General features: G+C 54.0%; 110 protein-coding genes, 1 rRNA gene, 1 other RNA gene and 1 pseudogene (1 of these 113 running past the window's edge). 51 read left to right on the top strand and 62 right to left on the bottom strand.

What is annotated here, in order from left to right:
* Together INT33_RS05185 and INT33_RS05180 are read left to right on the top strand one after the other, a co-directional pair.
* On the top strand, positions 1–498 hold the 3' portion of the coding sequence (locus INT33_RS05185) for a M48 family metallopeptidase (protein ID WP_226940077.1). The gene continues 222 nt to the left of window position 1, outside the view; only the last 498 of its 720 coding nucleotides appear in the window; its start codon lies beyond the left edge, outside the window; its stop codon occupies positions 496–498.
* 117 nt (positions 499–615) lie between these two features.
* Positions 616–2,898 carry an AAA family ATPase gene (locus INT33_RS05180; protein ID WP_193091297.1) on the top strand — a complete coding sequence of 761 codons (2,283 nt, stop codon included), beginning with the start codon at positions 616–618 and terminating at the stop codon, positions 2,896–2,898.
* A gap of 239 nt (positions 2,899–3,137) precedes the next feature.
* Here the strand turns inward: INT33_RS05180 and INT33_RS21660 are convergent.
* The 6 genes and pseudogenes from INT33_RS21660 to INT33_RS05150 all read right to left on the bottom strand — a co-directional run.
* Positions 3,138–3,418, bottom strand: a pseudogene (locus INT33_RS21660) (JAB domain-containing protein); the annotation flags it as partial.
* Positions 3,419–3,694: 276 nt separating this feature from the next.
* The gene (locus INT33_RS05170) at positions 3,695–4,306 is read right to left on the bottom strand and encodes a lambda exonuclease family protein (protein ID WP_193091296.1); all 612 of its coding nucleotides are present in this window, start codon (positions 4,304–4,306) and stop codon (positions 3,695–3,697) included.
* A gap of 37 nt (positions 4,307–4,343) precedes the next feature.
* Positions 4,344–5,099, bottom strand: coding sequence for an ERF family protein (locus INT33_RS05165; RefSeq protein ID WP_193091295.1), 756 nt, complete (start codon positions 5,097–5,099; stop codon positions 4,344–4,346).
* Between the two features lie 23 nt (positions 5,100–5,122).
* On the bottom strand, positions 5,123–5,293 hold the full coding sequence (locus INT33_RS05160) for a hypothetical protein (RefSeq protein WP_193091294.1): 171 nt from the start codon (positions 5,291–5,293) through the stop codon (positions 5,123–5,125).
* Between the two features lie 121 nt (positions 5,294–5,414).
* Positions 5,415–6,383, bottom strand: a complete 969-nt coding sequence (locus INT33_RS05155) for a DUF932 domain-containing protein (RefSeq protein WP_174788280.1) — start codon at positions 6,381–6,383, stop codon at positions 5,415–5,417.
* 92 nt (positions 6,384–6,475) lie between these two features.
* A complete protein-coding gene (locus INT33_RS05150; RefSeq protein WP_193091293.1) occupies positions 6,476–6,814 on the bottom strand; it encodes a hypothetical protein in 339 nt (112 codons plus the stop codon).
* Between the two features lie 154 nt (positions 6,815–6,968).
* Here INT33_RS05150 and INT33_RS05145 point away from each other — a divergent pair, with 154 nt between their 5' ends.
* The 4 genes from INT33_RS05145 (at position 6,969) to INT33_RS05130 (ending at position 10,168) form a co-directional block, all read left to right on the top strand.
* Complete coding sequence (locus INT33_RS05145; RefSeq protein WP_193091292.1) at positions 6,969–7,418, top strand: LexA family protein; 450 nt, start codon at positions 6,969–6,971, stop codon at positions 7,416–7,418.
* Positions 7,415–8,692, top strand: coding sequence for a Y-family DNA polymerase (locus INT33_RS05140; RefSeq protein WP_193091291.1), 1,278 nt, complete (start codon positions 7,415–7,417; stop codon positions 8,690–8,692). The genes INT33_RS05145 and INT33_RS05140 overlap by 4 nt, the downstream gene beginning before the upstream one ends.
* Positions 8,693–8,877: 185 nt before the next feature.
* Positions 8,878–9,771, top strand: coding sequence for a DUF6731 family protein (locus tag INT33_RS05135; protein ID WP_193091290.1), 894 nt, complete (start codon positions 8,878–8,880; stop codon positions 9,769–9,771).
* A complete protein-coding gene (locus INT33_RS05130; protein ID WP_193091289.1) occupies positions 9,734–10,168 on the top strand; it encodes a hypothetical protein in 435 nt (144 codons plus the stop codon). Before INT33_RS05135 ends, INT33_RS05130 begins: the two co-directional genes overlap by 38 nt.
* 68 nt (positions 10,169–10,236) lie before the next feature.
* Here the strand turns inward: INT33_RS05130 and INT33_RS05125 are convergent, their stop codons facing one another.
* Entirely contained in the window at positions 10,237–11,460 is a 1,224-nt protein-coding gene (locus INT33_RS05125) for a tyrosine-type recombinase/integrase (RefSeq protein WP_193091288.1), read from the bottom strand.
* Between the two features lie 250 nt (positions 11,461–11,710).
* The gene (locus INT33_RS05120; RefSeq protein ID WP_193091287.1) at positions 11,711–12,589 is read right to left on the bottom strand and encodes a YicC/YloC family endoribonuclease; all 879 of its coding nucleotides are present in this window, start codon (positions 12,587–12,589) and stop codon (positions 11,711–11,713) included.
* Positions 12,590–12,704: 115 nt separating this feature from the next.
* On the opposite strand from INT33_RS05120, the gene rph reads away from it, so the two are divergent.
* Positions 12,705–13,442 carry a ribonuclease PH gene (gene rph / locus INT33_RS05115; protein WP_193091286.1) on the top strand — a complete coding sequence of 246 codons (738 nt, stop codon included), beginning with the start codon at positions 12,705–12,707 and terminating at the stop codon, positions 13,440–13,442.
* Positions 13,443–13,518: 76 nt separating this feature from the next.
* Here the strand turns inward: rph and INT33_RS05110 are convergent, their stop codons facing one another.
* A complete protein-coding gene (locus INT33_RS05110) occupies positions 13,519–14,286 on the bottom strand; it encodes an exodeoxyribonuclease III (RefSeq protein ID WP_018918456.1) in 768 nt (255 codons plus the stop codon).
* A 141-nt stretch (positions 14,287–14,427) separates the two neighbouring features.
* On the opposite strand from INT33_RS05110, the gene pyrE reads away from it, so the two are divergent.
* Positions 14,428–15,093 (top strand): orotate phosphoribosyltransferase, encoded by a 666-nt coding sequence (gene pyrE, locus INT33_RS05105; RefSeq protein ID WP_193091285.1) that lies wholly within the window; start codon positions 14,428–14,430, stop codon positions 15,091–15,093.
* A gap of 14 nt (positions 15,094–15,107) precedes the next feature.
* Here pyrE and INT33_RS05100 read toward each other — a convergent pair whose 3' ends face one another.
* Positions 15,108–15,578, bottom strand: a complete 471-nt coding sequence (locus INT33_RS05100) for a tRNA (cytidine(34)-2'-O)-methyltransferase (protein ID WP_018918454.1) — start codon at positions 15,576–15,578, stop codon at positions 15,108–15,110.
* 76 nt (positions 15,579–15,654) lie between these two features.
* Between INT33_RS05100 and rep the strand changes: the two genes are divergently transcribed.
* Positions 15,655–17,724 (top strand): DNA helicase Rep, encoded by a 2,070-nt coding sequence (gene rep, locus INT33_RS05095; protein WP_192536793.1) that lies wholly within the window; start codon positions 15,655–15,657, stop codon positions 17,722–17,724.
* A 109-nt stretch (positions 17,725–17,833) separates the two neighbouring features.
* On the opposite strand, the gene INT33_RS05090 is transcribed toward rep, so the two are convergent.
* Positions 17,834–18,307: a c-type cytochrome gene (locus tag INT33_RS05090; RefSeq protein ID WP_319643914.1), complete on the bottom strand. Its 474-nt coding sequence runs from the start codon at positions 18,305–18,307 to the stop codon at positions 17,834–17,836.
* Positions 18,308–18,853: 546 nt separating this feature from the next.
* A complete protein-coding gene (locus tag INT33_RS05085; RefSeq protein ID WP_193091284.1) occupies positions 18,854–19,771 on the bottom strand; it encodes a GNAT family N-acetyltransferase in 918 nt (305 codons plus the stop codon).
* 113 nt (positions 19,772–19,884) lie between these two features.
* On the opposite strand from INT33_RS05085, the gene INT33_RS05080 reads away from it, so the two are divergent.
* From INT33_RS05080 to INT33_RS05070, 3 genes are all read left to right on the top strand, one after another.
* Entirely contained in the window at positions 19,885–20,565 is a 681-nt protein-coding gene (locus INT33_RS05080; protein ID WP_018918449.1) for a response regulator, read from the top strand.
* Positions 20,562–21,920 carry an ATP-binding protein gene (locus INT33_RS05075; RefSeq protein ID WP_192536791.1) on the top strand — a complete coding sequence of 453 codons (1,359 nt, stop codon included), beginning with the start codon at positions 20,562–20,564 and terminating at the stop codon, positions 21,918–21,920. The genes INT33_RS05080 and INT33_RS05075 overlap by 4 nt, the downstream gene beginning before the upstream one ends.
* Positions 21,921–22,019: 99 nt before the next feature.
* Positions 22,020–22,622, top strand: a complete 603-nt coding sequence (locus INT33_RS05070) for a CBS domain-containing protein (protein ID WP_193091283.1) — start codon at positions 22,020–22,022, stop codon at positions 22,620–22,622.
* 130 nt (positions 22,623–22,752) lie between these two features.
* Here the strand turns inward: INT33_RS05070 and nhaD are convergent, their stop codons facing one another.
* The 5 genes from nhaD to INT33_RS05045 form a co-directional block, all read right to left on the bottom strand.
* Positions 22,753–24,219, bottom strand: coding sequence for a sodium:proton antiporter NhaD (gene nhaD / locus INT33_RS05065; RefSeq protein WP_193091282.1), 1,467 nt, complete (start codon positions 24,217–24,219; stop codon positions 22,753–22,755).
* A 158-nt stretch (positions 24,220–24,377) separates the two neighbouring features.
* Entirely contained in the window at positions 24,378–26,207 is a 1,830-nt protein-coding gene (gene glmS / locus INT33_RS05060) for a glutamine--fructose-6-phosphate transaminase (isomerizing) (RefSeq protein WP_193091281.1), read from the bottom strand.
* A 48-nt stretch (positions 26,208–26,255) separates the two neighbouring features.
* Complete coding sequence (glmU, locus tag INT33_RS05055; protein ID WP_193091280.1) at positions 26,256–27,626, bottom strand: bifunctional UDP-N-acetylglucosamine diphosphorylase/glucosamine-1-phosphate N-acetyltransferase GlmU; 1,371 nt, start codon at positions 27,624–27,626, stop codon at positions 26,256–26,258.
* 1 nt (position 27,627) lies between these two features.
* Positions 27,628–28,746, bottom strand: a complete 1,119-nt coding sequence (locus tag INT33_RS05050; RefSeq protein ID WP_407648036.1) for an FAD:protein FMN transferase — start codon at positions 28,744–28,746, stop codon at positions 27,628–27,630.
* A gap of 9 nt (positions 28,747–28,755) precedes the next feature.
* Positions 28,756–29,556, bottom strand: coding sequence for an undecaprenyl-diphosphate phosphatase (locus INT33_RS05045; RefSeq protein WP_192536786.1), 801 nt, complete (start codon positions 29,554–29,556; stop codon positions 28,756–28,758).
* Positions 29,557–29,754: 198 nt separating this feature from the next.
* On the opposite strand from INT33_RS05045, the gene INT33_RS05040 reads away from it, so the two are divergent.
* Positions 29,755–30,948, top strand: coding sequence for a cation diffusion facilitator family transporter (locus tag INT33_RS05040; RefSeq protein WP_018918441.1), 1,194 nt, complete (start codon positions 29,755–29,757; stop codon positions 30,946–30,948).
* A 119-nt stretch (positions 30,949–31,067) separates the two neighbouring features.
* The gene (locus INT33_RS05035; RefSeq protein WP_193091279.1) at positions 31,068–31,667 is read left to right on the top strand and encodes a phosphatase PAP2 family protein; all 600 of its coding nucleotides are present in this window, start codon (positions 31,068–31,070) and stop codon (positions 31,665–31,667) included.
* 20 nt (positions 31,668–31,687) lie between these two features.
* Here the strand turns inward: INT33_RS05035 and mgtE are convergent, their stop codons facing one another.
* From mgtE to argC, 19 genes are all read right to left on the bottom strand, one after another.
* A complete protein-coding gene (gene mgtE, locus INT33_RS05030; protein WP_192536784.1) occupies positions 31,688–33,070 on the bottom strand; it encodes a magnesium transporter in 1,383 nt (460 codons plus the stop codon).
* Between the two features lie 108 nt (positions 33,071–33,178).
* Complete coding sequence (locus INT33_RS05025; RefSeq protein WP_192536783.1) at positions 33,179–33,607, bottom strand: F0F1 ATP synthase subunit epsilon; 429 nt, start codon at positions 33,605–33,607, stop codon at positions 33,179–33,181.
* A 24-nt stretch (positions 33,608–33,631) separates the two neighbouring features.
* On the bottom strand, positions 33,632–35,011 hold the full coding sequence (gene atpD / locus INT33_RS05020) for a F0F1 ATP synthase subunit beta (protein ID WP_192536782.1): 1,380 nt from the start codon (positions 35,009–35,011) through the stop codon (positions 33,632–33,634).
* A 73-nt stretch (positions 35,012–35,084) separates the two neighbouring features.
* Entirely contained in the window at positions 35,085–35,969 is an 885-nt protein-coding gene (gene atpG / locus INT33_RS05015; protein WP_018918436.1) for a F0F1 ATP synthase subunit gamma, read from the bottom strand.
* 65 nt (positions 35,970–36,034) lie between these two features.
* Entirely contained in the window at positions 36,035–37,579 is a 1,545-nt protein-coding gene (gene atpA, locus INT33_RS05010; RefSeq protein WP_192536781.1) for a F0F1 ATP synthase subunit alpha, read from the bottom strand.
* 16 nt (positions 37,580–37,595) lie between these two features.
* On the bottom strand, positions 37,596–38,132 hold the full coding sequence (locus INT33_RS05005) for a F0F1 ATP synthase subunit delta (RefSeq protein WP_192536780.1): 537 nt from the start codon (positions 38,130–38,132) through the stop codon (positions 37,596–37,598).
* An 11-nt stretch (positions 38,133–38,143) separates the two neighbouring features.
* Positions 38,144–38,614 carry a F0F1 ATP synthase subunit B gene (locus tag INT33_RS05000; protein ID WP_106374612.1) on the bottom strand — a complete coding sequence of 157 codons (471 nt, stop codon included), beginning with the start codon at positions 38,612–38,614 and terminating at the stop codon, positions 38,144–38,146.
* Between the two features lie 80 nt (positions 38,615–38,694).
* Positions 38,695–38,922, bottom strand: a complete 228-nt coding sequence (gene atpE, locus INT33_RS04995; RefSeq protein WP_192536779.1) for a F0F1 ATP synthase subunit C — start codon at positions 38,920–38,922, stop codon at positions 38,695–38,697.
* 76 nt (positions 38,923–38,998) lie between these two features.
* A complete protein-coding gene (gene atpB, locus INT33_RS04990; protein WP_192536778.1) occupies positions 38,999–39,826 on the bottom strand; it encodes a F0F1 ATP synthase subunit A in 828 nt (275 codons plus the stop codon).
* A gap of 16 nt (positions 39,827–39,842) precedes the next feature.
* Positions 39,843–40,238, bottom strand: coding sequence for an ATP synthase subunit I (locus INT33_RS04985; RefSeq protein ID WP_192536777.1), 396 nt, complete (start codon positions 40,236–40,238; stop codon positions 39,843–39,845).
* Between the two features lie 199 nt (positions 40,239–40,437).
* On the bottom strand, positions 40,438–41,367 hold the full coding sequence (locus tag INT33_RS04980) for a ParB/RepB/Spo0J family partition protein (protein WP_193091278.1): 930 nt from the start codon (positions 41,365–41,367) through the stop codon (positions 40,438–40,440).
* Between the two features lie 27 nt (positions 41,368–41,394).
* Positions 41,395–42,162: a ParA family protein gene (locus INT33_RS04975; protein WP_193091277.1), complete on the bottom strand. Its 768-nt coding sequence runs from the start codon at positions 42,160–42,162 to the stop codon at positions 41,395–41,397.
* Complete coding sequence (rsmG, locus tag INT33_RS04970; RefSeq protein ID WP_193091276.1) at positions 42,163–42,843, bottom strand: 16S rRNA (guanine(527)-N(7))-methyltransferase RsmG; 681 nt, start codon at positions 42,841–42,843, stop codon at positions 42,163–42,165. It abuts the gene before it with no gap.
* Entirely contained in the window at positions 42,840–44,744 is a 1,905-nt protein-coding gene (mnmG, locus tag INT33_RS04965; RefSeq protein WP_193091275.1) for a tRNA uridine-5-carboxymethylaminomethyl(34) synthesis enzyme MnmG, read from the bottom strand. Before mnmG ends, rsmG begins: the two co-directional genes overlap by 4 nt.
* Positions 44,745–45,317: 573 nt before the next feature.
* Complete coding sequence (locus INT33_RS04960; RefSeq protein WP_225736023.1) at positions 45,318–46,076, bottom strand: amino acid ABC transporter ATP-binding protein; 759 nt, start codon at positions 46,074–46,076, stop codon at positions 45,318–45,320.
* A gap of 23 nt (positions 46,077–46,099) precedes the next feature.
* Positions 46,100–46,771: an amino acid ABC transporter permease gene (locus tag INT33_RS04955; protein WP_018918424.1), complete on the bottom strand. Its 672-nt coding sequence runs from the start codon at positions 46,769–46,771 to the stop codon at positions 46,100–46,102.
* A 105-nt stretch (positions 46,772–46,876) separates the two neighbouring features.
* Positions 46,877–47,665, bottom strand: a complete 789-nt coding sequence (locus tag INT33_RS04950; RefSeq protein ID WP_193091274.1) for a transporter substrate-binding domain-containing protein — start codon at positions 47,663–47,665, stop codon at positions 46,877–46,879.
* A gap of 159 nt (positions 47,666–47,824) precedes the next feature.
* Entirely contained in the window at positions 47,825–48,178 is a 354-nt protein-coding gene (erpA, locus tag INT33_RS04945; protein WP_192536771.1) for an iron-sulfur cluster insertion protein ErpA, read from the bottom strand.
* 162 nt (positions 48,179–48,340) lie between these two features.
* Positions 48,341–49,375, bottom strand: coding sequence for an N-acetyl-gamma-glutamyl-phosphate reductase (gene argC, locus INT33_RS04940; RefSeq protein WP_193091273.1), 1,035 nt, complete (start codon positions 49,373–49,375; stop codon positions 48,341–48,343).
* Between the two features lie 134 nt (positions 49,376–49,509).
* Between argC and INT33_RS04935 the strand changes: the two genes are divergently transcribed.
* From INT33_RS04935 to INT33_RS04915, 5 genes are all read left to right on the top strand, one after another.
* Positions 49,510–51,300 carry a chloride channel protein gene (locus INT33_RS04935; RefSeq protein WP_193091272.1) on the top strand — a complete coding sequence of 597 codons (1,791 nt, stop codon included), beginning with the start codon at positions 49,510–49,512 and terminating at the stop codon, positions 51,298–51,300.
* Positions 51,301–51,309: 9 nt separating this feature from the next.
* A complete protein-coding gene (gene hemJ / locus INT33_RS04930) occupies positions 51,310–51,741 on the top strand; it encodes a protoporphyrinogen oxidase HemJ (protein ID WP_192536768.1) in 432 nt (143 codons plus the stop codon).
* Entirely contained in the window at positions 51,741–52,550 is an 810-nt protein-coding gene (thiD, locus tag INT33_RS04925) for a bifunctional hydroxymethylpyrimidine kinase/phosphomethylpyrimidine kinase (protein ID WP_193091271.1), read from the top strand. The genes hemJ and thiD overlap by 1 nt, the downstream gene beginning before the upstream one ends.
* Positions 52,551–52,586: 36 nt before the next feature.
* Positions 52,587–53,867 carry a glutamate-1-semialdehyde 2,1-aminomutase gene (hemL, locus tag INT33_RS04920; protein WP_192536766.1) on the top strand — a complete coding sequence of 427 codons (1,281 nt, stop codon included), beginning with the start codon at positions 52,587–52,589 and terminating at the stop codon, positions 53,865–53,867.
* Positions 53,868–53,941: 74 nt separating this feature from the next.
* On the top strand, positions 53,942–54,301 hold the full coding sequence (locus INT33_RS04915; RefSeq protein ID WP_226940076.1) for a hypothetical protein: 360 nt from the start codon (positions 53,942–53,944) through the stop codon (positions 54,299–54,301).
* Positions 54,302–54,385: 84 nt separating this feature from the next.
* Here the strand turns inward: INT33_RS04915 and INT33_RS04910 are convergent, their stop codons facing one another.
* The 6 genes from INT33_RS04910 to INT33_RS04885 form a co-directional block, all read right to left on the bottom strand.
* A complete protein-coding gene (locus INT33_RS04910) occupies positions 54,386–55,222 on the bottom strand; it encodes a curlin subunit CsgB (RefSeq protein WP_192536765.1) in 837 nt (278 codons plus the stop codon).
* A gap of 59 nt (positions 55,223–55,281) precedes the next feature.
* The gene (locus INT33_RS04905) at positions 55,282–55,809 is read right to left on the bottom strand and encodes a hypothetical protein (RefSeq protein ID WP_193091270.1); all 528 of its coding nucleotides are present in this window, start codon (positions 55,807–55,809) and stop codon (positions 55,282–55,284) included.
* A gap of 258 nt (positions 55,810–56,067) precedes the next feature.
* Positions 56,068–56,898 carry a CsgG/HfaB family protein gene (locus INT33_RS04900; RefSeq protein WP_193091269.1) on the bottom strand — a complete coding sequence of 277 codons (831 nt, stop codon included), beginning with the start codon at positions 56,896–56,898 and terminating at the stop codon, positions 56,068–56,070.
* A gap of 98 nt (positions 56,899–56,996) precedes the next feature.
* Positions 56,997–57,422: a curli assembly protein CsgF gene (locus INT33_RS04895; protein ID WP_193091268.1), complete on the bottom strand. Its 426-nt coding sequence runs from the start codon at positions 57,420–57,422 to the stop codon at positions 56,997–56,999.
* On the bottom strand, positions 57,422–57,937 hold the full coding sequence (locus INT33_RS04890) for a CsgE family curli-type amyloid fiber assembly protein (protein ID WP_192536761.1): 516 nt from the start codon (positions 57,935–57,937) through the stop codon (positions 57,422–57,424). Before INT33_RS04890 ends, INT33_RS04895 begins: the two co-directional genes overlap by 1 nt.
* A 29-nt stretch (positions 57,938–57,966) precedes the next feature.
* Positions 57,967–58,653, bottom strand: a complete 687-nt coding sequence (locus INT33_RS04885; protein ID WP_192536760.1) for a LuxR C-terminal-related transcriptional regulator — start codon at positions 58,651–58,653, stop codon at positions 57,967–57,969.
* Between the two features lie 277 nt (positions 58,654–58,930).
* Between INT33_RS04885 and rdgB the strand changes: the two genes are divergently transcribed.
* The 4 genes from rdgB to INT33_RS04865 all read left to right on the top strand — a co-directional run bounded on the left by rdgB (position 58,931) and on the right by INT33_RS04865 (position 62,335).
* Positions 58,931–59,539, top strand: a complete 609-nt coding sequence (rdgB, locus tag INT33_RS04880) for an RdgB/HAM1 family non-canonical purine NTP pyrophosphatase (protein WP_193091267.1) — start codon at positions 58,931–58,933, stop codon at positions 59,537–59,539.
* Positions 59,532–60,698 carry a radical SAM family heme chaperone HemW gene (gene hemW, locus INT33_RS04875; RefSeq protein ID WP_193091266.1) on the top strand — a complete coding sequence of 389 codons (1,167 nt, stop codon included), beginning with the start codon at positions 59,532–59,534 and terminating at the stop codon, positions 60,696–60,698. Before rdgB ends, hemW begins: the two co-directional genes overlap by 8 nt.
* 31 nt (positions 60,699–60,729) lie before the next feature.
* The gene (locus INT33_RS04870; RefSeq protein ID WP_192536757.1) at positions 60,730–61,404 is read left to right on the top strand and encodes an OmpA family protein; all 675 of its coding nucleotides are present in this window, start codon (positions 60,730–60,732) and stop codon (positions 61,402–61,404) included.
* An 85-nt stretch (positions 61,405–61,489) separates the two neighbouring features.
* On the top strand, positions 61,490–62,335 hold the full coding sequence (locus INT33_RS04865; protein ID WP_193091265.1) for a 23S rRNA (adenine(2030)-N(6))-methyltransferase RlmJ: 846 nt from the start codon (positions 61,490–61,492) through the stop codon (positions 62,333–62,335).
* Positions 62,336–62,341: 6 nt separating this feature from the next.
* On the opposite strand, the gene INT33_RS04860 is transcribed toward INT33_RS04865, so the two are convergent.
* Positions 62,342–62,791, bottom strand: a complete 450-nt coding sequence (locus tag INT33_RS04860; protein ID WP_225736015.1) for an Lrp/AsnC family transcriptional regulator — start codon at positions 62,789–62,791, stop codon at positions 62,342–62,344.
* 111 nt (positions 62,792–62,902) lie between these two features.
* Between INT33_RS04860 and rarD the strand changes: the two genes are divergently transcribed.
* The 4 genes from rarD (at position 62,903) to INT33_RS04840 (ending at position 67,092) form a co-directional block, all read left to right on the top strand.
* Positions 62,903–63,814 (top strand): EamA family transporter RarD, encoded by a 912-nt coding sequence (gene rarD, locus INT33_RS04855; protein WP_192536755.1) that lies wholly within the window; start codon positions 62,903–62,905, stop codon positions 63,812–63,814.
* Positions 63,815–63,979: 165 nt separating this feature from the next.
* Complete coding sequence (locus tag INT33_RS04850; RefSeq protein ID WP_193091264.1) at positions 63,980–65,089, top strand: cobalamin-independent methionine synthase II family protein; 1,110 nt, start codon at positions 63,980–63,982, stop codon at positions 65,087–65,089.
* A gap of 156 nt (positions 65,090–65,245) precedes the next feature.
* The gene (locus INT33_RS04845; protein WP_193091263.1) at positions 65,246–65,854 is read left to right on the top strand and encodes a TetR/AcrR family transcriptional regulator; all 609 of its coding nucleotides are present in this window, start codon (positions 65,246–65,248) and stop codon (positions 65,852–65,854) included.
* On the top strand, positions 65,851–67,092 hold the full coding sequence (locus tag INT33_RS04840) for a multidrug effflux MFS transporter (protein WP_193091262.1): 1,242 nt from the start codon (positions 65,851–65,853) through the stop codon (positions 67,090–67,092). The genes INT33_RS04845 and INT33_RS04840 overlap by 4 nt, the downstream gene beginning before the upstream one ends.
* A gap of 57 nt (positions 67,093–67,149) precedes the next feature.
* Here INT33_RS04840 and mnmE read toward each other — a convergent pair whose 3' ends face one another.
* The 4 genes from mnmE to rpmH all read right to left on the bottom strand — a co-directional run bounded on the left by mnmE (position 67,150) and on the right by rpmH (position 70,974).
* On the bottom strand, positions 67,150–68,520 hold the full coding sequence (gene mnmE / locus INT33_RS04835; protein ID WP_193091261.1) for a tRNA uridine-5-carboxymethylaminomethyl(34) synthesis GTPase MnmE: 1,371 nt from the start codon (positions 68,518–68,520) through the stop codon (positions 67,150–67,152).
* A gap of 100 nt (positions 68,521–68,620) precedes the next feature.
* Positions 68,621–70,309, bottom strand: coding sequence for a membrane protein insertase YidC (gene yidC, locus INT33_RS04830; protein ID WP_193091260.1), 1,689 nt, complete (start codon positions 70,307–70,309; stop codon positions 68,621–68,623).
* A 115-nt stretch (positions 70,310–70,424) separates the two neighbouring features.
* Positions 70,425–70,826, bottom strand: a complete 402-nt coding sequence (gene rnpA / locus INT33_RS04825; RefSeq protein WP_192536749.1) for a ribonuclease P protein component — start codon at positions 70,824–70,826, stop codon at positions 70,425–70,427.
* A gap of 13 nt (positions 70,827–70,839) precedes the next feature.
* A complete protein-coding gene (gene rpmH, locus INT33_RS04820; RefSeq protein WP_008959105.1) occupies positions 70,840–70,974 on the bottom strand; it encodes a 50S ribosomal protein L34 in 135 nt (44 codons plus the stop codon).
* A gap of 534 nt (positions 70,975–71,508) precedes the next feature.
* Between rpmH and dnaA the strand changes: the two genes are divergently transcribed.
* The 4 genes from dnaA (at position 71,509) to gyrB (ending at position 77,833) form a co-directional block, all read left to right on the top strand.
* Positions 71,509–72,981 (top strand): chromosomal replication initiator protein DnaA, encoded by a 1,473-nt coding sequence (dnaA, locus tag INT33_RS04815; protein ID WP_018918395.1) that lies wholly within the window; start codon positions 71,509–71,511, stop codon positions 72,979–72,981.
* A 45-nt stretch (positions 72,982–73,026) separates the two neighbouring features.
* Positions 73,027–74,130, top strand: coding sequence for a DNA polymerase III subunit beta (gene dnaN / locus INT33_RS04810; RefSeq protein WP_018918394.1), 1,104 nt, complete (start codon positions 73,027–73,029; stop codon positions 74,128–74,130).
* Between the two features lie 142 nt (positions 74,131–74,272).
* Positions 74,273–75,373, top strand: a complete 1,101-nt coding sequence (recF, locus tag INT33_RS04805; protein WP_193091259.1) for a DNA replication/repair protein RecF — start codon at positions 74,273–74,275, stop codon at positions 75,371–75,373.
* Between the two features lie 39 nt (positions 75,374–75,412).
* Positions 75,413–77,833 carry a DNA topoisomerase (ATP-hydrolyzing) subunit B gene (gene gyrB, locus INT33_RS04800; protein ID WP_192536747.1) on the top strand — a complete coding sequence of 807 codons (2,421 nt, stop codon included), beginning with the start codon at positions 75,413–75,415 and terminating at the stop codon, positions 77,831–77,833.
* Between the two features lie 265 nt (positions 77,834–78,098).
* Here gyrB and gmhB read toward each other — a convergent pair whose 3' ends face one another.
* The 4 genes from gmhB to glyQ form a co-directional block, all read right to left on the bottom strand.
* Positions 78,099–78,671 (bottom strand): D-glycero-beta-D-manno-heptose 1,7-bisphosphate 7-phosphatase, encoded by a 573-nt coding sequence (gmhB, locus tag INT33_RS04795; protein ID WP_192536746.1) that lies wholly within the window; start codon positions 78,669–78,671, stop codon positions 78,099–78,101.
* Between the two features lie 84 nt (positions 78,672–78,755).
* The gene (locus tag INT33_RS04790; RefSeq protein WP_226940075.1) at positions 78,756–79,472 is read right to left on the bottom strand and encodes a BUD32 family EKC/KEOPS complex subunit; all 717 of its coding nucleotides are present in this window, start codon (positions 79,470–79,472) and stop codon (positions 78,756–78,758) included.
* A 351-nt stretch (positions 79,473–79,823) separates the two neighbouring features.
* Positions 79,824–81,890 (bottom strand): glycine--tRNA ligase subunit beta, encoded by a 2,067-nt coding sequence (gene glyS / locus INT33_RS04785; protein WP_193091258.1) that lies wholly within the window; start codon positions 81,888–81,890, stop codon positions 79,824–79,826.
* Complete coding sequence (glyQ, locus tag INT33_RS04780) at positions 81,891–82,850, bottom strand: glycine--tRNA ligase subunit alpha (RefSeq protein ID WP_026285791.1); 960 nt, start codon at positions 82,848–82,850, stop codon at positions 81,891–81,893.
* 126 nt (positions 82,851–82,976) lie between these two features.
* On the opposite strand from glyQ, the gene rfaD reads away from it, so the two are divergent.
* Complete coding sequence (rfaD, locus tag INT33_RS04775) at positions 82,977–83,933, top strand: ADP-glyceromanno-heptose 6-epimerase (protein WP_192536743.1); 957 nt, start codon at positions 82,977–82,979, stop codon at positions 83,931–83,933.
* Positions 83,926–84,969, top strand: coding sequence for a lipopolysaccharide heptosyltransferase II (waaF, locus tag INT33_RS04770; RefSeq protein WP_193091257.1), 1,044 nt, complete (start codon positions 83,926–83,928; stop codon positions 84,967–84,969). Before rfaD ends, waaF begins: the two co-directional genes overlap by 8 nt.
* Here waaF and INT33_RS04765 read toward each other — a convergent pair.
* On the bottom strand, positions 84,959–86,611 hold the full coding sequence (locus INT33_RS04765; RefSeq protein WP_193091256.1) for a sulfatase-like hydrolase/transferase: 1,653 nt from the start codon (positions 86,609–86,611) through the stop codon (positions 84,959–84,961). The genes waaF and INT33_RS04765 overlap by 11 nt on opposite strands.
* A 164-nt stretch (positions 86,612–86,775) precedes the next feature.
* On the opposite strand from INT33_RS04765, the gene INT33_RS04760 reads away from it, so the two are divergent.
* Complete coding sequence (locus INT33_RS04760; protein ID WP_193091255.1) at positions 86,776–87,540, top strand: glycosyltransferase family 2 protein; 765 nt, start codon at positions 86,776–86,778, stop codon at positions 87,538–87,540.
* Here the strand turns inward: INT33_RS04760 and INT33_RS04755 are convergent.
* Entirely contained in the window at positions 87,499–88,554 is a 1,056-nt protein-coding gene (locus INT33_RS04755; protein WP_192536739.1) for a glycosyltransferase family 9 protein, read from the bottom strand. The two genes, INT33_RS04760 and INT33_RS04755, sit on opposite strands and share 42 nt — an antisense overlap.
* A gap of 84 nt (positions 88,555–88,638) precedes the next feature.
* On the opposite strand from INT33_RS04755, the gene INT33_RS04750 reads away from it, so the two are divergent.
* Positions 88,639–89,757, top strand: a complete 1,119-nt coding sequence (locus INT33_RS04750; RefSeq protein WP_193091254.1) for a glycosyltransferase family 4 protein — start codon at positions 88,639–88,641, stop codon at positions 89,755–89,757.
* A 66-nt stretch (positions 89,758–89,823) separates the two neighbouring features.
* Here the strand turns inward: INT33_RS04750 and INT33_RS04745 are convergent, their stop codons facing one another.
* Positions 89,824–90,546: a 3-deoxy-D-manno-octulosonic acid kinase gene (locus INT33_RS04745; RefSeq protein ID WP_192536737.1), complete on the bottom strand. Its 723-nt coding sequence runs from the start codon at positions 90,544–90,546 to the stop codon at positions 89,824–89,826.
* Between INT33_RS04745 and INT33_RS04740 the strand changes: the two genes are divergently transcribed.
* The 3 genes from INT33_RS04740 to waaA are packed head-to-tail and all read left to right on the top strand — an operon-like array spanning position 90,545 to position 94,366.
* The gene (locus tag INT33_RS04740) at positions 90,545–91,642 is read left to right on the top strand and encodes a glycosyltransferase family 9 protein (protein WP_193091253.1); all 1,098 of its coding nucleotides are present in this window, start codon (positions 90,545–90,547) and stop codon (positions 91,640–91,642) included. The two genes, INT33_RS04745 and INT33_RS04740, sit on opposite strands and share 2 nt — an antisense overlap.
* Entirely contained in the window at positions 91,632–93,062 is a 1,431-nt protein-coding gene (gene hldE, locus INT33_RS04735; RefSeq protein WP_192536735.1) for a bifunctional D-glycero-beta-D-manno-heptose-7-phosphate kinase/D-glycero-beta-D-manno-heptose 1-phosphate adenylyltransferase HldE, read from the top strand. Before INT33_RS04740 ends, hldE begins: the two co-directional genes overlap by 11 nt.
* A complete protein-coding gene (waaA, locus tag INT33_RS04730) occupies positions 93,062–94,366 on the top strand; it encodes a lipid IV(A) 3-deoxy-D-manno-octulosonic acid transferase (protein ID WP_193091252.1) in 1,305 nt (434 codons plus the stop codon). The genes hldE and waaA overlap by 1 nt, the downstream gene beginning before the upstream one ends.
* Here the strand turns inward: waaA and rpiA are convergent.
* Positions 94,363–95,034, bottom strand: coding sequence for a ribose-5-phosphate isomerase RpiA (rpiA, locus tag INT33_RS04725; RefSeq protein ID WP_193091251.1), 672 nt, complete (start codon positions 95,032–95,034; stop codon positions 94,363–94,365). The genes waaA and rpiA overlap by 4 nt on opposite strands.
* A 199-nt stretch (positions 95,035–95,233) precedes the next feature.
* On the opposite strand from rpiA, the gene ilvA reads away from it, so the two are divergent.
* Positions 95,234–96,748, top strand: coding sequence for a threonine ammonia-lyase, biosynthetic (ilvA, locus tag INT33_RS04720; protein WP_192536732.1), 1,515 nt, complete (start codon positions 95,234–95,236; stop codon positions 96,746–96,748).
* Between the two features lie 386 nt (positions 96,749–97,134).
* Here ilvA and INT33_RS04715 read toward each other — a convergent pair whose 3' ends face one another.
* From INT33_RS04715 to INT33_RS04705, 3 genes are all read right to left on the bottom strand, one after another.
* On the bottom strand, positions 97,135–97,761 hold the full coding sequence (locus tag INT33_RS04715) for a 5-formyltetrahydrofolate cyclo-ligase (RefSeq protein ID WP_193091250.1): 627 nt from the start codon (positions 97,759–97,761) through the stop codon (positions 97,135–97,137).
* Positions 97,762–97,768: 7 nt separating this feature from the next.
* Positions 97,769–97,952: non-coding RNA, 6S RNA (gene ssrS / locus INT33_RS04710), on the bottom strand.
* A 53-nt stretch (positions 97,953–98,005) separates the two neighbouring features.
* Positions 98,006–98,305 carry a cell division protein ZapA gene (locus tag INT33_RS04705; RefSeq protein ID WP_018918372.1) on the bottom strand — a complete coding sequence of 100 codons (300 nt, stop codon included), beginning with the start codon at positions 98,303–98,305 and terminating at the stop codon, positions 98,006–98,008.
* Between the two features lie 160 nt (positions 98,306–98,465).
* On the opposite strand from INT33_RS04705, the gene INT33_RS04700 reads away from it, so the two are divergent.
* From INT33_RS04700 to INT33_RS04685, 4 genes are all read left to right on the top strand, one after another.
* On the top strand, positions 98,466–99,044 hold the full coding sequence (locus tag INT33_RS04700; protein WP_192536729.1) for a UPF0149 family protein: 579 nt from the start codon (positions 98,466–98,468) through the stop codon (positions 99,042–99,044).
* A gap of 15 nt (positions 99,045–99,059) precedes the next feature.
* A complete protein-coding gene (pepP, locus tag INT33_RS04695) occupies positions 99,060–100,397 on the top strand; it encodes a Xaa-Pro aminopeptidase (protein WP_193091249.1) in 1,338 nt (445 codons plus the stop codon).
* An 89-nt stretch (positions 100,398–100,486) separates the two neighbouring features.
* The gene (gene ubiH, locus INT33_RS04690) at positions 100,487–101,716 is read left to right on the top strand and encodes a 2-octaprenyl-6-methoxyphenyl hydroxylase (RefSeq protein WP_193091248.1); all 1,230 of its coding nucleotides are present in this window, start codon (positions 100,487–100,489) and stop codon (positions 101,714–101,716) included.
* A 76-nt stretch (positions 101,717–101,792) separates the two neighbouring features.
* On the top strand, positions 101,793–103,046 hold the full coding sequence (locus INT33_RS04685; RefSeq protein WP_193091247.1) for a UbiH/UbiF/VisC/COQ6 family ubiquinone biosynthesis hydroxylase: 1,254 nt from the start codon (positions 101,793–101,795) through the stop codon (positions 103,044–103,046).
* Here the strand turns inward: INT33_RS04685 and INT33_RS04680 are convergent.
* From INT33_RS04680 to gpmI, 3 genes are all read right to left on the bottom strand, one after another.
* A complete protein-coding gene (locus INT33_RS04680; RefSeq protein ID WP_193091246.1) occupies positions 103,043–104,347 on the bottom strand; it encodes a S41 family peptidase in 1,305 nt (434 codons plus the stop codon). The two genes, INT33_RS04685 and INT33_RS04680, sit on opposite strands and share 4 nt — an antisense overlap.
* Before the next feature lie 75 nt (positions 104,348–104,422).
* Positions 104,423–105,559 carry a murein hydrolase activator EnvC family protein gene (locus tag INT33_RS04675; RefSeq protein ID WP_193091311.1) on the bottom strand — a complete coding sequence of 379 codons (1,137 nt, stop codon included), beginning with the start codon at positions 105,557–105,559 and terminating at the stop codon, positions 104,423–104,425.
* Between the two features lie 20 nt (positions 105,560–105,579).
* Positions 105,580–107,142: a 2,3-bisphosphoglycerate-independent phosphoglycerate mutase gene (gpmI, locus tag INT33_RS04670; protein ID WP_193091245.1), complete on the bottom strand. Its 1,563-nt coding sequence runs from the start codon at positions 107,140–107,142 to the stop codon at positions 105,580–105,582.
* Positions 107,143–107,432: 290 nt separating this feature from the next.
* Here gpmI and INT33_RS04665 point away from each other — a divergent pair, with 290 nt between their 5' ends.
* From INT33_RS04665 to ruvX, 7 genes are all read left to right on the top strand, one after another.
* Entirely contained in the window at positions 107,433–107,855 is a 423-nt protein-coding gene (locus INT33_RS04665; protein ID WP_192536723.1) for a rhodanese-like domain-containing protein, read from the top strand.
* Positions 107,856–107,905: 50 nt separating this feature from the next.
* Positions 107,906–108,418 (top strand): protein-export chaperone SecB, encoded by a 513-nt coding sequence (gene secB / locus INT33_RS04660; RefSeq protein ID WP_018918363.1) that lies wholly within the window; start codon positions 107,906–107,908, stop codon positions 108,416–108,418.
* A gap of 2 nt (positions 108,419–108,420) precedes the next feature.
* Positions 108,421–109,176, top strand: coding sequence for a 16S rRNA (uracil(1498)-N(3))-methyltransferase (locus INT33_RS04655; protein ID WP_193091244.1), 756 nt, complete (start codon positions 108,421–108,423; stop codon positions 109,174–109,176).
* A 265-nt stretch (positions 109,177–109,441) separates the two neighbouring features.
* Positions 109,442–110,134, top strand: a complete 693-nt coding sequence (locus INT33_RS04650; RefSeq protein ID WP_193091243.1) for a CvfB family protein — start codon at positions 109,442–109,444, stop codon at positions 110,132–110,134.
* 75 nt (positions 110,135–110,209) lie between these two features.
* Positions 110,210–111,172, top strand: a complete 963-nt coding sequence (gene gshB, locus INT33_RS04645) for a glutathione synthase (protein ID WP_193091242.1) — start codon at positions 110,210–110,212, stop codon at positions 111,170–111,172.
* 62 nt (positions 111,173–111,234) lie between these two features.
* Positions 111,235–111,792 carry a YqgE/AlgH family protein gene (locus INT33_RS04640; protein WP_192536720.1) on the top strand — a complete coding sequence of 186 codons (558 nt, stop codon included), beginning with the start codon at positions 111,235–111,237 and terminating at the stop codon, positions 111,790–111,792.
* Entirely contained in the window at positions 111,792–112,247 is a 456-nt protein-coding gene (ruvX, locus tag INT33_RS04635) for a Holliday junction resolvase RuvX (RefSeq protein ID WP_018918357.1), read from the top strand. Before INT33_RS04640 ends, ruvX begins: the two co-directional genes overlap by 1 nt.
* A 13-nt stretch (positions 112,248–112,260) precedes the next feature.
* Here the strand turns inward: ruvX and pyrB are convergent, their stop codons facing one another.
* Positions 112,261–113,286, bottom strand: a complete 1,026-nt coding sequence (pyrB, locus tag INT33_RS04630) for an aspartate carbamoyltransferase (protein ID WP_193091241.1) — start codon at positions 113,284–113,286, stop codon at positions 112,261–112,263.
* 573 nt (positions 113,287–113,859) lie between these two features.
* Here pyrB and INT33_RS04625 point away from each other — a divergent pair.
* Positions 113,860–114,026 (top strand): 16S ribosomal RNA (locus tag INT33_RS04625); the annotation flags it as partial.

The following is a 114,026-nucleotide window of genomic DNA, read 5'->3' as shown; positions in this document are numbered from 1 at the left end:
GCCAGTAGCCGCGAGTTTGTCTCCGGTGAAGCGTTTCCTTATCTGGGGCGCAACTACCGCCTCAAGATAGAAACCGGTGCCTTTGCCCCGGTAAAGCTGGTACACGGCAGATTGTTAATAACGCTACCTAGCGGCCCGGAACGCCCGCACATGGTGCGCAACGCCTTGGTACGCTGGTACAAACGCCAAGCCGAACAAAAAATAAAAGAGAAAGTAACGCGTTTTGCCCCCATCGTGGGAGTATCACCTATGGGCGTAGGCATTCGCACGTTCAAGTCACGCTGGGGAAGCTGCACCACCAAAGGGAAGCTGGAGTTTAATTGGCAGATTATGATGGCCCCCAACCGAATGGTGGATTACGTGGTGATGCACGAGCTTTGCCACCTGATCCGCCACGATCACTCCTCTGAGTTTTGGAATGAGCTTGGACGGGTGATGCCGGACTATCCACAATGCCGTGAATGGTTGAGGGAAAATGCGGAGAGGGTGAGGTTTTGATGGGTTTCTTGAATTGCAGCAATTTCGCATGTGGTAACGAACTGTCACTTAACGACCCTGAGCGGACGTTGCGAGTGCTGGATGGTTAGCGATTGGATGATTTGCAAGGACTAAATAATGCTAGAAAGAATATGCCGAGTTAAGGGAGTTGGCCTTCTTCATGATGCAGACGGCAGGCAGCATACTTTTAAGAAGGCAACTCTCGTTTATGCTGATAACGGAGTAGGTAAGTCTACGCTCGCGTCTATCTTTCGGTCTTGTGCTTCTAATAACCCTGATTTAATTCTTCGCCGAAAAACGATAGATGGCAACTACCAACCCGAAGTTCTCCTTCAATTCTCGAATGGGCAGCAGTCGGCGTTTGCAAATGTAAGTTGGAGCAACTCACATCCAGAATTGCTGGTTTTCGATGCGGACTTTGTAGAGCAAAACGTATACGCGGGCGGTCAGGTAACGACTGATCAGCGGAAGAATCTACTTCAATTTGCGTTGGGCTCCAGCGCCGTAAATGCTCAACGCGAGTACGATCAAGCTGACAATGATGCGCTCACGGCATCGCAATTGGTAAGAGACCTCACTAGTCAGCTTGCTGGGTTTCATCGGGGACTGTTACTACAACAGTTTCGAGAACTAGCGGAAGTGGCGGATGCCGACAACCAGATAGCAGCGTTAAACGAGCGTATTGTTGAAGCACAAAATATAGGCTTAATTCAAGCGAAAGCTATGCCTAAAAAGTTAGATGAGCCAGCTTTTGACGTTGTAAAAATCTTCGACATATTAGAAAGCTCGCTCACCGATATTGACCTGGCCGCTGAGCAACGAGTCAAGCAACACTTAGACTCTCATGCCAAGACGAACCTTGAAAGATGGATCAGTGATGGCCGTGCCTTTGGAGAAATGGAAAGTTGCCCATATTGCGACCAACCACTTGAAGGGGTCGATCTCATACAAGCTTACCGTAGCTATTTCAATAAGGATTACAACCTATTGAAGGCTTCTGTCGCTGATCTGGCCAGGCTAATATCAATTACAACGCCCGAAGCAATCATCGAGAGACTCCAAGCAAGTTTTGCGACTGCCAGCGCGATTATTGATGGTTGGCAGGAGCATGTTGAAATACCTCCTCCAGAGTTTGATAGTGAGGCGGCCAAGCAAAAATTGGATGCCATAAGAGGTCGCCTTGATGCTCTAAGGCTTGCCAAAGAAGCAAATATCCTTGAATCAGTAGGTTCCGGCGACACAAAGAATGAACTGATTGCCATATGGGAAGAGCTCGTTGGAATAGTAAAGTCTTGTAATGATGGTATAGACAATGCATTTAACCTAATCACGTCATACAAGACGCACTTAGCCGCTGTGAATCCGGATGGCTTACGTCAGGCAATTGCTAATTTGGAGCTTGCGAAGGTACGACATCGACAGGATGTTGTTGATCTCTTCTCTCAACTTGATGCGGCGCGTGCGCAGGAAATTACTAGTGGGGCAGAAAAGCAAAATAAAAAGGATGCCTTGAATGCCACCATGCAGACAACACTCAAACGCTACAAAGGAAGAATAAATCAACTGCTTAGTAGTTTCGGTGTTCAATTTTCAATTCCAAATATAGATTTCAACTACAGGGGCGGATTAAGAAGCAATTACAACTTACAAATGCGAGGAGCAGATATTGAGTTGACCGGAGGCATACCAGACTTTAAGACTTCTTTGAGTGAGGGTGACAAGCGGACGTTGGCATTTGCGTTTTTTATAGCATCGGTTGAGTCCGACCCCGACTTGGCAAATAAAGTCGTTTTCATTGATGACCCCATGTGTAGCTTGGATCTTAATCGCAAGCAGCAGACGCGATTGATCTTGAAGAGAGTTCATGACGTCTGTGAGCAACTAATCGTGTTGGTTCACGATATTCATTTCATGAGAAGCCTAAGAGATGAAATTTTGCGAGCTAGTGCTCCTCAAAATATTTCATGTGTGAAGCTAAAAACTGTCGCAAACCGTTATAGTAACTTTGATTCAATTGACGTTGATAAAGAGTGCGAGAGTGCGTATTTCAAATGTCATAGGGTTTTGGGCGAATATTTGAACGGCACATCACAGAGCAGTATGGAGGTGGCTAGATCGATAAGGCCTATGCTTGAAGGATATTTGCATCGTCGGTTTCCTGGCTTGATAAACAAGGGCTTGCTCTTTGGAAAGGTTGTCGAGGCAATCAATAATGCACCAAATGGCAGTCCTCTTGTTCATGCGCAGAATATTACCAATGAGTTAAATGAGATCAATGGTTACGCCGGCCAGTTCCATCACGACACCAATCCATCTGCTGATCAAGTGCAGATTATAGATGGTGAGTTACGGGTGTTCGTGGAGCGAGCTATCAATGTTGTTCATGCTGGTATGGCTTAGTCGTTCTGGGCGTGGCGAGCTGGCACATAATAATTTGCTGCACATGGATAAATTAAGCGCTGCGCTCTTGATTTACCGATAAGCAAGGCGCTACATCAGTGTCGCCTAAAAGACCGCTGCTGGCCGTTTGCCGTCTTAAACAAAAAATAAAGCTTGGCTCATTACTGGAGCTGCCCAGCAAGGCTGGCTCCATTTATCCCAATACCCAACTACAAATACCCCATTTCCGCAAATGACTTTCACCCATCACTCCCCACCACCACATGATCAATCACTCGAATGTCCATCAGCCCCATAGTTTCTATGAGCCGCTGGGTGATACGTCTATCTGAATCACTTGGCTCGGGATCACCGTTTGGATGGTTATGCACCAAGATGACAGCAGCAGCGTTGTAGCGAGAGCTGCTTTTAGCACTTCACGCGGGTAGACGCTGGCCGCGTCGATGGTTCCACGCAATAGCTCCTCAAAGCGGATAACACGGTGCTGACTATCGAGGAAGAGAACACTAAATACCTCGTGCTCGTAATCTTGAAGCAGTAACTGCAGGTGCTCAAACGCCTGCGAGGGCTGTGTAATCTTGCGGCCTTTAGCGAGTTTACGTCGTGCAAAACGCTTGGCCATGGTGATGATATCGGTTTCGGTAACGGGAGAAGTGACCAAGTAGGTGCCCGCCACTTCCCCAGCTTTGAGTTCGGCGTGTGTCATGGTTGTCTCCAAAAAATAAAAAACGCCGGGGTGGTGGTCCCGGCGTCTATGTCGTTAATGATCGGTTGGTGTATCTATGGAATCGTCGCGTCACGCAGCCATCACTTGGTTTATGCGACGTTCCATCTCCTCATGGAATCGTTCTACCCGCTCGGCAATGGTGCGGATCATAATGTCGTCACGGTAGGCACGTTTGATAAACAGCGGCATGCCCGGCCAGTAGCTCACAAAGTCGATCCACTCCCGCTCGCTGACCCATAGCCCGCCCTGGCATTGGGGCACGTGCTCATCGGGTATTTCGCCGCTGAGCAGTACCTCAATCTGGAACTTAGGTAGCTTTGTTTTGATTTCCAGTAAGCCATTAGCGCCTACCAGGCTGTCTGGCGAGTAGCCCACCTCGTGATTAAGGATCAGGCCCACCTCCTGGGGCTGAGGTTCGCCGGTGGCATCGCAGTAAAGCACACGTGCCACGCCTTCCAGCTCATGGCCACGACGGGTATGCGCGTTACCCTGAAACGGCTCGGCCAGCTCGCCGGTTATGCGCTCGCCGATCAATTGATGCATGTAGGTAATGGCCCCGGCACCTAATCCACCAGGGCCTTTGCCCTTAACCAGTAGTGACTTTAGCTCCGACATGGTGACGCGCCCTAAGCGCGCCGCCAGCCACTCAGGGGAGCCTTGCGACATATTGAGTATCTGCATGAATGCCTACTTTACTCAGATAGAGGTGGTACGCCGTTCACTTAACGGCTCGTTTGGTGAGAGAAGCACGTAGCTTGTCGAAGTCGCTATACGGCACTTGCACAGCTGAGCCGTACTTGCCGCTAAACCACTCCTGTGTCGTCGCGGGGCATTGGCTGATCAAGCGTTGGATTTGGCCTGCCTGGAAGGGGGTTATCGTCTTGATACCTGCCTTGGTACTGGCGTTACCGTTATCATCCTGGCCGCGAGTGGTGATGTTGAGTAATGCGGAAAGTACATAGCGCTTGCCGTAGCTGGTAGATGAGCCAAACGCCTGCACAGCGTTCTTGTTACCGCTCATATCGGCAGGCAGCAGCATGCTGGTCTCCTCACGGTGGCCATCCTTATGCATCAGCACACCGGTCACTTCAATGCCGCGCTCCTGCGTCTGAATACGAAAGCTCACCGCAAAGCCGTGTTTCTGCATGATGGGCCGTACGGTGTCGACGATATCCTCCAAGGTGGCGTAACAGCCGTTGTTAGTCTGCCCGCGCTCTTCGATGCTGGGGAGTTCGGTCTGCATCGCCGCCATAGCTGCGCTATAGGCCATCAGGGCCTGGCGATCCATGACCCGTTCCTGCATCTGCAGTAAGCGTTCCATTTTGTCGATATCGACGTCCGGGTTGAGTGCCGCGCGCTCAATTACCTGGATAATGGCCGTGCTCTCAGCGAGATGCGGGGTGGCCGCTGCAGGAACGGCTTGTAAAGAGGATGCAGACGTTTCGTGATTTACCACATTAGTTTTGGTTGCCATGACAAGAGTCCTTCAATAGAGGTTTAAAAATCGGTGGGAAGCTCGCTGGGGGAAACGGGGCATAGGTGCAGCTCGGTGCGATACAGCTGTCCTTTTGCCATCACGTAGGTCTCGGCATAGGTTTGTTCTTGGGCAAGCAGTCGTTCCGTCAGTTGGGTTAATGCGATATCTAAATCGGGGCTAAGAGAGGCCATGGTGTGCTCCACGTAAAAAGCAAAAAGCCCAGCCTGTTAGGGGCTGGGCTTATCGCACTATCCAATGAGGGGTAAGATAAAAACCAAGAGAATCACTAGCAGTAAAATGAGAAACAGCATGTCAGCTCACCAGGGCAAGGGCTGTTTGCAATGCCTCCTGCTTTAACTGAGCTCCTTGGCCGAACCACGCCGAATCCAGACGGGTATCATTGCTACGCGCACGCTTGTCGTGATCCACGTACTCGGTAACCGCATTGAGTAAGCCCCACGCGGTGTCCTTGGCAGTATCGAGGTGCGAACCGCGGCCTTCGCCGTGGTAAAGCTTCTGTACCTTGTTGAGTGCCCGGTAGTTAGGCAGCTTGGAAGGGTCGTCTATCGGCTTATCGATACCGCAGAGCACCGACTGAAAATACTGCTGCGCCTCGCGGTGGTCGATTTTACGTTCCGCTAACGCCTTCATGCGGTACATGAAGTCGTTCCACTGGGAAACCGAAATACCCAGTTGGCTTTTTACCGCACGAGGATCGAACTCAGACCGGTGGGGTACCTTCACCGCTTGCGACGTACCATCGACGGCAATCTGCAGCGTGTTGTTACACACCACCCGCACCGTGGTGGGTGTCGCCATGGTGGCCAGCGTGCCATCACACGACGTTGCCAACAGCAGGTAGTCGTTGACCTCATCTTGGCCTTTGAGCGAGGTGCTTAAGCCACTGCGCGCCAAGGCCCAGAACTTACGCCCACCTTTAAGCACGCCTGCCGTCTCCAGCTCATACCCCGCGTACTCCGTCAGGTCGCGATAGAACTCCAGTATCTCTTCGGGCTGTACCACCTTATAGCGCTGCGACACCACCGATAGCGGGGCCTTGGTATCTGAGCGGTAGAGCACCTTCTGCTCAGGGAACGAGTGGATACTGCCCAAGTGGCTAGCGCCTTCAGCGATAAAGCGCACCGGCGCTTCTTCAATGTGCCAGTTCATACCGGCCTGTTGCTGCCAGACCTCTAGCGGTTGTTGACGGGTTAGCTGTTGCCCAAGGCCGTGCCACGGGGTTGCGCCGACGTAAGCCATTTGTTCAATGAGATGAGCCATGAATAAACCTCCAGACATAAAAAACGCCAACTAAACGCCAGCGCTAATAAGTAATTAAGGGAACCGCCGAATGCGAGGGTAAAAGCCGGGGCTTAGTTGGCAGCCGCTAAGGGCGGATGGGACTCTCGAAAGGTGTGCCCACAGGCAAGGCACAGCCAGGGGGTACCGGAGCCAGGTGGCAGCCACTGCATAAATAGTGACGTCGTAATCCGAACGCCTGACTGGCCACCGGTAACCGCACCTATCAGGGCGGCCGGCAGTTTAGCGAGCGGAAAACGCGCCGTTGCGAGTGATAACGTTTGGGTAGCCGCGGTAGCGCGTAAGGCACCTATCGCGCCGCCCACAAGGCCCCCGCCAACAACGCCTATGCGTTGGGCGGTATCAAGATTAATCAGGCGTGTAGCGACACAGCGTTTACAAGGTGGGGGCATTAGCAACACTCCTAGGTGACACAAAGCGATTCATGGGGTGGATTCATAGGAGTGATATAGGTCTGTAATTTTTTAGCGTTGACCTTTGAATGGTTGCTTCACTAACCCTCTTTACTGATACTGTTTATATATACATAAAAAGTAAGGAGCCGATATGTCATTGAATGTGTCACTGCTGGGCCGGGCAGACGCCATGGCCCCATTATTACCGTTACCGCTCTATTCCAGTGCCGTACGCGCGGGGTTTCCGTCACCGGCAGATGACCATCTGGATGCCGACCTGGATCTGCACCAGTACGTAGTGAAGCGACCGGCAGCGACCTACTTTGTTAGGTCGGAGGGCGATTCCATGCTGGGCGACGGTATTCACCATGGCGACCTACTGGTCGTCGATCGCAGTCTGGAAGCGCTGCCAGGGCGCATTATCGTTATCTGTGTGGACGGTGAGCTCACGGTGAAACGCTTGGAGCGGGTAGGTCAGCGTACCTATCTTCGGGCCAGTAACCCTGCGTATCCCCCCATTCCGATTGATGGTCGTGAATCCCACGTCTGGGGCGTCGTGACGCATGTGCTTCACAGCTTTCCAGGGGCAACGCTGCAATGATGGCCCTAGTCGACTGCAATAACTTCTACGTCTCCTGCGAGCGGGTCTTTAACCCATCGTTAGAAGGTCGTCCTGTGGGAGTGCTATCCAATAACGATGGTTGCGTCGTCGCACGTTCCAACGAGTTAAAAGCGCTGGGCGTTGAAATGGGAGCTGCCATGCACCTATTAACCCCAGATGTGCGGCGCCAAGCTGTGCTGCTATCCAGTAACTATGCGTTGTATGGCGATATGTCCCAACGGGTGACCGAGGTGTTGGGCAAGTTTTCGCCCCATGTGGAGGTGTACTCCATTGATGAATGCTTTGTGGGGTTTCAGGGCTTTGAGATAGACACACTGGAACAACGGGGCCAAGCGCTGCGCGATACCGTTAAGCAGTGGACGGGTATTCCGGTGTCGGTGGGATTTGCGCAAACGCGAGTGCTCGCCAAGGTCGCGAACCATGCCGCTAAAAAGCACCCTGCGTATAAAGATCAAGGCGTGTGTAAGTTATTAGCCGAGAGCCCGTCTACCAAGGCGTTGTTGAAGCAGTTGCCGGTGACTGACCTATGGGGCGTGGCACGCCGCACCGGCGAGCGGTTACGCGTCATGGGCATTGAGTCTGCCTGGGATCTCCGTGAAGCAGACCCGAAGTATATTCGGCGGCATTTTAGCGTGGTGCAGGAGCGCATCGTCTGGGAGTTGCGGGGGCAGTCCTCCATTCAGCTAGATGACATGAGCCAGCCCAAACAGCAGATCATGGTTTCCCGTTCATTTGGTCGACTCACCAACGACCCTCATCAGCTTAGGGAAGCGTTACGGCACCATGCCGCCAGGGCGGGTGAAAAGCTACGCAAGCAGCACAGCGTGACCAGCGCCGTCATGGTGTTTATCCGCACCAACCCGTTTCGTACTGATTTACCCCAATACCGTCAACGAATTGTCATATCCTTAGAACGGCCCACCGATGATAGCCGGGAGATTATCGCCGCCGCGGTACAAGGCTTGCGGTGCCTCTGGCGTAAGGGCTATGCCTACCACAAAGCCGGTCTTATGCTGCTTGATCTATCCCCCAAGGCCAACCGGCAGCTCACCCTAACCGAAACCCCACAAACCGCCGAGGAAGCCAAGCGTAGCGAAAGACTCATGGCTACGATGGATAAGCTCAATCGGGAACTCGGAAAAGGGATGGTGCAGATGGGCTTGCCACGTCAAGATAACGCCTGGGCACTGCGTAGTGAACGGCGCACGCCTCGTTACACGACGCAGTGGAACGAGCTGTTGGCAGTAAAGTAAGAATACTGCTAAGCGAGATGAAAGATTGGTGCCGATATCACAGACAATCTCTTTTCAACAGTTAGCAGGCGCTGCCCAACTCCATTGTTCTAGCTCTAATAAATGCATCCTAGTGCTTGGTCGACGTTACTTTTGTGAACAATTAGAGTAAATATAGTTCTATTCAAACGTTGCAGAGGTTATGGATGCCAGCTGATCAAAAAGACATCACTATAGGTTTCTTTGTTGCTAACAATGCACAAGGTGCCCAGCTCGACTTAAAAGTCTTCCTGGAACAATATACGGATACTCAAAACGGCACTGGGCCCGTGCATCCTGACGGTCGCTTTTCATACGAATTGCGCGATATGACAGTACAAAGTGGTTGTATTCAGGGTGTTTTTGCAAAGTTCCGCAGTGATCAAATCCCACATATAGGAGAGGCTGGAGGTAATGAAAGGGAAATCGAAATCGCTGAAAACGAAGGATTACTGGAGAAAAATCACTTTATATATCGGCCCCTTGATAGGCTACTCGTGTTTGAACAGAACGGTCATGGTAGTCGCCCTGCCCGACTAGGACGTTACATTACTGAACAGGCAGGTGAAGTTTTGACCTTTGATCCGGTTCTACAAGGCGACGCAGTTGAGAGGCTAATGCGCGGTGAAGCTGAGATGCGCTCAATGCGAGTAACTTTTGCGCGGCCCACGAATCCAGATCTCTTTCCTGAAGACCAATGGACTCGTAATTTGATGGAGCAGATGGCAATTGCCGGTGGCTCGAGTGTTGCCCTGTCTATCACTTCAGACAGCCGGAGTGATGACGAAGAAAAGAACAGGCTGTCTGCTAGAATGAAAGGAGCGGTTACAGCTTTGATGCGCAGCGGCTACGCACGAACTGTTCATGTCAAAATTGAAGAAGATGGCATTGAGCACCCAATCGATCTAATGGCAGATCGTATTACCTCAGTACAAAGTGTCACCATGGTAGGCAAATATCCGGTGAGGAGGTCAATTTATGCAGCACTCAGTTCTGCATTCGAAGAGCAGCGGGATGCGATCTATGGCGTTATTGGCGTTCCTGAAAACCGCAATAATTAACTTTTTGATTCCTATGGCCGTTGGCACGGCTGCATATAAGGGTCTCTGCGTTATTGAAGATGCAAGGTTGACCGCTACCACTATGGTTGCTTTGTCTGGAACTCTGATCGGTTTTATGATGGCTTCACTTTCAATGTTGATCTCAGCAGCTGATCGTCCTTTCCTTCAAAATCTCCGGCGCTCTGGTCACTTCAAAGGTTTGGTTCAGGAGATATTGACTACCGCTATTTTGTGGATTGCGGTGGTGGTAGTGGCACTGGCAGGGCACTTCGTGGTCGGTGATTACCAGCGTTATGTGGTTGCAATCGCTACGGCACTTCTGACTCTATCTTTCATCCATTTTTTAATTGTCGGGCGAAAATTCAAGATGGTAATTGAGATATTGTCGGCAAACTAAAGTCCCTTGTTGGAATCTGATGTTCTGAGATATGAGTAGATTGTAGAGAACACTGCGGGAGGAGATTTTTACCTATCTGAATTAATAATAGGCGCAATCAGTTCTGACACCTTAATTAGCGCCTGTTTCCGCTCTTCGTAATAGTCATACCGATCATAAATACCTTCGACACCTTTTAGTTTGTGATTCAGGCAGCGCTCAGCAACGTGGCCAGGCACTCCCAACTCAGCCAATAAGCTCCGACAGGTACGCCGTAGGTCATGCACTGTAAACTCGGCGATACCACCCATTCTATTCTCGGGCTGTTGCTTCTTGCCTGGCTCTTTACCAAATAGCTTGGCAATGGCGCGATTTAGTGTGTCCTTGCCCATATGGGGCTGCTTGCTGCTGCGACGGCTAGGAAACACATACGGCGAACCACAAGCGCGAATCTGTAGCTCATCCAGCCAAGCGATAGCCTGTGGAGGTAAAGGTATCGCAATCCCTACACCCGATTTGCTGCGTTCGCCCGGTAGATCCCAGTTAGCATCGTTCAGGTCGAATTCTGACCACTTAGCCTCTGTAAGCTCTGTTTTACGCACCCCTAATACGACAAGCAAAGCACATGCGAGATAGTTATCACGGGTAAAGCTAGTCCGGTTCTCTCTGAACACAGCAAAGGCTTTACTAAGCTCATCGATGCTTAGCGCCCTGTCGCGACTTTTCTCGACCCCACCCGCATCGTTAACGTTGAAAGCGGAGGCGGGGTTATAGGTAAGCAACCCTAGCTTGATGCCGTGGTTAAATAACTGTTTTAAATACATCAAGGCATCATTTGCAATGGTTGGCCGACCGCTGCTAGTCACCTTTCTGACAATGGCACGTATATCCATCGGGGTAACGCTATCCAGCGTTAGCGTACCGATAGCTGGAGCAATATCCCTTTCAAATACGCGCTTCGGGATGTTGGGATGCTTTAGGCGCTTCTCTAAATCTTGGTACCAATCGTCGAACAAATCCTGCACCGTACTGATGGTTATTTGTTCTTCACGTTTGCGCTCTGTAAGAGGGTCTGTACCGCTACGAATCGCCTTCTGAGTCTCAATCACCTGCTCACGAGCTTCAGCTAGGGAGAGGTGAGAGTATTTGCCCAGCGTCATGCCACGCCGTTTACCCGCGAAGGTATAGCGGCACATCCAATAGGCAGCTCCTGCCTTAGGAATCATCAAGTACAAGCCATTGCCATCACCATAGCGCCCAGGTTTGGCTTCTCTGATCAATGATTGGATTTTCTTGGCAGTAAAGCTCCCCATCCCTCACCCTCTCCATTAACGCCTCAACACTTCACCATTTTACGAATAATTTTCAATAGTTTATGTAAAAAATGGGTAGTAATTTTAAGAAATTCGGCCTGATTAGTGGGTATCATGGCATCTTACTACCCACTTTACTACCCACTTATCGGTGGCTTAAGCCGGAACCAAGGAGACCAGCATAGACAAATAAAAATTAAAAAACATTCTAAAACAATATTTTATATATCAACACGGACAAGCACGGTCACTACTCAATATTCTGAATCTGCTCCCGCATTTGCTCAATCAACACCTTCAACTCCACCGCACAGCGCGTCGTCTCGGCCACCACGGACTTGGATGAGAGTGTGTTGGCTTCGCGATTAAGCTCCTGCATCAGAAAATCCAGGCGGCGGCCTTTGGGGCCTTTTTCAGCGAGCTGACGGCTGACTTCGCCTACGTGGGTGGTTAAGCGGTCGAGCTCTTCATCCACATCGGCCTTTTGCGCGACCAGTACGAGCTCGGCTTCCAGGCGTTGGGGGTCGAGTTCGGTTTTGGCGATTTCCAGGCGTTCCAGCAGTTGGGCGCGCTGGCGTTCCAGAATCTGCGGCAGCAGGCTTTTAACCGTAGCGACCTGCTCGCTTACCGCCATTAGCCGAGTGGCGATCATCTCGGCAAGTTTTTCGCCTTCCCGAGCGCGAGCGTCGATCAACTCCCCCAGCGCTCGGTCAAACAGCGCCTTGGCGGCCGTTTTGATGGCATCCTGGTCCAGGTGCTGGGTTTCCATTACGCCCGGCTGATTTAGCAGTTCAAGCGCCGTCGGCGCCAGGGCGCTGGGCACCTGCTGCTGCACGGCATTGAGTGCCTCAACGATAGCGGCTAAGCGAGTGGTATTAACCGCCGGGGCCTGCACGGTTTCAGCGCTTTCAAAGCGCACGCTGCACTCTACTTTGCCTCGCGCCAGGCGGGTACGCAGGGTTTCACGCAAAACAGGTTCAAGATCACGCAGGCTTTCGTGGAGGCGAAAATGGGGCTCCAGGTAACGCTGGTTAACAGAGCGAATTTCGACTTGCAGCGTGCCCCAAGGGGCGGCCTCCTCGGTGCGGGCAAATGCGGTCATGCTGTGTACGCGACTTGAAGTGGCCATGGGTTCATCCTGTTAAAAACGCATTTATCTCAGTCTACCCGATAAGCACGGGTTTGAACGTTAAGACGTGTACAATGGCGGCCTTTTCTTAACAACGCGCTTATTGTGAGGTGCTATGCGTCCTGATGTTGTTCGCCCCAGTGGCCGCGAAGCCAACCAGCTCCGTGAAATTCGCTTGACCCGCGATTACACCCGCCATGCAGAGGGTTCCGTGCTGGTCGAGTTTGGTGATACCAAGGTGCTGTGTAATGCCAGCGTAGAAGCGGGCGTGCCGCGCTGGCTGCGTGGCAAGAACCAGGGCTGGATCACTGCCGAGTACGGCATGCTGCCCCGCGCGACTCACTCACGCAGCGGCCGTGAAGCCACCCGTGGTAAACAGGGCGGGCGTACGCTGGAAATTCAGCGTTTGATTGGTCGTAGCCTGCGGGCAGCAGTCGACCTGAAGAAGCTGGGCGAGTTCACCATCACTGTGGATTGCGATGTGATCCAGGCCGATGGCGGCACGCGCACCGCGTCGATTACCGGCGGCTGTGTGGCGTTGATGGATGCGATTCGCTATCTGCAGCGTGAGAAGAAGATCAAGAGCGACCCTTTCAAGCAGCTGGTCAGCGCGGTTTCGGTGGGTATCTATAAAGGCGTGCCGGTGCTGGATCTGGACTATCCGGAAGACAGCAAGGCCGATACCGACCTGAACGTGGTGATGACCGAAAACGGTGAGCTGATCGAGGTGCAGGGTACCGCCGAAGCCGGCGCGTTTAACCGTACCGAGCTTAATGCCATGCTGGATCTGGCTGAAAAGGCAGGTTCTGAGCTGCTTGAGCATCAGCGCGAAGCGTTGGGCATTCGCGGCTAGAGAAGTGTAAATATCGTTAACTCAATGAGCCGACCTCTGGGTCGGCTCATTGATAACGACGACGCGGGAAAGATGCTTAAAGGGCGAGATCGTACTCGACAATTAGCGGGGCGTACTCGGAGAAAGTCGCCTCTTTATCGATCCATGCGTCGACCACGTGACGACGGAAGTTGGGGCCGACTAACTGATAGTCGATCCGCCAGCCTTCCTGACGGCTACGCGGTACATCTTGGTCGAGCTTCGGCCACCAGGTGTACTCACCTGCATCGCGATTGATTTCGCGGAAGGTGTCGATAAACCCTGTTGGGCCGAGCACCTGATCCATCCAGGCGCGTTCTTCCGGGCGAAAACCAGACGTCAGTTGGTTATCAGACCAGTTGGCCAGATCAACCGTTTTATGGGCAATATTCCAGGTACCGCAGATGATGTACTCGCGCCGTTTGCGCGACATCTTCGTCAGGTATTCCTGGTACTGATCCATAAACGCCTGTTTGGCTTTCTGATCGCTTCCGTCAGGCATCAGAAAGGTAGCGATACTGAAGCGGTCATAATCCGCCTGCAGAAAGCGCCCTTCGTGATCACACTGTGGAAAGCCCAGACCATACATGATCGCCTTGGGAATTTTACGGCAGTAAAGCCCAACACCGGAAAAACCATCCTCTTCCGCATCCAGGAAATAGCCTTCATAGCCTTCCGGATAAAGAATATGATCATCCAATTCAAAACTTTTTGCCTTGATGTTCTGCACGCAAACCACATCGGCATCCTGCTGAGCCAGCCAGTCCAGGAAGCCACGGTCGACGGCATCACGTATACCATTAACATTGATGCTGGCAATTTTCATAAATCGTCCCTTTTGCGTCGCTGCTGTATGATACCCGACGTTTAGACGTTTGGGTAAATAGACAAACCAATTCTTGCTATTTACCTGTGTTTTATTGTTGCCTTCGTGCCGACTTACCCCTACTGCCTTATGAGGAACGCCGTGGCTACCACTTTACAAACCTACCAGCGCGAATTCATTGCTTTTGCCATTGAGCAGGGCGTTCTTAAGTTTGGTGAATTTACGCTGAAATCAGAAAGAGTGAGTCCTTACTTTTTCAACGCAGGCTTATTCCAGACAGGCCGTGCGCTTGCCAAGCTAGGCCGTTTTTATGCCCAGGCCATTGTGGACAGCGGTTTGCAAGCCGACGTGCTGTTTGGCCCTGCCTACAAAGGCATTCCGTTGGCGGCGGTCACCGCGGCAGCGCTTGCCGACCACCACGATCTGGATATGCCCTACGCCTTCAATCGCAAGGAAGCCAAAACCCACGGCGAAGGCGGCAATATCGTAGGTGCGCCGCTTGCCGGCGATATTTTGATCATTGACGATGTAATTACCGCAGGCACTGCGATCCGCGAGGTCATGGGTCTGATTGAGCAAAGTGGCGCCCGCGCCGGCGGTGTAATGATTGCCCTTGATCGCCAGGAACGTGGTCAGGGCGAACAGAGCGCTATTCAGGAAGTTCAGGCCGAGTACGGCATGCCGGTGGTGAGCATTGTAACCCTTGAGCAAGTGCTCACTTACCTTGAAGAGCATGCCGGTGGCGAAATGCTCGCCTATGCGGAAGCCGTGCGCGCCTACCGCGACCGTTACGGCATTTCTGCCTAGTATTTGCCATTTAGCTAGGTGGCAAGTGCGCCAGCAAAACCTTGCTGGCGCCACGCCTCATAGCTCACAATAGCCACCGCGTTGGAAAGATTGAGGCTGCGGTTATTGGGCTGCATGGGAATACGCAGCTTTTGGGCGTCTGGCAGCGCTTGATGCACCTCAGCAGAAAGCCCGGCGGTTTCAGAGCCAAACAGCAGCACATCTCCCGGTGCAAAATCAGCCTCGCTGTGGGGCCGCGTGCCTTTGGTGGTAATTGCCCAGATTCGCCGTCCCGGCATGGCTTTTTGAAACGCGGCAAAATCAGCATGACGAGTCACATTGGCCAGGTCACGATAGTCGAGCCCGGCACGGCGCAGCTTTTTTTCTTCAAGATCAAAGCCGAGCGGCTCAATTAAGTGCAAACGACAGCCATTATTGGCGACCAAGCGCATGATGTTACCCGTATTGGGCGCCATGCGTGGTTCAAACAGCGCTACTTCAAACATCACCACCTGCCTATCCATGTTGTGCGCGTAGAAACGGCTGATTGTAGATGAAAAACCGCAAAGGATAACGTGCCTAATGACGCCATCGACCCCACAAAGCATTTTGACCCGCATCAAGGGCCTTAATCCGCGCCAGCAGGAAGCCGTGCGCTACATTGATGGCCCGTGCTTGGTGCTGGCAGGGGCGGGTTCCGGTAAAACCAGCGTTATCACGACTAAAATTGCCTATTTGGTTCAAGAATGCGGGATGAGCGCGCGCCGAATCGCCGCGGTCACGTTCACCAATAAAGCCGCTCGCGAAATGAAAGAGCGTGTCGGGCAGATGCTCAAGGGCAAAGAGGGCCATGGCCTGACGGTGTCGACCTTTCATACCTTGGGACTCAATATTATTCGCGGCGAGCTAAAAACTCTGGGCTACAAGCCGGGCTTTTCGCTGTTCGACCCGGAAGATGCCAAGGCGCTGCTGCGCGATCTGATGAACAAGGATGCTCAGGTCGATGCCGAGCAGATCAACACCGTACAGAGCAAGATTTCCACTTGGAAAAATGATCTGGTGCTGCCGGGCGACGCGCTTTCCTTTGCGGCGGATGACGATGAGCATTTCGCCGCGCGGGTGTACGAGGCCTATAACCGCCACCTGAAAGCCTACAACGCGGTGGATTTTGATGATCTGATCCTGCTGCCCGTCGTGCTGCTGAAAAACGATGCTGAGGCTTTGGAGCGCTGGCGGCGCAAGATCCACTACATGCTGGTGGATGAGTATCAGGACACCAACGTCTCCCAGTATCTGCTGGTAAAGCTTCTGATGGCCGAGCGCTCGACCTTTACCGTGGTGGGCGACGACGATCAGTCGATCTACGCCTGGCGCGGTGCGCGGCCGGAAAACCTGGTGACTCTGGGCGAAGATTTTCCGCGGCTCAAGGTGATCAAGCTGGAGCAGAACTACCGCTCGACCGCCACCATCCTGCGCGCTGCCAACACGCTAATTGCCAATAACCCCCACGTCTACGACAAGACCCTGTGGTCGGATATGGGTGACGGTGCGCCGATCCGCGTGATAGTGAATCGTCATGAAGAGGCGGAGTCCGAGCGGGTGGCCAGCGAAATGCTCACCCGGCGCATCAAAGAGAAGGCCGAGTGGCGGGATTTCGCGGTACTTTATCGGGGTAACTTTCAGGCAAGGCTGCTGGAACTCAAGCTGCAGCACTACCAGATTCCCTACAAGCTCTCCGGCGGCACGTCGTTTTTCTCGCGTAACGAGATCAAGGACGCCATGGCCTACCTGCGTCTGCTGATCAATCCGGCGGATGACAACGCCTTCCTACGTATCGTCAATGTGCCGCGCCGTGAAGTCGGGCCCGGCACGGTTGAGAAGCTTGCCAACTACGCCACCGAGCGCTCGATTTCGCTGTTTGCCGCCTGCCATGAGTTGGGCCTGGAGCAGGTGTTGCCGACCCGCGCGGTGGAGCGGCTTTCGCGCTTTACCCACTTTATCGACGGCGTGCGCAAGCGCATGGACCAGGGCGATGCGATCGCCGCCATCCGCGACATGCTGCGCGATATGGATTACGAGGCGTGGCTCTACCAGAACGCCAGTGCGCCGACGATCGCCGAGCGGCGCATGGCCAACGTATGGATTCTGATTGATCAGTTAGAAAAGTCGCTTAACCGCGACCCGGAAGAGGATACTGCCTCCGAAGCTACCGAAACCGATAGCGTAGAGGCCGCTATTTCCCGGCTGGTACTGCGCGATATTCTGGAGCAGCAGGCCGAAGAGGATGATTCCGACCGTGTGCAGCTCCTCACCATGCACGCATCAAAGGGGCTTGAGTTTCCTCACGTGTATCTGATGGGCTGGGAAGAGGACTTGCTGCCCCACCGCAACGCGATCGAAATGGGCACGGTAGAAGAAGAGCGCCGCCTGGCCTATGTGGGCATTACCCGCGCGCGGCGCACGTTAACGCTTACGCTTGCCCGCCAGCGTAAAGCCTATGGCGAGCTGATGGACTGTCAGCCCAGCCGCTTTTTAGAGGAACTCCCCCCTGAGGATCTGGAATGGGAAGGTCGCGCCGACAAGGAAGATCCAGATAAAAAACAAGAGCGCGGCAAAGATGCAATTGCCGGGCTGCGCTCTTTATTGGGCTGAGGGTGATTAAGCTTAACGTTATTAGGCTGAAGACGCGCACTAAGCAGCAGTCTTTCTAACCACACATAAATTATCCACAGGCATGCTTATTAAACTGCCTGTGGGTAACTTATTCGACCTCGCTGATCATATAGTCGACGATTGCTTTAATTTCGTCGTCACTAAAGTTAAACCGGCCCCCTTTGGGCGGCATGGCACCAAGGCCGTTAATCGCACTGGCGTAAAGCTCGTCAGTTCCTTTGGCGAGCCGCGCAGGCCAGGCGGCGCTGTCGCCCGTGGCCGGGGCGCCCGCAATGCCCGCCGCATGACAGGCACCGCAGCTCGCCTGGGCATAAAGTGCTTCGCCGTCGTGCTCTGGCACCTCGGCGACACTGGGCTCTTCAACCGTAGTTTGGGAATCATCCACCGCGGCCAAGGGTTCCTCAGCAGACGTGCACGTCTGCCCTTCCAGACACAGCTGCCCCACGGGTGCCAGCCGTTTAGCCAACGCTTCGCGTTCGACTGCCGCCTCGTCATTAGCCATCGTGCTGGCTGGCAACAACGCCAAAGCCGTAATAACGCATGTAATGTATTTAAAATTCACCTAGCCCCCTTTAGCCTACCCACGGCTTGCCTTGTGAGTCGCCATATCCGTAACGTCTTTAATCGCTACCGATAACAGCCCATCCACTAAAGAAATAGTATGCCTTGTTTCTAGTGGACATGGCGCCAGTTGTTAACGTCGGGTGACTAAGCGAGCGATAGAAGTAGTATTTACAATTACACAAGCCAAAAAGCTCATGCGAAACATGAGCTTTGCGGAGACTTATTTAGAAAATAAGCTTAAAAACGCCCGTTAAGGTAAGTAGACCGACCGCAAAAATAAAGATGATAATCCACAGTAGAATTTTCATTTTTTCCTCCATGATTGAAAAAGTATTCCTGAGTGCAGCGCCTCCAGTATAGAAGAAAAATCAAACCGTTGGCGAACATTGCCAACGACTTACTTAAATTTACCAGCCTCATCAGCTGTTTAAGGTACTCTATTGTTAACTTTTACTAATGTAGCTGACATGGATTATTAAGGGTCCATTGTTAAGTGTCGTTATTAAGGGCTTTCTCTTAAGGGCTTGTTCTTAAGAACTTGTTTTTAAGGACTAAGCGGTGCTTTCCAGGCAAGCAGCCGCTGTTCAGCATAGTGGGCAAGCCCTGCCCGCTGGTAAAGGCGCAGGGCGGGCGTATTGAGGGCATCAACCGTTAGCATCATCTCGGTCGCGCCTTGTTGTGCTGCCAGGTGAAAGGCCGCCTGTAACACTTCTCGTCCGATGCCTTTGCCTCTCCACTCAGGCACAACGCCCATTAATAAAAGCTCCCAGCAGCGGTCCTTAAGGGGTGAGAGCAGCAGTACGCCCACCGATTGACCCGCCACGTGAACGCTATACCAGTGATGGGGTGCTTGAGGCGCCTTTTGATAAAAACCGGCCAATAGGGCTTCAGAAGACAACGCTTCGCGTAAGTCTGGGCAATCTAGTGACTCCTGGCTAACGTCATCGATTAACGCCTTTTGCGCCGATTCGTCCAGCTCTGTAAACGCCTGTAGCTGAATGGCCGCTGGCTTATTGGCGGATGAGGCTAGTGGGGAGGTTATACTGCCTGACAGGTAATGCAGCTCAGCCAGGCGCGTCATGCTGTGGGCGAGAAGCGTTGCTTCCCAGGCATAATGGCTAGGCGGTAACACCGTATGGCAAAACGTTATCCCCTGCTCGGTTACCCAGCGGTAAGCGGCACGTAACAGCGCTTGTGCAACGTGGCCTTGCTGGCGGGGAAGCCATAGCTGCGCCGTGGTATTGCCAAGCAGCTGTACCCAGATAGCGCCATCAATACGACCATGTTGCTGAGAGACCCACAGCCCCTCCCAGGCATCGGCTTGCTTGGCCGACTGTAAGGCGGTTTGCAGCATTGGCTGTAGCGCCGGTTCATGGACGGCCGCCAAGTGCAGCAACGCTTCACGCCGATGCGTTGAAGGGCAGACAGCCACAGAAGTGCTGCTGGCAGTCGGTGTTATCATTAATTAAAGCGCCATTGGATTGCTTGCGTTGACGTTAATCCTGACTGACTCCCCCTAACGATGCTACCTTTTGTTATTTCTTAACCAGGGCCGTTACAGGAGTAGCTGACACCATGCGCATATTGCTGGTTGAAGATGATGCCAGCTTGTCTTCGGGCATTCGCTTGGCGCTCAAGCCGGAGCACTATACGGTCGATCAATTGGATAATGGCAATAGTGCACTTATAGCACTTAAAGAGTCCGAGCCGTTTGATGCCGTGATACTCGATTTAGGCTTGCCGGGCCTGGATGGCTTGCAAATTATCAAGGCCGTGCGCCGCCACGGCAGCCAGATCCCTATTTTGGTGCTGACCGCTCGCGACGGTATTAACGACCGTATTGCCGGACTTGATGCCGGGGCCGACGACTATCTGGTTAAGCCCTTTGAAGTCGAAGAGCTAAAGGCGCGCCTTCGCGCCCTGCTACGCCGCAGTCAAGGGCAGTTGGATAGCCACCTGGAGTGCCGAGGCATTCGGCTGGATCCTTTAACACTGAGCGTCAGCTATCAGGGCAAAACGATTGTCCTTTCGCGGCGTGAATTTACCCTGCTGCAAGAGTTTATGGGCCACCCTGACCGGGTGTTTACCCGAGATACGCTGACCAGCCTGATTTATGGCTGGGATGAGGATGTGGAAAGCAACGCCATTGAGGTTCATATCCATCATTTGCGGCGCAAGCTGTTTCCCGAAGTGATCCGCACGCTACGCGGGATTGGTTATGTGATGGATAAAACGCCGCACGGAGGCGATCGGTGAACTCTATTCGTCGGCGCACGCTAGGCCTTACGCTGCTGCTGTTTCTGCTCAGTATCATGGTGATCAGCCTGGTCAGCTATCGCTACGCCACCCATGAAATCCAGCAGCTACACGATGCCAGCCTCGCCCGGCACGCCAACCTTTTAGGCGAGCTTATGCAGGCGCCGATTCCACCCGCCTACCAGCAGGCGCTACTGCAAAGTGTGGAAAATACCTTACAGACCGAACCACGCACCCCTGACGCGCTCGTGTTTCAGCTTTGGGAGGGAGACACGCTGCTGCTTCGCTCAGCCGATGCGCCGCTAGTGCCCCTTGCCGCCGCCCAGAAAGGCTATTCCAGGCAGCAATACCATGAACAAACCTGGCAAACCTATACGCTACCGCTTGGCGAGAGCACGCGGCGGGTGATTGTTGCCGAGCGGGATGACGTACGTTTGAGCCTGGTCAGGCGGGTAGCGCTGCGTACGCTGCTGCCTGAATTTATCGGTTTGATCGTTCTGGCCACGCTGCTGTGGTGGAGTATCGGCTGGGGGCTTTCACCGCTATCGCGTATGGCGGAACAGATTCGCAATCGGGATCCGCATAACCTTCAGCCGCTTAAACTCTCGCCACTACCTTATGAGCTGGCCACTATTTCCGGCGCGCTTAACCGTCTATTGATGCGGATTCAACGCTTGCGCGAGCGTGAAAAGCGCTTTATTGCCGATGCCGCGCACGAGCTTCGCACCCCGCTTGCCGTACTTGATCTACATGCTCAAAACGCGTTAACCGCTGAAAGCCCGCAGGACCGTGAGGAATCGCTGGTTTACTTGCGCCAGGGGGTCGCCCGGGCGACGCACTTGGTCAGCCAGCTCCTCACCTTGGCACGCCTTGACCCCGATGAGGAAAGCCCACCTTTACGTTCGGTGGACGCATTATTTGAGGTTCGCGACGCGCTTGCCAAACTGCTTCCCCTGGCTCGGCAACAGCAACAGACGCTGCAGCTAGAAGCCGATGAAACGGCTCAGTGGGCATTGGACGAGGTGCCCGGCGCGCTGGGGACGTTAATCCAGAATCTGGTAGGTAATGCCATACAGCACTCACCGCCCAAGGGTGCGATACAGGTATATCTTAACGCTGCCGAGGAGAGCATCACGTTGATCGTCGATGACCAGGGGCCAGGGATTCCGCCAAGCGAGCGTAAGGCGGTAACAGAGCGTTTTCATCGCGCAGGCCCTGGTGCAGGCTCAGGGCTGGGCCTATCCATCGTTGAACGGGTCGTCGCCCAACATGATGGCACGCTGGCATTCGAAGATGCGCCAAGTGGGGGGTTACGCGTTAACGTAACGCTTAAACGTTACGGGCCTTCAGAATAGTTTTCATGCCTTAAGGTTCTGATAAGAATTAGCTGTGACTCTGAAGGTACTAGGCCAATGGTTAGAAAGCCATTGGCCACTTATAACGGGAGTACCCTGATGAACCAAGTGGCTTTTTCACCTAAATCATTAATTCAATTCAGCTCAACACCGCGCCTGACATCTCCGAGCGCCAAGCGTTTAACGACTGAAAGCTCAGCCATAGAAGTACTTACCGACTTTCAAAGCCTGAAGCCACAATCGGTAGTGGCAGATACCCCGATCGATGAAGCGCATCTCAAAATGCGCTACAGCGGTGTGCGTCTTTTATTTGTCACCGATAAACAAGACCACTGCATTGGTATTCTGACCTCTAAAGAAGTGATCGGCACACGGCGTATTAACCTGGCCATGCAGCAGCGCAACCTTGATCGTAACGAGATTACTGCTGACATGATCATGACGCCCTGGAACAAACTTAGCGCCATGACATATGAGCAGCTTTCCGCGCTGACAATTGAAGACCTTGTGCTCATCATGGAAGGCGTCACCGAACAGCACCTACTGATTACCCAGCACGATGCTCAGCATGAACTGACCATCCGTGGCTTAATATCAGCAACCGATATTCAAAATGCAGTCGGCAAGGAAGTAAACACCGTGGTTCCCATGGCACGCAGTTTTGCAGATATCTGCCAGGTTATTACCGGCCACGACCTGTAAGTCTGAGCTTGTCGTTTAGTGAAACGCTTTTAAGGTTGGTCTGTCAGCTAGCTTTTTAGATGCTTTGTTATTAAAACGCCCCTTACCGTTACCGGTAAGGGGCGTTTTTAATGCCGTACCAATTGATCACTTAGAAAAGCGACGCGTTAATCCATAGGTGTGTCGCGATACTCGCCGCGTAGCCCAGCAAAATAGCCGGCACCCAGCGCAGGTGAACCGCAAACGTATAGATACCGCGCGCCTGGCCCATCAGGGCCACGCCTGCCGCTGACCCCATGGAGAGCAGACTGCCCCCTACGCCAGCGGTTAAGGTAATCAGCAGCCAGTTGCCTTCCGACATATCCGGCGCCATGGAGAGCACCGCAAACATGACCGGGATGTTATCGACTACCGCGGAGATAAGCCCTAGCACCACGTTAGCCCATACCGGGTTCCAGCCGCCGTAAAGGGTTTCAGACAGCAGAGCTAAGTAACCCATAAAGCCAAGCCCTCCCACGCTAAGCACAACCCCGTAGAAAAACAGCAGGGTGTCCCACTCTGAACGGGCAATACGGCTAAAGATATCAAACGGTACCACGCTACCTAGCTGCTCCAGTTTCTTCCAGTCGCCACGGCGCGAATAGCGCTCTCGCTTGCGCTCCAGCGAACGTGGCAGGCTGCGGCGCAGATAGTAGCCAAAGAACTGAAGTAATCCCAAGCCAAACATCATGCCCATGGCCGGCGGCAGATGCAGAACCGAGTGGCAGAGTACCGAAATGGCAACGGTAATTAAAAACAGCACGATAATCCGCCGCGCGCCCCGTTTGAGCCATACGGTTTCAGTAAGTGCTGCCGGTTGGCGATTAACGATGAAGAAATTCATGATCACCGCGGGCACTATGAAGTTAACGATTGCGGGCAACAGTAGTGCAAAGAAACCGCCAAACGGCACTTGTCCGGCCTGCCAAACCATCAGCGTGGTGATATCCCCAAATGGACTAAACGCACCGCCTGCGTTGGAGGCCACCACCACGTTGACGCAGCATAAGCCGATAAACTTTTTATCGCCTTCCGCTACCTTGAGCACCACCGCACACATCAACATGGCCGTGGTCATGTTGTTGGCAATGGCAGAAATACCAAACGCAAGAAAACCAGTTATCCAGAACAAGCTGCGATAGCTAAACCCCTTGCGCACAAGCCAGGCACGCAGCGCATCAAAGGTACGTCGCTCTTCCATGGCGTTGATGTAGGTCATGGCGACCAGCAAAAATAACAGCAGCTCGGTGTATTCCAGCAGCGTTTCACGAAACGCGGTTTCTGCCTCTTCCGGCATTCCCGCCTGCACATACACCCACGCCACAATGGCCCAAATCAGACCGGCCGCGACCAGCACAGGCTTTGATTTGCGCATGTGAAGGATTTCTTCCGACATTACCAGTGCATAGGCAAGTACGAAGATAACAACACAGGTAATACCAGCAACGGAGAGAGTTAAATCAAGCGGACCAGCAGCAGCGTAAGACAGGGAAGGGAAGACAACAGCGCAGAGAGCGATCAACAGCCAAGCGACCCAGCGGGCTGAGAGCCGGGGAGCAAGGGCGTTTGGTGGTTTCATGACAGCGGGATCCTGGCAGATTGAGGAAAGAGAACGCTACGATGATAAGCACACTAACTAAGTGCTGCAACGCAGCTAATGCGCATAGGGCGCGGCTAATTGCCACACCCAACGCAGCGCAATTTTAGCATACCGCCTTAACTTTTATTACTGCGTGATTACTCGACCGTAACACTTTTTGCCAAGTTGCGTGGTTGATCCACATCGGTACCTTTGAGTACCGCTACGTGGTAACTCAAAAGCTGCAGGGGAAGGGTGTACAGCAGTGGCGCTAATGCTTCATGAACATGCGGCAATTCAATCACTTGAATATTGTCTTGCGGTTTAATACCGACGTTTTCATCCGCAAATACAAATAGCTGGCCGCCGCGGGCACGGACTTCCTGCAGGTTGGATTTTAGCTTTTCCAGCAGGTCATCATTAGGGGCGACCGAAATCACCGGCATCTCGCTATCCACCAGCGCCAGTGGCCCATGCTTTAACTCGCCTGCCGGGTAGGCTTCAGCATGGATATAAGAAATTTCCTTCAGCTTAAGCGCACCTTCCAGCGCAATCGGATAATGGGCACCGCGGCCCAAAAACAGCGCATGGTGCTTTTCAGCGAAGGCTTGGGAAAGCTTTTCTATCTGGCCATCTAGCGCCAGTACCTGCTCACAGACGCTGGAAAGCGTGTGTAGCGCTTCCACAATACCCACGTGCTCTTCCTGGCCTTTGGCCTTGCTGACCGATAGTGTCAGCAGCATGAGCGCGACCAACTGGGTAGTGAAGGCCTTGGTCGAAGCAACACCGATTTCGGGGCCTGCACGGGTCATCAACGTCATGTCGGACTCGCGCACTAAAGAGCTTCCCGGCACGTTGCAGATTGCCAGTGTGCCTACGTAGCCCAAGGTTTTGGCAAACCGAAGAGCCGCCAGCGTATCGGCCGTTTCACCAGACTGGGAAAGCGTCACAAACAGGCTGCCTTCCGCTACGACCGGATGGCGATAACGGTATTCTGATGCCACTTCAACCTGTACCGGTACGCAGGCATAACGTTCAAGCCAGTAGCGCGCCACCATGGCCGCATGATAGCTGGTGCCACAGGCGATGATATGTATTTGGCGCGTTTTCTGGAACAGCACCTGGGCATCAGGGCCAAAGCTCTCGATCAGTACGCTGTTGCCGCTCAGCCGGCCTTCCAGAACGGCTTGAATGACCGTGGGCTGCTCATAGATTTCTTTGAGCATATAGTGGCGATAGTCGCCTTTACTGGCAGCCCCATCGCCATGCTCGAAGATGTGTACGGGCCGGGTTACCGAATGGCCGTCACGATCCACGATGCGAATAACGCCTTTCTCGCGCAGTTCGACCAGGTCGCCCTCTTCCAGATAGATAAACCGATCGGTAACCTGCAGCAACGCAAGCGGGTCTGAGGCTAAAAATGCCTCATCGATCCCCACGCCCACCACCAGAGGACTGCCCTGACGAGCTCCCACCACCACGCCCGGTTCCTTGTTACTCATAACGCCTAAGGCATAGGCGCCGCCCAGACCATTGACAATTTCCTGGGTGGCATCGAACAGGCTAAAACCACTTTGCAGCTTGTCAGAAAGCAAGTGAGCAATTACTTCGGTATCGGTTTCTGAGCTAAACGTGTAGCCGCTGGCTTGCAGAGTCTCTTTAATATATTCGTAGTTTTCAATAATGCCGTTATGTACGACGGCCACCTGCTGGCCACTGTGGTGTGGATGGGCATTGGTTTCTGAGGGCTTACCGTGGGTTGCCCAGCGCGTATGTGCAATGCCCGAGGTGCCCGGCAGTGTCTGTTGTTGCAGCGCTTGCTCAAGCGCTGCAACCTTGCCTAGCGCACGATGGCGCGTGAGTTCATTCTTAGCGTCTAACACCGTCATGCCAGATGAGTCGTAGCCTCGATACTCGAGGCGTTTAAGCCCTTCTAACAGTATTTCTTGCACGTTACGTTGCGCAACCGCCGCGACGATGCCACACATAAGCAGTTCTCCTAGGACGTATTAACCAGCGATTGTTGGACGAATACCTTACTTGGCAGTCTTGACGGGCCGCGGCCAATCGGCTTTTTCCAGCTGCTTACTACGCGTCACCGCAAGGGCATGTTCACTGACATCTTTGGCAATGGTCGACCCTGCGCCCACCGTCGCTCCGCGGCCAATGGTGACCGGTGCCACCAACGCGCTATTGGAGCCAACAAAAACGTGGTCGCCTATCTCGGTATGGTGCTTATTGGCGCCGTCGTAGTTACAGGTAATCGTACCCGCGCCAACATTAACGTTGCGCCCCAGGCGCGCATCACCCACGTAGCTTAAGTGATTTATCTTGCTGCCTTCGCCAACGTCAGCATTTTTGGTTTCCACAAAATTACCCACCTTGGCATTGACCGCCAGGCGTGTACCGGGGCGTAGCCGCGCGTAGGGGCCAATCTGGTTATGTCCGGCAGCTACCGTATGATCAATCACGCTATGGCTATCAACGGTGCTTGCGGCGCCGATAGTGCTGTTTTTGATGACGCAGTAAGGGCCCACGTGTACGCCTTCACCCAGCTCTACCTTGCCTTCAAAAATACAGCCCACGTCGATAAATACGTCGTGACCGCAGGTTAAGCTACCGCGTACATCCAGCCTAGCCGGGTCCGCTAGCGCTACGCCCTGCTCCATTAGCTGGTTAGCCAGATGCATTTGATAGGCACGCTCCAGCCGCGCCATTTGCGCGCGATTATTAACGCCCTCGACTTCAACGGCGCTGCCAGGCTGCTCGGTGCATACCTTGATACCTTCTGCCGCAGCCATCGCGATAACATCGGTCAGATAGTACTCGCCCTGTGCATTATCAGCGGAGAGCTTGGGTAGCCAGCGTTTTAGTTGGTCACTGGTCATCGCCATAATGCCGGTGTTGCATTCGGAAATAGCGCGCTCGGCGTCACTGGCGTCTTTTTGCTCAACGATAGCCACTGCTTCGCCTGCGTCATTACGCACGATACGGCCATAGCCTGTTGGGTCATCTAGGGTGACGGTTAAAAGCCCCATATGCTGCTCATCGACATGGGCTAAAAGCGCTGACAGCGTTTCGCGCTGGATGAGCGGCACATCACCATAAAGGATCAAAACGGTTCCGCTGCCAAGCTGGCTTAAGGCCTGGGCAGCCGCGTGCCCTGTGCCCTTCTGCTCTTCCTGTACCGCAAACGTGACGTTCTCGTCCGTCAATGCCTGACGCAGTTGATCCGCGCCATGGCCGATGACCACGTGGGTACGCTCTGGGCGCAAGCCAGCAGCCGTCTCCAGTACGTGCGTCACCATGGGCTTGCCCGCCAGGGTGTGGAGCACCTTGGGCATTTGTGAACGCATTCGCGTGCCTTTACCCGCCGCGAGAATCACAACATCGAGTTCTTTTTGCATCCTAGTTACCTTGTTCTAGCTTCTCGTTAGGGGCCGTCCATTGCTCGATGCCTAGCTCATCGACCAGCGCTTCACCGAAATAATCTACAAAGGCAGGGCTTACGATACTCTGCCAATGATCACCCTCGCGTATCAACATCAAAACACTAAGATTATTGGCTAATGCCATTTCCATACCGGCCTCACTACCCACGACTAGTAATGCCGTCGCCCAGGCATCGGCCCAGGCGTTGGAGGGGTGAAAAACCGATACCGATGCCAGGTTATGTGTGACCGGCTGACCGGTGCGCGGGTCAATGGTATGGGCAAAGCGCCTGCCGTCCACCTCAAAATAATTGCGGTAATCACCTGAGGTCGCAACGGACATATCATGCAACGGTAAAATATGCTGTGCCTGAGGCGCGCCATCTTGTGGGGTTTCAATACCCACTCGCCAGGGCGTTTCATTATCGTCGCGGTAGCCATGTGCCAGCATATCCCCGCCCAGGTTGATTAAATAGCCCTCTATGCCCTGCTGGTCCAGATACGCCGCTACGCGATCGGTGCCATGACCTTTGGCAACACCGGAGAGATCTACATAGACATCGCGCTCACGGCGCGCCTGCATAGCCTGGGTATCCACCTGTACAGCATCAAAGCCGACTTGGGCCAAGCGCTGGGCGAGCATTTGCTCGGAAGGAACCTCTTTAGGGCGCGCTTCAGGGCCAAAGCTCCATAGGTTGACCAGATTACCGATAGTGATATCAAACGCACCGCTGCTGGCTTGTGCGACTGAGCGGCTAATCGCCAGCACTTCAATAAGCGCATTGGAAAGCGGCTGCCACTCGTTGAGCGGTGCTTGGTTAAATACGCTTAGCTCAGAGTCATCACGATAGGTCGACATGGCCGCATCGACGCTTTCAAGCTCCGCCAGGAAACCGGTTTCCAGCTTCTCAGCCTCTCCTTGCGTGAGAGGGTCGCTAATGGATACCTGGTAGAAGGTACCAAATATGCCACCTTCCAAACGTACTGGCGATTCAAGCGGGCGATCCTTTTCTGAACAGCCGACCAAGAGCAAAAGCACCATTACCAGCGCTGCTTTTTCTATTAACCGTGTCGATCCAGGGAGTAATGACATCATGAGATTGCTCTAAAAGTGGAAGAACCAGATAAGCCACGCACCGAACAGTACGCGATAAACGACAAAGGGCTGCATGCCTATTTTTTTAATTACCACCAGAAAAAAGTGGATACACAAATAAGCGATCACACCCGATAGCAGCGTGCCAGCCGCCAGGGACAGCCAGTCGATAGCCTGAGGCTGGCGTAACAGCTTGATGGCCTCAAGCCCACCGGCCAGTAAGATAACGGGTATAGAGAGTAAAAAGGAGAAACGGGCAGCGCCTTCACGGCTCATCCCCACCATCAGTGCCGCTGTCATGCTGATGCCTGAACGTGAAGTTCCGGGAATCAGAGCCAGTGCCTGGGAGAAGCCAATAATCAGCACTTCTTTCCAGCCCATCTGATATTCACTTTTGGTGCCGCGTTTAAAATAGTCGGCATAACCCAGCAATAACCCGAATCCTATAAGGCTGATACCAATAATCAGCGTAGAGCGCATATAGATTGAGATAATGTCCTGGAGCAAGAAACCAATAATACAGACGGGCAAGGTAGCAACGACGATCCAGAGGCCTAGCCGAGCATCCTCGTTAATGGCACCGCCTTTGACGACCGCTAAACTACTGCGCACTATTTGCAGGATTTCTTGACGAAAATAAACCATAACGGCGGTTAGGCTTCCCACATGAAGCGCTACGTCAAAGGCGAGCCCCTGATCCTCCCACGAGGTAAGTACCGGTACTAAAATCAAATGCGCGGAGCTTGAAACAGGCAAAAATTCAGTCAGGCCTTGCACCGCGGCAAGCACCAGTATTTGTAACCACTCCATGGGTCATCCTGTACATCAAAACGTTTATTGAATGACAATGGCGCATAAGGATACACCTCCATCAGGCGAATGTCCGCCATGGCCACCGTCGTATGACGTTACGCGTTAGCGAATACTTCCCTGTAAAGGGCTTAAGAGATAGCTATGCTTTGCGCTACAATCCTATTTTATTGAAAGTGCGCCCCCGTCAGGTATTACATGACTCAGACCGTTGAAACGCCAGTGGTTCCCAGCCGCGAGCTAGATAGTCAAATTGCCAAGCGCGTCACCTATATTGGCGCTTGGTTAGATGGCTTGCTTAGCATTGTCAAAGTGGCAGTGGGGTTTCTTGTTGGGTCGGCGGCACTGATTGCCGATGGCATCCATTCGCTGTCTGATCTGGTAACCGATGGCTTCGTGCTGGCGGCTATTCATTATGGTCGTCAGGAACCCGACGATGACCACCATTATGGCCATGGCCGCATAGAGACCTTGACCACATTACTGCTGGGCAGCGTGCTGATATTCGTCGCAGGCGGCATAGCCTGGTCCAGCCTGAGCCGCTTATTCAGTGGTGCAGAAGTGACCGCCCCAGGTCTCTGGGCCATTGTCATTACGTTTATTGCGCTGTTGAGTAAAGAGTGGATATTTCGCTATACCATGCGGGTGGCCAAGCGTATCCAGTCACGCTTACTTGAAGCAAATGCTTGGCATTCACGCAGCGATGCCCTCTCCACGGCAGTCGTTCTCATTGCACTGATTGGCGCTCAGTTTGGTCTGGGCTGGCTGGATGCGGTAGCGGCTATCGTGGTGGGTTTATTGGTCGGTAAAGTGGGCTGGGATTTACTCTGGGAGTCAGCCCGAGAATTAGTCGATACGGCCCTACCCGAGGACATTCAACACCAGATGCACGACGTTGCCTGCAGCGTGCCAGGGGTGGATAGCGTTCACGACCTGCGTACCCGTCAATCGGCGGGCTGGGTCATGGTCGATCTGCATGTGGTGGTCAGGCCCAAGATTACCGTGTCTGAAGCCCACGAAATCGGCAATGAAGTCAGCCGCCGCCTGCGCCATGAATTCCCCCTGCTCACCGACGTTATTTTCCACGTCGACCCGGAGGATGATGCTGGGGAAGGCGATCCAAGCCGCTTGCCCGGCCTGCCCTTACGCCCTGAAGTAGAAGCTGCACTTAACGAGCGTTGGTACCGTCATCCGGTGTGGCGCACGCTGAATGAGCTGCAGCTGCACTATCTGGACGACAAGGTATCGGTGTCACTGATCATTGATGATGCGGTTCACCAACCCCCCCAGTGCCTGGCCAGCCAGTTGAAGGCCCTGGCCAGTGACATCGAATGGTTGGGACACGTAGAGGTCATGTTCATCACCCGAGCCGCCAGTAGCTCAATGCGTTGAGCATCTTAGAACAATCAACGATAAACGCGGTCCTAGAGCGTCGCGCTGCTTACTAAAGCAAGCGTACGCGGCAGGCCAAAAAAGCCTGCTTCTATATTAACCATGATGCTCTGGAAGACATGGACGCGCTCAATCTGGCTCTTTTCGATCTACTCAATTCGCCCCCCGACTCGCCTGCCTGGCTTGTGCTGATTGCCCACTGGTGCGCCTCGGATATTATCTTGCTGGTACCGGCGCTTCTCATCATCGGCTGGCTGTTCGGCGATGAAACGCTTAAACGTCCGCTACTGGAAGCATTCATTGCAACGGTGATGGCGTTAGCGGCAAGCTGGGCCATCGGCGCGCTGTGGCCCATGCCACGCCCTTTCATGGTGCCTATGGGCGAATACCTTCAGGTACATGCGGCCACGCCCGCCTTTCCCAGCAACCATCTGACGATCATGCTGACCATGGCTTTCAGTCTGACTCTGTTTGATGCCACCCGGCGTATCGGGCACTGTCTGTTATTACTTGCCCTGCCGGTCGCCTGGGCCAGAATCTTTCTGGGCATTCACTTTCCTCAGGACATGATAGGCGCGTTGATGCTTGCGCCGGTGGCGGCTGCACTTATCGGCCTTGGTCGCGCCTGGTTGGTTCTGCCGCTTTATGAGCGCGTTGTCATGCGCTGCTATCACCTGGTGTTTTCGCCGCTGATCAACCGCGGCTGGGTACGGCGTTAGGGCCGTACCCACGTCAAGCGCTAGGTATGGGAGAGAATCGATGTTGCAATGGTGAAGTAGATCAATACGCCCGTGGCATCGATCAACGTGGTTACCAAAGGTGCGGAGGCGGTAGCCGGATCGACCTTGAAGCGCTCAAGCACAAAGGGTAAGCACATTCCGATCAGGCTGCCAAACAGTACGATCGTTACCATGCTTAGTGCCACAATCATGGCCACTTCATTGCCGCCGCGTAAAATACCGATCGGGGTCACGGCAATCGCCATGGTGAGCCCTAACGAGCCAGCGACCAGCAGTTCTCGACCGAGCATTTTACTCCAATCTTTAACCCCTACATCGCCGGTTGCCATCCCGCGTACCATCAGCGTAGCGGCCTGAGCCCCCGCGTTACCGCCGCTGCCAATCAATAAAGGTAAGAAGAACACCAGCGCCACCTGGGCGGCAATAATATCTTCAAAGTAGGCAATACCCGCACCGGAAAACAGGTTGGCAAATACCAGTAATACCAGCCAAAAAACCCGCTTGCGATAAAGGCTCCACAGCCGTACACGGCTTACGCCATCTTCTAGCTGACCGATCGACATCCCTTTATGGAAATCCTCGGTGGCCTCAGACTCGGCAACATCCATGGCATCATCGTGGGTAACAATACCCACCATCCTGCCATCGTTATCAATCACCGGTAGTGCAAGCAAATCGTAACGCGCCACAATACGCGCCACTTCTTCCTGCTCTTCATCCACCGTGGTGCTGATCACATCCTTGATCATGATGTCATCAACCACCGCCCCAGGACGTGCAACCATCAGTTGGCGCAGTGACATCGTGCCAATCAACTCACCGTCACTGTCCAATATATACAGCTGATACACCGTTTCAGCGTCTGGGGCCGTTTGACGCACGCGCATCAGCGCTTGAGACACCGTCATGCCACTGGCTATGGCGACATAGTCAGAGGTCATAATGGCGCCGGCCGTTCCTTCTTCGTAACTGGCTAACCGTTTGAGGTCTTCACGCTCTTGGTGGGCCATACGCCGCAACAGCGCTTCGCGTCGGTCATCGCCCAGCAGGTTAAACAAATCGGCCCGCTCATCAGAGCCCATTTCTTCCAGCAGTTTAAGTACCTGGGTATCGCCTAATTCGCCAACGACTTCAAGCTGGCTTTCTCCAGGCAGGTAGCCCAGTACATTTGCCGCACGCTCGGTAGAAAGCACATCCAGAATCGATAGTGCCGCCTGCAGCTCTTCGTCTTCTTCGATCAGCTCTTCGAGCACTTCACCAATATCGGCGGAGCGAATTTCAGCTAATCGTTCGGAAAGCCGTTCCTTACTGGGTTCATCTTTGGCCAGCTCGTCGAGCAACTCGGCTTTTAGTTCCTGCAAGGTTTCATCATTCAATGCCATCGCTATCCTCCTACGTTGCTGACAACCATCATTCTACCAGACAAAAAAAACGCTCCTTAAACCCTAGCACGGGTTCAAGGAGCGTTTTATGAACGCTAAGTGCGTTTTTTAGCCTTTACCCGCTTTTTTGCGCAGCTGTTGAATCGTACGCAACTGGGCAACGGCTTCGGCAAGCTCTGCCGCCGCACGAGTATAGTCAAGCTCTGTTGACTTCTCGTTAAAGGCTTTCAATGCTTCTTTGCGCGCTTCTTCAGCGGCGGCCTCATTGAGGTCGCTGGCACGCGTAGCCGCATCAGCCAGGATCGTCACGACATCAGGCTGGACTTCCATAAAGCCGCCTGAGACAAAGAAGTTTTCTTCCTTGCCACCATCGTGGATCACCCGTACCGGACCCGGCTGAAGCTCGGTTAACAATGGAGCGTGACCTGGCAAAATCCCCAGGTCACCCATTTTTCCGGCAGCAACCACCATCTCAATCGTACCCGAGAAGATGGACTCTTCAGCGCTGACGATATTGCAAGTGAAGCTATTCGCCATAGCGAATCCCCCTAATGGACGGGATTACTTCTTCATCTGGTTGGCTTTCTCGACAGCTTCGTCGATGGAGCCGACCATGTAGAAGGCCTGTTCCGGCAAATCATCGTACTCACCTGCGAGAATGCCCTGGAAGCCACTAATCGTGTCTTTCAGTGAAACATACTTGCCGGGCGAGCCGGTGAATACCTCAGCCACGAAGAACGGCTGCGACAAGAAGCGCTGGATCTTACGCGCCCGGGAAACGGCCAGCTTGTCTTCATCAGACAGCTCGTCCATGCCCAGAATGGCGATAATATCCTTGAGTTCCTTGTAGCGCTGAAGAACGTTCTGCACACCGCGAGCGGTCGCATAGTGCTCTTCACCAACAACCAGCGGATCCAACTGACGTGAGGTAGAATCCAGCGGATCGATGGCCGGATAGATACCTAGTTCAGCGATAGAACGTGCCAGTACCACGGTCGCATCAAGGTGCGCGAAGGTGGTCGCAGGCGACGGATCCGTCAAGTCATCGGCCGGTACGTATACGGCCTGAACAGACGTGATAGAGCCTGTTTTGGTCGAGGTGATACGTTCCTGCAGAACACCCATCTCTTCGGCCAATGTCGGCTGGTAACCTACCGCTGACGGCATACGGCCAAGCAGTGCCGATACTTCGGTACCGGCCAGGGTGTAACGGTAAATGTTATCGACGAACAGTAGAACGTCACGGCCTTCATCACGGAATTTTTCAGCGATGGTCAGACCAGTCAGTGCCACGCGCAGACGGTTTCCCGGCGGCTCGTTCATCTGACCATAAACCAGCGATACCTTGTCGATAACGTTGGATTCGGTCATTTCATGATAGAAGTCGTTACCCTCACGCGTACGCTCACCCACACCGGCAAATACGGAATAGCCGCTGTGCTCGGTGGCGATGTTGCGGATAAGCTCCATCATGTTAACGGTTTTACCCACACCGGCGCCGCCGAACAGGCCGACTTTACCACCCTTGGCAAACGGGCAGACCAGGTCGATAACCTTGATACCGGTTTCCAGCAGCTCGTTGGAAGCTGCCTGGTCGGCATAGCTCGGTGCTTTACGGTGAATCGGCATACGCTCTTGCTCGCCGATCGGTCCTGCTTCATCGATCGGTTCGCCAAGCACGTTCATGATACGGCCCAGCGTTTCCTTACCCACGGGTACGGAAATCGCGGCACCGGTATTGATCACGTCCATGCTACGCTTCAAGCCCTCAGTGGAGCCCATTGCAATAGCACGAACCACGCCGTCGCCCAGCTGCTGCTGGACTTCTAAGATAGTCTCTTTCTCGGAGACCTTCAGCGCGTCGTAGACCTTGGGCACTGAGTCCCGCGGAAACTCTACGTCAATCACCGCGCCGATGATCTGTACGATACGTCCGCTCATCTTGGTTCCTCTCAAAAACCTGCAAATGAAACCTGTCTGCCGGAAGCCACTTGAATATCGGGCTTCCTAGGCGTTATACGGCTGAAGCGCCGCCGACGATCTCGGAAATTTCCTGGGTGATAGCAGCCTGGCGAGCCTTGTTATAGACCATCTCCAGATCATCAATCAGGTTGCCTGCGTTATCGGTGGCACTCTTCATAGCGATCATACGGGCTGCCTGTTCGCAGGCACCGTTTTCGACTACCGCCTGATACACCTGTGATTCGACGAAACGAACTAGCAGGCTATCAAGCAACGCCTTGGCATCCGGTTCATACAGGTAGTCCCAACTTCCGGGACGGGCGTCTTCTTCGTCGTGCTCACCGACACCCATATCGGGCGACAGCGGAAGAAGCTGACGAACCACCGGCCTCTGGGTCATGGTGTTAACGAATTCGTTATACACCACGAACAGGCGATCGAGTCGTCCTTCGTCGTACGCTTCGAGCATGACCTTGATACTTCCGATCAAACCCTCGACGGTCGGCTTCTCTCCCATACCACTTTTGGCTGCAATCAGGTTGCCGCCATAGTTACGGAAGAAAGCACCGGCCTTGGAGCCGAGGGCACAGAAGTCCAGTTCAGCGCCTTCCTGTTTCCAGGCCACGGCGTCTTTCACCACGGCTTTGAACAGGTTGACGTTTAACCCGCCACACAACCCACGGTCAGTAGAAACCACAATATAACCAACGCGCTTCACCTCGTTACGCTCGACCATATAGTCGTGCGTGTACTCAGGATTGGCGTTAGCCAGGTGGCCTACCACGTTACGGATCTGCTTGGCGTAAGGCTGGCTGGCCTTCATTAGATCTTGTGCTTTACGCATTTTCGATGCAGCCACCATTTCCATGGCGCTGGTGATCTTCTGCGTATTTTTGATGCTCCCAATCTGGGTGCGTATCTCTTTTGCAGCTGCCATAGCGATCTACCCTTCGTTCGTGGCTCTCAGAAAGTAGGCAAGCCCGCCCGCAGGCGGGCCAGACATTACCAGCTCTGAGTCGCCTTGAACTTCTCGAGACCCGACTTCATGCCGTCTTTAATCTCGTCGTTGTAGTCGCCGGTCTGGTTGATCTTGTCGAGCAGATCGCCGTGCTCGGACTTCATGTAATCGTGCAGGGCACGTTCGAAGTCCAACACTTTATCGACGCTCACGTCATCCAGGTAGCCTTCATTGGCGGCATACAGCGAGAGAGCCATTTCTGCCACAGACATCGGCGAGTACTGGTTCTGCTTCATCAGTTCGGTAACACGCTCACCGTGCTCGAGCTGCTTGCGCGTGGCTTCATCAAGGTCAGAGGCAAACTGCGAGAACGCCGCCAGTTCACGATACTGAGCCAGAGCCAGACGTACGCTACCACCCAGCTTCTTGATGATCTTGGTCTGCGCTGCACCACCTACACGAGAAACCGACAGGCCTGCGTTGATCGCCGGACGAATGCCGGAGTTGAACAGGTTGGTTTCCAGGAAGATCTGACCATCGGTGATCGAGATCACGTTGGTCGGAACGAACGCAGACACGTCGCCACCCTGGGTTTCGATGATCGGCAGCGCGGTTAAGGAACCGGTTTTGCCTGTCACTTCACCATTGGTGAACTTCTCAACGTAGTCGACGTTGACGCGTGCAGCACGCTCCAAAAGACGCGAGTGGAGATAGAACACGTCACCCGGGTAAGCTTCACGGCCCGGCGGACGACGTAGCAGCAGGGATACCTGACGGTAAGCCACAGCCTGCTTGGAGAGATCGTCATACACGATCATCGCGTCTTCGCCACGGTCACGGAAGTACTCGCCCATGGTGCAACCGGAATACGCAGAGAGGAACTGCATGGGGGCCGGATCGGCAGCACCAGCAGCAACGACGATGGTATGTTCCATCGCGCCATGTTCTTCGAGCTTGCGTACTATGTTGGCAATGGTCGACTGTTTCTGACCAATCGCCACGTAAACACAGGTAACACCTTTGCCTTTCTGGTTGATAATCGCATCGATAGCAATGGCCGACTTACCAATCTGACGGTCACCGATGATCAACTCACGCTGACCACGACCGATCGGCACCATAGAATCGATAGATTTCAGACCCGTTTGAATCGGTTCATCAACCGACTGACGGGTAATAACGCCCGGCGCCACTTTTTCTACGGCGTCGGTCATCTTGGCATTGATGTCGCCTTTGCCATCGATGGGGTTACCCAGCGCATCGACAACGCGGCCAATCAGCTCAGGACCTACCGGTACTTCAAGAATACGACCGGTACATTTCGCGGTCATGCCTTCTTCAAGCAGCAGGTAGTCGCCCAGGACAACGGCACCTACGGAGTCGCGCTCCAGGTTAAGTACCATGCCAAAGACGCTATTAGGAAATTCAATCATTTCACCAAACATTGCGTCTTCAAGGCCGTGAATTTTCACGATACCGTCAGAAACGCTAACAATGGTGCCCTGATTACGGGCTTCAGATGCGACGTCAAGCTTTTCAATACGCTGCTTGATGATGTCGCTGATCTCGGAAGGATTCAGTTGCTGCATGCCATGTCCCTCAGACTCAAGCGGTCAGCGCTTCGGAAAGGCGGTTCAATCGACCACGCACCGAACCGTCAATGACGGTATCACCGGCACGCAGGATGACACCGCCAATAAGCGACTTGTCTACCTGAGTAGTAATGGAGATTTCGCGATTCAGACGTTTCTTGAGCGCGTTTGCGAGCTTGGTCTGCTCTTCGGCCGTCAGCTCATAAGCTGACGTTACCATGACCTCTGTGCGCTGCTCATGTTCGGCACGTAAGTACTCGAACTGCTCAGCAATTGAGGCCAGTGACATCAAGCGACCCTGGTCTGCCAAAGTGTCCAAAAAGCGAGTTAACGTGTCGCTTTGCTGTTCTGGAAATAGATCCACCAGCAAGGCAACTTTCTTTTCGTTCTCAATTTTCGGACTGTTCAGCAGACGACGAACGTCGCTATCAGTCACGGCGGCGCCTAGAAAACCCAGCGCCTGCGACCAGCTATCAAGCGCGTCATTATCACGTGCGTGTTCAAACGCCGCCTTAGCGTAAGGACGAGCGACGGTATGTAGTTCCGCCATGATTCACCTCCTTACAGTTCAGCGGCTAGCTTATCAAGCAGCTCGCGATGCGCTTTCTCGTCGACAGAGGCTTCTAGAACACGCTCAGCGCCTACGATTGCCAGGTGGGATACCTGGGCACGCAGCTCTTCTTTCGCGCGGTTCACTTCTAGCTCAATCTCAGAACGTGCGCTCGCCATTAGGCGTTCGCCTTCAGCGCGGGCCTGCTCGCGGGCTTCTTCAATCATCTGAGCAGAACGTTTGTTGGCCTGTTCAAGAATCTGAGAAGCTTGCTCCTTGCTCTCACGCAGCGTTTGTTCTGCCCGTTCTTGAGCAAGCTCAAGATCACGGGTAGCACGGCTGGCTGCATCTAAACCATCAGCAATTTTTTTCTGACGCTCGTGGAGCGCGTTGCTGATCGGAGGCCACACGTACTTTATGCAAAACCAGACAAAGATCGCGAAGGCGATCGTCTGCCCGATAAGCGTCATGTTGATATTCACAGGGATGTACCTCTGACAAGTTCGTGGCGACCGGAGTCAAACAAAACCGAGCGGCTTATTCCCGCTCGGTGGTGCTGTCATTAACCGGCAACAACGAAAATCAGGTACATCGCAATACCAACACCGATCATCGGTACAGCATCCAGCAGACCTGCCATCAGGAAGGTTTTGGTTTGCAATTGATCGCTCATTTCCGGCTGACGCGCGGTAGATTCGATCAGTTTGCCGCCCAGGATGGCAAAGCCGATGCCGGTACCCAAGGCACCCATGCCGATCATGATCGAAGCAGCGATGTAGATAAGTTCCATGGTAATGCTCCTAGTTTTTCAAGTTTAAGTTTAAGGTTGAGGGTTAAGGGTTGTTGTCTTACAAACAGGGCTTACTTTAGTGATGCTCGTGCGCAGAACTCAGGTACACAACGGACAGCACAGTAAAGATGAATGCCTGCAGCGTAACGATCAGAATGTGGAAAATCGCCCACGGCACATCCAGCACCCAGATCGCCCAGAACGGCAGCATGGCGATAAGGATAAAGATAACTTCACCGGCAAACATGTTACCGAAAAGACGCATTGCTAGACTGAATGGCTTCACCAGCAAGGCGACAATTTCCAACAGTAGATTGAAGGGAATCAAAGCCCAGTGATTAAACGGTGTCAGAGACAGCTCTTTGGCAAAACCGCCAACGCCCTTCACCTTAAAGCTGTAGTAAAGGATTAGACAGAATACGCCCAATGCCAGACCCAGCGTGGCGTTAACGTCGGTGGTCGGTACAATTTTCATGTAATCCACACCAAGCTTGCTAAACAGCACCGGGCCATAGTCGACAGGTAATATCTTGAGCGTGTTCATGAACAGAATCCACACGAACAGCGTTAATGCCAGCGGTGCAATAATCGGGTTGTGTCCTTTAAAGGCCCCTTTTACCATGTCTTCAACAAACTCGAACACCATTTCAACCGCATTTTGCAGGCCGCCCGGTACGCCGGTTGTCGCGGCTTTACCTGCTTTACGAAACAGCCAGATAAACAGCAGCCCCATGGCAATTGACCAGCCCATGGTATCCAGGTGAATCGCCCAGAACCCCATATCGCTTGCTTCTTCTGCTGAATGTGCCAACGACCAGCCATTCACCGGGTGATGCCCAAACGTCAGGTTCTGCAAGTGGTGCTGGATATAATAAGTCGTCGAGACTTCGTTTCCTGCGGCCATAGAGATGTCACCTCAATCAAATTGTGCGATGTCGTCGCATAAGCCATGGAGCAAGGCCGTGCATCAGAACAATCGCCACATAAGCACTAAAGAAGAAAGCGGGGTTTGAGGGGGGCACTACCACAAACACTGCGCTAAACAGTGCCACCGTCAAACCGAACTTGCCTGCTTCGGCACGAAATAAATGAACACCGCTTCGTGATGTCCGCTTGCTGCTCAGTATGCCCATTCGCTGTATAAAAAAAGCCTGGGGTAGCAAGGCCACCAAAGCGCCTGTTGCTACGGAGAAGACGCCCGGCATGCGCGCTACTGGATAAGCCATCAATATTCCGGCAAGCGCTACCACAAGCTGTGCGGTAGTAAGCCGAATGACGTAAGCCTTCCGTCGCTGGGTTTCAACACGTTGTACCATTGCCCAGCACCCTGCTAGCGAACGATTGCCCAGAATGTTCTAAGCAACCTGCACAAATCTTGCGCGATTATAGGGAAGCGCTATCACACCTTCAACCGAAGTTGCGCGTATTTAACGCGTTTAGGTACAGTCTTGCTACCAAAGGGTGAAAAATAGCCGATTTTAGACGCTTTCTTTAATAAGCCTGCTATTTATCCTGCTACTTAATATGGGCTAAAATTCCATCCAGCTCATCAAGGCTCGTATAGCGAATGGTCACCTTGCCTTTGCCTTTGTTGCCGTGATCAATGGAAACCGGCGCACCGAGCAATTCGCCTAGCTGAGTCTCCAGGCGCGCCACGTCAGACGTTTTGTTGGCTCGGCTGGGCGTTTTAGGAACGCTTTGGCTGGTTTGGACTTTTTTAACCAGCGCTTCGGTCGCCCTTACCGTCAGGTCGTTATTCACCACTTCGTGAGCGACTTGACGCTGCTGCGCACTGGTCAAGGAAAGCAGCGCACGGGCATGGCCCATATCCAGATCGCCGCGCTCGAGCAGGGTTTGCACCTCGCCATCCAGCGCCAGTAGACGTAACAGGTTCGCGACCTGCGTGCGTGACTTGCCTACCGCGTCCGCGATTTGCTGTTGCGTTAGCTCGAACTCATCACCCAGGCGTTTAAGCGCCAGCGCTTCCTCAATCGCATTAAGGTTTTCGCGCTGAATGTTTTCAATAAGCGCCAACGCCAGGGCAACTTCATCGCTCACCTCACGAATAACCGCAGGGATCACATCAAGTTCGGCTAGCTGGGCGGCGCGCCAACGCCGTTCACCGGCAATAATCTCATAGCGGTTTTCGCCGATCGGACGCACCACAATAGGCTGCATTACGCCCTGGGCACGAATAGAATCGGCGAGCTCTTCAAGCGCTTCTGGCTGAATATCCCGCCGCGGCTGGTATTTGCCGCGCGTTAGCTGGCCAAGCGGCAGCCGCTCCAAACGCTCAGGTGCCACCTCTGTGGCTGCAGCCACAACAGTAACATCGTCGTGAGCCTCTAAAGCGGAGCCTCCGGTAAGTTCTAAACTGTCACGGCGACGGGCACCCGCACCAATTAGGGCATCCAGGCCACGTCCTAGCGCGCGTTTACGCGTCATTCGCTTTCCCTCGTACTTATCAATACGTTATAGCGATAACCGACGAATCATTTCTTTTGCCAGTACACGGTACGCCTGGCTGCCTCGTGAAAAGCGGGCATATTGCGTGACGGGCACCCCGTGACTTGGCGCTTCTGCCACCTTCACATTGCGCGGGATCGTCGTTTTAAGCAGCGCATCGCCAAAAAAGTCGCGCAGCTGTTTATCCACTTCCCGCGTCAGGCTTGTGCGCTTATCGTACATGGTGCGCAATATGCCAGCGACCGCCAAGTCAGGGTTCACGCTTTGCTTAATCTGCTCAACGGTATCCAGCAGCGCCGAGAGGCCTTCCAACGCATAGAACTCGCACTGGAGCGGAATAAGCACGCTGTCCGCCGCCGTGAGTGCATTGACGGTGAGCATGTTCAGCGAAGGTGGGCAGTCGATCAGCACCACATCGTAATTATCGGCCACTGAAGCCAGAGCCGTGGTAAGGCAGCTTTCGCGCTTATCCAGATCCAGCAGTTCGACTTCAGCCGCGGTCAGATCACCGTTTCCGGGTAGAACATCATAGTGAACCGGCAGTTGCCGCACGATAGTATCGGTAGCCGTCGCTTCACCCAGCAGGACATCCAGGACGCTTTTATCGAGTTCGTGCTTGTCGATCCCACTGCCCATACTGGCGTGACCTTGCGGATCAAGATCCACCAGCAGTACCCGACGGTCAAGCGCGGCAAGACTGGCAGCCAGGTTAACGGCCGAGGTGGTCTTGCCCACGCCGCCTTTTTGGTTGGTCAGGGCAATGATCTGGCTCACTTACTCAACTCCTTCCTGGGGTTCAGAATCAACGTTCAGAATCAACAGCTGTCGCTCGGCCGTTTCAAATGGGACTTTCAGCAGATGGCGCGTTTGCAACCGAATCCCGCTGGGTAGTTCTCGCAGTTCGTCGTCGGCGCCGGGGCCTTTCATGGCCAGCCATTGCCCATTGGCGGCAGGCAACTCGCGGGTCAACGTTACAAAGTCTACTAAGCTTGCAAACGCCCGGGAAATCACTTGATCAAACGCTTGGTCTTTAAACTGCTCCACGCGTGCCTGGCTCGCGGTCACGTTTTCCAGGCCAAGCTCCATTATGGCTTGACGCTGAAAACGGACTTTTTTGCCATTGCTGTCCACCAGGGTAACCGCTAAGGCCGGGTTAAGAATGGCCAATACGATACCCGGAAGGCCAGGTCCAGCACCAACATCAAGCAGCGTCGGGCCCTGTACATAGGGTGCTACGGCGGCGCTATCCAGCACGTGACGTGAAACCATCTCGTCAACCTCACGGACTGCCGTGAGGTTATAAGCCTTGTTCCACTTGTGCAATAGCGCGACAAACCCCAACAGCTGCTCGCGCTGGTGCGTCGTAACGGTTAAACCAAGCTGCGCTAACCCATCGTCTAACCGCTTGGCAGCGCTTGCTGGCAGGCTATTCAGCAGTCCCGTTATCCCACTCATCCGTTAGCTACCTCGGGTGATGCTATGAGGCGACGCTTTTTAAGATGCACCAGCAGGATAGAGACGGCAGCCGGCGTTACGCCGGAAATACGCGCCGCCTGGGCAAGCGTCTCGGGCCGAACATCGGTCAGCTTCTGACGAATCTCGTTGGAAAGCCCTTCCACCCGCTGATAATCCAGATCGGCTGGCAGCGGCATTGCTTCATGGCGCTTAAGCTTATCAATCTCATCCTGCTGGCGTCCGATATAGCCGTCGTACTTCGCCTGAATCTGCACCTGCTCGGCCACAGCTTCATCATGAATAAGCGCATTTTCCAGGCCCGGCAGATCGGCCAGATCCGCGTAATTTAGCTCCGGGCGTTTGAGAAGGTCACTCAAACGGTATTCCCGCGAAAGCGGCTTGCCGGTTTTTTCGGCTATTTTTGCCGCGGCCGGGCTACTTGGCTGTACCCAAGTACTGGCTAAACGAGCCGTTTCCAACGCAATCGCTTCACGCTTTTGACTAAACGCGCTCCAGCGCAGGTCATCGACCAAGCCGAGTTCGCGGCCTTTTTCCGTCAGACGTAAATCGGCGTTATCTTCACGTAGCAACAAGCGATATTCCGCCCGCGATGTAAACATGCGATAGGGCTCTTTGGTACCCATGGTGATCAAATCATCCACCAGCACGCCAAGGTACGCTTCGTCGCGGCGTGGGTACCAGGTTTCCAGCTGCTTGGCCCGGCGTGCGGCGTTTAGCCCGGCAAGAAGCCCTTGCGCGCCCGCTTCTTCGTAACCCGTCGTGCCGTTAATCTGGCCGGCAAAAAACAGGTTGTGGATAAATTTGGTTTCCAGCGAGTGTTTTAAGTCCCGCGGATCAAAGAAATCGTACTCAATGGCGTAGCCAGGGCGCGTAATGTGCGCGTTTTCCAAGCCTTTGATCGAGCGAACCACCTGCAGCTGTATATCAAACGGCAGCGAGGTCGAGATACCGTTGGGATAGAGCTCGTGAGTGTCCAGGCCTTCCGGTTCAATAAATACCTGATGGCTCGATTTATCGGCAAACCGATGAACTTTGTCTTCAATCGACGGGCAGTAGCGCGGGCCAACCCCTGCGATCACGCCGGAATACATGGGTGAGCGGTCAAGGTTCGCCAAAATGATTTCATGAGTGCGCTCATTGGTGTGCGCAATATGGCAACTGACCTGCTGAGGATGCATGTCCCGCGAGCCAAGATACGACATTATCGGCGTTGGCGTATCGCCTGGCTGCTCTTCAAGCTGGGCAAAATCCACGCTCTTGGCGTCAATTCGCGGTGGCGTGCCGGTTTTCAACCGGTCAACGCGAAACGGTAAAGCACGTAGACGCTCGGCCAGAGCATTCGAGGGCGGATCACCTGCCCGGCCACCGCGGCTTTGATCCAAACCAATATGAATCACACCGCCTAAAAACGTCCCCGTGGATAGCACTACCGATTCGGCATAAAAACGAATGCCGGTTTCAGTAACCACACCACGTACCGTGTCGTTATCCACAACCAGGTCGCCAGCCGCTTGCTGAAAAATCGTTAAGTTTGGCTGGTTTTCCAACATACCGCGGATCGCTGCTTTGTAGCGTACACGATCCGCTTGAGCACGTGTGGCACGCACTGCAGGCCCTTTTCGAGCGTTAAGCACCCGAAACTGAATACCGCCCAAATCCGTGGCAAGCCCCATCGCCCCGCCTAGCGCATCGATTTCTTTAACCAAATGGCTTTTGCCAATGCCGCCAATGGCAGGGTTACACGACATCTGACCCAAGGTCTCGATGTTGTGAGTGAGCAGTAGGGTCTGACAGCCCATACGAGCAGAGGCCAATGCGGCTTCGGTTCCCGCATGGCCACCGCCGATGACAATCACGTCAAAGCGGTCGGGGTAATTCAAGAGACACCTCGTCTTGCGCCTGTTGGCACGAATGATGTGACCAATGTCGTCAGTTTTTCCGACATAGCCACGGTAGTTCAATAAGCCGGGCAGTATAAACCCCCTGTGGGTAACCGTCAGGTTTTTCCACACCTCGATTCATTAACGGACCTCTATTAATAACAACATAAAAATAAAATAAGAGAAGTTCTGTTAATGTTGTTACTACTGGTGTGGACAGTTTCTGTGCATAACTTACTTATATTTATTAATATCATTCACTTAAAATGTTGACCTTTACGTGGTTAAGCAGCGTATTGCCTGCGTAGAAGCGGTGTCTCACCTGTGGATGAAATAGCTACTTACCCACAGCCTGCCAAAAACACGGGTTATCCACCTCCCCATACCGGGCTTGTTACCGCACCTGTGAACATGTCACTTAACCACATGGCAAAGCGATGAGAAACGCTGTTTATCAGCGTTTCAGCGTCAAAGAGACAATTAAAATAAAAAGTTTATCCACAGGGCAAAAAAATGGCCTGTCGCAATGACAGGCCATTAAAAAGTACGTTTGAGTCGATAATTTATTCAGATTTAGTGCTTGAGCACCCGGGCTAGAAACGATTGGGTGCGTTCATGTTGAGGGGCATCAAAGAGCTGTTCCGGCGTTCCCTGCTCAGCAATAACGCCTTTATGAATAAAGATAATCCGGTCGGCCACTTCGCGTGCGAAGCCCATTTCATGGGTAACAATCACCATGGTCATACCTTCTTTGGCAAGCTCGCGCATGGCATCGAGTACTTCCCCTATCATCTCGGGGTCAAGCGCCGAGGTAGGCTCGTCAAACAGCATTAGCCGGGGTTCCATGGCCAAGGCTCGGGCAAGCGCAACGCGCTGTTGCTGGCCGCCTGAGAGCTGGCTGGGATACTTATCGGCCTGATCGGCAATACCCACCCGATCAAGCAGGCGTTTTGCGGTAGCCACCGCATCGCTTCGGCTCCAGCCACGCACTTTCATCGGCGCCAAAGTGATATTGTCGATAACGCTTAGATGAGGAAACAGATTGAACTGCTGGAACACCATGCCGACTTCCGTACGGATGGTTTGCAGTGCTTTACTGCTTTTACCGTCGGGTTTTAGCGTATTGCCATCAACGCTTAAGGTGCCTGATTGAAACTCTTCCAGACCGTTAATACAGCGAATCAGTGTTGATTTACCTGACCCGCTGGCGCCAATCACCACAACGACTTCGCCAGGAACAATCTCAAGGTCAATATCATTGAGTACATGCAGGCTGCCAAAGTGTTTGTTCAGCTTCTGCATACGCACAATTGGTTGCACTGTAGGTGACATTGTATCGGTCATTGTACGTGTCCTTATTGGCCGGCAATGCCGCGGCTCTCAAGCTGGCGCAGAATAATGGAAAGGGTCCAGGTGATCGCCAGATACATCAGCGCGACCATAAAATAGACCTCGAGGGCGGTAAACGTCGTGGCAATATAGATCTGCCCTTGACGCACCAGCTCACCTACCCCTATCACCGAGAATAGCGATGTGTCCTTGATACTGATGATGCCCTGATTACCCAGCGGTGGAATCATGCGCCGAAACGCCTGCGGCCAGATTACGTAGCGAAACGCCTGGGTGCGGGAAAGCCCGAGCGACAGCGAGGCTTCACGCTGGCCGCGCTCAATTGACTGCACGCCGCCGCGCACGATTTCGGAAATATACGCGCCTGAGTTCACCGCAATGGCCGCGATACCTGCGACCAGCGCATTGATGGGACTACCCAGCAGCTGGGGCAGGCCATAAAAGATAAACAGCACCTGCACAAGGATCGGCGTGCCGCGAAATATTTCTATATAGCAAATCGCAAGCCAGCGTAACCAGCGGATAGGGCTGATCCTCAGCAAGCCAAAAAAGATGCCGATAAAAAAGCCAAACGCCAGGCCACCAAAGGAAATCAGCAGCGTCCAGGGGATGCCGGGTAACAGGTAGGGGATCGACGCAAACGCTGCCGACCAGTCAAACTGAAAATCGAAGTCCACGCGTTATCTCCAAAAAGGAAAAAGCGACATTACAACGGCACAGGGCCGGGGGAATGGCCGCCCGGCCCTGTGATGAGGGATAGCAAAGTGAGATTAGCGACTCACTTAGTCTTCGCTGGGCGCATCGTCTTCACTGGGCGCTTCACCGAACCACTTGGCGTAGATTTCGTCGTAAGTACCGTCTTCGCGCATGGCAGCAAGCGCTTCGTTAGCCGGCGCTACCCATTCGCTACCCTTATGGAAAACAATGCCGTACTGCTGGCCTTCGTAAAGCGGGCCAACCACTTTGGTGCGGCCTTCACCACGGGTTTGCGAGAAGTAAGCAACGTTGGGGGAGTCATAGAGCACGGCGTCGACGTTGCGACCCAGTAGCGCCATGTACATGTCGGCAGTGCCAGGGTAAGGCGTAATATCGGCGTCTTCACCCAGTTCCTGCTGCAGGAAGTCATAACTGGTGGAGCCGATCTTAGTGCCAATGGTCAGATCTTGAAGGTCTTCAAGTGAAGAGACCTCTTCGTTATCAGCGCGGACAATGATCTGCAGGCCGGAGTCATAGTAGGGATCGGTAAAATCGACAATTTGAGCGCGTTCATCGGTAATTGTAATACCGGCAATAGCGACTTCCTGGCTGCCAGTCTGTACAGCCGGAATAATGCCGGAGAATTCCATCGTGGTCAGATTAACTTCAAAACCGGCCCGGTCGGCGATTTCGTTGATGATATCCATATCGAAACCGACCATTTCACCGGTTTCGGGGTCCATCATTTCAAACGGAACGAAGCTTGGATCGGTGGCTACATTGACGGATGGCGTTTGGGCCATGGCGACAGTAGTGCTGCCTAAACCCAAGGCTATGGCCGAAGCAATCGCTGTTTTCGTTAGTATGGATTTCATTTGTTTCCCCGTGTTTTATAGCTCTTGTGAGGCGTTTTAAAGAAGCTGAGCTCTCTTTATAGCGCCATATGAGCGGTTATTGACCTATCAACCTTGGCGAGAAACCGGCAAGGCGTCAAGTCACGAGGAGTCCTTACTACCAACGCAAGCAGGCGATAGCTAGACCATAAACGAAGCGCCGCACCCGCAAGTTGTCGTGGCATTGGGATTTTGAATACGAAAACGTGCGCCAGCGAGGCCTTCTTCGTAATCCACCGTGGAGCCCACCAGATACTGGTAAGACAGGGGGTCAACCACCAGGGTGGCCTTACCAAACTCGATGAGCGTGTCGTCTTCGGCGACATTATCAGCGAAATCGAATCCGTACTGAAAACCTGAGCAGCCGCCGCCAGTTACGTAGACACGCAGTTTCAGGGCGGGATTTTTTTCTTCATCCATCAGAGCACTAATACGCTTACGTGCACTATCGGACAGCATTAAAGGGGTTGGAACAAAAGCTTCTGCACCGCTCATGGGTACCTCCCGCGAGCTTAAAGAACGAATAATCGGCATTGGGGGGTAATTATGGGTAATTCCCAGCAAAATGGTCAACTATTGTGTTGGCATATCAACAGAGGACAACCAGATGTTGCCCTCTGCAAGGGTCGCTAGCTCATAACATATGAGCTCTTGCGTTTAAGGCATCAGCGCTGGGGCCGTGAGGCCCATGGTTTCATCGAAACCAAACATCAGGTTGAGGTTTTGAATAGCCTGACCTGAGGCGCCTTTCACCAGGTTATCGATAACCGACAGTACCACCACCGTATTGCTGTTTTCAGGGCGATGGACGGCTAAGCGACAGGTATTGATGCCTTTTACGCTGCGCGTTTCGGGGTGGCTACCCGCAGGCATCACGTCAACGAAGGGCTCGTTTGCATAGCGCTGCTCAAAAAGCGCCTGAAGATCGTCAGTCGTGGTCGTAAGCTGGCTATAAAGCGTGGCATGAATGCCCCGAATCATGGGGGTTAGATGCGGCACGAAGGTCAAGCCCACTGGGTTTGCCTGCATATCACTAAGGCCCTGGCGAATCTCAGGCAAGTGACGATGCCCTGAAGCGCCGTAAGCCTTGAATGACTCGCTGGCTTCCGCAAGTAGCGAAGGCACTTTGGCTCCGCGTCCTGCACCTGTAACCCCGGATTTACAGTCGGCAATCAACTGCTGAGAATCAATCAGGCCCGCTTCCAGCAGTGGCAGATAGCCCAGCTGTACGGCGGTTGGATAGCAGCCGGGAACGGCAATCAAGCGCGCCGTCTTGATTTGTTCACGGTGCATTTCAGGCAAGCCGTAAACCGCCTCTTCAAGCAGTGAAGGCGCGCCGTGGGGCTGGCCGTACCACTGGCTCCATACGTCAGCATCGCGCAGCCGGAAATCGGCGGATAAATCGATAATCCGCGTGCCTTTTTCTAAAAGCTCACCGGCTAACGCGTGGGCAACGCCGTGAGGAGTAGCGAAAAATACCGCATCCAGAGCGCCCAGTTGCTTAGCATCCGGCTCACTAAAGGCCAACGTGTCGTAGTGGCCGCGCAGGTTGGGGTACATATCGCACACTTTTACCCCTGCTTCTGAGCGCGAGGTAATTGCTTCAACGCTGACGTTAGGGTGCTGGGCGAGTAACCGCAGTAGTTCAACGCCGGTGTAACCCGTACCGCCGACAATGCCGACCTTAATCACAAATCGCTCCTTGCGAGTTTCGCATTTGGGACATGTTAATAATTAACAGCCTAAACAGATTGCTGCAGGCTGTCGAAGTGTATCCGGCTATGATACACAAGAGGACTACAACACAAGAGCAAAGGAAGGTCGTCGTGGCGCGTTTTTCCCGGTCTGATTTTACCCTAGAGAGTTTTCGCCGCCAGTTGGCCAATGTCGATGCGTTGCCGCAGCTGTGCGTACTGGGGTTAGCATCCGGGGTGATTACGGGCGCCGTGATGGTTGCCTTTCGACTGTTGCTCGAAGCGGGCGCCGTACTTTATATGCCGGGAGGCAATCCAGAAGCGTTCGAGGGACTGCCCCCCTGGTTACGTTCCCTGCTGCCGCTTGTGGCAGTCGGCTTGATTGGCGTGCTGCTTTACCGACAAAAAGCTACCGCCCAGAAAATGGGGGTAGGCCACGTTATTGAACGCCTTTCTTACCATCAGGGGCGTTTTCCGCTTCGCAACTGGTTAAATCAGTGGTGGGTGGGCGTGGTATCGGTCCTGGGGGGGCTTTCAGCAGGTCGGGAGGGCCCGGCCATTCATCTGGGGGCAGCGGCCTCAAGCGGGTTAGGGGTCAAGCTTCGCTTACCCAATAACAGCCTGCGTGTACTGGTCGCCTGTGGTACCGCCGCGGGGATATCTGCCTCATTCAATACGCCGATTGCCGGTGTCATCTTTGCCATGGAAGTGGTGATGATGGAATACACCTTGATGAGCTTTATGCCGGTGATACTAGCCTCCACCATGGGCGCGCTGGTTGCTCAAGTGGTTTACGGCAATGAACCGGCTTTCCGTATTCCTGAAATGGCGCTAGGTTCATTGATGAATTTGCCCTGGGTGATCATCCTCGGGCTGGTCGTGGGCCTGCTGGCCGGGCTGTTTATTCATATTGCACGTAATCAGCGCATACAAGCGTTGCCTTTATGGCTGCGTCTGGGCGCCGTTGGGGTGTCGACTGCGGTAGTGGCGTGGTGGTTTCCGCAAATTCAGGGAATCGGCTATGACAGCGTGGCTGCTGCCCTGAATAACCAGTTGGAAATCAACGTACTGATAGCGCTCATAATTGCCAAGCTATTGATTACGGCACTCACTGTCGCTGGCGGGGTACCCATCGGGATTATTGGGCCTACGCTGGTGATAGGGGCCGCGACCGGTGCCTTGGGCGGCATGCTAGGAGGATTTCTCTGGCCCGACAAAGCGGCGGACCCGGGCATTTACGCCATGTTAGGAATGGCCGCTATGATGGGGGCCGTTTTGCAAGCGCCGTTGGCTGCGCTAATGGCCCTGCTAGAGCTTACCCATACTTCCAATATTATACTGCCGGGCATGCTGGTGGTTGTCGTTGCCTGCTTGACGTCGCGCCAGCTTACTGGCTGCGAAGGCTTTTTTATCAGCGCCGTGCGCTATGGATTACACCCACTTCAACAGCCTCTGATGCAAGCGCTGTCACGCGTATCGGTACCGGCAGTGATGGAGCGCAGCCTGGTGCGCACAGAACGTATGATAACGCCCGACCAGGCGCGAAAGCTTCTGGAAAACAATCCTGTCTGGCTTATCATTGAGCGCTCAAGTGACGAAAAAACCGTGCTCGCCTTAAAAGCCGCCACATTGGCGCGCTGGCTGCTGGAACACGATGAAGCGTTAGACGGTAAAGCGCCCCCTGATGATGAGCTGGTAGATTTGCTGGAAATCCCTGGTCAGCGATTGGAGCTTGCGCCGATTGGCCTGCAGGCGACGCTTTCTGAGGCGTTTTTAAAACTTCAGGATGATGCCTTGGGAGCACTTTATGTTGTGCATGGTTATCGACCAAAGCAGCAACGGATTTCAGGTATCATCACCCGCGGCGCCATTGAGCGTTACTATTACTACGCCGACCCGAAAGATAATGATTCACCCGTATAAGGAGAGACAATGTACCTATGGGTAAAGGCCTTGCACTTGATGGCCATGGTGACCTGGTTTGCCGCACTATTTTATTTACCGCGGCTTTATGTCTATCACGCAACGGCACGCGATAAAGGCGATGAGCAGTCCATGGCGTATTTCAAGACCATGGAGCGCAAGCTGTATCGCGGCATCATGACGCCTTCGATGATAATGGTCCTGATTTTTGGCGGATGGATGCTCTATCTAAACCCCTTCTGGATGAGCCAGGGATGGATGCATGTCAAGCTTACGTTTATTGTCCTGTTGATTGCTTATCACCATGTCTGCTTGATTTATTTAAAGCAGTTCGCCCAGGATCGTTGCACGAAAAGCCACACGTTCTTTCGCTGGTTTAATGAAGCGCCAGTGATTGCGTTAGTCGCGATTATTTTACTCGCCGTTGTGAAACCTTTTTGATGCGCCAGCCTCTTTCTCCAGTTGTTTTAGTGCTGGCAGGTCATGATCCCACGGGAGGGGCGGGCCTAGTGGCAGACAGTGAAACCATTGCCGCCTGCGGCGGTTGGGCCGTTACCATTCCAACAGCCTTAACGGTGCAAAACTGTCACAACGTTATCCAGGTTGTACCCACCGACCCTGCATTGATGCGGCACATGGCGGAAGCGTTAAGCGGCATGCAAATAGCTGCTATTAAGCTAGGCTTATTGGCGGATGAAGCGACGCTGAGAGCAGCCGAGCAGATTATTCGCCGTTTTCCGGGTATTCCAGTGGTCGCCGACCCGGTGCTTAAAGCGGGGGGCGGAACTGAGTTATCCACACCCCAATTGGTAAAGCTCTATAGTGAGCGCTTACTACCACTTGTGGATATTTTAACGCCCAATCGTTATGAGCTGGCGCAGTTAGCACCAGAAATTACTGACCCATTAGATGATACGGCGCGCGCCGTTGCGCTTTTATCGCAAGGCTGCCAGGCGGTATTAGTTACCGCCACCGACGCGCCTATTCCAGGTAACGAGCAGCAGGTGGTACATACGCTGCATTCACCCGATACCACACGTCAATGGCAGTGGCCGCGTTTACCCGAACAGTTTCACGGCTCAGGCTGCACGTTGGCATCGGCGATTGCGGCACGCCTGGCAGTTGGTGAGCGCTTACCGACTGCCTGTGAGCAGGCCCAGCACTTTACCTGGGAGAGTTTGTCTCATGGGTACCAGCCACCCAGTGGCCAGTGTTTGCCTAACCGCTTGCCACGACCGGTTCGCTTTTGATCTCATTAGCGCAAAGCCACGAATATTGAGGACGTCATGACCACATCTGCTGAATTGTTTGAGCTTGCTAGCCGCCATATTCCAGGTGGCGTAAATTCACCGGTACGCGCTTTTAAAGGCCTGCATCGTCCGCCGGTGTTTATGGAGCGCGCTCAAGGCGCCTACCTGTTTGATGTGGAAGGTAATCGCTACGTGGATTACGTGGGTTCCTGGGGGCCAATGATTACCGGTCACGCTGATCAGGACGTTTTGGCTGCCGTACGCGCCCGCCTGGATAACGGTCTTTCGTTTGGTACGCCCACGGCGGTTGAAACCACCATGGCGGATCTGATCTGCGAGATGATCCCCTCCATGGAAATGGTGCGTATGACGAGTTCTGGTACCGAGGCGACCATGTCGGCCATTCGGCTGGCGCGTGGCACTACCGGGCGCGATAAAATCGTCAAGTTTGAAGGCAATTATCACGGCCATTCAGATTCGCTGCTGGTGAAAGCCGGTTCAGGCGCGCTTACCCACGGTGAACCCAGTTCGCCAGGCGTTCCGGCATCGCTTGCCGAACATACCATTACGCTGTCTTATAACGATATTGAAGGCGTTGAAGAGTGCTTTGCAGAAATCGGTGATCAGATTGCCTGCATCATCGTTGAGCCTGTCGCCGGCAACATGAACTGTATTCCCCCCCAGCCGGGCTTTCTGGAAACCCTGCGTCGGGTGTGTAACGAGCACGGCAGCATCCTGATTTTTGACGAAGTGATGACCGGGTTTCGAGTTGCCTTGGGTGGCGCGCAGGCACATTACTCAATTGTTCCCGATTTAACCTGCCTGGGTAAAATCGTGGGTGGCGGTATGCCGGTAGGCGCCTTTGGCGGCAAGCGCGACATCATGCAAAACATCTCGCCGATGGGACCGATCTACCAGGCGGGTACACTGTCAGGAAACCCACTAGCCATGGCGGCAGGGGTTGCGCTTCTGACCAAGCTTCAGGTACCCGGCTTTCATGATGCGCTCACTCAGCGAGTGGAAACGCTGTGCAACGGTTTGCAGGAGCGTGCCAACGCGGCTGGCGTACCCATGATGACGCAGTCGGCCGGTGGGATGTTCGGCATTTTCTTCACATCACAAAGCCGAGTAGATAACTTTGCCCAGGCAACCGCCTGTGACCCTGAAGCTTTCCGCCGTTTCTTCGGTGCGATGCTGGATCACGGCGTGTATCTGGCCCCTTCCGCGTTTGAAGCCGGATTTATGTCGAGTGCCCATACGCCAGAAGATATTCAGTACACGCTGAATGCCGCCGAAAAAGCCTTTAACATAATGTAACCGAACGTAACGCCTGCTAAACTTCAAAAAGCCGCTCATACCGAGCGGCTTTTGTGGTTAGCGAGGTCGCCACTATGTCGATAATAACGCCTATTCCGATGGCCTTGATTGCCGCACTTGCCATTGGCTTCCCTTTTAGCGCCCACGCGTTCGAGGAGCAGGAAATGGATAACATTCATATCATGATGGAAGGCACCCCGGGTGCGGTATTTTCTGCCCACTGGCGTATCACCCAGAACGGCCAAACCATCGAGCATATCGAGGAGCGTGGTACGGTTCCCACTGAGTATTCGTTTACCGGGTCAGCACTTGAGGGCACGGTTAAACTGTTAAGCGAGAATCAGCGCCTGGAAGTAGATATTCAAAAAGGGGGTAATCGTTCGCGTTCATCCACCCAGGGCGCTGGTGGAACGTTAACCGTGGGGATTCGTTAGGGCGCTTTTTATTGTAGATATAAATTGTCGCAAGCAAAAAACCGCCCCGAGAGGGGCGGTTTGAATAAACCTTAAGCCGTCTGCTTATTGGCCTTGGCTTACTGTGTTGATGTTGCCATTGCCATAAGTCACGATGCTGGAGGTATGCTGACCGCCCCAGAAAGAACCGCTTTGAGAAACGTTATGCTCGTTAAAGCTGCCAACAGTATTGATATAGGAGTCATGGCCATAGCCAGACTGCATAACGTTATGAGTATTGTGGTTGCCACTGGCTAAAATAGTGCTTTCCAGCGAATAACCATCTTGGTTAACGGTGGCAACGTTATTGTTTCCATCCAGGTATGCATAGCTATCGTTGTAAGAACCGTTCTGGGTAATAGCGGCATTATTGAAGGTGCCGATTTCTTCAACGACAGATTTGTTGGCAAAGCCTTCCTGATTAACGGTCGCAGTATTATTGCCGCCTTCCTGGTAGGTATAGCTGTCGTTGAACCGGCCATCCTGAGTCACGTTGGCGTTATTGAAGCTACCCACTTGCGTTGCTACAGACAGGTTTTTTGAACCGTCTTGATCAACGCTAGCATCATTGTTACTACCTTCCTGATACACAGTAGAGCTGTTCCATGCGCCTAACTGAGTTACCTCCGCTGAGTTCCCTTGACCAATTTGGTCGATACCTGAGTTGTTACGGCCAGGCAGGGTTGTTGCAACACCTGCAATATCATCCTGTGATACGGTAGTGGAGTTAAAGCCGCCTTCTTGATAAACACGCGACGTTTGTGTTCCCCACTGAGTTACATCGTTAGTATTGTTATTGCCACTTTGATAGATAGTCGAGTCACTTCCTGCGAACTGTGCGAAAGCACCAGTGCTCATAGCGAAAGTAACAGCAGCGGCGATAGCGGTGATTTGTGTTTTCATGTTGTTTCCCCATCCTTTTATGCTTGCTTTGGTTGTTACTGAGACAAAAGAAGGTTTGCTCAGTAGGTTTCGACGGTGACTGGTCGTGTATAGCCAGAGGATGCTTGTTGCTCTATGCCTATGTTGCGATAGCCACTCCCCGATTGTGAAACTTGTATGTCGCTTCTTAAGCCAGTCTGAGAAACATAGGTTGCTAATTCTTGCTGGTTTCCAGACTGATTAATAATTGCATTATGATGATTGCCAGCTTGAAGAATGACGCCATAATTCTTACCGCCAACCTGAGTAATTGAAGCAGTATTCTCATTACCGCGTTGACCGATGTGTGAAAAATTACCTATTTGATAAGCGGCAGAATAAGACTGCTTAACGGTTGCCTGATTGTTATTACCTATTTGAGAAATAACGCTGTAATTTCCTTGATAGGTTTGTGTGTCAACCTGATTAAAGTACTGCTCAATACGATTTTTATCTGCATTGGCATTACTGGTAAACGCTAAGAGTACCGCCATTAATAGCAAAGTGTTCATTGATTTTTGTTTGAGTAGCACTGTTGAGTGCTGAACGTCTGCTAATTTACGATTCATTTTCTTTACTCTTAGATGCTAATGTAAATTTAATTCATGTGTTGAGTGTGGACTATTTAAAGTTTTACGCTATCAGTAATTTTGTTATTTTAATGGCGCATTTTCTAATGTTTTTATACGCCTTATTGATGAGCTATTTCATACTTTATAAATAATAAGTATGACTAATATTAAAAAAAGCGGCTTAGCCTAAGGCAAAGCCGCTTGATTTTAAAAAAATTACTTGATAGAGAATAATGGTTATAAAAGGGATGGTGTTTATAGCATGGGCGTAGGCGCGCTTAAATATTCTGACAAAATAGTCTCTTGAAAGTTAACGCCATTGGAAAGATTCCAAAGATTGTTTTCAACGCCACGAGCTACTAAATGAATAACGGCGGATTCAATGGCCGACATAACCGCCATTTGAACAGGCTCATTAGTGGTAATTCCCACTTCGGCTTCCAATAAGCGCCGGAAATCAATAAAGCGATAGACGCCTGCTCTTACTTCTTTAGAGTAGATAGTTTTCGTTGTGGTGACGTTAGCCAGTACTTCACCTGTGGATATCTCAACGGCGCGTAAGTTAACCGTTACTTGGTCGACCTGATACTGCCCTGAGGCTCCAATACCGAAATACTCAGCACCCGCCCCCCCAGTACGTACATTGGATTCATACGCAATAATGCCGCCTTCTAACATTACCGAGGCCGCGCGTAGTGAAGGAAGCGTATCTGGCTGGCCAAAGCGCTCAAACTCTGCGCGTATAATGCGTCGCTCCGTAAGCAGGTTTTGTAATCCCACCCGTTCAAGAGGAATAAACCAGCCCGAGTCGGCTAATGCACCGGTTAGCATTGCCGCCGCCCCCTGGGTAACGGCGGTTGAAAATGTACTGGCCGGCGCGGGTCGATATTGGCCGGTTTGATCTCTAAAATCATAAACCGATACAAAAATTTTTCCGGCAGGCGGCGGCAATGAAACAAGGTCCTGGTAAGTTGCCCCACGCGGCGTAAGCGTTGCTTGAGCGCCTTCTAAATTTTCAGAGTTCGCAACAATACCCGCACAACCGCTAAGCAGCGCGAGCATTATAAGAGAAGCAATGAATTTCATGATGTTCCCCTGACAGCATCTAGGATAGTGGCGAGGCTTTTTAAGCCTTATTGGTTTTTCGTTATTAATCTTTCAGGATTGAAAGTCAGGCTCGATTGCTAAGGATTAAATAATCCGCCAACGCTGATATTCGTTACATCGCCGGTTACTTTATCGATGACACGTACAATCAATTGCCCGCCTTCGTCGCGGACCACCACACTAAAGTCACCGCTATCAAAGGAACCCTGGCCGACATTACCTGCGCCAACATCTGAAATAAGTTGGGAAATCAAGCGGCTTTCCAGACTTTGAACTAGCCTTTCAGTGGAGGATATTGTCTCAATACCTCTCGAATTAGGGTCTGTATTGGTATCTTGCGATTGCGCTTTACCCAATAGGTAGGTACCCATAAAAGGGTCGCCACCAAAAGAGGGGTTTAGGGGACGATAAATCAACTCGCCGGCGGATGCGGTTGACGCTATCAATGTGCCCAGCGTTATGGCTAGCAGTGTGTATCGGGCGGACCTTTTTATAGCATTCATTAACGTATCTCCTCTCTTCCCAAGTCTTTGTCGGAGGTCAGCGCCGAGGCTATTTGTTGGCGTAGCAGCGCTTCTTCGACGATTTGTACCGCTTCTCCTGCGGCGCGATCAGCTTCACTAATCCTTGGAGAAAGCTGTGTGCGAAAATACATACGGTTTCCATCCATCACCCATATTTGGCTGCCCCAGCGAGCATCGGGGCGTTCTTGTATCGTGATGGTGGCATTACCAATAATCAGGTTGTCCATGGCACGTTGACTAAACGCGCGATAAAATGTCTTACCCGCCATGGTAATGGTGCGATCTACCATTACCCCGGTCAGTTCGCTACTAGCCCTTTTAACACTTTCCACTTCAGGGCCATCGGGACTTGATAGCTGATTAATAGAATCGATTTCCTCTTGTTCACTTGAGGGTGATACATCAATCGGTGATTGCGTCTCACTGGCCATTAATGGTGATAATAGGAATAGGAAAAGCACACAGTGTGGAGTTAAATAACGAAGAAAAGACATCACGATATAACCTCACGCCAGTGTTGTTATTAGTTTTTTAGTCCACGGGGTTTATCGATAGCCGGAAGAATAGGCCCGAGATTTTGATGGATCCAGTTCAAAGCTTGTATACGGTTATGTACATTTATTTTTCGGAATATATTATAAAGATGTGACTTAACCGTATGCTCGCTAACAAATAACCGCTCAGCAATTTGTTGATTAGAAGAGCCTGCTTTTAGCAACGAAATAATTTCAATTTCACGGTTGGTTAGGCCGCAGGTTGGTCTAAACGCATTGTTTTGTGATTTGCGATAAAAAAGGATTAGCCGAGCCATTAACTCGCGCGACATCCAAAGCTCACCATCTAATAAGGCATGAACGCCTTTACAAATAATATCCAAACTCTGTTCGCGATAAAAAACACCTGTTAAATGGGCACAGGAAAGCGCTTCTAAAGCATGATTCATATTGCGGATATTAAACGCGGCAAGCGTTGCTTTTGATAATGCTTCAGGTAACTGATCTTGCCATTCGGGTAAGGCATCGATACTGATATGATCGCTATCAATAAGCAGTAGAAGCTTTTCTGATGTACCTGCAGGAAGCGAAGAATGACGTGAGTAAACACTTACTTGGTAGCCGGTATGCTTATTTAGATATTCTGCAAATAGCTGAGATTGAGGGCTTTGCTCTGTAAGGATATATACCGAGTCGGGTGACTGTTCCTTTTTCATGATAACGCCTCTGGTAAGAAGGAGTGAGCTGGCAACAAAATCAGTGTCGACTATAAGTATGTTTTCGTAAAGTTTTGTTACTAGGTTATTTTAAAAATAACCTATGTCAACCAAGCTATAAATCGAATTATTTTTAGTAACTTATTGTTAATAAATATCTTTTATTAATATTTAGGATATTTTTAACTAAATTATTATGTACATTTGGTAACATTTTGTTAGATATAGAACGATTTTGTTAGGCGTACACTGACCTACTGACGTTTGGAGAAAAGTAATGGCCACGGTAAATACCCTTGTTCTAGCCAGCGGTAATGCAGGAAAATTAAAAGAATTCAATCAGTTACTTGCACCATTGGGGTTTGATGTACGCCCCCAAGCAGACTTTGGCGTACATGATGTTGAAGAAACGGGGCTGACTTTTGTCGAAAATGCACTGCTGAAAGCCCGTGAAGCGAGCCGTATCAGCGGCTTTCCGGCACTCGCCGATGATTCTGGATTAGAAGTCGATGCCCTTTCCGGCGAGCCGGGAATTTATTCCGCGCGCTATGCCGGCGAGCCTAAAAGTGACCAGCGTAATAATGAAAAGCTCTTAGCAGCATTAAGTGACTATGCTGAGGGTCAGCGTACGGGACGCTACTGGTGCGTACTGGTGTATTTACGTCACCCGTTGGACCCGGTGCCGGTAATTGTCCAACGTAGCTGGGAAGGAGAGTTGCTTGCCCACCCTCGCGGGGAAGGCGGCTTTGGCTATGACCCGCTGTTCTGGCTTCCTGATCAGGCCATGAGTGTGGCTGAACTACCCAGCGAAATGAAAAATCGTTTGAGCCATCGAGGACGGGCGCTCACAGGGTTGGTCGATATGCTTAAGGTGGCGCATGGCTAATCCACTGCCACCGCTATCGCTCTATATCCATACGCCCTGGTGTGTGCGTAAGTGTCCGTATTGCGATTTTAACTCTCATGAGCCTAACGGTGAGTTGCCTGAAGCCGATTATTTGAAAGCGCTACTAAGCGATTTGGACGGCGATTTAGCGTTGGCCGCTGAGCGACAGATCCACACCATTTTTATCGGTGGCGGTACGCCAAGCCTTATGTCACCTGCGTTTTATGAACGTCTTTTCAGTGAAATACGCGCGCGTCTAGCATTTGCGCCGGGTATTGAAATCACCATGGAGGCGAATCCCGGCACCACCGAGCAGACGCGCTTTATTGGCTATCGCGAGGCCGGTATTAACCGCCTCTCGCTGGGTACGCAAAGCTTTCAGCCAGCCCAGCTCAAGGCGCTGGGGCGTATTCATGGTGGCGAAGAAGCTATCCGCGCGGTAGGGCAGGCGCGCGCGGCGGGCTTTGATAATATCAATATCGATTTAATGCATGGATTGCCCGGCCAGACGCCTTCCTTGGCACTTGCGGATATTGATCAGGCGCTAGACCTGTCGCCGGATCATCTCTCCTGGTATCAGCTCACGCTTGAACCCAATACGGCGTTTCATTCACAGCCCCCCGTGCTGCCTGAAGAAGAAGCACTTTGGGATATTCAGGAGCTAGGCCACCAGCGGTTAGAGCAGGCAGGTTTTGCGCGCTACGAAATTTCAGCCTATTCCCAGCCTAGAAGGCAGAGCAGGCATAATCTCAACTATTGGCAGTTTGGTGATTACCTGGGTATTGGCGCCGGTGCCCACGGCAAGCTGACAACTATCGATACAGATGGGCAGTGGCATATTGAGCGACGCTGGAAAACGCGTCAGCCCGAGGCTTATTTACGGCGGGCTAGCGATCCTCGGGGCTTTTTAGCGGGCAAACAGCCGATTACCATTGACGAGCTGCCGCTGGAATTCGCCATGAATGCGCTGCGTTTAACCGAAGGCGTTAGCATGCAAGCCTGGTCACGGCATACCGGGCAGGTCGATGCGGTGCTCCTGACACGTTTACAAAGGGCCCACAAAAAAGGACTTTTGATGGAAATGCCTGAAAAGCTGCGTGCATCGCCTCAAGGTCTATTATTCTTGAATGAGTTGCTGGAGTGTATCAGCGACGAATGACTTAAGCGCAAAGACAAACAAGGAGTGAGCGATGCGTATTTCTCGACTACTGACCCCATTGGCTGCCGCAATTTTAGTGGCGGGCTGTGCAACGTCTGATCCTTACGGTGGCCAGACACAACGTTCTTCTACTGGTATCGGTACCGGGATTGGCGCTGCGGTAGGCGCAGCAGCGGGCGCCCTTTCTGGCGATGGCAGCACCAGCCGCCGCGACCGTGCCTTGATTGGTGCAGCCGTTGGTGCCGCTGCGGGCGCGGGTGTAGGTGCTTATATGGACCGCCAGGAGCAGCAATTACGTCAGAATCTGCAGGGTTCGCGCATCGAAATCGACCGTCGTGGCGACGATATCGTGCTGAATATGCCCAGCAGCGTTACGTTCGGTTTTGATTCTTCTGACCTGACCAGCGATGCGCGCAGCGCACTCAATGAAGTCGCAAACGTGGTTTCTCAATACACCGATACCCGCGTGAATATTGCCGGGCATACTGATAGCACGGGCGACGCCAGTTACAATCAGCGTCTGTCTGAGCGTCGTGCTCAAGCCGTCGGCAATTACCTGAGTCAAAATGGCGTTTCGTCTTCACGTCTTAACACTATGGGATACGGGGCTAACCAGCCCGTTGCCAGCAATAATACCGATCAGGGCCGAGCGCAAAACCGTCGGGTAGAAATTACCTTGACGCCAACGGGCAACGGCCAAAGATAAGCGACCCGTGTAACCCGCGCATTGTCCTTCAAAGCCCGCTATGCTCCCATAGCGGGCTTTTTTGTTCACTTGATGTCGAGCGACCATGCTGTCTTATCAACACGCTTATCATGCCGGTAACTTTGCCGATGTACACAAGCATCTAACCCTTTACAGCGTTAATAATTATTTATTACGTAAAAAAACAGCCATTACATATGTGGATACGCACGCGGGGCGTGGACTTTATCCACTTGCCACTAAAGAGACACAGCGGCTCCAAGAGTACCGCGAGGGCATTTGGCCTTTATGGCAGAAGCGCGATCAGCTAACAGACCCTCTGTTAACGGATTGGATGAATGTATTAACAGGCGCACAGCCAGCGCCTAGCGAGCTTACCCACTATCCGGGATCGCCTTGGTGGTTTGGAAAGTCGTTACGCACTCAGGATCAACTGCGCCTTTTTGAGCTGCATCCCGGCGAGCACCAGCACTTGGCCGCTCAAGAGCTAGCTACCCAGGCGCGACGCATTTATGGCGATGGGCTTGATGGGTTAAGCACTATGCTACCGGTAGCCACGCCACGACTTTGCGTATTAATTGACCCAAGTTTTGAGCGTAAAGCGGAGTATCAGGAGGTAGCCGATGCCGTCGCTTATACGTTTGAAAAGGCGCGCCATGGCGTAGTGTTAGTCTGGTATCCGTTGCTGCCAGCGGGTCACCATCACGTACTGCTAGACGCGCTGAAGACGAGTGGCGTGCGTAAGATATGGCGTAGCGAGCTTTTGCTGCGTGAGCTGGGCGAACAGACCCATGGCATGTACGGCAGCGGTATGCTGGTAGTTAACCCGCCTTGGGGGCTGGATGAGCGCCTGGAAGCAGCAATGGCCCAGCTTACTCCCTACCTTGGGGATGAAAGCCGCTATGAAGCACAGTGGTGGGTCGAGGAGTAGCTAGGGTTATATAACTTCCAGCGTAGTTTTGACCCGGTCCAGCACCACGGTGGTTTTAAACCATTTGACGTTGGGGTTGTTGTGAAACAGGGTGTCGCAGAGCTCCTGAAACCGGCTCATGCTGGGCACCAGTAATACCAGCATGAAGTCCGCCTCACCGGTAACGTAGTAACACTGCTGAATCTCAGGCCCGGAAAATTGGGCCTTGAGCAGCGCCAAGTCAGCAGCATGCGTTTTAACCGCCTGTACTTCGACCAGTAAGGTAATGACCTGGCCCAACCTATCGGGGTCAAGCACCGCCACGCTCGCCTGGATAAAGCCACCGTTTTTAAGCTTTTGTATACGTCGCTGGACGGAAGCCGTGGAGAGATGGACGGTTTCAGCCAGCTCGCGAAGCGGCGTCTGGCAATCCTTCTGTAAAAGTTCTAGCAGGGTTCGGTCAAAGTCATCAAGCATAATAAAGCCAGCCAAGTGAGAAATTTTCTCGCTGACAGTAGGTAATACAAGCGCCTTTATCAAGTGTGTTGCAATAAAATAACGCCAAATTTAACTAACCAGAAATGGCTTATGCACGCTAACCCCAATACGCCGCTGGGCGTCACGCTGAATGTGATAGCCTCGGCCTTGTTTGCTTTACTGTTTGCCTATACCGCTTTGCTTCCTTCCATGGAGGGGGGCGAACTGTACGGATGGCGTATTCTGCTGACATTTCCCTGCTTGAGCCTGTTTATTCTATGGCGGGGCTATGGAACGCAAATAGTCGCCATTGGCCGGCGCCTGCTCACAGAGCGTTACTTCTGGGCTACACGACTGATATCAGCGTTTATGCTGGGCATTCAGCTGTGGCTATTCATGTGGGCGCCGGGCAATGGCCACGGGCTGGCGGTCTCGTTGGGCTATTTTATAATGCCGATCACCATGGTGATTATCGGACGTATCGCGTTCGGCGATCGGCTGTCAGGCTTTCAGAAGATTGCTTGTCTGCTGGCGGTGGCGGGCATCGCTAATCAGTTAGTCATATCACAAACGCTGGCCTGGACTACCCTGGCGGTGTGTTTCGGCTATCCGGGCTACTTCTGGCTTAGGCGTAAAACCGATACCAATCATATTGGCGGGCTCTGGTGGGATATGCTGCTCAGCCTGCCGGTATGTGTTTACTTTATTCTTGATGGCGGCCACATAGCGGCGACGCCCGCGTTTAGTATCGAAGCGTTGGGGTTGGTAGCTGGGCTGGGTTTGCTCAGTGCGCTCGCTCTGGGTTTTCAGGCGCTTTCTGCTCCGCTGCTCAATCTGAGCCTGTTTGGCCTTTTGGTATATGTTGAACCCATACTGCTGTTGGGCGTGGCGCTGCTTTTAGGCGAGGTGATTGTTCCTCACGAGTGGCCAACGTATATCGCGATTTGGTTAGCCGTGATGGTACTTGCACTAGAAGGTTGGCAGCATTTCAAAAAATCGAGGGCGATATTACCCACCGTTTAAACAAGCGTGCCCAGCAATAAATTGTTAATCACTAGCAATATCAAGTGGCTACTCTGCATTAAAGTCGTTCATGCATACTCAAGAAATGATCATTTTAATGCGTCTTGAGGATGGGGGAGGATAGGGCGATACACGATACGTCCAATCTACCGGTGGAGATGCTAAATGAGCCTTAACCCCGCCCCTTTTCCCGCCGATGTGGTCGGCAGTCTTCTGCGACCCACCGCTATTAAAAATGCTCGCCAGGCGCATCAAGCCGGTGAACTGGATGCCCGTGATCTGCGTCGCGTCGAGGATGAGGCCATTGCCCATGCGGTGAAAAGCCAGTGCCAGTGTGGCTTGAAAGTGGTGACCGATGGTGAGTTTCGTCGCGCCTGGTGGCATTTCGATTTTTTTGAAGGTCTTGAAGGCATTGAAGGCTACGATGCCGAGCAGGGTATCCAATTTGCCGGTGTGCAGACCAAGTCGCGCAACGTGCGCGTGACGAGCAAATTGGGATTTGGTCGTCATCCAATGCTTGAAGACTTTACATTTCTTGCCAGCATTGCTGAGGGCGCGGTGCCCAAGATGACCATTCCGAGCCCCAGCGTACTGCATTTTCGGGGTGGACGTGGCGTGGTCAGTGAAGAGGCTTATCCGAATATCGACGACTTCTTCATCGACTTGGCGAACGTCTATAAAGATGCGATCAGCGCGTTTTATGCCGCTGGCTGTCGCTACCTTCAGCTTGACGATACCGTCTGGGCGTACCTGTGCTCGCAAGAGCAGCGCGCCTTGGTGATCGAGCGCGGAGAGGATCCGGACCATCTGGCCCAAGTGTATGCCGAGGTTATCAACCAAGCGCTTGAGGACAAGCCGCATGATCTGGTGGTGGGCATGCACGTGTGCCGCGGCAACTTCCGCTCTACCTGGATATCCGAAGGCGGCTACGAGCCGGTTGCCGAGCTGCTGTTTGGCTCGGTCAATATTGACGCTTTCTTCCTGGAGTACGACTCCGACCGCGCCGGTGACTTCGAACCCCTGCGTTTCATCAAGCCTGGCCATCAGAAAGTGGTGCTGGGGCTCGTTACTACCAAAACCGGCGAACTCGAAGACCCGGAAACGATCAAGGCGCGCATTCATGAAGCGGCGCATTTCGTACCGCTCGAGCAGCTTTGTCTGAGCACCCAGTGTGGTTTCGCCTCCACGGAAGAGGGCAACACGATCACCGAGGCCGAGCAGCAGGCCAAGCTCGCGCTGGTCGTGCAGGTCGCCAGTGAGGTCTGGGGCGAGTAGCGCCGAACACGTTCACATTCGCACCTTTCAAACCCCGCTGACGCCGATGCGTTGGCGGGGTTTTTTGATTTAAATGGCGTGAAAGTATTTACCTACCTATCGGTAGGTATTATATTGCGCAGCTCCTTTCATCAGCGCTTTACGAGGTATGTGCAAATGGCACGTTCAAAGGCGACCCAGCGTATCGTCGAGGCGGCGGTGACGCACTTTGCCGCGGCGAGTTACGACGGCGCCTCGCTATCCGCTATCGCCGAGGCAGTGGGAATCCGCAAGGCGTCGCTCTACGCTCACTTTGCGTCCAAGGAGGCGCTCTTCATGGCGGCCTTCGAGGAGGCTCTCACCAAAGAGCGCGCCTTCGCCGACGACTGCTTTGCCGACGAAGGCAGTGAGGCGTTCCCCGGCTCTCACTACTGCCAGGCGCTGGTGCGCCGCTTCGGTGAGGTCGCGCATCTGCGCTTTTTCCTGCGCGCAAGCTACATATCGCCGGTCACGCTCACCGAGCCGATCGACGCACTGCACGAAACGTATCTTGCGCAGTTGAAGGCGCATTTTCTGGACAAGCTGTCGCGCTGGGAAAAGGCGACCATCACGCCGACATCGACCCAGGTATCGCGATTTGGCGAAGCCTACCTCGGCATCGTCGACAGCCTCCAGGTTAAGTTGATCTACACCACTGCCGAGCTCGGCGAACGCCGCTTAGCGGCGCTTTTGAGCGTGTTTGAAGACTCACTGATCCACCATCTCGATACGGGTAAAACGTCATGACCCAGCAAGCGACACATCGCATCCAGTCCATCGGGACCGGGCTTCTCATTCTACTGGCGCTGATCACCGCGCTGGACGCCATGGCCATCGACATGTACCTGCCGGGCATGCCGAACATTGCCGAGGATCTCGGGGTGTCTGCCGGCCATATTCAGCAGACCCTGGCGGTCTTTCTAATCGGCCTGGCAGTCGGGCAGGCCATCTACGGACCGCTGCTGGACCGCTTTGGCCGCCGCTGGCCGCTTTTGGCCGGGCTTTTGGTGTTTATCGGGGGCTCGATTCTCGCTGCCCTGGCCCACTCCTTCGAGATGCTGATGGCCGCCCGCTTTCTGCAGGCGCTCGGCGCATCGGCGGGGCTGGTGGCGCCGCGCGCGATCATCGACGACGTCTACGAGCTCAAGGAATCGGCGCAGAAGCTCTCCATTCTCATGCAGGTGATGATGGTGGCCCCGATCGTGGCCCCGGTACTGGGCGGACTGGTGCTGCTCTATGCCGAGTGGCACATGATCTTCTGGGTCATGGCGGCGCTGGCTCTGATCACGCTGGTGTGGGGACTCGTTAGCGTGCCGGATACGCTGGCAATTGAGCAGCGCGTGGCACTCAGCGGGGCGAGCATTGTGAAAGGCTACGCGCGGCTTTTTGTACAGCCGGTGTTCATGCTCTACAGCGTGGCAAGCGGGTTGGTGCTTGGGGCGTTTTTCTCTTATATCAGCGGCTCGTCGTTCGTGTTCATGGAGCACTTCGGACTGAATTCGACCCAGTACAGCCAGCTCTTCGCCGCCAACTCCGTGGGTCTGGTGGTCGGCGGGGCGGTTAGCAACGCGCTCATCAAGCGCGAGTGGTCGACGTTTCGCGTCATGATGGCGGGTACGGCGATTTACACCCTGGCCGGCGCGGCGCTCTGGTGCGTCAACGTCCTCGGCGCGCCGACGCTTCTGACCTACGGCCTCATTCTGGGGCTCGCGATCGCCTCGCTCGGCATGGTGTTCGGTAACGTGATGGCGTTGATCATGAACGCGGCGGATTCCCCCGCCGGCGTGGCTTCGGCGCTGATGGGCGTACTTCAGTACCTGCTCTCCGCCGTGGTCGGCTTTGCGGTCAGCCTGACCACCGTCAGCCCTTCTCAGCTGCCGGCCACCATCGCTGTATGTGGGGTGTTGGCGTTGGTGCTGTGCTGGATGGCAAGGCTTAAAACTCAGGGCGCTGCCTATCCGAGTGGCGCCACCGGATCGGCTTGAGCCGACCGGTGATAGCGCTTTGCGCCCATCAGGACGACCTGATGGGCGCTTTTGGTTTTACTTGCCGATACAGAAGCTGCCGAAAATCTCGCCCAGCAAATCATCAGCGCTAAAGTCGCCGGTAATTTCACCGAGTGCCTGCTGCGCGTCGCGCAGGTCTTCGGCAAGCAGTTCGCCTGCCCCGTAGCCGTCTAGCTGAGCACGCCCTGTGTAGAGTGCTGCCATTGCCCGGTCGAGAGCGTCCAGGTGGCGCCGGCGTGCGGAGAAGCGTCCTTCGGTGGTGGCCGCGAAGCCCATCACGTCCTTGAGGTGGGTTTTTAAGTTATCCACACCGGCACCGGTTTTGGCCGATAGGCGTAACGTCGGTGTGGCTGTGGATAAATCAATGCCTGCTGGTTCGGCACTGGTATCGATTTTGTTACGCACCAGGGTCAGGCGGCTCTGGTCAGGCAGCCTTGCCACAAACTCCGGCCAGATAGTCATGGGATCCGTTGCCGCGGTAGTGGACGCATCTACCAGTAGCAGTACGCGGTCGGCTTTTTCAATTTCGGTCCAGGCGCGGGCAACGCCGATTTTTTCGACGGCATCCGGTGTATCGCGCAAACCGGCGGTATCAATGATGTGCAGCGGCATGCCATCGATATGAATATATTCGCGTAGAACATCCCGCGTGGTGCCGGCAATATCGGTAACAATGGCGGTGTCTTGCTCAGTCAACGCGTTAAGCAGGCTGGATTTGCCAGCATTAGGGCGCCCGGCAATCACCACGCTCATTCCTTCGCGCAAGAGCGCGCCTTGCCCGGCTGCCTTGCGTACATCGCTGAGCGCTTGCTGGACGCCTTCCAGACGCTTGGCGACATGTCCGTCAGCCAGGAAGTCGATCTCTTCTTCAGGGAAGTCGATGGCGGCTTCTACATAGACACGCAGCTCGATAAGCTGCCCCACTAGATCGCCAACCCGCTTTGAGAACTCCCCTTGCAGCGAGCGCACAGCATTCTCTGCGGCCGAGCGTGACGTCGCGTCAATTAGATCGGCGATGGCTTCGGCCTGGGCGAGGTCGAGCTTATCGTTTAGAAAAGCGCGCTCGGAAAATTCGCCGGGCCGGGCTAACCGCGCACCCAAGGCCACACAGCGTTCTAGCAGCATGTCCATGATGATCGGGCCACCGTGCCCCTGCAGCTCCAGCACGTCTTCACCGGTAAACGAGTGCGGGCCGTTAAACAGTAGCGCGATGCCTTCGTCAATAACGCTTTCAGGGCCTTTAAATGGGCCGAAGTAAGCGTTTCGGGGCGTGGGGCAATCACCGAGTATGGCCTTGGCGATATCCCGGCAGGCAGGCCCGGAGACGCGGATAATGCCTACACCACCGCGGCCAGGCGGAGTGGCCAGCGCAGTAATCGTATCCTGGGTGTAAAGTCGTTCAACCATGGCGCGCCTCTTTAATAGATGCCTACATTGTGAATTTGTCGTCTTTAAAACGCCAGACCCCCGCACTAGGGCGGGGGTCTGTTAGCAAAGCGTTGGGGGATTACTTGGTTCGCATCCCTTTACCCACGCTTGGGTCTTTCTCGATGCTGCGCGTTATGAAGTACTGCTGCGCGACCGAAATGATGTTGTTGACTACCCAGTAAATTACCAGGCCAGCCGGGAACCACAGGAAGAAGAAGGTGAAGATAATCGGCAGCATCTTCATGATCTTCGCCTGCATCGGATCCGGCGGTGTCGGGTTCAGCATCTGCTGAACAAACATAGACGCACCCATCAAGATCGGCAGAATGAAGTACGGATCCTTAATCGACAGATCCTGAATCCAGAAGATAAACGGCGCGTGACGCAGCTCAACGGATTCCAGCAACATCCAGTAAAGCGCGATAAATACCGGCATCTGGATCACGATGGGTAAACAGCCACCTAAAGGATTGATCTTCTCCTTTTGGTAGAACTTCATCATCTCTTGAGACATTTTCTGGCGATCATCGCCATACATCTCTTTAAGACGCTGCATTTCCGGGCCCAGCTTACGCATGCGTGCCATGGACTTGTAAGCCTTGGCAGACAGCGGGAAGAGCACCAGCTTAACCACAACCGTCAGCAGAACAATCGACCAGCCCCAGTTGCCCACGATGTCGTGGATCTTGTCCAGCAGCCAGAACAGCGGGTTGGCAATAAACCACAGCCAGCCGTAGTCGACGGTTAAGCGCAGATTAGGTGCCACTTGCTCAAGATAATCCTGAACCTTAGGACCCATATACAGCGTTGCGCCGAGTGTTGCTTCGCTATTAGCCGCGACATTGCTGGTCGGGCCTGCAAAGGCAACTACATTGCGATCGCTTGAATCGGTCGTAACGTAGTAAAGGTTTTGCTGATCTTGTGCCGGCGCCCAGGCGGACACGAAGTAGTGCTGAATAATCGCGATCCAGCCGCCTTGTGCTTCACGGTTCTCAAAGTTGCGGTTTCGAATATCTTCGAAATCAACCTTTTCATACCGCGCATCAGGCGTGGAGTAGGCTGCACCAATATAGGACTTCATGCCCAAGGCAACGCCGCTTGACGGGTCCGGGCTGTTATCACGTGCCAGTTGGCCGATAAAGCGAGCGCTAACCGGCGCATCGGTATTATTGGCAACATAGTAATTGACGTTAACCGCATAATTTCCGCGTTCGAAGGTAAGCCGCTTGATGATCTCAACGCCATTAATCTCAGCGCGTAGATCGACATTCAGCTGGTCTTCGTCATCGCTCATGCGATAGGCGCTGCTTTCCGGGGTAAAGGCAATACGGCTTGCCTGACCGTCCAGCTGCAAGCCTGAGCGCGCAACGTAGCTGCGCGTTGCATTGTCTGAAAGCAACACGTAGTTGCGCTCAGTATCCAACGTCATCTTGTGTTGCGGCAGTGCGGCGTACACGATATCGCCGCCATGCGGATCAATACGCACGTCGAGTACGTCGGTGGCCACTGCGATCAGGTCACGGCTGGACGTTTCGCTTTCCGCGTCGCCAGGCATGCCTTCGTCAATCGCCGTATTGGGCGCCGACGTAGATGGAACGGCTAAACCGTTTTCGTCTTCGCTATTGCTTAAGGGCGCATTGCTCGTGCTTTGTGTAATCTCAGGCGTCGAGTCGTAATCTGTCGGCCCATAATCCTGATTCCACTGAATGACCAGTAGATAGGCAAGTACTGCCAGTGGAATCAGTAATAGAAGTCTTTTTACGTCCATGAGGGTTCTGCCCGCTGGGTGATGAACATGCTAATGGCGCAGTATCATTTACTCGACCCATGACACACGAAAGCCTGCCAAGCGGCAGGCCAAGGTCGAGCGGCGAGATGCGTCGTCAAGAGTCACGTGTTACGCCATCAGACGGTGGTGCTACTGATACCGTTTGGGCGTCACGCTGAAGCCGTTTCCACATGCCATGTAACTGGCGAAAAAGCGTTTCGTTATCGATGTCCTGTACGCCGCGCTTAGCAAGTATCACGATATCCATTGAGGGTAGGTGATCCTGGCGAAGGCGGGCGGATTCTCGAACAAGACGCTTAAAGCGGTTGCGATCGACAGCACGTTTTACATTTTTTTTGCTGACCACCAGTCCGACGCGGGGATGTCCCCGGGTACTCATGCGCGCTAACGCCATCATACCTTTGCCATGAACTTTGAGGTCGGCCTGTTCAAACACGTGACTAAAATCCCCGGCATTTAGCAGACGTAAACACCGGGGATAGCCTTGATGCGGCACACGCAATCCGAGATCAGGCGCTCAGACGCTTGCGGCCTTTGGCGCGGCGGCGTGCGAGTACGGCACGGCCGTTTTTGGTTGCCATACGAGCACGGAAGCCATGCGCGCGCTTGCGCTTGAGAACGCTGGGTTGAAAAGTGCGTTTCATAACTCGTTATTCCCACGTGGTTTAGGACGGATGTGAATCCAAAAGACCCGGTCCAGTGAGGAAACTAGCCGGGGAGTTTCAAATCAAGACCGGAAATTGTAGAGACTTCCCGCGCCGGGTGCAATTTTTCCTTGCACAAAAAGCGACAAAAAGGCAATGGGCATTTGCTCTGTGGGTTATCTTCACCCATTACCTTGGCAACTACTATTACTAGTTAAGTATTTTAAAACCTATTGTTATTAATAGTGGGGATACAATTTGTGGATAAGTGATTAATCTTTCTATTTATCATTATTTTAAAATCATAAAAACAATGTGCATAAGTATCGTATAACCGGCAAATAAGCTGTTGGCTTGGTGTGATTAAACCCTTTGGAAAACCGGAAAATCCAATCTATCCCCACGCCGTTAGGGGGGTTGTCCCGAGACCTTAAAGAAAGTTGTCCACAGGCGAAATTGAAGGCTAAACCCGTGTGGATAACCGCGCCTTTGGGCGCTACAATGGTCGGCCGTTTTCAACCGATGGTGAGATGAGTGTCACTCGCGCTTTGGCAGCAGTGCCTGGACTACCTGCAGGACGAATTGAATTCACAGCAATTCAATACCTGGATACGTCCACTCCAGGCAGAAGAAGGAGAGTCCAACGAGCTGCGCTTACTGGCGCCTAATCGCTTTGTGCGCGATTGGGTGAGTGACAAGTATGCTAAGCGGATCAGCGAGCTGATTCGTGAGCTTGCGCCCTCTAAACCGCCTAAGGTAAGCCTTACGGTGGGTAGCCGCCGCCCAGCGGCCCCGGCTCCTCAACCTCGCGATTTGGGCAACCCTGTTTCAGCGGCCACTGACCGTTCGTCGGCGCCTGCTGTACATACGCCGCCGCGCGGAGATATTGCCGATGAGCGTGAAATCGACCAGATGCGCGAACGCGAAGAAGCGCCGCGTCGGCGCAACAACGAGCGCCAGGTTCAGGTGGAGGGAAGCCTTAAGCACGGCAGTGGACTTAATCCTAATTTTACTTTTGATACCTTTGTTGAAGGTAAGTCGAACCAGCTGGCCCGAGCCGCCTCCCGACAAGTGTCGGAAAATCCGGGCGGTGCCTATAACCCACTATTTCTATACGGCGGGGTAGGCTTAGGTAAAACGCACTTGATGCATGCTGTAGGTAACGCATTAGCCGGCCGTCGGGATAATGCCCGAGTGGTTTACCTGCATTCAGAGCGTTTTGTCGCGGACATGGTTAAAGCGCTTCAGCTTAATGCGATTAACGACTTCAAGCGGTTTTACCGCAGCGTTGATGCGCTGTTAATTGACGATATTCAGTTTTTCGCTGGCAAAGAGCGCTCTCAGGAAGAGTTTTTCCACACCTTTAATGCACTATTAGAAGGTGGCCAGCAAATGATTCTTACCTCTGACCGCTATCCCAAAGAGATAAGCGGCGTGGAAGAGCGCTTGAAATCCCGGTTTGGCTGGGGCTTGACGGTGGCAATTGAGCCGCCTGAACTTGAGACCCGAGTCGCTATCTTGATGAAAAAAGCCGACCAGGCTAAGGTCGATTTACCCCATGATGCCGCTTTCTTTATTGCTCAAAAAATCCGCTCTAACGTTCGTGAGCTGGAAGGCGCGCTGAAAAAAGTCATTGCTGACTCACACTTTATGGGTAAACCGATTACCCAGGACTTTATTCGTGAGTCGTTAAAAGATTTGCTCGCGCTTCAGGATAAGCAGGTGGGTGTGGATAACATCCAGCGCACGGTAGCCGAGTACTACAAGATTAAGGTGGCGGATTTATTATCCAAGCGACGCTCGCGTTCGGTGGCTCGCCCCCGGCAGGTAGCCATGGCGTTAGCCAAAGAGCTTACCAATCATAGTCTGCCGGAAATTGGCGATGCGTTTGGAGGCCGTGATCATACAACGGTGCTTCACGCCTGCCGCAAGGTGAAATCCTTGCAAGAGGAAAGCGCGGATATTCGCGAGGATTATAAAAATCTGCTGCGCCTATTAACCAGCTAATCAGCCTGTCGTCTGCAGGTTTTCAGGATATAAACCGGAGTGTTGATGAAATTTTCCATTTCCCGAGAGGCATTGCTGCGTCCGCTGACGCTGGTGGCAGGCGTGGTAGAACGTCGTCAAACGCTGCCTGTACTCTCTAACGTATTGATTCAGGTCGAAGGCGACCAGGTCTCCTTGACCGGTACGGATTTAGAAGTCGAGCTTATCGGGCGTACGGTAGCAAGCCAGGTAGACCAGCCTGGCGCTGCCACAGTGCCAGCTCGCAAGCTGATGGATATTTGTAAATCGCTGCCTGATCAATCAGAGATTCATCTGGCGGTAGAGGATGGCCGTGCGGTACTGCGCAGCGGTCGTTCACGTTTTACGCTCTCGACACTGCCGGTCGCCGAATTCCCCAATATTGAAGATGCCGACGGTAGCCAAGAGCTGAGCGTTCCGCGGGGCACGTTAAAACATCTTATCGAAGCCACATCGTTTGCCATGGCTCAGCAGGATGTTCGCTACTACCTCAACGGTATGCTGATTGAGATTCAGAGTAATCTATTACGTACGGTTGCAACCGATGGCCACCGCCTGGCGATGTGCTCACGCCCGGTTGAGGTTGCCGTTAGCCAGTCGCAAAAACTGATTGTACCGCGCAAGGGTATTCTTGAGCTTTCGCGCCTACTTGATGACAGTGACGAGCCGGTCAGCTTAACGCTGGGCTCAACCCATGTGCGTGCCCATACCGGTGACTTTACGTTCACCTCGAAACTGATCGATGGCAAGTTCCCCGATTACGAACGAGTTGTACCACGCAATGGTGATAAAGTACTGATCGCCGAGCGAGCCGAGCTGCGTCAGGTGTTGTCGCGTACCGCGATTCTCTCCAATGAAAAGTATCGCGGTGTGCGTCTGTATCTTGAGGAGAACAATCTCAAGGTAATGGCCAATAACCCTGAGCAGGAAGAAGCCGAAGAGAACGTGGCGGTTGAATATAACGGCACGGCAATGGAAGTTGGCTTCAACGTAGGCTATCTAGTGGATGTACTGTCTGTATTGAGCGTAGACAGAGTCCAGGTGACGCTGGCGGATCCTAATAGCAGTGCATTGCTTGAAGAGCCGGGTGGTGGCGACGCGCTTTACGTCGTTATGCCCATGCGGCTGTAAATAACCGCCAGGCTGCCTTAATGCCGAGTAAGGGGTGTAAAGTAGCCTATGCAGGGAGAGCGGCGCTTCTGACAGCAGAAGCGCCGTTTTCACTTTTTTGCCTGGCTACTCATTGTTGTGGGACTTTAACCAGCGAGCTTGAATGAGCCTGATACAGCTTAACTTCCAGGGCCTGCGGAATTTGATCCCGCTTGAGATGCGTCCCTCATCCAGAATTAATATCATTAGCGGTCCAAACGGCAGTGGTAAAACCAGCCTATTGGAAGGCATTCATATTCTAGGTATGGGACGGTCTTTTCGTACCCGGCAGTTAAAAAATGCCATTCAGGCGGATCAGCCGCATATGACGCTCTACGGGCGCCTTCAAGGTGAGCCTGAGGTTTCGGTAGGGGTTCGTCGGTTAAGGGCTCAGAGAGAGCTTGAGCTGCGCCTAAGGGGCGATAAAGGGGTGCGTTTAGCTGAGTTAGTGGAGGCCATGCCGCTTCAGTTAATTAACCCTGATGCCTTCAGGCTGCTGGAAGGGTCGCCCGCCGGACGCAGGGAGTTTTTCGACTGGGGAGTGTTTCACGTGAAACAACACTTTCTTGAAGCGTGGAAGCGCACGCGTCGAGCAGTGAAACATCGGAACGCGCTACTCAGGCGTGGTAGAATAGATCCTCAGGAAATGACGGCCTGGGAACAGGAACTGGCGCTATGGGGCGAGGTAGTTGATAGGTTACGATTTGAGTGGTTTAGCGAGTTTCTTCCAGTCTTTGAAGAGACGCTTAATGTACTGCTTCCGTTACCTGGCTTAAAGCTTAATTACGCTCGTGGATGGGATAAGCAAAAAACGCTTGCTGAAGTGCTTCAGGATAATCGGTTAACCGACCAGCAGATGGGGTTTACCCAGCAGGGCCCTCAGCGCGCCGATTTACGTATCAGGCTTAACAAACAGCCCGCTGTAGAAGTACTTTCCAGAGGCCAGCAAAAGCTGGTGGTAAGCGCACTCAAGCTTGCCCAAGGGCGGTTTCTGGAAAGAACAGCACAGCGGCACTGCATCTATTTAATTGATGATTTGCCAGCAGAGCTGGATGAGCAACACCGACAGCGTTTCTGTCAGTTGCTTGAAGAGATGCAGTGTCAGGCTTTTATTACCAGCGTTGACCCCGCCGCATTGCAGAATATGTGGCAATTAGAAACCCCGGTTAGCATGTTTCACGTGAAACATAATGAACAGGGGCTTAGCCAGTTGCAGGGCGGGTAAACGACACGGAACGAGACAGACTTCACGACGGAGTGGTCAATGAGCGAGCAGGCTTACGATTCATCAAGCATCAAGGTGCTCAAAGGGCTGGATGCAGTACGCAAACGTCCAGGTATGTACATCGGCGATACCGATGACGGCACCGGATTGCACCATATGGTCTTCGAGTTGGTGGATAACTCCATCGACGAAGCGTTGGCAGGCCACTGTAGTGAAATTCGCGTGGTCATTCATGCCGATGAGTCGGTAACCGTTAGTGATAATGGACGCGGTATACCCACCGAACTGCATGAAGGCGAGGGGGTTTCTGCCGCTGAAGTTATCATGACCGTGCTACACGCTGGCGGCAAATTTGATGATAACTCTTATAAAGTATCCGGCGGCCTTCACGGCGTAGGTGTTTCCGTCGTTAACGCGCTGTCTGAAGAGCTGCGCCTGACGATTTGGCGCCAGGGCGAAGTATTTGAGCAGATTTATCACCACGGCGTGCCTCAGGCACCGCTTAGCGTCGTAGGTAAAACGGAAAAAACCGGCTCACGTGTTCATTTCCGTCCTTCGCCTAACACCTTTGCCAATATCGAATTCCATTACGATATTCTGGCTAAACGTCTGCGCGAGCTGTCGTTTTTGAATTCAGGTGTTGCCATCCGCTTGCTGGATGACCGCAGCGGAAAAGAAGAGCTGTTTCATTATGAAGGCGGCTTGAAAGCATTTGTTGATCACCTGAATTCCAATAAGACGGTGCTGAACCCTGTTTTTCATTTCAACGCCTCGCGAGAAGATGGCGTAGAAGTCGAAGTGGCCATGCAGTGGAGCGACGTCTTCACCGAAAGCATTTTCTGCTATACCAATAATATTCCTCAGCGGGATGGCGGTACTCACTTGGCCGGCTTCCGGGCGGCACTGACGCGTACGATGAATAACTACATCGAAGCGGAAGGCCTGCTCAAAAAAGCCAAGGTTAATACTGCAGGCGACGATGCACGTGAAGGCCTGACGGCAATTATTTCGGTTAAAGTGCCGGATCCGAAATTCTCTTCGCAGACCAAAGACAAGCTGGTCTCCAGTGAAGTGAAAACGGCGGTTGAGCAGGAAATGGGTCGCCTGTTTTCTGAGTACCTGATCGAGAAGCCCAGCGAAGCCAAAGCCATCGTTAATAAAATGCTGGATGCGGCGCGTGCGCGTGAAGCAGCGCGTAAAGCGCGGGATATGACGCGGCGTAAAGGCGCGTTGGATATCGCAGGGCTGCCGGGTAAGCTTGCCGATTGCCAGGAAAAAGATCCCAGTCAATCTGAGCTTTACCTGGTGGAGGGTGACTCGGCCGGCGGCAGTGCCAAGCAAGGCCGCGATCGGCGTACGCAGGCCATTTTGCCGCTGAAAGGTAAAATTCTTAACGTCGAGAAAGCACGCTTTGACAAGATGCTTTCATCTGCAGAGGTAGGCACGCTAATCACAGCCTTAGGCTGTGGCATCGGTCGAGAAGAATTTAACCCAGACAAACTGCGTTACCACTCTGTCATCATCATGACCGATGCGGATGTGGATGGTTCGCACATCCGTACACTGCTGCTGACGTTCTTCTTCCGTCAGATGCCGGAGCTGATTGAGCGTGGCCACATCTTTATTGCTCAGCCGCCGCTTTACAAGATCAAGCGGGGTAAGCAAGAGCTTTACTTGAAAGATGAGCAGGCCATGATTGATTACCTGACCACCACAGCATTGGATGGCGCAGGTTTATACGTCAATGCCGAGGCACCGGGAATCGCCGGGTCGCAGCTGGAAACACTGGTTAATCAATACCGCAATGTTATGAAGCGGATTGATCGCTTGGCGCGGGTATATCCGATCGAAGTGCTAAAACAGATTATCCATGCCACCGGCTTACAGGGTGAAACAAGCCTGAAAGACCGCGTGACGATGGAAAACTGGATTGCCGAGCTGCAGAAAACCATGGATGACATGGTGGCCTATGAAGGTGGCCCGCGCTATACCTTCTACCTGAAACAGGATGAAGAGCGCGGCTTACTGCTACCCACTGTATCATTGGTTGCCCACGGCGTAACGACCGAGTACGACTGGGGCCTAGATTTCTTTGAGAGCGCCGATTATCGGGCGATTTCAGCGCTGGGCGACACGCTTGACGGGTTGCTTGAAGAGGGCGCGTTTATTTCGCGTGGCGAGCGCCAGAAGCCGGTTGCGCATTTCTCCGAAGTGCTTGAATGGCTAATGCAGGAAGGCCAGCGTGGCTTGTCAGTACAGCGCTACAAAGGGCTAGGGGAAATGAACCCCGACCAGCTGTGGGAAACCACCATGGATCCAGATAGCCGCCGCATGCTACGCGTTACGATTGAAGATGCTGTCGCGGCCGATAAGATGTTTAATACATTGATGGGCGATGACGTAGAGCCACGCCGTGACTTTATCGAGACTAACGCGCTGGTTGCTAACCTTGACGTATAAGTCACGGTGCTGGAAATAGGATGTGGGCCTCGGTTTAAATGTTTCACGTGAAACATGCTTTTAACTTGCAGGCCTTTATCTGCGGATTGTATGACAGTACGAAAAAGTTAGCGCAGTACTGAAAATATAGCTAAAAATGAAAATGCCGCCGGTTTTAAACCTGCGGCATTTTTTTATGAAAAAATTTTTATAGTATAAATAGAAGCTTTATAAAAACAGGTTGGGGATAAGTAAGCTGCTGATAACTAGGCTGTTGATAAAATGATTACTTCTGCAGCGGAGAATGGTTAACTAAAAGCCAATCGACAAACTCTGCAAGATCAGCATGAATTCGTGCGCCTTCCAGGCCAATCGCCTTGGCTAACGTTTTCTCACCCTTACCCGTTTTTACCAATACCGGCCGACAGCCGCATGCCTTGCCCGCCTGTAAATCACGCAGGCTATCACCCACCATCCAGCTACCCGCCAAGCTTTGAAGATCAAGTTCGCGCTGAATATCATGCAGTAAGCCGGGCAGGGGTTTGCGGCATTGGCAGTCATCCTCGGGCCCGTGTGGGCAGTAAGCAATATGCGCAATGTGTCCACCGGCGGCTTCGACGAGCTGATTCAACCGAGCATGCATTGCCGAGAGCACGCTTTCATCATAGTAGCCTCGGGCAATACCAGATTGATTGGTTGCCACCGCCACAGTAAATCCAGCTTGGGACAGTTTGCCGATAGCGCTGATCGCTGAAGGGTAGGGCAGCCACTCTTCAAGCGACTTAATATACGCATCTGAATCCTGATTGATGACGCCATCGCGATCAAGAATAACCAGCTGCTGAGGGGAAGTAGGCATTATGTTTCCAACTAGAGACGCTGATTAAGCACCGCCAGCGCCTGCAAAGTAGCGCTAATTTTACGCCCATCGCTACCCAGGTACTTAAAGGGGATTTTTTTGCAGACGAAGAAGTCTAGACAGCGTGTTTTTAAACTGGTCTTGGACTTCCTGGCGGGCGTTATGTAACCCATCAATTAATGCAGGCGACAAGCGTTCAACCTGCATGGGCGATTTGTGTAGTTTGCCATACAGAGAAAAAATAAAGCAAAACCAATCACGCACCATACAGTTGACTGGACTATGTACCTTCCCGGGGTCAGTCTCAAAGTCGATAAAAACCGTCTTATCCTGGGTAACCAAAATATTGCGGGCAAATGCTTCGCTAAGATAACAGCCACGCGCATGCACGGCGTTCAACGCCTGAATGCTTTGCGTGAGTGTACTGTCGACTTCATCGACACTGCGTGCTTTTTTAAGCTTATCGAGCAGTGTTATGGCAGGCTGATCTGAAGACCCAGCATCCGCCAACAGAAGGGCGCGAGGGTGCTCTGCCAGTATCGTGGGAACCGCAATACCTGCGCTACTTAACGTTTTGATCCGCGCCGACTCCACCAGAATGCTTTGCTCGCCACCTAAATTAGGCACTGGTTTTAACACGTCAATATTACACCAGGCAGCCAACAGCTTTAGCGGCGCATAAGCAAGCTTCGAATTACGCTTGGCGGCACGTTTTAGCCATACTTTTTGGCCGTTAAGCGTATGGGACGCCATGTTCGCTTGCTGCTGGGGAAGCGAGTCCAATAAAAAGAGATCGTACACAGGGCATCTCCAAGGAGCTTAGGCTCCAGCCTTACTAGGCTTATCTACTAAGCAAAAAGACGACTTTAATATATTAAGTATTTTATTTTACCAAAAATCGATTATTTTTCACGATGTTTCACGTGAAACAAAGTGAGGCAATACGATAGATTTTTCGAAAATACAGTCAGCCCACTCAGCGGTGACTGTCTATGTGAATAGCCATCCTGCTAGTTTCACGCTGATGCAGGTGTGCTTACAGCGAAATCAATGCCACCGCTATAAACGCTGACAAGATAAATAGAGAGGTAAATAAGAAATGCCTTTTACCGGCGGCTTAAAGCCACCGGCAAAAGGTAGAAGGGAAGGAGATTATTGAGGGAGTAAGGAGATATCAGCAACGGCCAGGAAGAGCGCTTGAAGGCTAGCCAGGAGTGCTAAACGATTGTTGCGCACGGCCTCATCGTCTGCCATGACCATTACCTGATCAAAGAAGGCATCTACAGGCTCACGTAGGGTTGCTAGAACGTCCAGCGCCTGCTGGTAATCGCCTGTACCAAACAGTGGTGCTACCTGCTCCTGACGGCTGGTAACGGCTTTAAACAGCACCTGCTCGGCGTCTTCCTGCAGAAGTCTTGCATCAACCTCTAAGCTGCCGTTGTGTTCCTGTTTACTCAAAATATTAGACACGCGCTTATTGGCGGCGGCTAATGCAGCGGCCTCATCACGCTGAGCGAAGGCTTTCACGGCACGCAGGCGGCGGGCGAAGTCGAGCGGGTTGGTAACCGGGCGCGCACGTACGGCCAGATACATCTCTGCGCTAATGCCTTCTTCCTGCCCCCAGGCGCGGAAGCGGTCAAGCATGTAGGTCAGCACGTCATCAACCAGGCCTTCAGCCTTGGGCAGGGCCTGGTGCTGCTGAACAGCCGCGTCTAACAGCTCACGCAGATCAAGAGCCAGTTCGCCTTTAATCAGAATATTGAGTACGCCAATGGCGGCGCGACGCAGTGCGAAGGGGTCTTTGGCACCGGTTGGGCGCTGGCCAATACCGAAGATGCCCACCAGCGTATCTAGGCGGTCCGCCAGCGCCAGCGTCTGCCCGGTAAGGCTTTGCGGGATGGCGTCGGTGGCAAAGCGCGGCAGGTATTGCTCTTCAATGGCTTGAGCGACTTCGGCAGGCTCACCGTCCTGCTCGGCGTAGTAGCGACCCATAATGCCCTGCAGCTCAGGAAATTCGAGCACCATCTCAGTGACCAGGTCACACTTGGCAAGCGCCACAGCACGCTGAGCGTTAGCCACATCGCCATTAATCTTTTGTGCGATAAAGGTAGCAATCGCGGTGGTGCGGCGCGCCTTGTCGGCCAGAGTGCCTAACTGCTGCTGGAACACTACGCTTTCAAGCTGTGGAATACGCGAGGCAAGGCTCTGTTTGCGATCGGTATCGTAGAAGAAGGCGGCGTCGGCCAAGCGTGGGCGAATGACTTTCTCGTTACCCGAAATCACCTGCTGCGGGTCGGCACTATCAATGTTGGAGATAGTGATAAACAGCGGCTTGAGCTTGCCCTGATCATCCAGCAGGTGGAAGTACTTCTGGTTGGCCTTCATGGAGGAGATCAGACACTCCGCCGGCACGTCCAAAAAGCGCTCATCAAAGCTACCGGTAAGCGCTACCGGCCACTCCACCAAGCCGCTGACTTCAATCAGCAGGGCTTCGTCGATTACCGCATTGGCTTCCTGCACTTCGGCTTCGGACAGCACCTGTTCGCGAATACGCTCACGACGCTGCTCACGATCTGCCAGTACATAGGCATTCTCTAGCGTGGCAAGGTACTCATCGGCATGCTTGAGCTGAATCGCGTTCGGGGCATGGAAGCGGTGACCGTAAGTCGTGCAGCTCGCCTGAAGGCCTAACGCTTCGGCGGCGATGACGTCGCTGCCATACACGGCAACCAGCCAATGCACCGGGCGGGAGAACTCAATACGAGACGCACCCCAACGCATGTTTTTGGGCACCGGCAGGCCCTGAATGGCTTTACGCAGAATTTCGGGTAAAAGCGTCTGAATGCTTTCGCCTTGCTGCTGTTCACGGAAGCCAAGCCAGGTGCCCTTGTCGGTTTCCAGATGGATCAGTTCGTCCACGCTAACGCCACATGAGCGCGCGAAACCTTCGGCGGCTTTGGTAGGTACGCCGTCTTTAACGGCGGCAGCCAGTGCCGGGCCACGGCGCTCTACTTCACGGTCGGGCTGCTTGTCGGCAAGCTCGCTGACCTGTACTGCCAGACGGCGGGGGGTTGCATAGGCTTTAACGCTCTGAAAAGGAATTTCAGCTTCCTGAAGGCCTTTTTCAATCCCTGCGGCAAACGCATCGGAGAGCGCATCCAACGCCGTTGGCGGTAATTCTTCGGCACCTAGTTCTAATAAAAGCGTATCAACAGCCATTTATACGTCTCCCTGGTCGGCGAGTAGTTCGCGGCGAAGGGCCTCCGGGGCCATGGGGAAGCCTTCGGCTTTGCGCGACTCAAAGTAAGCAGCGGCGACGTCTCGCGCCATGGTGCGCACGCGTAAGATAAAACGCTGGCGTTCGGTCACGGAAATCGCGTGGCGGGCGTCCAGCAGGTTAAACGTATGCGAGGCTTTCAATACCTGCTCATAGGCAGGCAGCGGTAGGCGGGCATCCAGCAGTTTGCTGCACTCACCTTCCTGATGATCGAAGGCGGCAAAAAGATGGTCAACGTCAGCGTGTTCAAAGTTGTAGGCGGACTGCTCACGCTCGTTTTGCAGATACACATCGCCGTAAGTCACTTGGCTGCCGTCTGGGGCAATGGCCCAAACAAGGTCGTAGACGCTGTCGACGTTTTGCAGGTACATGGCAATGCGCTCAAGGCCATAGGTGAGCTCGCCGGTCACGGGGTAGCACTCGATGCCGCCCGCCTGTTGGAAGTAGGTGAACTGGGTAACTTCCATGCCGTTGAGCCATACTTCCCAACCAAGACCCCAGGCGCCCAAAGTAGGGGACTCCCAGTTATCTTCCACAAACCGCACATCGTGGATCAGCGGGTCCAGGCCTAAACGCTTGAGCGAGCCAAGGTACAGGTCCTGCAGGTTGCTCGGCGAGGGTTTCATTACCACCTGAAACTGGTAGTAGTGCTGCAGGCGGTTGGGGTTTTCCCCGTAACGGCCGTCAGTCGGGCGGCGGGAAGGCTGAACATAAGCCGCATTCCAGGATTCCGGACCAATGGCTCGCAGGAATGTGGCAGGGTGGAACGTACCCGCGCCAACTTCCATATCGAGGGGTTGGAGGATGACGCAGCCCTGTTCTGCCCAGTACTGTTGCAGAGCAAGGATCAAGCCTTGGAAGGTCGACACATCAGGCGTCGATTGGTTTGTCGAGACACTCATCGCAGAAAGCACCGTTGGCCATGAATTCATAAGCCGTCAAGTATACAATCCCAAGCAGATGGGTTATAGGCACGTATGCTAATAGGCACGTAAGCCAACACAACCGCTTTAGGTAAGGAGAGCGAGATGATCGTTGTAACAGGCGGAGCCGGTTTTATCGGTGCCAACATTGTCAAAGCACTGAATGCGCGCGGCCGTGACGATGTCATGGTGGTGGATGACCTGCGTGACGGCACTAAATTTGTCAATCTGGCCGACTGTACGCTAGCCGACTATTTGGATAAAGACGACTTTCTTGCCAGGGTTAAGACGGCATTACGCGGTGAGTTAACTGACCTACCTAGGATTGATGCAATTTTCCATGAAGGCGCCTGCTCTGATACCACAGAGTGGGATGGCCACTACATGATGGAAAACAACTTCGAGTATTCCAAGGTACTGCTCAACTACTGCGAGAAGTTCGGCATCCCTTTTCTATACGCGTCGTCGGCGGCCACCTATGGCGGGAGCGAAATATTTAAAGAAGCCCCCGAGCATGAAAAACCGCTCAACGTGTACGGTTACTCCAAACTGCTGTTTGATCAGCATGTGCGTTCGCGGTGGAACGAGCTGACGACACAAGTTGTTGGGTTTCGTTATTTCAACGTGTACGGCCCGCGTGAACAGCACAAGGGTAAGATGGCAAGCGTTGCCTACCACAACCACCTGCAAATCGGTAACGGCGAGAATCTGAAGCTGTTTGGCGCTTACGGCGGCTTTGATGCGGGTATGCAGAGCCGTGATTTCGTCTACGTGGGCGATGTGGTAGACGTAAACTTATGGTTTCTGGATAACCCCCAGGCATCGGGTATTTTTAACCTGGGTACCGGCCGGGCAGAGCCGTTTAAAGCAATTGGTGAAGCGGTCATCGACTTTTATGGCAAGGGCCAGATTGATTACGTCGACTTCCCTGAAGAGCTGAAAGGCCGCTACCAGAGCTATACCCGCGCTGATATTAGCCATCTGCGTGATTCAGGCTGCGATGTGGAGTTCAAAACCGTCGCCCAGGGTGTTAAAGCCTACCTGGAGTGGCTGAATGGCTAATTCCGCCAAGCGTCTGCTGGTGGTCGGCCCCTCGTGGGTGGGCGATATGGTCATGGCGCAAAGCCTGTTTATGACGCTTAAGGCACGCCATCCTGGGGCCATGCTAGGCGTTGTTGCGCCAGCGTGGTCGCAGCCCATTTTAGAGCGCATGCCCGAGGTCGATAAAGTCTTGCCGTTGAGCGTGGGCCATGGCGAGTTCGGCCTGGCCAACCGGCGCGAATTGGCGAATCAGTTGCGCGGGGGGTTTGATCGCGCCATTGTGCTGCCACGTTCCTGGAAGGCCGCGCTGGTGCCGTTTATGGCGCGGATTCCAGAGCGGGTGGGGTTTCTAGGCGAGCACCGCTATGGGCTTTTAAAGGAGCGCCGCAAGCTCGATAAGCAGGTGTTGGATCAGACCGTGAAGCGGTTTGTATCGCTGGGCTTACCCCTTGAAGAAACGCTCAACGGCGACTTCGTTATTCCCAGACCGCGCTTGAACATTGACCGGGATAACCTGGTTAATCTGCGCTTGGCGCATACATTGTCGTCGCGCCCGGCCATTGGCATGATGCCAGGGGCCGAGTACGGCCCTGCCAAACAGTGGCCGTTGGCCTATTTTCATGACCTGGCCAAGCGGCTTATTGGCGACGGTTTTGAAGTGCGGGTGCTGGGTGGGCCGAAAGATCATGATGCCGGTGAGATGATCGTTGCCGGGCTCTCCCACGCACATAACCTGTGTGGCAAAACCCAGCTGGCCGACGCCGTCGATCTGCTGGCTGACTGCTCGCAGGTGGTGACCAATGATTCGGGGCTAATGCATGTGGCGGCGGCGGTAGGCGTGCGTATTCATGCGCTTTACGGCTCCTCATCACCGGCCTATACGCCGCCGCTTACCGATAATGCGGTAATTCATTATCTGGGGCTTTATTGCTCACCGTGTTTTGAGCGCACCTGCCCCTTGGGGCATACCAACTGCTTGAACCAGCTGACGGTGGAGCAGGTGTATCAGGCAATGCACGCTGACCAGCAGCGCAAAAACGGCATCATTAATAAATAATTTCGATCTCGCCGGCCTGATCGGCTGGCGTTTCGGTGACCTGCACTGTCGGTTGCGGCTCTTCCTCGCGGCGCTGAGGGGCCAGCCCTTCCCATAAGCGGTGCTGCAGGGCCGTTTCCTGGCGCAGACGTTCGTTGAGTATTTCAATACCGTGCACTTCAACCAGCGTCGGCTTTTCACTGATTAGTGAGGCCCCAAGCCCGGCCCGGTGTTCGTTAAGCTCAAAGCCCATTTTCTCCAATATAGTGGGGAAAACATCCAGCATGGTGGCGTCACGGCGAATGCGCTGAGGCTCGATATGATCGCCCAGCATAATCAGCGTATTGTCACGATCGAGTGCCGTCAGTTGATCCCAGACGGAAACCCGCATGGTGAGGTGGTCGCTAAGAACGACGACCAGCGTATTATCCAATAAGCCTTCCTGCTGTAGCTCTTCAATGAATACCCGCGCCTCATAAGCCGAGCACTCTACCGAATAAAGGATATCCTGGCCGTCAAACTCGCCCTGCCGGTCAAGGCATGTTTGGGACGGGAAGCCGCTTGGCGCATGGCCGGCAAGGTTAAGATTAACCACTGCCCAGGGCCCGCTATCCTCTTCATCCAAACGGCGTATTTCATCAGCGGTGAAATCGTAAAGGGTATCGTCATAAATACCCCAGCTATTTATATACTCAGGGTCTTCAAGCTTAGGCGCGAACTCCTCTTTACCTTTGACGGTATTAAACTGATGGCCGCGATAGAAAAGCCCTTTACCTGCGAACTGAGTGCTAGCACCGCCTAAATAGCTCAGCCGGTAGCCGTGGGCGGCTAAAATATCGCCTAGGCAGTCAACGCCGGGTACCACGTGCGTGAGCGGTTCAAACTGGGTATCGTGTAAAAGCCCTGCGGGCATTAGCGGCACGCCACACTGGCTGGCAATCATGCCTGCCATGGTCCAACCGGTGTTTTCCATCTGGCGGATGCCTTCAAATACCAGCCCTTGTTCACCCAAAGTGTTTAGATCCGCATAGGCGTCATTAAAAATATCGTTGCCGTAAGTACGCTCAAGGCTTTCCAGGTACATAATTAGCAGGTTCGGCTTATGCTGCTGTTCGTCCGTGGGCGGCGGCATATAGCGTCGATTAAGCCACTCACCGTCATCTGCCACAATCGCTACGCTGCGTTGACCCAAGCCATATAGCAGCGGGTTGGCGGCCAACAAAACAATAGCAAAGTACCGCTCGGCAAGGCGCCAACGCTGGTCGTGGCGTGCAAGCCAGGTCACCGACCATAAGACACCCGCCATAACGACAATATACATAATGGCGGAGATCATTTTGCCAGCGCCACCGTGTTCGGCGATACCAGCCTGCAAATGGAAGAACACCGCGCCTAAATCAACACTGCCAAAGCTGTCGGCTAAATAGACATACACGCCCATCAAGCTGAGCGGTACCAATGACCACGGCCATATTCTGCGATAACGGGCATTTAGCGGCTTGCCCCAGGCAAGCTTGAGGCCAATGCCAATCCAGACCGCCGCGATCAGAAGCAGTGTCCACCAAGGTAGGCGGGTTAATACGGTTGCGGCATAACCCAGGCTGAGGCCAATCATAGCCAATGGCAGCCAAGGGGTAAGCTTAAATGATGTCAAGGTGGGCATGCCGTATCCCTTCGATATCCCAAAGTAAGCCTCTAAGCTTACCAAATGTTGTTATCGTAATGCGCAATTCATATTGTTATGGGCGTGCTAGCATTTATATTGAGGCACCCTGGCAAAATGCGCGGCTCTACGCGCTTACTAACCCTGACTGGCGAAGGTGATCTGTGCCAATTTCTGCCGTTTTAATTGTTAAAAATGAAGCACATCATTTACGTGAGTGTCTGGATACGCTGACCTGGGCCGATGAGATCGTCGTGCTGGACGCGGGCAGCCAGGATGAAACCTGTGCGATTGCGCGTGAGTATACGGATAACGTCAGCGTTAACACTGACTGGCAGGGGTTTGGCATACAGCGTCAACGGGCAGAGGCGTTGGCCCGCCATGAGTGGATATTGATGGTCGATGCCGATGAGCGTGTGACGCCACAACTGCGCGACAGCATTCTCAACGCAGTTCAACAGCCGCCCGCCGTTTACAGTGCTTGCCGCCTCTCATGGTGCTTTGGACGCTTTATCCGCCATTCCGGCTGGTATCCTGATCGCGTGCTGCGCCTCTACCCCAAAGCACAGGCTTCCTATAACGCAGCGCTTGTGCATGAAAAACTCGTAGTGCCGGAGAACCTGAGCGTTCAGCGACTTACGGGGGATCTGCTTCACTACACCTATCGTGATTTGCGCCACTACTTAGAAAAATCTGCCCACTATGCCCAAGCGTGGTCAGAGCAGCGTGCCGCGCAGGGCAAAACCGCGACGCTGGGTAGCGGTTTCATCCATGGGCTTGCCTGCTTTATCAAAATGTATCTGCTAAAGGCCGGCTTTAAAGACGGTAAGCAGGGCTTTTTACTGGCACTACTCTCAGCGCACTCAACGTTTAATAAATATGCCGACCTATGGATTCGCACCCGCACGTCCGCGCCTGAGAAGCGCTGATATCTCTTGGGCGGCGGTTGCTATATCAATCGCCGCCATATCCTGCTGGTTGGCCACGGCCGGAGGGCTGAACGCCAGGCGTTTTTCGGCGCTATTGCAGGTTTGCCAGCGCAGCGGCGTGGCCGAGCGTTTGGCGGGGTAAAATCCTGCAGTGGCAATATTCAGGCAGCCAGCAATATGCAGCGGGCCGGTTGAGCCCGCGATCAACATATCGGCGCCGGCAAGCTGAAGAGCAAAATCAGCCACATTTTGGCTAGCGGGCAGGCGTCTGGCAGTAATGCCTGTCTGGGCCAGCTGATCGACCAGCGCCTCGGCATGGGCGTCTTCACTAGGCCCTGCGCTGATTAGCCAGCTAACGTTGTCGGTCGTCTGATTGATGAGCGCAATAAGCGCCGCGTACTGATCAAGTGAGAGATTAACCGCCGAGCCACCGCTACCCGGATGCACGACAACGATGGGGCTGTCAGCTTCTGGGTTAGTTTCCCGAGTAGTCTCGAGCAACACTTGCCGTTGGCGCTGCGTATCGCTTAGCGGCCAGAAGGGCGGCGAAGGGAGTGCTGTAAGCTTAAGCGAAAGCCTTGCCAACAGCTCGCAGGCCAGATCCACGTTGTACTGGTACTCAGGCTTTGCCGATTGAGAGCGGCGCTGGCGTATTCGAGCGTTATAAAACAGCTGTGCCCACTTGGTCGCCGGTGCGACGCGCAGCGGTATTCCCGCTCGCCAGCCCAACAGGCCAATACGCGGGGTTGAGAAAAGCGTTAGCAGAGCATCAAATTGGGCGGCTTTGACCTCGGCAAGCAAGGCTTTTTGAGCCGCAGCGTCAGCCTGGCGGCCAGGGTCAATAATGACCTCGTCGACCCACGGGCACGCGCTGGCCAATGGCGCAGTGTAAGCGGGCACCAATACCGTGATATGCGGGGTAGGCGATGCACTTTTTAAGCATGCCAGCGCCGGCCATGCCAGCATAAAGTCACCGATTTTGTCGTTGCGAACAACGAGCAATTTCTTCGCCATGGTTTAAGCCCCGTTAATTGCAGCCTGTATACTACAAGAGATTGTATTCATTGTTTAACGGTGCGTAGCTGGGTAGGTGAGGTGATGGCAAATAAAGTGCTGCAACTATGTATGTCCGACGGCAAAGGCGGGATGGAGCTATATGTCGATCGCGTAATGGGTGACCTGAAAGACGAGGGCTGGGAGGTCATCGCCATCTGCCTTGAAAACACTAAGGTGGAAGCGTATATGCAGCAGAATAACGTGCCATATAAAGCCTTTAAAAGTAATGCAAGCGCGCTGGCGCGTGTCATCAGCCTTCGTCGTTGGCTAATACAGGAAGGCGTCCGCATTGTTCATTGCCATAAGTCGAGTGACTTAAGATTAAGCTCGTTATTAAAGTGTTTGATGCCTGGCTTGAGAGTGCTTTATACCGATCATGTCGGTGGGCAGCGGCCCAAGAAGAACCCTTATCACCGGTTTGCTTACGGCAAAGTGGATCGTGTTTTATCCATTAGCCAGGCGACTTACCAGCGTAATGTCAGCAATCTGCCCGTCAATCGTGAACAGGTTATCTGCCTGCCCCATGGTGTCGATACCAATAAGTACCGGCCTTGTTATGATCTGGACGCCATTCGCATCAAGCGCGATGCGCTGGGCATTCCTCGTGACGCGGTCGTGATTGGGTTGCCTGGGCGCGTAACGCCGGGGAAGGGCCAGGATATCTGGGTGAAAGCGCTGCTTGAGCTTGATCCTGAGCTGAATTTCTATGCGCTCTCTATCGGTGGCACCGATTACGATTCAGGCGGTGTGGAAAGCTTTTATCAGGGTTTACAGGCGCTGATTGTGGATACCGCGCTGGAAGACAAGATTACGTTCCTGGGTCACCGTAACGATTTAACCGACATACTGCCGGTGCTCGATCTAGTGTGTATTCCCTCAGAAAACGAAGCCTTTGGCCTGACGATTATTGAGTCAATGGCATGTGGCATGCCGATTATTGGGTCAAATACCGGCTCGCTGCCAGAGTTGGTCGATAGCGCCTCAGGCGTCTTAGTAGGTCCTCACGACATTAGCGCATGGTGCGCTGCGATGGATGCCATGGTGCGTAATGACGCCACGCGTCAAAGTATGGGCAAAGCCGCCCGGCAGCGCGTCGAGCAGCACTTCAGCAACAAACAGCATGTGAAGCGCTTAATTGAGGCTTACAGTGCTTCTGCCTAGTTTTTATGAGCATTGTTTTTAGGAACATCGTTTGTATGAACGTCGTTTTTATTAGCACCGTTTTTATTAACTATTAACATAGCCTTCATGAATGCAGGCCATCACGTCAGCTACTTGGGACGGGTGGCTGAATTTAGCCACCGAGCGGGAAAGGCGTGCCAGGTTAGCGGCTTGCCACTTGCCCGGCGGGCGCAGGCGGCAGCGGTCTAGATCAATTAGCCAGGGCGTGTTGCCTGGGTCAACCAGTATGTTACGTGCGTTAAGATCGACATGATCAAGCCCTGCAGCGTGAAAGCGCTTAATCATTGCGCCTACTCGCGTAAGCAGTGCGTTATCGGCTTTATCGTCAGCGAGTAGAGCGGCAAATGCTTGGGCCCCTGGGATTCTCACCGTTATCAGCGCCGCCTCGTAAGTAAGAGCGTGGCGCGTTACGCAGCAGGCAATCGGTGCGGGCACTGGCAGGCCCTGCTCAAAAAGCGACGCGGTTAATCTTAGCTCCTGAAACGCACGGGTACGCTCGGCACCTGTCCATAGGTAACGCTTTTCACTGAGCTTGGCTACCATGCCGCCGCGCCGGTAGGGGCGCAGTACCCACTGTTGGCTAGGCGTTGCCTGTAGAAAAAGGCTGCTTCCCCGGCCAGGCGCTTCGCCTACCACCAAGGCTTGCTGGCGCCAGTAATCGGCCGTAAATAGACGCGGCTGGATTTTGTGTGATCCCGGTGCGTCACTTAAACTGTCTGCATCATGTAACATCAGACTATTTTTTTGCCGGAGTGCCGTTAAGCGCATGAAGCCCTCGTTGCCTGCTGAACCCAACCACATTGCCATTTTGCGCCTCTCCGCTCTGGGAGATGTGTGCAATCTCGTGCCAACGGTACGCGCATTGCAACGCCAGTGGCCCCGTGCGCGTATTACCTGGATTATCGGCAAGGGGGAGCACAGTCTACTGGCGGGACTTTCCGGGGTCGAGTTTGTCGTTTACGACAAGTCGACCGGGCTTGCCGGCATGCGTACCTTGTGGCGTGAGCTTGCTGATACGCGCTTTGACGTGCTGTTGCATATGCAGCAGGCGATCCGCGCCAGTATTCTGTCGTTGGGGCTCAAGGCCAACGTTCGCGTGGGCTATGACAAAGCCCGCGCCAAGGATGCCCAACACTGGTTTACCCAGCACCAGTTGAAGCCCCACGCCCAGGCACACGTGCTGGAATCCTTTATGGATTTTGCCCGGCTGCTGGGCGTGACCGATGATCGCCTGGAGTGGAACATGCCGGTGCCGGTCACAGCCCTTGATGAGGCGCGGGTCATCAGCGGCGAGTCACCCTATTTGGTCATCAACCCGTGCAGCAACGCACGTCTGCGTAACTTTCGTAACTGGTCGGTTGAGGGCTACGCCAGCGTCATTGAACATGCCTGGGTCCACCACGGTCTAAAAAGCGTTTTGACCGGGGGAAGCAGCTCGCTTGAACGCGAGATAGGCGAGCAGATAGAAAAGCTGTGCCAGCCAGATAGCGTAATCAACGCCATTGGTGGCACCTCGCTGAAAGGCGTACTGGCGCTAATTGGTCAGGCGCGAGCAGTAATTGCCCCGGATACCGGCCCGGCACATATGGCCAATGCTATGGGCACTCCTACGTTGGGTCTCTATGCCACCACCAATCCTCAGCGAGCAGCGCCCTATTGCTGGCGCGACTTTGCCGTCAATGCCTACCCCGACGCCGTAAGCGCCTATCTGCATAAATCGGTAGATGAAGTGACCTGGGGACAGCGGGTACGCCATCAGGATGCGATGCAGCTTATTAAAACCGATACCGTTATTGCCCATCTGGATGCGCTATTAGCCCATACAGCACCAGACACCGCCGCAGGATCTATCCATGAAAGTTGATTTAACCGCCCTGGAACACGCTCATATACTGGTCGTTGGCGATGTCATGCTCGACCGCTACTGGCACGGCGGCACCTCGCGCATTTCACCAGAAGCGCCGGTGCCGGTGGTTCGCGTTGAAGATGCGGATGATCGACCTGGTGGTGCCGCCAACGTGGCCCTCAACGTGGCCTCGCTGGGGGGACATGTGGCACTGGCGGGTGTGGTGGGAGATGACGACAACGCCAACCTGCTGGAAGCCCAGCTGCATACATCCAATGTAAGTACTTACTTTCAGCGCAGTGCCGATATACCGACGATTACCAAGCTGCGTGTGATGAGCCGTAACCAGCAGTTGCTGCGCCTGGATTTTGAGCAGCGTCTGGATAACGTCGATACCAATGACCTGCTGTCTCAGGTAGAGCAGGCTCTGCCTGACTGCGATGTAGTGATTCTGTCTGACTACGGTAAAGGCACCCTCAATCAGGTCGAACGGCTGATTGCCCAGTCGCGCGCCCACGGCAAACGCGTGCTGATTGACCCCAAGGGGCAGGACTTCAGCAAATATCGCGGGGCGAGCTTGATTACCCCCAACCTGACGGAATTTGAAGCCGTCGTAGGTCCATGCGCAAGCGATGCCGAGCTTGCCAAGCGTGGGGAAGCGCTACGTGCCGAACTTGAGCTGGAGGCGCTTTTAATCACCCGGAGTGAAAAAGGCATGACCCTGATTCGTGAAGGGCTGGCGCCTATTCATCTGCCTACGCGTGCCCAGGAAGTCTTTGATGTTACCGGCGCAGGCGACACGGTGATTGGGTTAATGGGTCTGGCGCTTGCCGCTGGTCACGGCCTGCCGGAAGCCATGATGCTGGCGAATCTGGGAGCCGGTTTGGTGGTCGCCAAGCCCGGCACCGCGACGCTATCCGTAGCCGAGCTATATACCGCGCTGCATGGCGATAAGCTCGCCGAGTTCGGCGTGATTGAGCAGGCGTCGCTGATTGACGCAGTACGTGCCGCTCAACTGCGCGGCGAGCGGGTCGTTATGACCAACGGCTGCTTTGATATTCTCCATGCGGGTCATGTTGCATACCTGGAGCAGGCCAAGCGCCTGGGGGATCGCTTGATTGTCGCGGTCAACGATGATGCGTCCATTGGCCGTTTGAAAGGCCCCAAGCGGCCCATCAACCCGCTTAATCGGCGTATGCAGGTGCTGGCAGGTCTTGGTGCGGTCGATTGGGTCGTGCCGTTTAGTGATGACACGCCGCAAGCGCTGATTGAAGCCGTTCTGCCCGATATTCTGGTCAAGGGCGGTGATTACCATCCTGATGATATCGCGGGAGGAGAAGCCGTTCGAGCCAACGGGGGAGAGGTGAAGGTCCTCGGGTTTGAAGATGGCGTATCGACGACCGCGATGATTAGCTCCATTCTGGACCGCGAAGGCTAATGGGTCGAATCAGCTGGCCGCGGCTTGGCTATTCTGCGGTGCTCTATGCGCTTGCTCCGCTGATTGGCTGGCGCATCTGGCGCGAGCAAGTGCCCACTTACTCACGCTGGCAGCGGCTAGGCTTGTGCCTTGGCGCGCTACCAGCGTCGCCGCGCATCTGGCTGCATTGTGCGTCGGTCGGTGAGGTACGCGCTGCCCGCCCGCTTATTGATGGCCTGCTTGCCCGCTACCCGCGCCATAGCCTGCTGTTGACCACCATGACCGCGACGGGTGCCCAACAGGTGCAGGCGTTGATGGATGAGCCGCAATCTGATCGCAACCGGCTCACACACTGCTTTTTACCCCTGGATTTCCCCGGCGCGGCCAAACGCTTTGTGCGCCAGGTAAATCCGGAGCTGGCCATCATGTTTGAAACCGAACTGTGGCCCAACCTGCTTTCCGCCTGCCAGCAACGCAAAGTGCCGGTCGCCGTGGTCAACGGCAGGCTCTCGCTTCGAGCATTTAAACGCTATCAGAAAATCGCTTCATTAATGGCCCACACGCTGGCCGATGTCGATTGGCTGGCAGCCAAGTCCGATGCCGATGCCGAGCGGTTTAAAACCCTCGGCGCGACGATCTCAAAAACGGCGGTAGTGGGGTCGTTAAAGTTTGAGATGGATCTGCCGGACAGCGCTTTAGCTGAAAGTGAGCGTTTACTTACCCAGTGGGGCAGGCGGCCTGTTTGGGTCGCCGGTTCTACTCGCGACGGCGAAGAAGCGCTGCTGCTTGAAGCGCATCGCCAGTTGCTACCCCAGTATCCTGATGCGCTGCTGGTGCTCGCTCCGCGCCACCCGCAGCGCTTTGATGAAGTCGCGGCACTGTGTAAGGCGGAAGGATGGAAGATGAGCCGACGCAGCCAGGGCGAACCTGTTACCCAGGCGACGCAAGTTTATATCGGCGATACGCTGGGTGAGCTTGCCATCCTCTACGGCGCGGGTCAGGTAGCGTTTGTGGGCGGTAGTTTAGTGCCGCTTGGCGGGCATAACGTGCTTGAGCCGGCAGCGCTAGGCAAACCCGTCCTCAGCGGCCTCTATATGGAAAATTTTGTCGATGTGGCCGAGCCCCTGCAAACCGCGGGGGCACTCACGCTGGTGGAAGATGTGGGCGCTTTAGTAAAGGCGTTACGCAGCCGCTTCGCTGATCCAGCGCGTTGTCTACAAGAAGGCCAGGCTGGTCAATCCGCTATCAAGGCCAGCCAAGGCGCGCTTGCACGCACTCTGAATGGCCTCGAGGCGTTGCTTAGCCCTTATCGCCCTAGCCCTTAGCGCACGCTGCGCTCGACGCCGCCTTCTTTACCCAGCAGCAGTACGTCAGCCCCACGAGCGGCAAACAGGCCATTGGTCACCACGCCCACAATGGCGTTGATTTTGGCTTCCATGGTGATCGGATCTTCAATCATAAAATCGTAGCAGTCGATGATCTGGTTGCCGTTATCGGTGACCACACCCGGGCGATACACCGGGTCGGCGCCCAGCTTAACCAACTCACGCGCAACGTAGGAGCGCGCCATGGGAATTACCTCGACGGGCAGAGGGAAGTCACCCAGGGTATCCACACGTTTTGAACCATCGGCAATGCAGATAAAACGTTCGGCACACGCCGCGACGATTTTTTCGCGGGTAAGTGCGGCGCCGCCGCCTTTGATCATATGTAAGTGAGCATTCACTTCGTCGGCGCCGTCGATATAGAAAGGTACTGTACCGACATTGTTAAGCTCAAACACTTCAATACCCAAGCTCTGCAAACGTTTGGCGCTGGCTTCCGAGCTTGCGACTGCGCCCTTAAAGCGGTCGCGCAGCGGCCCCAGGCGATCAATAAACAGGTTCGCCGTGGAGCCTGTACCGATGCCCAGCACGGTGTCTTTTTCAAGCCCTGGTGTGATTTCGTGAATAGCTGCGTCCGCGACGGCGGCTTTGAGTTCATCTTGTGTCATAGTGGGCCTTAGTAGATCGGGGAAATGAAGTTATTGCGCTAGTATACCGACCAAATCGCTGGCTGCCGATGGAAACACAGTAGACGTCGGCAGGCGTAATCTGCTACCAATACAGGCTTTGTTTGCGTCTTAACACTTGTTGTAAAGACGCTTGAAATGACCGCCATCACTATCACGCTTTTTCCCTTTGGATACCTGCATGCTTGAAGCTACCGTCAAAAAGATTCTCCAGGCCAACGTTTACGAAGCCGCTTGTGAGACCCCGATTTCGCCTGCTCCCTTTTTGTCGCGTCGTTTTAACAATCAGATTTTGATTAAGCGCGAAGATCTCCAGCCGGTATTTTCGTTCAAGATCCGCGGCGCCTATAACAAAATGGCCCAGCTTTCTGATGAGCAAAAAGCTAAGGGGGTGATTGCCGCTTCGGCAGGTAACCACGCGCAAGGCCTTGCCATGGCAGCAAAATTGATGGGTGTTAAGGCGGTGATCGTGATGCCGCGCATTACGCCGGAAATCAAGGTCCAGGCCGTGCGTGCCCGGGGAGCCAAGGTCGTGCTTAAAGGCGATGCATTTGCCGCTGCTGCCGAGCATGCCCAAGAACTGATCAAAGAGCATGGCTACACCTATATTCCGCCCTTTGATGATATTGACGTGATCGCGGGCCAAGGCACGATTGGGGTAGAAATCCTGCGTCAGCATAGCGGACGCCTGGACGCTATTTTCGTGCCCGTGGGCGGCGGCGGGCTGATCGCCGGTGTGGCGGCCTATATCAAGTATCTGCGCCCGGACATTAAAATCATTGGCGTTGAAGCCGAAGACAGCGCTTGCCTGAAAGCCGCGCTAAAAGCCAACAAGCGCGTAATACTCGATCAGGTGGGCGTATTTGCTGAAGGCGTGGCGGTCGCGCAAATTGGCGAAGTACCGTTCTCGCTGGTGAAAGACCTGGTCGATGATGTGATCACGGTCAATACCGATGAGATGTGTGCCGCCGTTAAAGATATTTTTGAGGATACCCGGGCGGTTGCTGAGACCTCTGGCGCGCTGTCGCTGGCCGGTCTGAAAAAATACGTGCAGCAAACCGGCGCTGAGGGTGAAACGCTTTTATGCATCAATTCGGGCGCTAACACCAACTTTGATCGTCTGCAGCATATTGCCGAGCGCACGGAACTTGGCGAGCAGCGTGAAGCCATTTTGGCGGTCACCATTGCCGAAAAACCCGGCAGCTTTAAAAAGTTTTGCCGCACGCTGGGTAAACGTATGGTTACCGAGTTCAGTTACCGCTACGCGGATGCCACAGAAGCGCATATTTTTGTCGGCGTTCAGGTAAAGCCCGGCGGTGAAGACCGTCAGGCGGTCATCGAAAGGCTGCGTGAGGGCGGTTATCAGGTAGAAGACTTAACCGATAATGAACTGGCCAAGCTGCATATTCGGCATTTAAGCGGTGGTCGCCCAAGCGTGCATTTTGAAGAAGAGCTTTACCGCTTTGAGTTCCCTGAGCGCCCGGGTGCGCTGATGAACTTCCTGACCCAGCTGCCCCATGACTGGAACATCTCACTGTTCCATTACCGCAATCACGGGGCTGCCTACGGACGCGTATTGGTCGGTATGCAGGTGCCCAGCAGCGACCAGACGCATGTTGCTGATTATTTGGATGCGATTGGCTATCGCTATTGGAATGAAAGTGACAATCCGGCTTACCGACTGTTTATGGCGTAATAAGCTGCTTTGTGTAGGTAAGTAGTTACTAACCGCTTAGTCCAGGGCTGCCAAGGGCTGATAAATTATCAAAACGTCTAAATAAGCTAAAAAATAGTCTGTTTTGCCGTTGTCATTGAGGCCCTTATAGTCCTATAGTCATCAGCGAATTTATGAGAAGCCTCATCCCCTCTCAATGAGTTGGGATGATGCACTAGTGCAATGGCGTAAGTGGTGGAGAAGCGGCATGCGGCGTAAGAAGCCTGATATGGTGATGGCATTAACGGTGGTGTTTTTATTAGGCGTATTGGCCACTGGCTATGCGCAAGCGTTATCGGGAAGTTAACCGTAACGTCAGGGCATCACCGCCCGTCACTATAAGGCGATACGAGCTGACCCCTACAGGGTCAGCTCTTTTTTTTGCCTGCCCGCACCACGCCAAGGTCGCTGACGACGGCGCTTAAGGGTACGTCCCAAGGTTCCACGGGTAGCGATTCAACCTGCTGGAAGGCATGGGCAACACCGACTAACGCAGGCGCAGGGCCTGGGCGACGCATAAAGGCTAGGCTTCGGTCATAAAAGCCGCCGCCCATGCCCATGCGGTTAGCCTGGGCATCAAAGCCCACCAGCGGCACGATAAGCGTATCTAAGGCCCAGGCGGGTAACCGGTTGCGGCGTTGAGCGGCAAAGCGTGTATCCGGTTCTGGTATGCCAAAGCGGTTTTTTACCATGGGCGTGTTGGCGTGGTAAGCCACAAACCAGAGTGAGTTATCGCTGAGCGGACGCAGTACGGGCAGATAGACGTCGACATTTCGCTGACGAAACCAGGACAACAGAGGGGTTGGATCAATTTCACCGTTTACCGGCAGATATAAGCTGATACGCCGAGCACGTTGAATTTCAGGCAGGTGTTTAAGTTGCTGACAAAGGCGGCGAGCGGCTTGGCGCTGCTCTTGCTTTGATAATTCAAAGCGTTTACGCCGCAGCTTAAGGCGCAAGGCGCGCTTGGCCTCAGGATGATGCAGGCTATCCATAAAATAAGTGTTCCCCAGAGTGCCGCTGTCATTCTGGCCCTGAACCTACTGGTTCAGAGTGGGTGGCCGCAGCCAGACCGTCAGGCTTTCCGACGCACGGACATGCACACGGGGCTGGCTAGCATTTGGCCCCCTGGGTACTGCGCATAGGCTCGAGGGACTATAACGACTGGCGTACACCCCAGGGAACCCCGCTATCCTAACAGAGCCAGCGGCGATGCCAAAGTGTTGAGTGAAAGGTTAACTAAGGTTGGCGGGTTTTAGCCAATGCCCGCTCAAGGCGATCGTTCAACCGGTTTAAGTTGGCTTCGCTTGCGCGATGCTCATCCAGGGCTTCCAGTAGCTCATGGGTGATATTAAGCGCTGCTATCAGCGTGACCCGTTCACTGCCCAGGGTGCCACTTTGTGCATTAATGCCATTCATGGCACGGTCCAGGTAGCGAGCTGCGCGATCAAGCTTGGCTTCTTCTCCTGTATCGCAGGCAATCATATAGCTGCGCCCGAGAAGGGTAATTTCTTTCGTTGGCCGCTTGGCGTTACTCATTTAAAGCTCCGGCGCGGGCCAGCGAGGGGCCCAATGCGTTAACATCATGGCATAGGAAAAACAGACGTCGCTCACTATAAGAGAGGCGCTTGCGCGGGGTCAACGCGCAAGATGCCGGGATGTCTTAACGTATGATCCATTTACACAGCGAGTTATTACTATGTCACTGATCGATGAACGCCAGGATTTTTCTGACGTTGCCGATGTTTTTCTGTTGCATGGAAGCATGCAGTCACCGGCTTTTTTGGATGGTCGCTTAAGTGCGCTTTTGGCGCTGCGTGATGTCAGCGCAGAAGCCTGGCTTGAAGAAGTGTGCATCAGCCTGGGGGTTGAGCAGCCTCGCGATCAGGCCAGCGCGGAGCGTCTGTTGGGCTGGCGTCGGCAAACGCTGGAAGCACTTAGCGCCAGCGACCTGAACTTCGCCCCGCTACTGCCTGATGAGCTGTTCTCGTTAGGTGAGCAGGCCCAGGGGCTAAAAGAGTGGACGCTGGGCTTTATGGAAGTGGTCGAGGACGTAGTGGATGGGGAGCTTCGCGAGCGCTGGTCGCAAACCCTGTGTGAAGCCATTGACGACTTGGCGGGCATCGGCCATATCGAAACAGATATCGACGACAGTCCTGAAAATGAAAACGATCTATTTGCCCTGACTGAGCATGTACGTATGGCAGCCATGCTGCTGTATACCGAGCAGCACCCGGGTAAACCCCAGGTCGAGCAAGCCGACGCGCCCGTTCACTAATCTTTCGGAGTCTGTATGTTGCCTGAGCTACTTCCCCGGCCGCCCGCGATCACCGTGAGTGAGTATCGCACGCGCCGTGACGCTTTGATGGCGCAGTTGCCTGCCAATGCAGCGGTTGTACTGCCCGGCGCCTCACTGGTTACCCGTTCTCACGATAGCGAATACGCGTTTCGTCAAAACAGCGATTTTTACTATCTGACCGGGATTATCGAACCTGATGCGCTGTTGGTTCTGCTGCCGGGGCGTGAGGCGGGAGAAAGTATTGTGTTCTGCCAGGACCGCGACCCGACGAAGGAAGCATGGACCGGCCGTCGTCTGGGTGCCCGAGGCGTTGAGCGCGAGCATGGTATTGATCAGGCATTTGAAAATGCTGATCGTGAAACGCTGTTACCCGCTCTGCTTGAAGGGCGCGAACTGCTTTATATGCCGCTGGATAATCCCGACGCGCTAGGCATTGCCGAAGAAGCTTTTTCTGCCGCGCTGGCCGGGCTTCGTCGTGGGCAGGCGCCGTTAAAGGGCTGGCTTGACGTTAGTGGATTGATTCATGAGATGCGTCTGATTAAAAGCGCAGCGGAAATTGACCTGTTGCGTCACGCCGCCGCGGTGTCGGCCAAGGCCCATGTGCGCGCTATGCAGGTATCTCGCCCCGGGCTTTTCGAGTACCAGCTGCAGGCCGAGCTTGAGCATGAGTTTGTCTGGCAGGGCGGCAGTGCGCCCGCCTACAGCACCATTGTGGGCGGCGGCGCCAATGCCTGTGTATTGCACTATATTGAGAACGATGCGCGGTTAGTCGATGACACACTGGTGTTGATTGATGCGGGTGTAGAGTTTGATCTCTATGCAGGCGATATTACGCGCACCTTTCCGGTGGGCGGCCGGTTTAGTGATGCGCAGCGAGCCCTCTATCAGGTCGTGCTTGATGCCCAGGAGCGGGCAGTCGAGGCGGTAAAACCTGGCGCCACGCTTATCGATATCCATCAGACTGTGGTGAAGGATCTAACCGCGGGACTGATGACGTTGGGCCTGCTGGAAGGCGATGTACAGGCGCGAATCGATGATGAAAGCTATCGACGCTTTTACCTGCATTCCACCTCTCACTGGCTGGGCCTGGATGTTCATGATGTGGGCACCTACCGGCTGGATGAGCAGACACCGCGCCCGCTTGCCGCTGGAATGGTTTTGACCGTTGAGCCGGGTCTTTATATTCCTGATGAAGATGATATCCCAGAGCCTTATCGGGGCGTAGGTATTCGCATCGAGGATAATTTGGTCGTGACTGCTCATGGTCATGAAAACCTGACGTCGGGTGTGCCAAAGCAAGTAGCTGACATTGAAGCGCTGATGGTTAAATAATAAGCAGTTTCATACGGCTTGAGTTGGCATTATGTAAATTACATTACACCATTACAGGGTGGTGGTGAGTTAGTGAACAGGAGACGCCAATGGCGCAGTCGGGGCATACGCCAGCACAGACGACCACCCACGATATTGTCATCGTCGGGGGTGGGCTAGTGGGCGCCAGCTTAGGCTGCGCACTGGCTCCACTGATCGAGCGCTATGGTTGGAAAGTCGCAATTATCGAAGCGGCCCCGCTTAATGACGCGCCGCTTGACGAGAGTTGGCAGCCAAGCTTTGACGCCCGGGCAAGCGCTATTGCCGAGGGCTCTGCGCAGCGCTTTCGCCAGTTGGGCGTCTGGGAGGCCATGCAGGCGGAATCGACACCTATTCGAAATATTCATATCAGCGAGCGCGGGCGATTGGGTGCTACGCGCCTCAGCGCTCAGGAACTGGGTGTCGATGCGTTGGGGCATGTTATTCCCAATGCCTGGATGGGACGGGTGCTTCATCGCCACTTAAGAACCCTGCCGGTCGAGTGGTATTGCCCGGCCAAGGTAGACAAGCTCTCACCTGAAGCAAACGGCCACTACTTGCGCCTTTCTGACGGTAGCGAACTGCGTGCAGCATTAACCGTACTTGCCGACGGTGGCCGTTCGGGCCTTAAAGAGCAGTTGGGCATCAGCAGCCGGCGTAACTCCTATGAGCAGACCGCACTGATTGCTCATGTAGGTATCAGCCAGCCCCACCAAGGGGTGGCTTATGAGCGTTTTACCCAGGAAGGGCCGATGGCTCTTCTGCCTCTTCCCGGACAGGCAATGGAATTGATATGGACACACCCTTCGGGACAGGAGCAGGCGCGAATGGCGTTGCCGGATCGCGAATTCCTCTCTCAGTTACAGGCCGCTTTTGGCGATCGTGTAGGACGCTTTATCCGGGCAGGCAAGCGCTATAGCTATCCGCTTTCGCTGGTGACGGCAGAAGAACCGGTTCGCCCAGGGCTTGCGGTTCTGGGCAACGCCGCCCATGCACTGCATCCGGTCGCCGGGCAGGGCTTTAATCTGGCGCTGCGCGGTATCATGGATTTAGTCGAAGCACTTGAGCAGGGCGAACAGGCCAAGCGGTCACTGGGCGATATGGCCACGCTGCTGGCTTTTGAGCAAAAGCGGGCGCGTGATCGCAGCAATGTGATTCACTTTAGCGATGGCCTGGTGCGCCTGTTTGGTCAATCATTGCCGTTACTGCCGCATGCCAGAGCCGCGGGACTGATTGGCCTTAATCTAATTGGGCCGTTGCGTCGCGGCTTAGCACGCCGGGCGATGGGTTTGGAGCGTTAATTATCAACCGCTCGCCCGGGCTTAAGTAAAGCGCGAACCAACCGCAGGATAATCAAGATCAGACCCAAGGAACGCTATGGATACGCATGCGACACAAACTGACCCTACCCAATGCTTTGACGTTGTCGTCGTTGGTGCGGGCGTAGTCGGGACGGCGCTGGTTGCCTTGCTGGCGCAGGCGGGCATACGCGTTGGATTAGTTGAGACACGTAACGAGCCGCTTGGCTGGGAGTCGATCGACAAGGCGCTGCCAGGCCCTCGGGTAAGCGCATTAACGCCGGTATCCCAGCGCTTGCTCACCCATTTGGGCGTATGGCCCGCGATGGCCGAGTGTCGTGTAACGCCTTACCGCTATATGCAGGTCTGGGACGCCGATGGCAGTGGGGAGATCAACTTTTCTGCCGATGAAGCCGGGGTGTCCGTGCTTGGACATATCGTTGAAAACGCGGTCACCCAAGCAGCGCTAAACGATCAGGTGCTTGGTCACCCCAACGTAACGTGCTTTTTTGGGGCGACGTTACGGGCGCTGCAAACCTCGGTCACCGGGCGCTGGTTGAAGCTGGCTGACGGGCGCACACTGCATGCGCCGTTGCTGGTGGCGGCGGACGGCGCGCGCTCAACGCTGCGCGAAATGGCCGAGATAGACGTTGTCAGTGATGACATGGGCCAGGAAGCCGTGGTCACTACCATCAAGTGCACGCAAACCCATGGCAGCACTGCGCGCCAAGCGTTTCTGGCGGGCGGGCCGCTGGCTTTTTTACCGCTTACCGTGGACGGCGACGCGCGTTATTGCTCAATTGTCTGGTCGACCACGCCTGAGCACGCCTCAACGCTTGGCCAGTTATCGCGCGAAGCTTTGGGCCAGGCGCTAGACGAGGCATTTGGCCATCGTTTGGGCGACGTTGTCGCCTGTGATCAGACATACCGTTTTCCGCTGGTGCAGCGCCATGCAAAGCAGTATGTGCTGGCGCACTTTGCGCTGGTGGGCGATGCCGCACACAGTATTCACCCACTGGCAGGGCAGGGCGTTAATCTGGGCCTGATGGATGCAGCGGTACTTGCCGAAGAAGTGATTAGTGCCTGGCGACGCGGTGCCCCCTGGGGCGAGCTAAGTACGCTACGCCGCTATGAGCGTCGGCGGCGTCTGGACAATAGCGCCATGCTAGGCCTGATGAAGGGTTTTAGAGAGCTATTTGGTACCCAAATGCCGGTGTTGACGTTAGTGCGCAACCTGGGCATGAGCGGTATGAATCGACTCAGTCCTTTAAAGCGGATGGTAATGCGGCAGGCCACCGGAGAGCGCGGGCGCCTGCCGCTTAGCTGTCGTTAACGGCGGCGGCGATCCACCACGTTGAGTGCTTTAAGCAAGTTAAGCGCTTCGCTCATCTGGTAGTCGTCGCGCAGCCGTTCAGTCGCTGACATGCGTGCCTGTGTTGCTGGCTGCTGGGCGTCCAGGTGGCCGCCTAAATCCGACTCGCGAAGTTCCAGGCGGCTTTCGGCCACTTCGAGGCGGCCGCGCACCACCTCTACATCTGGAACAATGCCCTGGGCCTGAATGGAGCGCCCGTTCGGCGTGTAGTAGAGCGCCGTGGTGAGCTTCAGGCCTTCGCCATTACCCAGCGGCATAATTTGCTGAACCGAGCCCTTGCCGAAGCTATCGGTGCCCATAATCACGCCGCGCCGCTGATCCTGCAGGGCGCCGGCAACAATTTCTGCGGCCGATGCGCTGCCGCTATTAATCAGCACCACCAGGGGAATATCGCCTGCGGGGGTATCTGGCGAGGCTGAGAACGAAAGCTCAGTGTCAGAAAGGCGTCCTTCGGTGTACACGATCAAACCGTCATCTAAAAAGAGATCCGCCACGCCAGCCGCGGCCTGCAGGATACCGCCGGGGTTGTTACGCAGATCAAGGATCAGGCCTTCCAGCGGCTGCTCGCGCATCATGCGCTCAATCGCCTGGCGTGCCTGCTCCGTAGTGCGCGCCTGGAACTGGCTGATGCGTAAATAACCATAGCCTGGCTCAAGCAGCTCGTGCTTGACGCTTTCACTGCGAATCACTTCGCGGTTCAGCGTAAAGGTGCGCGGCGTCTCTTCGCCCGTGCGCAGCACGGAAATACGCAGCTCGCTGCCCGGTTCGCCGCGCATCATGGTCACCGCTTCCTGCAGCGACATGCTTTCGGTAGGCGTACCGTTGATGGCAATGATCACATCGCGTGACAGCAGCCCTGCCCGTGAGGCTGGGGTATCGTCGATGGGTGTTACCACCACCAGCTGCCCGTTCTCCATGCCCACTTCGATACCGATACCGCCAAACTCGCCCTGGGTGGTTTCACGCAGGCTTTGGTATTCCTCTTCATCGAGATACGCCGAGTGCGGATCCAGCTCGCTCAGCATGCCGCGCATGGCGTTACGCAAGAGAGTGCGGTCATCGACCTCTTCAACGTAGCCACGCTTGATGCGCTCGAATACCTCGGCGAAGGTCTGGATCTCTTCAAGCGGCAGGTCATCGGCTACCGATTGGTTGGCTGGCTGAGCAAGCAGCGGTAGCGGGGCCGACAGTAGCGCAAGGGGAAGCAGGGTAGCCAAGAGTCGCTTGGCAGGGGCCGATACGTCGGTAACAAATGGCGTCATGCAGACTCCGCAAGGCGATAGGCAGCGTTACAAAGCGCCACCTTAGTTGACATTAATGCGTTTCAGCTTATCCCGTCAGCGGCGCGCAATCCAACGCTGAGGGTTAATTGGTTCGCCACGTTGACGTACTTCAAAGTAGAGCGCGGCGCGGGGTTGCCCGCCACTGTCGCCTACACGACCGATCTCATCGCCACGGCTGACCTGCTGGCCGGGGCGAACGCTAAACTGCTGCAGGTGAGCGTAAAGCGTCATTACCTGATCACCATGGTCGATAATCACCAGATTGCCAAACCCGCGCATCCATTCGGCAAATACCACCCGCCCGGTGTGCACTGCACCCACCTGGGTACCGGCACTGGCCTGAATGACAATACCATTATAGTGAACCCCGTCACGACGGTTATATGCCGTGGTAATGTCACCTTGTACCGGCCACGGCAAATCTCCCTGGGTGCGGGTGATATTGGTCGTAGGCGTGGGGGCATCGAGGCGAGCGAGTTCTGCCTGTATTTCACGCAGCTTGCGCTCCGCCTGTTCTCGGTTGTCGTTCAGGTCCGCTAGCCGGTCGGCTTCGCTGCCGTAGCGGTCATCCAGCGTTGCCACCACGCTACTCCGCTCGTTAGTGCGCTCGACCAGTCGAGCGCGCTGTGAGTCCAGCTCGTCTTCCAGGCTCAGCAGGCGCGTTTGGCGTTCATTCAGCGCGTGCTGGGTATCGGCAAGCGCGGCGTCCAGGCGGGCGATATCGGCAAGCCGCTGGTTACGCGCTTGGGTAAACCGGTTGAGATAAGCCTGCATGCGGTCCAGCTCGGCCGGGTCGCCCTGATTAAGCAGTAGCTTAAGCTGCGGCGTAGGGCCTAATCGATACAGGGCGGCCAACTGCTGGCTAAGCGCCGCATACTGACGGGTTCGCTCTCCTTCCAGGCGCTCGCGATGTTGATTTAACTGCGCCATTTCGTCGTCTAGCTGACGCCGCTCGGCCTGCAGGGCATCAAGACGCTGGTGAGTCTCGGCCAGTTCCGTCTCGACTTCGCGTAAGTCACGTTCGGCGCTGTCGCGCGCTTGGCCGGTGGCACTCAGTCGCTGCGAGAGCGACTCGATTTCCTGGCCTAGCGCGTCTAGCTGCTGGCGTGCCGCATTTTCATCCGGCCGGGCCAAGCCCGCCGGTGAATACATGGCTATCAAAAGCGCACTAAGCGCTAATGCCGCACGCATGGATATTAGCGGACGTATAATCAACTGAAATCGATCAATGGCTTCCCGGTCATCGCCTGGGGAACGGATTGATTCATCATGGTCAATAGCGTGGGCGCTAAATCGCATAGACGACCATCGCTTAACGCGCCGGCGCGTTCGCCAACGTAGACCAGCGGCACGACGAACGTTGTATGTGCGGTTTGCGGGGCGCCGGTCTCTGGGTGAACCATCTGCTCGGCGTTGCCGTGATCGGCAGTAATCAGGCACGCGCCGCCTGCCCGCTCAATGGCTTCTACAACGCGACCTACACAGATATCGACCGTTTCAATGGCTTTTACCGCGGCGTTAAAGTCGCCGGTATGGCCAACCATATCGCCGTTAGCGTAGTTACACACAATCAGATCAAACTGCCTGGCATCAATCGCCTCAACCAGCTTGTCGGTAATTTCATAGGCGCTCATCTCAGGCTTTTCATCGTAGGTACGCACATCCTGAGGGGAGGGCAGCAAAATACGCGTTTCGCCGTCAAACTCCGTTTCCTGTCCGCCTGAAAAGAAAAACGTCACGTGCGGGTATTTTTCGGTTTCGGCAATACGCAGCTGGGTTAAACCGCGTTTGGCGACGACTTCGCCTAAGGTGTCGTTGAGATCAAATGGCGGGAACGCGGCCGGCGCGGGAATGTCCGCTGCATATTGGGTCAGCATGACCAGCCCTTTACCGGCCAGTGACGGGCGGGCTTTGCGTGAAAATCCGCTGAACTCGGGCTCTACAAACGCGCGGGTAAGCTCGCGGGCTCGGTCAGAGCGGAAGTTGAGGAACAGAGCGGCGTCACCGTCTTGTAAAGTAACGCACTTATCATTGAGCAATACGCAGCTTGGCAATACAAACTCGTCGGTTTCACCACGCTCATAGGCGTCGCGCAGCGCGGTTTCGGCGCTGGTCGCATAGATGTCCGCCTGGCCTTCCGTTAGCAAGTGGTAGGCTTTTTCGACCCGCTCCCAGCGGTTGTCACGGTCCATGGCGTAAAAGCGGCCAATAATCGAGGCCACAAAGCCATTGTCAGCGCCTACCAGCTCGGCCAGGCGGGCGTTAGAGCGCTCGATGGAAGACAGGGCGCTTTGCGGCGGCATGTCTCTGCCATCCAGAAACGCATGAATGAAGATGCGCTGCGCGCCGCGCCGAGCCGCCAGTTCTGCCATGGCGATAAAGTGATCTTCATGGCTGTGCACGCCACCCGGGGAAAGCAGGCCCAGTAGATGAACGGCGCGCCCATTGGCCACCGCGTCATCAATTGGCAGGGTCAGGTTTTCGTTAATATCCAGGTCGCCGTCTTCAATCGCTTTGGTAATGCGGGTGAAGTCCTGGTAAACGATGCGGCCCGCCCCTAGATTCATATGGCCGACTTCAGAGTTGCCCATCTGGCCATCGGGCAGGCCCACGTGGCGGCCATCGGTATGTACAAAGGCGTGTGGACGATTGGCCCACAGATCGTCCATTACCGGCGTGTTGGCGGATGCCACGGCGTTGTGCGCGTTATCAGGATTGTGGCCATAACCGTCGAGGATGATCAGCGCGACGGGGTGCGGGGTAGAAGTAGCCATAAAAACCTCGTTAGGTTGAATAATCGAAGCGGCTTAAAAAGCGGCGCAAAGCGAAAAGATGATTTGACGCTAAAGAATTATTTGAAAATAAACGTGCCACACCGGTTATTTTCAGACAATGCCTTGTGATCAGGGTCGCGACTGACGCACGCTTGGGGCATCATAACGTAGGCAACTGCCGGGCGTCATGACCAAGGCCTGCGCGGGGTGCCTTGTGACGTGTATACTTGTCGCGTTTTGTCAGCGGTTCAGCCGCTTTTTTCCGCATAGACTAAGAGATTGTGTTCGCGATGATCGATCAGCTGCTCGAATTCGTACAGAACCACCCCCTGCTCGTCGGGGCGTTTTTACTGGTGCTGGTAGCGTGGCTTATTTATGAAACACGCAGTGCCTCAACCAACGCGGTGACCTCAACGCAGGCAACCCAGCTTATTAACCGTGAAGACGCGGTTGTGCTGGATATTCGCGAAACGAAAGACTTTAAAGCTGGGCATATCGCTGGCGCACGTAACATCCCGCAAAGCAATATCGACAGCCGCATGAGCGAACTGAATAAAGTAAAAAATCAGCCGATCATTGTGGTGTGCAAGCAGGGGCAGAGCTCAGGTGTGGCTCAGACCAAGCTTGCCAAGGCGGGCTTTGAGCGCGTGTTTAAGCTGAAAGGCGGTATGGCGCAGTGGCAGGCTGATAGCCTTCCTGTGGTTAAGAAGTAAGTAACGTCGCACCTTTTATATTGATTAAATGAACAACGAGGAGTTTCCCCATGGCGGAAGATAACAACACGCCGCAAGCTGGCGCAGCAGCGTCAGGCGATAAGCCGCAGCTGAAGTTCTCTTTGCAGCGTATTTATGTAAAAGATATCTCCTTTGAGGCGCCGAATTCGCCCTCTGTTTTCAAACAGGCCTTCAAGCCCAAGGTGAATCTGGATCTCAATACCAGCAGCACAAAAATCGCTGACGACCAATACGAAGTGGTTATAAAAGTGACGGCTCAGGTGAACGATAACGAAACCGGCACCACGTCGTTTTTGGCTGAAGTCCAGCAGGCGGGCCTGTTCCGCATTTCCGGCATTGAAGGTGCGCAGCTGGAGCAGACGCTGGGTGCGTTCTGCCCCAACCTGCTATTCCCTTACGCCCGCGAGTGCGTGGATAACCTGGTCAACCGTGGTGGCTTCCCGCCGCTGATGCTGGCGCCGGTCAACTTCGAAGCCATGTATGCCCAGCGCAAGCAGCGTGAAGCGCAGCAGGCTAGTCAAGCCGAAGCAAGTACTCACTAAGCATGCAAGCAGCCGACTGGTATGCCTTGCATGGCAAAATGCCCCGTCTCTATGTACCAGCGTTTTTTAATGTGGGCGAGACGGTAGAGCTGCCGGAAGGCCCGGCGCGCCATGTGACCCGTGTATTACGCATGGGTGAAGGCGCGCCGTTGGTGCTGTTTGATGGTCAGGGCCAAGAAGCGGGCGTTCGCTTGGCAGAGGTGGGGCGAAAGCACACCTTTGCCGTGGTGGACGCCGTGTGGCGGTGTAAAAGTGAATCACCCTTTGCCGTTCATCTTGGCCAGGCGATCTCCAAAGGCGACCGGATGGATTATGCAATCCAGAAGGCTGTTGAACTGGGGGTTGCCGCCATTACCCCGCTGTATACCGAGCGGGGCGATGTACGCTTGAAGGGAGATCGCGAAGCTAAAAAGCTGGCCCATTGGCAGGCGGTGGCTGCCAGTGCCTGCGAGCAAAGCGGCCGAGCGGTAGTGCCCACGGTGCATTCTCCACTGAGCCTTGATGAATGGTTGAGTGCTCGCCAGGAGCCGCTTCGTCTGATGCTGCATTTAGCCACCGGCAATGCGTTTAACCAGCCAGAACGCCCCGAAACCGCCGCGCTTTTAATTGGCCCTGAGGGTGGTTTGACGGACACCGATATTGCAGCTGCCCAGGCGGCTGACTTTACGCCGTTAACCTTGGGTCCGCGCGTACTGCGCACTGAAACCGCTCCGGTGGTTGCTTTAACGTTGTTACAGCACTACTTCGGCGATTTGTAAGCACTTACTAACTATCCTGCCTAGCTCCCACGTTCAGATGACCTGGCTTTTGGGGCTGTCTGAATGTTCGCTTTATGCCTGTTTAAGCCCGCTGAATACCCGCGGCTTGACAGATAGTCTGCGCAGTATGCTTGATGCCTTCCATGCTTCGCCTGGCTTTACGGTCATTTTGAAAGAGGCCCTGCGGGTTAATAAAGTGCGCTGCCACTTTGCCCAATGATCCTCAGGCGCCATAATGCAGGTTCACTTTTTAAGGACGGCACCCATGGCCCGTGAATCAACAACTCCTCCTCGCGCTGCCAGCGATGCATCTGCCCAAATAGGCGAAGTGGCGTATTTAACCGTTGTGGCCGTCAATAACACCGGTGCCTTCTTGCGCTGGGGGCAGCCTAAAGATGTGCTGCTACCTTTTAGTGAGCAACATTTCCGGCCGGACGTTGGCAAACGCGTACTGGTAATGCTGTATAGCGATGACCAGGGGCGCCCTGTTGCCACGATGAAGCTGGATCGTTTTTTGACCGATGACGCCTGGGCCTTGGAAAAAGGCGCTGAAGTCGCCGTGATGGTTGCTGATCGCACCGATCTAGGCATGAAAGTCGTGGTCGACCACCGCTATTGGGGGCTAATTTACCAGGATGATATTACCCAGCCGCTGCGCCGTGGGCAGGCGCTGTCGGGTTACGTGAAGCAGCGCCGTGAAGACGGGCGCCTGGATATCTCACTATTACCGCCAGGAGCCGCACGCCTGGACGTGGTGGGTGAGAAAATACTCAAAGCGCTGCGTGAAAGTGGCGGCTACCTGCCGCTGGGCGATAAAAGTGACGCCCACGCGATTAAGGCGCGCCTAGGCGTAAGTAAAAGTGCGTTTAAACAAGCCATTGGGCGACTCTATAAGCAGCAGCTGATTACTCTTGCGCCTGACGCGATACGCTTGGTGCCGGGTGCGCTTGCCCCGTAACGGCGTCAGCAGTTGGAGCTGGACAGGCAGTACGGCATACTGCCTATCTATTGTTTAAGTATGGATTGTGCCCCGATGAGTCAATCAAATCTGCATCTCGGCGTCGTGATGGACCCCATCAGCGACATCGCCTACAAGAAAGATACCACTATAGCCATGCTATGGGCGGCCCAGGAACGTGGCTATACTCTGCACTACATGGAGCAGGAAGATCTTTTCTTACAGGCGGGGCAGGCCTATGCACGCATGCGTCCACTCACGGTGCATCGCGACGCTAACCATTGGTACGACCTTGGTGAAGCAGCCGCTCGGCCACTGGCTGAGCTGGATGTGGTATTAATGCGTAAAGACCCGCCGGTGGACGCTGACTTCACCAATGCGGTTCATCTTCTAGGCTTTGCCGAGCGTGAAGGCGTGTTGATCGTCAATCCGACCGCCGCACTTTTGCAGTGTAACGAAAAGCTGTTTGCCCAGCAGTTCCCCGAGTGTTGTACGCCCACCATGGTTGCCAGCCGGGATGACGTGCTGCGGGCTTTTCATGCCGAGCATGGCGATGTGATCTTTAAGCCGCTGGACGGTATGGGCGGCACCGGTATCTTTCATATCGGCCCTGAAGGCCGCAATATTGGCGCAGTGATTGAGCAGCTAACGCTACGCGGCCAGCGCCAGATCATGGCTCAGCGTTATCTATCTGAAATTAAAGACGGTGATACCCGCATTCTGCTGGTCGATGGCGAGCCGGTGCCGTTTGGGCTGGCGCGTATCCCGTCGGCAGGCGAAACGCGCGGTAACCTGGCAGCGGGCGGCCGTGGCGTCACACGTGAGCTTACCGATCGCGATTACTGGCTCATTAAGCAAGTACAGCCCATGATTCGTGAGAAAGGTCTTATGTTTGTGGGGCTGGACGTGATTGGCGACTACATCACTGAAATTAACGTCACTAGCCCGACCTGTGTGCGTGAAATTGATGACCAGCGCGGCACGAATATCGCCGGTCTGCTGCTGGATGCCATTGAGCGCCGGCTGAGTGCTGCTTGAGAAGCCGATTCACATTTGATGATTGAGGTCTGCTGGTAATGCCAGCAGACCGTAGGAGACGCATGCAAAGTTTGAAGCAACACTTTTTGATGGCAATGCCCCATCTGGATGATCCCAATTTTGAGGGTAGCCTGATCTACCTGTGCGAGCATGACCACAACGGCTGTATGGGCGTTATTACCAATCGGCCGCTTGAGATCACCCTGGATGCATTGTTTGAGCAGTTAGAGCTGGGCGGTGAAGATAGCCCTCACCGTAACGCGCCAGTTTATTACGGTGGCCCAATGCACAAGGATCGCGGCTTTATTCTGCATCTGGGGGACAGTCAGGAGTGGGATTCCAGCGTGCAGGTTGAGGATGATATTGCGCTGACAACCTCCATGGATATTCTTCAGGCGTTGGCCAACGGCGAAGGGCCCGAGCACTTTCTGATTTGCCTGGGCTGCGCTGGTTGGGAAGTCGGCCAGTTGGAAGATGAACTTAAGGAAAATAGCTGGCTGACGGTTGAAGGGCAGCCTGAGGTATTGTTCAACACGCCACCCGTGGAGCGGTTAACCGCCGCGGCAGGCTTGCTTGGCGTTGACCTTAACTTGATGACCCGAGACGCAGGGCACGCGTAATGGCGGATATTGGCCAGCGTTTAATTCTTGCTTTCGACTATGGCACGCGGCGAGTTGGTGTGGCGGTGGGTAATGAGCTGCTGCGAAGTGCTCGTGAGCTTGCCCCGCTCACCGCGCGTGACGGGATCCCTGACTGGAATAAGGTCGAGCAGCTGCTGAAAGAGTGGCAGCCGGACCTATTGGTCGTTGGTCTGCCGCTTAATATGGATGGTAGCGAGTCGGACATGAGCAAGCGTGCGCGCAAGTTTGGCAATCGGCTGCACGGGCGCTACGGCAAACCGTGTGTGATGGTCGATGAGCGCGGCTCTACCCGCGAAGCCAAGCAGATCGCACGCGATGCCGGGCATCGGGGTAACTACCGCGAAGAGAGCGTGGATGGCATTGCGGCGGTATTGATCCTGGAAGGCTGGTTCGCCCACCAGGAAGGCCTTCCCGATGGGCGCTCTGCTTACTAACCTGAACGCAATTTTAGCGGTCCAGCGTGCCGATCTGGCTGGGCACAAACCAGCGCACCGGGCGAAGATCTTTTTCGATCAGCGTATCGACCTGTAGCAGCGTGGCAAAGATAGCCATCCGCATGGAAATACCGTTATCTGTTTGACGGAAGATCGCAAGTCTCGGGTCGCCGTTAAGATCGACGTTCAAATCATTCGCGCCGGCGCGGCTATCACGGGGCAGCGGATGCATAATGATGGTGGAATCAGTGCAACGCTGATCCAAAAACGCTTTATTGACCATAAAATCATCCGAGATACCCTGGAAGTTCTCGTTCATTTCCTCGGTGAAACGCTCTTTCTGGATCCGCGTGGTGTACACCACATCCAAATCGCTGAAGTCGGTGGCTAAATGATCGCGTACCTCTACCTGATGCCCGCGAGACGTTACCAGGTCAATCAGTGAAGTAGGCATTTCAAGCCCCGGCGGCGATACCAGCGTAATACGTAGCGGATCATAAAGAGACAGCAGCTTGATCAGCGAGTGCACCGTACGTCCGTATTTGAGATCGCCGGTCAGCAGAATATGTGCCCCGCCAAACGATTTGCCTAACCGCTGAAACTCCTTGTCGATCGTATAAATATCCAGCAGGGCTTGGCTTGGGTGTTCACCAGGGCCGTCGCCGCCGTTAATCACCGGTACATTCGTCGCCGCCGCAAACTCCGCAACAGAGCCCTGATCCGGGTGACGCATAACGATCGCATCGCAGTAGCCGCTCATTACCCGGCTGGTATCGTAAAGCGACTCGCCTTTAGCCATGGATGAGAAGGTAAAGCCAGTGGTATCGCACACGCTACCGCCCAGCCGACAGAACGCCGTATGAAAACTCACTCGCGTACGCGTACTGGCTTCGAAAAACAGATTGCCCAGTACGGCTCCTTCAAGAACACGCGTAATCTGGCGGCGTTGGGCTATTGGCTCCATTTGCGCCGCAACGCGCAAAAGGTGATTAACGCTGTCGCGGTTTAAGGAGTCAACGGATAGCAGATGGGGGCTCATCACAGACCTCATACATATAAGTGGGTAGATGAAGTGGCAGAGGGTAGTGTAACCGCCAATACGTTGTTCGCCGAAGTGCTTTCAAGGTCTTATAAAAGAGGCCGCTGATGTTTTTCAGACTTATTTCAAAAAGCCCCTTGCCAAACGCCCGGCGAATCCGTAAAGTACGCATCCGCTGCCGGGGACGCCAAGCGTTACCAGCGGTGAATGAAGGTGAAAACCTTCGGTTTGTCAGGAGGTTAGCGAGATTTACGTCGCTCACTTCACTCGCTAAAAACAGCGGTTGACAAACACCAGGAAATGCGTAGAATACGCCTTCCTCGCTGAGGCAAGCGGCTCCGGTCATCGAGTCGAATGTTGGTAACATTAACCTCAAGCGAAACCGCTCTTTAACAATTTGATCAGGTAATTCATGTGGGCGTTTGCCGATGAGGGTGACAAGTCACCAAATATCAAGGCAAGCGAACACCGTAATATTCTTCGGAATATTGCAGTACTATTCGTTTGAACCTTGAGCCAAGTTTGATTCGCTTTTGTTATCTTCGGGTAGCGAGTAAGAATCACAATGATTTTAAACTGAAGAGTTTGATCATGGCTCAGATTGAACGCTGGCGGCAGGCTTAACACATGCAAGTCGAGCGGTAACAGGTCTAGCTTGCTAGACGCTGACGAGCGGCGGACGGGTGAGTAATGCATAGGAATCTGCCCGATAGTGGGGGATAACCTGGGGAAACCCAGGC

Origin of the sequence: Halomonas colorata, assembly GCF_014897985.1 — a bacterium.
Lineage (GTDB): Bacteria > Pseudomonadota > Gammaproteobacteria > Pseudomonadales > Halomonadaceae > Vreelandella > Vreelandella colorata.
This window is presented reverse-complemented; position numbering and strand designations above follow the sequence as displayed.

Excerpts from the sequence above, each read along its gene's own strand:
- INT33_RS05180 (WP_193091297.1), top strand. The coding sequence starts at position 616 with ATGCTAGAAAGAATATGCCGAGTTAAGGGAGTTGGCCTTCTTCATGAT.
- INT33_RS05170 (WP_193091296.1), bottom strand. The coding sequence starts at position 4,306 with ATGCAGATACTCAATATGTCGCAAGGCTCCCCTGAGTGGCTGGCGGCG.
- INT33_RS05165 (WP_193091295.1), bottom strand. The coding sequence starts at position 5,099 with ATGGCAACCAAAACTAATGTGGTAAATCACGAAACGTCTGCATCCTCT.
- INT33_RS05160 (WP_193091294.1), bottom strand. The coding sequence starts at position 5,293 with ATGGCCTCTCTTAGCCCCGATTTAGATATCGCATTAACCCAACTGACG.
- INT33_RS05155 (WP_174788280.1), bottom strand. The coding sequence starts at position 6,383 with ATGGCTCATCTCATTGAACAAATGGCTTACGTCGGCGCAACCCCGTGG.
- INT33_RS05150 (WP_193091293.1), bottom strand. The coding sequence starts at position 6,814 with ATGCCCCCACCTTGTAAACGCTGTGTCGCTACACGCCTGATTAATCTT.
- INT33_RS05145 (WP_193091292.1), top strand. The coding sequence starts at position 6,969 with ATGTCATTGAATGTGTCACTGCTGGGCCGGGCAGACGCCATGGCCCCA.
- INT33_RS05140 (WP_193091291.1), top strand. The coding sequence starts at position 7,415 with ATGATGGCCCTAGTCGACTGCAATAACTTCTACGTCTCCTGCGAGCGG.
- INT33_RS05135 (WP_193091290.1), top strand. The coding sequence starts at position 8,878 with ATGCCAGCTGATCAAAAAGACATCACTATAGGTTTCTTTGTTGCTAAC.
- INT33_RS05130 (WP_193091289.1), top strand. The coding sequence starts at position 9,734 with ATGGCGTTATTGGCGTTCCTGAAAACCGCAATAATTAACTTTTTGATT.
- INT33_RS05125 (WP_193091288.1), bottom strand. The coding sequence starts at position 11,460 with ATGGGGAGCTTTACTGCCAAGAAAATCCAATCATTGATCAGAGAAGCC.
- INT33_RS05120 (WP_193091287.1), bottom strand. The coding sequence starts at position 12,589 with ATGGCCACTTCAAGTCGCGTACACAGCATGACCGCATTTGCCCGCACC.
- rph (WP_193091286.1), top strand. The coding sequence starts at position 12,705 with ATGCGTCCTGATGTTGTTCGCCCCAGTGGCCGCGAAGCCAACCAGCTC.
- INT33_RS05110 (WP_018918456.1), bottom strand. The coding sequence starts at position 14,286 with ATGAAAATTGCCAGCATCAATGTTAATGGTATACGTGATGCCGTCGAC.
- INT33_RS05100 (WP_018918454.1), bottom strand. The coding sequence starts at position 15,578 with ATGTTTGAAGTAGCGCTGTTTGAACCACGCATGGCGCCCAATACGGGT.
- rep (WP_192536793.1), top strand. The coding sequence starts at position 15,655 with ATGACGCCATCGACCCCACAAAGCATTTTGACCCGCATCAAGGGCCTT.
- INT33_RS05085 (WP_193091284.1), bottom strand. The coding sequence starts at position 19,771 with ATGATAACACCGACTGCCAGCAGCACTTCTGTGGCTGTCTGCCCTTCA.
- INT33_RS05080 (WP_018918449.1), top strand. The coding sequence starts at position 19,885 with ATGCGCATATTGCTGGTTGAAGATGATGCCAGCTTGTCTTCGGGCATT.
- INT33_RS05070 (WP_193091283.1), top strand. The coding sequence starts at position 22,020 with ATGAACCAAGTGGCTTTTTCACCTAAATCATTAATTCAATTCAGCTCA.
- nhaD (WP_193091282.1), bottom strand. The coding sequence starts at position 24,219 with ATGAAACCACCAAACGCCCTTGCTCCCCGGCTCTCAGCCCGCTGGGTC.
- glmS (WP_193091281.1), bottom strand. The coding sequence starts at position 26,207 with ATGTGTGGCATCGTCGCGGCGGTTGCGCAACGTAACGTGCAAGAAATA.
- glmU (WP_193091280.1), bottom strand. The coding sequence starts at position 27,626 with ATGCAAAAAGAACTCGATGTTGTGATTCTCGCGGCGGGTAAAGGCACG.
- INT33_RS05050 (WP_407648036.1), bottom strand. The coding sequence starts at position 28,746 with ATGATGTCATTACTCCCTGGATCGACACGGTTAATAGAAAAAGCAGCG.
- INT33_RS05045 (WP_192536786.1), bottom strand. The coding sequence starts at position 29,556 with ATGGAGTGGTTACAAATACTGGTGCTTGCCGCGGTGCAAGGCCTGACT.
- INT33_RS05040 (WP_018918441.1), top strand. The coding sequence starts at position 29,755 with ATGACTCAGACCGTTGAAACGCCAGTGGTTCCCAGCCGCGAGCTAGAT.
- INT33_RS05035 (WP_193091279.1), top strand. The coding sequence starts at position 31,068 with ATGGACGCGCTCAATCTGGCTCTTTTCGATCTACTCAATTCGCCCCCC.
- mgtE (WP_192536784.1), bottom strand. The coding sequence starts at position 33,070 with ATGGCATTGAATGATGAAACCTTGCAGGAACTAAAAGCCGAGTTGCTC.
- INT33_RS05025 (WP_192536783.1), bottom strand. The coding sequence starts at position 33,607 with ATGGCGAATAGCTTCACTTGCAATATCGTCAGCGCTGAAGAGTCCATC.
- atpD (WP_192536782.1), bottom strand. The coding sequence starts at position 35,011 with ATGAGCGGACGTATCGTACAGATCATCGGCGCGGTGATTGACGTAGAG.
- atpG (WP_018918436.1), bottom strand. The coding sequence starts at position 35,969 with ATGGCAGCTGCAAAAGAGATACGCACCCAGATTGGGAGCATCAAAAAT.
- atpA (WP_192536781.1), bottom strand. The coding sequence starts at position 37,579 with ATGCAGCAACTGAATCCTTCCGAGATCAGCGACATCATCAAGCAGCGT.
- INT33_RS05005 (WP_192536780.1), bottom strand. The coding sequence starts at position 38,132 with ATGGCGGAACTACATACCGTCGCTCGTCCTTACGCTAAGGCGGCGTTT.
- atpE (WP_192536779.1), bottom strand. The coding sequence starts at position 38,922 with ATGGAACTTATCTACATCGCTGCTTCGATCATGATCGGCATGGGTGCC.
- atpB (WP_192536778.1), bottom strand. The coding sequence starts at position 39,826 with ATGGCCGCAGGAAACGAAGTCTCGACGACTTATTATATCCAGCACCAC.
- INT33_RS04985 (WP_192536777.1), bottom strand. The coding sequence starts at position 40,238 with ATGGTACAACGTGTTGAAACCCAGCGACGGAAGGCTTACGTCATTCGG.
- INT33_RS04980 (WP_193091278.1), bottom strand. The coding sequence starts at position 41,367 with ATGACGCGTAAACGCGCGCTAGGACGTGGCCTGGATGCCCTAATTGGT.
- rsmG (WP_193091276.1), bottom strand. The coding sequence starts at position 42,843 with ATGAGTGGGATAACGGGACTGCTGAATAGCCTGCCAGCAAGCGCTGCC.
- INT33_RS04960 (WP_225736023.1), bottom strand. The coding sequence starts at position 46,076 with ATGTCACCTACAGTGCAACCAATTGTGCGTATGCAGAAGCTGAACAAA.
- INT33_RS04950 (WP_193091274.1), bottom strand. The coding sequence starts at position 47,665 with ATGAAATCCATACTAACGAAAACAGCGATTGCTTCGGCCATAGCCTTG.
- erpA (WP_192536771.1), bottom strand. The coding sequence starts at position 48,178 with ATGAGCGGTGCAGAAGCTTTTGTTCCAACCCCTTTAATGCTGTCCGAT.
- hemJ (WP_192536768.1), top strand. The coding sequence starts at position 51,310 with ATGTACCTATGGGTAAAGGCCTTGCACTTGATGGCCATGGTGACCTGG.
- thiD (WP_193091271.1), top strand. The coding sequence starts at position 51,741 with ATGCGCCAGCCTCTTTCTCCAGTTGTTTTAGTGCTGGCAGGTCATGAT.
- hemL (WP_192536766.1), top strand. The coding sequence starts at position 52,587 with ATGACCACATCTGCTGAATTGTTTGAGCTTGCTAGCCGCCATATTCCA.
- INT33_RS04915 (WP_226940076.1), top strand. The coding sequence starts at position 53,942 with ATGTCGATAATAACGCCTATTCCGATGGCCTTGATTGCCGCACTTGCC.
- INT33_RS04910 (WP_192536765.1), bottom strand. The coding sequence starts at position 55,222 with ATGAAAACACAAATCACCGCTATCGCCGCTGCTGTTACTTTCGCTATG.
- INT33_RS04905 (WP_193091270.1), bottom strand. The coding sequence starts at position 55,809 with ATGAATCGTAAATTAGCAGACGTTCAGCACTCAACAGTGCTACTCAAA.
- INT33_RS04900 (WP_193091269.1), bottom strand. The coding sequence starts at position 56,898 with ATGAAATTCATTGCTTCTCTTATAATGCTCGCGCTGCTTAGCGGTTGT.
- INT33_RS04895 (WP_193091268.1), bottom strand. The coding sequence starts at position 57,422 with ATGAATGCTATAAAAAGGTCCGCCCGATACACACTGCTAGCCATAACG.
- INT33_RS04890 (WP_192536761.1), bottom strand. The coding sequence starts at position 57,937 with ATGTCTTTTCTTCGTTATTTAACTCCACACTGTGTGCTTTTCCTATTC.
- INT33_RS04885 (WP_192536760.1), bottom strand. The coding sequence starts at position 58,653 with ATGAAAAAGGAACAGTCACCCGACTCGGTATATATCCTTACAGAGCAA.
- rdgB (WP_193091267.1), top strand. The coding sequence starts at position 58,931 with ATGGCCACGGTAAATACCCTTGTTCTAGCCAGCGGTAATGCAGGAAAA.
- hemW (WP_193091266.1), top strand. The coding sequence starts at position 59,532 with ATGGCTAATCCACTGCCACCGCTATCGCTCTATATCCATACGCCCTGG.
- INT33_RS04870 (WP_192536757.1), top strand. The coding sequence starts at position 60,730 with ATGCGTATTTCTCGACTACTGACCCCATTGGCTGCCGCAATTTTAGTG.
- INT33_RS04865 (WP_193091265.1), top strand. The coding sequence starts at position 61,490 with ATGCTGTCTTATCAACACGCTTATCATGCCGGTAACTTTGCCGATGTA.
- INT33_RS04860 (WP_225736015.1), bottom strand. The coding sequence starts at position 62,791 with ATGCTTGATGACTTTGACCGAACCCTGCTAGAACTTTTACAGAAGGAT.
- rarD (WP_192536755.1), top strand. The coding sequence starts at position 62,903 with ATGCACGCTAACCCCAATACGCCGCTGGGCGTCACGCTGAATGTGATA.
- INT33_RS04850 (WP_193091264.1), top strand. The coding sequence starts at position 63,980 with ATGAGCCTTAACCCCGCCCCTTTTCCCGCCGATGTGGTCGGCAGTCTT.
- INT33_RS04845 (WP_193091263.1), top strand. The coding sequence starts at position 65,246 with ATGGCACGTTCAAAGGCGACCCAGCGTATCGTCGAGGCGGCGGTGACG.
- INT33_RS04840 (WP_193091262.1), top strand. The coding sequence starts at position 65,851 with ATGACCCAGCAAGCGACACATCGCATCCAGTCCATCGGGACCGGGCTT.
- mnmE (WP_193091261.1), bottom strand. The coding sequence starts at position 68,520 with ATGGTTGAACGACTTTACACCCAGGATACGATTACTGCGCTGGCCACT.
- yidC (WP_193091260.1), bottom strand. The coding sequence starts at position 70,309 with ATGGACGTAAAAAGACTTCTATTACTGATTCCACTGGCAGTACTTGCC.
- rpmH (WP_008959105.1), bottom strand. The coding sequence starts at position 70,974 with ATGAAACGCACTTTTCAACCCAGCGTTCTCAAGCGCAAGCGCGCGCAT.
- dnaN (WP_018918394.1), top strand. The coding sequence starts at position 73,027 with ATGAAATTTTCCATTTCCCGAGAGGCATTGCTGCGTCCGCTGACGCTG.
- recF (WP_193091259.1), top strand. The coding sequence starts at position 74,273 with ATGAGCCTGATACAGCTTAACTTCCAGGGCCTGCGGAATTTGATCCCG.
- gyrB (WP_192536747.1), top strand. The coding sequence starts at position 75,413 with ATGAGCGAGCAGGCTTACGATTCATCAAGCATCAAGGTGCTCAAAGGG.
- gmhB (WP_192536746.1), bottom strand. The coding sequence starts at position 78,671 with ATGCCTACTTCCCCTCAGCAGCTGGTTATTCTTGATCGCGATGGCGTC.
- glyS (WP_193091258.1), bottom strand. The coding sequence starts at position 81,890 with ATGGCTGTTGATACGCTTTTATTAGAACTAGGTGCCGAAGAATTACCG.
- glyQ (WP_026285791.1), bottom strand. The coding sequence starts at position 82,850 with ATGAGTGTCTCGACAAACCAATCGACGCCTGATGTGTCGACCTTCCAA.
- rfaD (WP_192536743.1), top strand. The coding sequence starts at position 82,977 with ATGATCGTTGTAACAGGCGGAGCCGGTTTTATCGGTGCCAACATTGTC.
- waaF (WP_193091257.1), top strand. The coding sequence starts at position 83,926 with ATGGCTAATTCCGCCAAGCGTCTGCTGGTGGTCGGCCCCTCGTGGGTG.
- INT33_RS04765 (WP_193091256.1), bottom strand. The coding sequence starts at position 86,611 with ATGCCCACCTTGACATCATTTAAGCTTACCCCTTGGCTGCCATTGGCT.
- INT33_RS04755 (WP_192536739.1), bottom strand. The coding sequence starts at position 88,554 with ATGGCGAAGAAATTGCTCGTTGTTCGCAACGACAAAATCGGTGACTTT.
- INT33_RS04750 (WP_193091254.1), top strand. The coding sequence starts at position 88,639 with ATGGCAAATAAAGTGCTGCAACTATGTATGTCCGACGGCAAAGGCGGG.
- INT33_RS04740 (WP_193091253.1), top strand. The coding sequence starts at position 90,545 with ATGAAGCCCTCGTTGCCTGCTGAACCCAACCACATTGCCATTTTGCGC.
- INT33_RS04745 (WP_192536737.1), bottom strand. The coding sequence starts at position 90,546 with ATGCGCTTAACGGCACTCCGGCAAAAAAATAGTCTGATGTTACATGAT.
- hldE (WP_192536735.1), top strand. The coding sequence starts at position 91,632 with ATGAAAGTTGATTTAACCGCCCTGGAACACGCTCATATACTGGTCGTT.
- waaA (WP_193091252.1), top strand. The coding sequence starts at position 93,062 with ATGGGTCGAATCAGCTGGCCGCGGCTTGGCTATTCTGCGGTGCTCTAT.
- rpiA (WP_193091251.1), bottom strand. The coding sequence starts at position 95,034 with ATGACACAAGATGAACTCAAAGCCGCCGTCGCGGACGCAGCTATTCAC.
- ilvA (WP_192536732.1), top strand. The coding sequence starts at position 95,234 with ATGCTTGAAGCTACCGTCAAAAAGATTCTCCAGGCCAACGTTTACGAA.
- INT33_RS04715 (WP_193091250.1), bottom strand. The coding sequence starts at position 97,761 with ATGGATAGCCTGCATCATCCTGAGGCCAAGCGCGCCTTGCGCCTTAAG.
- INT33_RS04705 (WP_018918372.1), bottom strand. The coding sequence starts at position 98,305 with ATGAGTAACGCCAAGCGGCCAACGAAAGAAATTACCCTTCTCGGGCGC.
- INT33_RS04700 (WP_192536729.1), top strand. The coding sequence starts at position 98,466 with ATGTCACTGATCGATGAACGCCAGGATTTTTCTGACGTTGCCGATGTT.
- pepP (WP_193091249.1), top strand. The coding sequence starts at position 99,060 with ATGTTGCCTGAGCTACTTCCCCGGCCGCCCGCGATCACCGTGAGTGAG.
- ubiH (WP_193091248.1), top strand. The coding sequence starts at position 100,487 with ATGGCGCAGTCGGGGCATACGCCAGCACAGACGACCACCCACGATATT.
- INT33_RS04685 (WP_193091247.1), top strand. The coding sequence starts at position 101,793 with ATGGATACGCATGCGACACAAACTGACCCTACCCAATGCTTTGACGTT.
- INT33_RS04680 (WP_193091246.1), bottom strand. The coding sequence starts at position 104,347 with ATGACGCCATTTGTTACCGACGTATCGGCCCCTGCCAAGCGACTCTTG.
- INT33_RS04675 (WP_193091311.1), bottom strand. The coding sequence starts at position 105,559 with ATGCGTGCGGCATTAGCGCTTAGTGCGCTTTTGATAGCCATGTATTCA.
- gpmI (WP_193091245.1), bottom strand. The coding sequence starts at position 107,142 with ATGGCTACTTCTACCCCGCACCCCGTCGCGCTGATCATCCTCGACGGT.
- INT33_RS04665 (WP_192536723.1), top strand. The coding sequence starts at position 107,433 with ATGATCGATCAGCTGCTCGAATTCGTACAGAACCACCCCCTGCTCGTC.
- secB (WP_018918363.1), top strand. The coding sequence starts at position 107,906 with ATGGCGGAAGATAACAACACGCCGCAAGCTGGCGCAGCAGCGTCAGGC.
- INT33_RS04655 (WP_193091244.1), top strand. The coding sequence starts at position 108,421 with ATGCAAGCAGCCGACTGGTATGCCTTGCATGGCAAAATGCCCCGTCTC.
- INT33_RS04650 (WP_193091243.1), top strand. The coding sequence starts at position 109,442 with ATGGCCCGTGAATCAACAACTCCTCCTCGCGCTGCCAGCGATGCATCT.
- gshB (WP_193091242.1), top strand. The coding sequence starts at position 110,210 with ATGAGTCAATCAAATCTGCATCTCGGCGTCGTGATGGACCCCATCAGC.
- INT33_RS04640 (WP_192536720.1), top strand. The coding sequence starts at position 111,235 with ATGCAAAGTTTGAAGCAACACTTTTTGATGGCAATGCCCCATCTGGAT.
- ruvX (WP_018918357.1), top strand. The coding sequence starts at position 111,792 with ATGGCGGATATTGGCCAGCGTTTAATTCTTGCTTTCGACTATGGCACG.
- pyrB (WP_193091241.1), bottom strand. The coding sequence starts at position 113,286 with ATGAGCCCCCATCTGCTATCCGTTGACTCCTTAAACCGCGACAGCGTT.